92 protein-coding genes, 1 tRNA gene and 2 riboswitches (2 of these 95 cut by a window edge) are annotated in these 115,343 nt (G+C 49.6%); of the genes, 41 read left to right on the top strand and 52 right to left on the bottom strand.

Annotated elements, in window-relative coordinates; all coding sequences use genetic code 11:
- Both ACNI29_RS03655 and dxs read left to right on the top strand, forming a co-directional pair.
- Positions 1 to 132, top strand: the end of a protein-coding gene (locus ACNI29_RS03655; RefSeq protein ID WP_419780834.1) for a polyprenyl synthetase family protein. The gene continues 759 nt to the left of window position 1, outside the view; the window shows 132 of its 891 coding nt (coding positions 760-891); its start codon lies off the left edge, out of view; the stop codon is at positions 130 to 132.
- A gap of 162 nt (positions 133 to 294) precedes the next feature.
- A complete protein-coding gene (dxs, locus tag ACNI29_RS03650; protein WP_419780833.1) occupies positions 295 to 2,214 on the top strand; it encodes a 1-deoxy-D-xylulose-5-phosphate synthase in 1,920 nt (639 codons plus the stop codon).
- 70 nt (positions 2,215 to 2,284) lie between these two features.
- On the opposite strand, the gene ACNI29_RS03645 is transcribed toward dxs, so the two are convergent.
- From ACNI29_RS03645 to ACNI29_RS03635, 3 genes are all read right to left on the bottom strand, one after another.
- Complete coding sequence (locus ACNI29_RS03645; RefSeq protein WP_419780832.1) at positions 2,285 to 2,797, bottom strand: hypothetical protein; 513 nt, start codon at positions 2,795 to 2,797, stop codon at positions 2,285 to 2,287.
- A 164-nt stretch (positions 2,798 to 2,961) separates the two neighbouring features.
- Complete coding sequence (locus ACNI29_RS03640; RefSeq protein WP_419780831.1) at positions 2,962 to 4,644, bottom strand: long-chain-fatty-acid--CoA ligase; 1,683 nt, start codon at positions 4,642 to 4,644, stop codon at positions 2,962 to 2,964.
- A 180-nt stretch (positions 4,645 to 4,824) separates the two neighbouring features.
- Positions 4,825 to 5,463 (bottom strand): hypothetical protein, encoded by a 639-nt coding sequence (locus ACNI29_RS03635; protein ID WP_419780830.1) that lies wholly within the window; start codon positions 5,461 to 5,463, stop codon positions 4,825 to 4,827.
- Positions 5,464 to 5,694: 231 nt separating this feature from the next.
- Here ACNI29_RS03635 and ACNI29_RS03630 point away from each other — a divergent pair, with 231 nt between their 5' ends.
- Positions 5,695 to 6,654 carry a chemotaxis protein gene (locus tag ACNI29_RS03630; RefSeq protein WP_419780829.1) on the top strand — a complete coding sequence of 320 codons (960 nt, stop codon included), beginning with the start codon at positions 5,695 to 5,697 and terminating at the stop codon, positions 6,652 to 6,654.
- 54 nt (positions 6,655 to 6,708) lie between these two features.
- On the opposite strand, the gene ACNI29_RS03625 is transcribed toward ACNI29_RS03630, so the two are convergent.
- The 3 genes from ACNI29_RS03625 to ACNI29_RS03615 all read right to left on the bottom strand — a co-directional run bounded on the left by ACNI29_RS03625 (position 6,709) and on the right by ACNI29_RS03615 (position 8,907).
- A complete protein-coding gene (locus ACNI29_RS03625; protein ID WP_419780828.1) occupies positions 6,709 to 7,482 on the bottom strand; it encodes a substrate-binding periplasmic protein in 774 nt (257 codons plus the stop codon).
- Between the two features lie 139 nt (positions 7,483 to 7,621).
- A complete protein-coding gene (locus ACNI29_RS03620) occupies positions 7,622 to 7,900 on the bottom strand; it encodes a hypothetical protein (protein ID WP_419780827.1) in 279 nt (92 codons plus the stop codon).
- A 17-nt stretch (positions 7,901 to 7,917) separates the two neighbouring features.
- Positions 7,918 to 8,907: an NAD(P)H-dependent glycerol-3-phosphate dehydrogenase gene (locus ACNI29_RS03615; RefSeq protein WP_419780826.1), complete on the bottom strand. Its 990-nt coding sequence runs from the start codon at positions 8,905 to 8,907 to the stop codon at positions 7,918 to 7,920.
- 188 nt (positions 8,908 to 9,095) lie between these two features.
- On the opposite strand from ACNI29_RS03615, the gene lpdD reads away from it, so the two are divergent.
- Entirely contained in the window at positions 9,096 to 9,464 is a 369-nt protein-coding gene (gene lpdD, locus ACNI29_RS03610) for a prenylated flavin chaperone LpdD (RefSeq protein ID WP_419780825.1), read from the top strand.
- Here lpdD and ACNI29_RS03605 read toward each other — a convergent pair.
- Entirely contained in the window at positions 9,461 to 11,008 is a 1,548-nt protein-coding gene (locus ACNI29_RS03605; protein WP_419780824.1) for a sigma-54-dependent Fis family transcriptional regulator, read from the bottom strand. The genes lpdD and ACNI29_RS03605 overlap by 4 nt on opposite strands.
- Before the next feature lie 250 nt (positions 11,009 to 11,258).
- Here ACNI29_RS03605 and ACNI29_RS03600 point away from each other — a divergent pair, with 250 nt between their 5' ends.
- From ACNI29_RS03600 to ACNI29_RS03590, 3 genes are all read left to right on the top strand, one after another.
- Positions 11,259 to 11,795, top strand: a complete 537-nt coding sequence (locus ACNI29_RS03600; RefSeq protein ID WP_419780823.1) for a hypothetical protein — start codon at positions 11,259 to 11,261, stop codon at positions 11,793 to 11,795.
- Between the two features lie 193 nt (positions 11,796 to 11,988).
- A complete protein-coding gene (locus ACNI29_RS03595; protein WP_419780822.1) occupies positions 11,989 to 14,136 on the top strand; it encodes a peptidase domain-containing ABC transporter in 2,148 nt (715 codons plus the stop codon).
- A gap of 165 nt (positions 14,137 to 14,301) precedes the next feature.
- Complete coding sequence (locus ACNI29_RS03590; protein WP_419780821.1) at positions 14,302 to 15,627, top strand: HlyD family type I secretion periplasmic adaptor subunit; 1,326 nt, start codon at positions 14,302 to 14,304, stop codon at positions 15,625 to 15,627.
- Between the two features lie 59 nt (positions 15,628 to 15,686).
- Here ACNI29_RS03590 and groL read toward each other — a convergent pair whose 3' ends face one another.
- Together groL and ACNI29_RS03580 are read right to left on the bottom strand one after the other, a co-directional pair.
- The gene (groL, locus tag ACNI29_RS03585; RefSeq protein ID WP_419780820.1) at positions 15,687 to 17,273 is read right to left on the bottom strand and encodes a chaperonin GroEL; all 1,587 of its coding nucleotides are present in this window, start codon (positions 17,271 to 17,273) and stop codon (positions 15,687 to 15,689) included.
- Between the two features lie 46 nt (positions 17,274 to 17,319).
- Entirely contained in the window at positions 17,320 to 17,592 is a 273-nt protein-coding gene (locus ACNI29_RS03580) for a co-chaperone GroES (RefSeq protein WP_419780819.1), read from the bottom strand.
- 481 nt (positions 17,593 to 18,073) lie between these two features.
- Here ACNI29_RS03580 and ACNI29_RS03575 point away from each other — a divergent pair, with 481 nt between their 5' ends.
- Both ACNI29_RS03575 and ACNI29_RS03570 read left to right on the top strand, forming a co-directional pair.
- Positions 18,074 to 18,346 (top strand): HU family DNA-binding protein, encoded by a 273-nt coding sequence (locus ACNI29_RS03575; protein WP_015850656.1) that lies wholly within the window; start codon positions 18,074 to 18,076, stop codon positions 18,344 to 18,346.
- A gap of 197 nt (positions 18,347 to 18,543) precedes the next feature.
- Positions 18,544 to 19,914 carry an MATE family efflux transporter gene (locus tag ACNI29_RS03570; protein WP_419780818.1) on the top strand — a complete coding sequence of 457 codons (1,371 nt, stop codon included), beginning with the start codon at positions 18,544 to 18,546 and terminating at the stop codon, positions 19,912 to 19,914.
- Between the two features lie 50 nt (positions 19,915 to 19,964).
- Here ACNI29_RS03570 and cbiM read toward each other — a convergent pair whose 3' ends face one another.
- Both cbiM and ACNI29_RS03560 read right to left on the bottom strand, forming a co-directional pair.
- Entirely contained in the window at positions 19,965 to 20,573 is a 609-nt protein-coding gene (gene cbiM, locus ACNI29_RS03565; protein WP_419780817.1) for a cobalt transporter CbiM, read from the bottom strand.
- Positions 20,574 to 20,699: 126 nt separating this feature from the next.
- Positions 20,700 to 22,331, bottom strand: a complete 1,632-nt coding sequence (locus ACNI29_RS03560) for a PAS domain-containing hybrid sensor histidine kinase/response regulator (RefSeq protein ID WP_419780816.1) — start codon at positions 22,329 to 22,331, stop codon at positions 20,700 to 20,702.
- Positions 22,332 to 22,564: 233 nt separating this feature from the next.
- On the opposite strand from ACNI29_RS03560, the gene ACNI29_RS03555 reads away from it, so the two are divergent.
- The 5 genes from ACNI29_RS03555 (at position 22,565) to ACNI29_RS03535 (ending at position 29,135) form a co-directional block, all read left to right on the top strand.
- Positions 22,565 to 22,738 carry a hypothetical protein gene (locus ACNI29_RS03555; RefSeq protein ID WP_419780815.1) on the top strand — a complete coding sequence of 58 codons (174 nt, stop codon included), beginning with the start codon at positions 22,565 to 22,567 and terminating at the stop codon, positions 22,736 to 22,738.
- Between the two features lie 1,012 nt (positions 22,739 to 23,750).
- Complete coding sequence (locus tag ACNI29_RS03550; RefSeq protein ID WP_419780814.1) at positions 23,751 to 25,580, top strand: biotin/lipoyl-containing protein; 1,830 nt, start codon at positions 23,751 to 23,753, stop codon at positions 25,578 to 25,580.
- Positions 25,581 to 25,613: 33 nt separating this feature from the next.
- Entirely contained in the window at positions 25,614 to 25,892 is a 279-nt protein-coding gene (locus tag ACNI29_RS03545; protein WP_419780813.1) for an OadG family protein, read from the top strand.
- A gap of 9 nt (positions 25,893 to 25,901) precedes the next feature.
- Entirely contained in the window at positions 25,902 to 27,029 is a 1,128-nt protein-coding gene (locus ACNI29_RS03540) for a sodium ion-translocating decarboxylase subunit beta (RefSeq protein WP_419780812.1), read from the top strand.
- A 360-nt stretch (positions 27,030 to 27,389) separates the two neighbouring features.
- Positions 27,390 to 29,135, top strand: a complete 1,746-nt coding sequence (locus ACNI29_RS03535) for a phosphoenolpyruvate carboxykinase (protein ID WP_419780811.1) — start codon at positions 27,390 to 27,392, stop codon at positions 29,133 to 29,135.
- A gap of 239 nt (positions 29,136 to 29,374) precedes the next feature.
- Here the strand turns inward: ACNI29_RS03535 and ACNI29_RS03530 are convergent, their stop codons facing one another.
- The 6 genes from ACNI29_RS03530 to ACNI29_RS03505 form a co-directional block, all read right to left on the bottom strand.
- Positions 29,375 to 31,807 (bottom strand): glycosyltransferase, encoded by a 2,433-nt coding sequence (locus ACNI29_RS03530; RefSeq protein ID WP_419780810.1) that lies wholly within the window; start codon positions 31,805 to 31,807, stop codon positions 29,375 to 29,377.
- Positions 31,808 to 31,994: 187 nt separating this feature from the next.
- On the bottom strand, positions 31,995 to 34,973 hold the full coding sequence (locus ACNI29_RS03525; RefSeq protein ID WP_419780809.1) for a phosphoribosylformylglycinamidine synthase subunit PurS: 2,979 nt from the start codon (positions 34,971 to 34,973) through the stop codon (positions 31,995 to 31,997).
- A gap of 32 nt (positions 34,974 to 35,005) precedes the next feature.
- Positions 35,006 to 37,492: a sensor domain-containing diguanylate cyclase gene (locus tag ACNI29_RS03520; protein ID WP_419780808.1), complete on the bottom strand. Its 2,487-nt coding sequence runs from the start codon at positions 37,490 to 37,492 to the stop codon at positions 35,006 to 35,008.
- Between the two features lie 28 nt (positions 37,493 to 37,520).
- Positions 37,521 to 38,489, bottom strand: coding sequence for a polyprenyl synthetase family protein (locus tag ACNI29_RS03515; RefSeq protein ID WP_419780807.1), 969 nt, complete (start codon positions 38,487 to 38,489; stop codon positions 37,521 to 37,523).
- 50 nt (positions 38,490 to 38,539) lie between these two features.
- Complete coding sequence (gene mqnB / locus ACNI29_RS03510) at positions 38,540 to 39,238, bottom strand: futalosine hydrolase (protein ID WP_419780806.1); 699 nt, start codon at positions 39,236 to 39,238, stop codon at positions 38,540 to 38,542.
- Positions 39,239 to 39,241: 3 nt separating this feature from the next.
- A complete protein-coding gene (locus tag ACNI29_RS03505) occupies positions 39,242 to 40,552 on the bottom strand; it encodes a nucleotide sugar dehydrogenase (RefSeq protein ID WP_419780805.1) in 1,311 nt (436 codons plus the stop codon).
- Positions 40,553 to 40,696: 144 nt separating this feature from the next.
- Here ACNI29_RS03505 and ACNI29_RS03500 point away from each other — a divergent pair, with 144 nt between their 5' ends.
- On the top strand, positions 40,697 to 40,906 hold the full coding sequence (locus ACNI29_RS03500) for a DUF2065 domain-containing protein (protein ID WP_015850645.1): 210 nt from the start codon (positions 40,697 to 40,699) through the stop codon (positions 40,904 to 40,906).
- A gap of 2 nt (positions 40,907 to 40,908) precedes the next feature.
- On the opposite strand, the gene ACNI29_RS03495 is transcribed toward ACNI29_RS03500, so the two are convergent.
- The 4 genes from ACNI29_RS03495 to nrfH all read right to left on the bottom strand — a co-directional run bounded on the left by ACNI29_RS03495 (position 40,909) and on the right by nrfH (position 44,168).
- Positions 40,909 to 41,640 (bottom strand): ubiquinone/menaquinone biosynthesis methyltransferase, encoded by a 732-nt coding sequence (locus tag ACNI29_RS03495; RefSeq protein ID WP_419780804.1) that lies wholly within the window; start codon positions 41,638 to 41,640, stop codon positions 40,909 to 40,911.
- The gene (locus tag ACNI29_RS03490) at positions 41,641 to 41,826 is read right to left on the bottom strand and encodes a hypothetical protein (protein ID WP_419780803.1); all 186 of its coding nucleotides are present in this window, start codon (positions 41,824 to 41,826) and stop codon (positions 41,641 to 41,643) included.
- A gap of 274 nt (positions 41,827 to 42,100) precedes the next feature.
- Positions 42,101 to 43,612: an ammonia-forming cytochrome c nitrite reductase gene (gene nrfA / locus ACNI29_RS03485; protein WP_419780802.1), complete on the bottom strand. Its 1,512-nt coding sequence runs from the start codon at positions 43,610 to 43,612 to the stop codon at positions 42,101 to 42,103.
- Between the two features lie 22 nt (positions 43,613 to 43,634).
- The gene (nrfH, locus tag ACNI29_RS03480; protein ID WP_419780801.1) at positions 43,635 to 44,168 is read right to left on the bottom strand and encodes a cytochrome c nitrite reductase small subunit; all 534 of its coding nucleotides are present in this window, start codon (positions 44,166 to 44,168) and stop codon (positions 43,635 to 43,637) included.
- Positions 44,169 to 44,444: 276 nt separating this feature from the next.
- Here nrfH and ahbB point away from each other — a divergent pair, with 276 nt between their 5' ends.
- The 6 genes from ahbB to ACNI29_RS03450 all read left to right on the top strand — a co-directional run bounded on the left by ahbB (position 44,445) and on the right by ACNI29_RS03450 (position 51,396).
- A complete protein-coding gene (ahbB, locus tag ACNI29_RS03475; RefSeq protein WP_419780800.1) occupies positions 44,445 to 44,930 on the top strand; it encodes a siroheme decarboxylase subunit beta in 486 nt (161 codons plus the stop codon).
- Positions 44,931 to 45,109: 179 nt separating this feature from the next.
- A complete protein-coding gene (gene hemL / locus ACNI29_RS03470) occupies positions 45,110 to 46,378 on the top strand; it encodes a glutamate-1-semialdehyde 2,1-aminomutase (protein WP_419780799.1) in 1,269 nt (422 codons plus the stop codon).
- Positions 46,379 to 46,562: 184 nt separating this feature from the next.
- Positions 46,563 to 47,588 carry a cobalt-precorrin 5A hydrolase gene (locus ACNI29_RS03465; RefSeq protein WP_419780798.1) on the top strand — a complete coding sequence of 342 codons (1,026 nt, stop codon included), beginning with the start codon at positions 46,563 to 46,565 and terminating at the stop codon, positions 47,586 to 47,588.
- Positions 47,585 to 48,343, top strand: a complete 759-nt coding sequence (gene cobJ, locus ACNI29_RS03460) for a precorrin-3B C(17)-methyltransferase (RefSeq protein WP_419780797.1) — start codon at positions 47,585 to 47,587, stop codon at positions 48,341 to 48,343. Before ACNI29_RS03465 ends, cobJ begins: the two co-directional genes overlap by 4 nt.
- Before the next feature lie 138 nt (positions 48,344 to 48,481).
- The gene (locus ACNI29_RS03455; RefSeq protein WP_419780796.1) at positions 48,482 to 48,886 is read left to right on the top strand and encodes a cytochrome c3 family protein; all 405 of its coding nucleotides are present in this window, start codon (positions 48,482 to 48,484) and stop codon (positions 48,884 to 48,886) included.
- 71 nt (positions 48,887 to 48,957) lie between these two features.
- On the top strand, positions 48,958 to 51,396 hold the full coding sequence (locus ACNI29_RS03450) for a hypothetical protein (protein ID WP_419780795.1): 2,439 nt from the start codon (positions 48,958 to 48,960) through the stop codon (positions 51,394 to 51,396).
- A 180-nt stretch (positions 51,397 to 51,576) separates the two neighbouring features.
- On the opposite strand, the gene ACNI29_RS03445 is transcribed toward ACNI29_RS03450, so the two are convergent.
- A complete protein-coding gene (locus tag ACNI29_RS03445) occupies positions 51,577 to 52,323 on the bottom strand; it encodes a hypothetical protein (RefSeq protein ID WP_419780794.1) in 747 nt (248 codons plus the stop codon).
- A gap of 109 nt (positions 52,324 to 52,432) precedes the next feature.
- Here ACNI29_RS03445 and lgt point away from each other — a divergent pair, with 109 nt between their 5' ends.
- From lgt to ACNI29_RS03425, 4 genes are all read left to right on the top strand, one after another.
- Complete coding sequence (lgt, locus tag ACNI29_RS03440) at positions 52,433 to 53,242, top strand: prolipoprotein diacylglyceryl transferase (RefSeq protein ID WP_419780793.1); 810 nt, start codon at positions 52,433 to 52,435, stop codon at positions 53,240 to 53,242.
- A gap of 173 nt (positions 53,243 to 53,415) precedes the next feature.
- Entirely contained in the window at positions 53,416 to 55,881 is a 2,466-nt protein-coding gene (locus ACNI29_RS03435) for a FecR domain-containing protein (protein ID WP_419780792.1), read from the top strand.
- A gap of 114 nt (positions 55,882 to 55,995) precedes the next feature.
- On the top strand, positions 55,996 to 58,212 hold the full coding sequence (locus tag ACNI29_RS03430) for a FecR domain-containing protein (RefSeq protein WP_419780791.1): 2,217 nt from the start codon (positions 55,996 to 55,998) through the stop codon (positions 58,210 to 58,212).
- Between the two features lie 171 nt (positions 58,213 to 58,383).
- Positions 58,384 to 58,965, top strand: coding sequence for a hypothetical protein (locus ACNI29_RS03425; protein WP_419780790.1), 582 nt, complete (start codon positions 58,384 to 58,386; stop codon positions 58,963 to 58,965).
- 295 nt (positions 58,966 to 59,260) lie between these two features.
- Here the strand turns inward: ACNI29_RS03425 and traT are convergent, their stop codons facing one another.
- The 4 genes from traT to ACNI29_RS03405 form a co-directional block, all read right to left on the bottom strand.
- A complete protein-coding gene (traT, locus tag ACNI29_RS03420; RefSeq protein WP_419780789.1) occupies positions 59,261 to 60,001 on the bottom strand; it encodes a complement resistance protein TraT in 741 nt (246 codons plus the stop codon).
- A gap of 11 nt (positions 60,002 to 60,012) precedes the next feature.
- Positions 60,013 to 62,253 (bottom strand): S1C family serine protease, encoded by a 2,241-nt coding sequence (locus ACNI29_RS03415; RefSeq protein WP_419780788.1) that lies wholly within the window; start codon positions 62,251 to 62,253, stop codon positions 60,013 to 60,015.
- A 101-nt stretch (positions 62,254 to 62,354) separates the two neighbouring features.
- Positions 62,355 to 66,569 carry an acyl-CoA dehydratase activase gene (locus ACNI29_RS03410; RefSeq protein ID WP_419780787.1) on the bottom strand — a complete coding sequence of 1,405 codons (4,215 nt, stop codon included), beginning with the start codon at positions 66,567 to 66,569 and terminating at the stop codon, positions 62,355 to 62,357.
- A gap of 4 nt (positions 66,570 to 66,573) precedes the next feature.
- On the bottom strand, positions 66,574 to 67,377 hold the full coding sequence (locus ACNI29_RS03405; RefSeq protein WP_419780786.1) for a glutaminyl-peptide cyclotransferase: 804 nt from the start codon (positions 67,375 to 67,377) through the stop codon (positions 66,574 to 66,576).
- Positions 67,378 to 67,525: 148 nt separating this feature from the next.
- Between ACNI29_RS03405 and ACNI29_RS03400 the strand changes: the two genes are divergently transcribed.
- Positions 67,526 to 68,509 carry a tetratricopeptide repeat protein gene (locus ACNI29_RS03400; RefSeq protein ID WP_419780785.1) on the top strand — a complete coding sequence of 328 codons (984 nt, stop codon included), beginning with the start codon at positions 67,526 to 67,528 and terminating at the stop codon, positions 68,507 to 68,509.
- Here ACNI29_RS03400 and ACNI29_RS03395 read toward each other — a convergent pair.
- The 3 genes from ACNI29_RS03395 to ACNI29_RS03385 form a co-directional block, all read right to left on the bottom strand.
- Complete coding sequence (locus tag ACNI29_RS03395; protein ID WP_419780784.1) at positions 68,506 to 69,168, bottom strand: potassium channel family protein; 663 nt, start codon at positions 69,166 to 69,168, stop codon at positions 68,506 to 68,508. The genes ACNI29_RS03400 and ACNI29_RS03395 overlap by 4 nt on opposite strands.
- A gap of 305 nt (positions 69,169 to 69,473) precedes the next feature.
- Complete coding sequence (locus ACNI29_RS03390; RefSeq protein ID WP_419780783.1) at positions 69,474 to 70,835, bottom strand: TrkH family potassium uptake protein; 1,362 nt, start codon at positions 70,833 to 70,835, stop codon at positions 69,474 to 69,476.
- Positions 70,836 to 70,891: 56 nt separating this feature from the next.
- Positions 70,892 to 72,817, bottom strand: coding sequence for an ATP-binding cassette domain-containing protein (locus tag ACNI29_RS03385; protein ID WP_419780782.1), 1,926 nt, complete (start codon positions 72,815 to 72,817; stop codon positions 70,892 to 70,894).
- Positions 72,818 to 73,093: 276 nt separating this feature from the next.
- Here ACNI29_RS03385 and ACNI29_RS03380 point away from each other — a divergent pair, with 276 nt between their 5' ends.
- Entirely contained in the window at positions 73,094 to 73,495 is a 402-nt protein-coding gene (locus tag ACNI29_RS03380; RefSeq protein ID WP_419780781.1) for an Hpt domain-containing protein, read from the top strand.
- Positions 73,496 to 73,585: 90 nt separating this feature from the next.
- On the opposite strand, the gene ACNI29_RS03375 is transcribed toward ACNI29_RS03380, so the two are convergent.
- Entirely contained in the window at positions 73,586 to 74,026 is a 441-nt protein-coding gene (locus ACNI29_RS03375; protein WP_419780780.1) for a flavodoxin, read from the bottom strand.
- Positions 74,027 to 74,489: 463 nt separating this feature from the next.
- Here ACNI29_RS03375 and ACNI29_RS03370 point away from each other — a divergent pair, with 463 nt between their 5' ends.
- Both ACNI29_RS03370 and aroB read left to right on the top strand, forming a co-directional pair.
- Entirely contained in the window at positions 74,490 to 75,581 is a 1,092-nt protein-coding gene (locus ACNI29_RS03370) for a bifunctional 3-deoxy-7-phosphoheptulonate synthase/chorismate mutase type II (protein ID WP_419780779.1), read from the top strand.
- Positions 75,581 to 76,666, top strand: coding sequence for a 3-dehydroquinate synthase (aroB, locus tag ACNI29_RS03365; protein ID WP_419780778.1), 1,086 nt, complete (start codon positions 75,581 to 75,583; stop codon positions 76,664 to 76,666). The genes ACNI29_RS03370 and aroB overlap by 1 nt, the downstream gene beginning before the upstream one ends.
- Before the next feature lie 344 nt (positions 76,667 to 77,010).
- Here aroB and ACNI29_RS03360 read toward each other — a convergent pair whose 3' ends face one another.
- From ACNI29_RS03360 to dsrA, 4 genes are all read right to left on the bottom strand, one after another.
- The gene (locus ACNI29_RS03360) at positions 77,011 to 78,393 is read right to left on the bottom strand and encodes a cobyrinic acid a,c-diamide synthase CobB (protein ID WP_419780776.1); all 1,383 of its coding nucleotides are present in this window, start codon (positions 78,391 to 78,393) and stop codon (positions 77,011 to 77,013) included.
- Positions 78,394 to 78,573: 180 nt separating this feature from the next.
- Positions 78,574 to 78,822 carry a dissimilatory sulfite reductase D family protein gene (locus ACNI29_RS03355; protein WP_419780775.1) on the bottom strand — a complete coding sequence of 83 codons (249 nt, stop codon included), beginning with the start codon at positions 78,820 to 78,822 and terminating at the stop codon, positions 78,574 to 78,576.
- A 65-nt stretch (positions 78,823 to 78,887) separates the two neighbouring features.
- Positions 78,888 to 80,033 (bottom strand): dissimilatory-type sulfite reductase subunit beta, encoded by a 1,146-nt coding sequence (dsrB, locus tag ACNI29_RS03350; protein WP_419780774.1) that lies wholly within the window; start codon positions 80,031 to 80,033, stop codon positions 78,888 to 78,890.
- 15 nt (positions 80,034 to 80,048) lie between these two features.
- Positions 80,049 to 81,362, bottom strand: a complete 1,314-nt coding sequence (gene dsrA, locus ACNI29_RS03345; RefSeq protein WP_419780773.1) for a dissimilatory-type sulfite reductase subunit alpha — start codon at positions 81,360 to 81,362, stop codon at positions 80,049 to 80,051.
- A gap of 375 nt (positions 81,363 to 81,737) precedes the next feature.
- Between dsrA and ACNI29_RS03340 the strand changes: the two genes are divergently transcribed.
- Both ACNI29_RS03340 and ACNI29_RS03335 read left to right on the top strand, forming a co-directional pair.
- Positions 81,738 to 82,394, top strand: a complete 657-nt coding sequence (locus ACNI29_RS03340) for a YkgJ family cysteine cluster protein (RefSeq protein WP_419780772.1) — start codon at positions 81,738 to 81,740, stop codon at positions 82,392 to 82,394.
- 10 nt (positions 82,395 to 82,404) lie between these two features.
- Entirely contained in the window at positions 82,405 to 82,674 is a 270-nt protein-coding gene (locus ACNI29_RS03335; protein WP_419780771.1) for a hypothetical protein, read from the top strand.
- 78 nt (positions 82,675 to 82,752) lie between these two features.
- Here ACNI29_RS03335 and ACNI29_RS03330 read toward each other — a convergent pair whose 3' ends face one another.
- The gene (locus tag ACNI29_RS03330; RefSeq protein WP_419780770.1) at positions 82,753 to 83,157 is read right to left on the bottom strand and encodes a 2-thiouracil desulfurase family protein; all 405 of its coding nucleotides are present in this window, start codon (positions 83,155 to 83,157) and stop codon (positions 82,753 to 82,755) included.
- Between the two features lie 96 nt (positions 83,158 to 83,253).
- On the opposite strand from ACNI29_RS03330, the gene ACNI29_RS03325 reads away from it, so the two are divergent.
- Positions 83,254 to 84,603, top strand: coding sequence for an L-serine ammonia-lyase (locus tag ACNI29_RS03325; protein WP_419780769.1), 1,350 nt, complete (start codon positions 83,254 to 83,256; stop codon positions 84,601 to 84,603).
- A gap of 90 nt (positions 84,604 to 84,693) precedes the next feature.
- On the top strand, positions 84,694 to 85,857 hold the full coding sequence (gene metC, locus ACNI29_RS03320; RefSeq protein WP_419780768.1) for a cystathionine beta-lyase: 1,164 nt from the start codon (positions 84,694 to 84,696) through the stop codon (positions 85,855 to 85,857).
- 184 nt (positions 85,858 to 86,041) lie between these two features.
- Here metC and ACNI29_RS03315 read toward each other — a convergent pair whose 3' ends face one another.
- Complete coding sequence (locus tag ACNI29_RS03315; protein ID WP_419780767.1) at positions 86,042 to 87,037, bottom strand: glycosyltransferase family protein; 996 nt, start codon at positions 87,035 to 87,037, stop codon at positions 86,042 to 86,044.
- A 63-nt stretch (positions 87,038 to 87,100) separates the two neighbouring features.
- The gene (locus ACNI29_RS03310) at positions 87,101 to 87,451 is read right to left on the bottom strand and encodes a pilus assembly protein PilZ (protein WP_419780766.1); all 351 of its coding nucleotides are present in this window, start codon (positions 87,449 to 87,451) and stop codon (positions 87,101 to 87,103) included.
- 538 nt (positions 87,452 to 87,989) lie between these two features.
- Between ACNI29_RS03310 and ACNI29_RS03305 the strand changes: the two genes are divergently transcribed.
- From ACNI29_RS03305 to ACNI29_RS03295, 3 genes are all read left to right on the top strand, one after another.
- Positions 87,990 to 88,562, top strand: a complete 573-nt coding sequence (locus ACNI29_RS03305; protein WP_419780765.1) for a DUF4136 domain-containing protein — start codon at positions 87,990 to 87,992, stop codon at positions 88,560 to 88,562.
- Between the two features lie 196 nt (positions 88,563 to 88,758).
- Positions 88,759 to 88,942: riboswitch (cobalamin riboswitch) on the top strand.
- Positions 88,943 to 89,018: 76 nt separating this feature from the next.
- A complete protein-coding gene (gene metE / locus ACNI29_RS03300) occupies positions 89,019 to 91,292 on the top strand; it encodes a 5-methyltetrahydropteroyltriglutamate--homocysteine S-methyltransferase (protein ID WP_419780764.1) in 2,274 nt (757 codons plus the stop codon).
- Between the two features lie 72 nt (positions 91,293 to 91,364).
- Positions 91,365 to 92,246 carry a methylenetetrahydrofolate reductase gene (locus ACNI29_RS03295; RefSeq protein ID WP_419780763.1) on the top strand — a complete coding sequence of 294 codons (882 nt, stop codon included), beginning with the start codon at positions 91,365 to 91,367 and terminating at the stop codon, positions 92,244 to 92,246.
- Positions 92,247 to 92,322: 76 nt separating this feature from the next.
- Here the strand turns inward: ACNI29_RS03295 and ACNI29_RS03290 are convergent, their stop codons facing one another.
- The 8 genes from ACNI29_RS03290 to ACNI29_RS03255 form a co-directional block, all read right to left on the bottom strand.
- On the bottom strand, positions 92,323 to 92,985 hold the full coding sequence (locus tag ACNI29_RS03290) for a hypothetical protein (protein ID WP_419780762.1): 663 nt from the start codon (positions 92,983 to 92,985) through the stop codon (positions 92,323 to 92,325).
- Positions 92,986 to 93,190: 205 nt separating this feature from the next.
- Positions 93,191 to 94,048 carry an ABC transporter permease gene (locus ACNI29_RS03285; RefSeq protein ID WP_419780761.1) on the bottom strand — a complete coding sequence of 286 codons (858 nt, stop codon included), beginning with the start codon at positions 94,046 to 94,048 and terminating at the stop codon, positions 93,191 to 93,193.
- 102 nt (positions 94,049 to 94,150) lie between these two features.
- Positions 94,151 to 95,161, bottom strand: coding sequence for an ABC transporter substrate-binding protein (locus ACNI29_RS03280; protein WP_419780760.1), 1,011 nt, complete (start codon positions 95,159 to 95,161; stop codon positions 94,151 to 94,153).
- Between the two features lie 18 nt (positions 95,162 to 95,179).
- A complete protein-coding gene (locus tag ACNI29_RS03275; RefSeq protein WP_419780759.1) occupies positions 95,180 to 96,376 on the bottom strand; it encodes a quaternary amine ABC transporter ATP-binding protein in 1,197 nt (398 codons plus the stop codon).
- 406 nt (positions 96,377 to 96,782) lie between these two features.
- Positions 96,783 to 99,467 (bottom strand): adenosylcobalamin-dependent ribonucleoside-diphosphate reductase, encoded by a 2,685-nt coding sequence (locus ACNI29_RS03270; RefSeq protein WP_419780758.1) that lies wholly within the window; start codon positions 99,465 to 99,467, stop codon positions 96,783 to 96,785.
- A 190-nt stretch (positions 99,468 to 99,657) separates the two neighbouring features.
- Positions 99,658 to 99,793: riboswitch (cobalamin riboswitch) on the bottom strand.
- A gap of 151 nt (positions 99,794 to 99,944) precedes the next feature.
- Positions 99,945 to 100,031, bottom strand: a tRNA-Leu gene (locus ACNI29_RS03265).
- A 213-nt stretch (positions 100,032 to 100,244) separates the two neighbouring features.
- Positions 100,245 to 101,534 carry a citrate synthase gene (locus ACNI29_RS03260; protein ID WP_419780757.1) on the bottom strand — a complete coding sequence of 430 codons (1,290 nt, stop codon included), beginning with the start codon at positions 101,532 to 101,534 and terminating at the stop codon, positions 100,245 to 100,247.
- A gap of 408 nt (positions 101,535 to 101,942) precedes the next feature.
- Complete coding sequence (locus tag ACNI29_RS03255) at positions 101,943 to 103,316, bottom strand: sigma-54 interaction domain-containing protein (RefSeq protein ID WP_419780756.1); 1,374 nt, start codon at positions 103,314 to 103,316, stop codon at positions 101,943 to 101,945.
- A 267-nt stretch (positions 103,317 to 103,583) separates the two neighbouring features.
- Between ACNI29_RS03255 and ACNI29_RS03250 the strand changes: the two genes are divergently transcribed.
- From ACNI29_RS03250 to ACNI29_RS03235, 4 genes are read left to right on the top strand one after another with little or no spacing between them, the layout of a single operon-like run.
- On the top strand, positions 103,584 to 104,567 hold the full coding sequence (locus ACNI29_RS03250) for a 4Fe-4S dicluster domain-containing protein (RefSeq protein ID WP_419780755.1): 984 nt from the start codon (positions 103,584 to 103,586) through the stop codon (positions 104,565 to 104,567).
- Positions 104,560 to 105,024, top strand: a complete 465-nt coding sequence (locus ACNI29_RS03245; protein ID WP_419780754.1) for an iron-sulfur cluster-binding protein — start codon at positions 104,560 to 104,562, stop codon at positions 105,022 to 105,024. The genes ACNI29_RS03250 and ACNI29_RS03245 overlap by 8 nt, the downstream gene beginning before the upstream one ends.
- A gap of 60 nt (positions 105,025 to 105,084) precedes the next feature.
- Positions 105,085 to 106,707: a tetrathionate reductase family octaheme c-type cytochrome gene (locus ACNI29_RS03240; RefSeq protein WP_419780753.1), complete on the top strand. Its 1,623-nt coding sequence runs from the start codon at positions 105,085 to 105,087 to the stop codon at positions 106,705 to 106,707.
- Positions 106,708 to 106,709: 2 nt separating this feature from the next.
- Positions 106,710 to 107,357 carry a cytochrome b/b6 domain-containing protein gene (locus ACNI29_RS03235; protein ID WP_419780752.1) on the top strand — a complete coding sequence of 216 codons (648 nt, stop codon included), beginning with the start codon at positions 106,710 to 106,712 and terminating at the stop codon, positions 107,355 to 107,357.
- 80 nt (positions 107,358 to 107,437) lie between these two features.
- Here the strand turns inward: ACNI29_RS03235 and ACNI29_RS03230 are convergent, their stop codons facing one another.
- The 7 genes from ACNI29_RS03230 to satP form a co-directional block, all read right to left on the bottom strand.
- Positions 107,438 to 107,632: a 4-oxalocrotonate tautomerase gene (locus tag ACNI29_RS03230; RefSeq protein ID WP_419780751.1), complete on the bottom strand. Its 195-nt coding sequence runs from the start codon at positions 107,630 to 107,632 to the stop codon at positions 107,438 to 107,440.
- An 18-nt stretch (positions 107,633 to 107,650) separates the two neighbouring features.
- The gene (locus tag ACNI29_RS03225) at positions 107,651 to 108,136 is read right to left on the bottom strand and encodes a hypothetical protein (RefSeq protein ID WP_419780750.1); all 486 of its coding nucleotides are present in this window, start codon (positions 108,134 to 108,136) and stop codon (positions 107,651 to 107,653) included.
- Positions 108,137 to 108,163: 27 nt separating this feature from the next.
- Positions 108,164 to 110,092 (bottom strand): molybdopterin biosynthesis protein, encoded by a 1,929-nt coding sequence (locus tag ACNI29_RS03220; protein ID WP_419780749.1) that lies wholly within the window; start codon positions 110,090 to 110,092, stop codon positions 108,164 to 108,166.
- Positions 110,093 to 110,271: 179 nt separating this feature from the next.
- Positions 110,272 to 111,513 carry a molybdopterin molybdotransferase MoeA gene (locus tag ACNI29_RS03215; RefSeq protein ID WP_419780748.1) on the bottom strand — a complete coding sequence of 414 codons (1,242 nt, stop codon included), beginning with the start codon at positions 111,511 to 111,513 and terminating at the stop codon, positions 110,272 to 110,274.
- A gap of 7 nt (positions 111,514 to 111,520) precedes the next feature.
- Entirely contained in the window at positions 111,521 to 112,231 is a 711-nt protein-coding gene (locus ACNI29_RS03210) for a molybdopterin-guanine dinucleotide biosynthesis protein MobB (protein ID WP_419780747.1), read from the bottom strand.
- A 26-nt stretch (positions 112,232 to 112,257) separates the two neighbouring features.
- A complete protein-coding gene (gene argB, locus ACNI29_RS03205; protein WP_419782078.1) occupies positions 112,258 to 113,136 on the bottom strand; it encodes an acetylglutamate kinase in 879 nt (292 codons plus the stop codon).
- Between the two features lie 200 nt (positions 113,137 to 113,336).
- Positions 113,337 to 113,894, bottom strand: coding sequence for an acetate uptake transporter (gene satP, locus ACNI29_RS03200; RefSeq protein ID WP_419780746.1), 558 nt, complete (start codon positions 113,892 to 113,894; stop codon positions 113,337 to 113,339).
- 362 nt (positions 113,895 to 114,256) lie between these two features.
- On the opposite strand from satP, the gene ACNI29_RS03195 reads away from it, so the two are divergent.
- Positions 114,257 to 115,343, top strand: the 5' portion of a protein-coding gene (locus tag ACNI29_RS03195; protein ID WP_419780745.1) for a cation:proton antiporter. It continues 122 nt past the right edge of the window; the window shows 1,087 of its 1,209 coding nt (coding positions 1-1,087); the start codon lies at positions 114,257 to 114,259; its stop codon lies beyond the right edge, outside the window.

Genomic DNA, 115,343 nt, shown 5'->3' with positions numbered 1-115,343 from the left:
GGACTTGAGGAAAGTAAAGCGCTGGCCAGTAAATATATTGATGAGGCCGTTGAGCTGCTTTCCCCGTACTCCGGAGAAGAGGCCGAGTTCCTCGCAGAACTGGCCCGTTACATAGTGGACCGGGTTTACTAGATTTTTAGCACTCCCGGAACGGATACGATTTTTATACATTGCTTAGTTAACAGTGTTAAGCAGTATGCGCCCGGCAGCATTTCTCTCAGGGAGTTGGGACTTTTGCTGCTAAGCTGCTTGAAATTTACATAGATTGAAACCAGTGGTGAGGTTCTTTGGAATATGAGCAACAATGATGATTCCTGTGGGTGCGGCAACTACGCGCTTCTACAGACTATAAAAAATCCTGCACAGGTCCGCGAACTGAGTGATGAACAGCTTACCCAGTTGGCTGATGAACTGCGCCAGTGCATAATAAATACTGTTTCCATAGGTGGCGGGCATCTTGCTCCTTCTCTCGGCGTTATTGAACTGACCCTCGCCCTGTTCAAGTGTTTTGATCTTGACCGGGACCGTCTGGTCTGGGACGTGGGCCATCAGGCTTATGCCCATAAAATTCTGACCGGACGCTATGATAATTTTCATACCCTGCGCCAGAAAGACGGCATCAGCGGATTTCCGCGCATGGCTGAAAGCCCTTATGACCATTTCGGCGTAGGGCACTCCAGCACATCCATTTCCGCTGCATTGGGAATGGCTGTTGCCAGCGATCTTGAAGGTGAAAACCGCAACTGTGTTGCAGTGATCGGTGACGGCTCCATGACCGCAGGTGAGGCCTTTGAAGGTCTCAATCAGGCAGGCGGCATGAAGCGAAAGATGGTGGTCATCCTCAATGACAATGAGATGTCCATCTCCACCAATGTCGGTGCGCTTTCCGCATTCCTGAGCCGTAAACTATCACACCCGGTCATGAACCGCTTCAAGAAAGATTTTGAATCCGTTTTGAAGCAGATTCCCAAGATCGGTGATGACCTTGCCATGTACGCCAAACGCGGTGAAGACTCTTTTAAAAGTTTTTTCACTCCGGGAATGTTGTTTGAAGCCCTTGATTTTACCTATCTTGGTCCCATTGACGGTCACAATCTTGAGGAGCTGGTCGATGTTCTGGAGCAGGTCAAAAAGATGGACGGTCCGGTACTGGTCCATGTGCTGACTACCAAGGGCAAGGGCTATACCCCGGCAGAAGATAACCCCACTTATTTTCATGGTGTGGGCAGTTTTGAGCCGGAAACCGGGCGTGCAAAGAAATTTAAGGGAGGTCTGCCTTCATACACAGAAGTTTTCGGCAGTACCCTCTGTAAGCTGGCGGAAAAGGACGAGAAGATTGTCGCTATTACCGCCGCTATGCCTGAAGGAACCGGAACCGACACCTTTCGTGAACAGTTCCCGGACCGTTTCGTGGATGTAGGTATCTGTGAGCAGCATGCGGTGACCTTTGCCGCCGGACTGGCAACCATGGGCTTCAAGCCTGCGGTGGCTATTTACTCCACATTCCTGCAGCGTTCCTACGATCAGGTCGTGCATGATGTCTGTCTGCAGAACCTGAATGTGAATTTTTTCCTCGATCGCGGCGGGCTGGTAGGTGCTGATGGCGCCACCCATCACGGCGTGTTCGACATGTCCTTCATGCGTCATATTCCGAACCTGATTTTCATGGCTCCCAAGGACGAGGCCGAGCTTTCCCGCATGGTCAGGACAGCCATTGATTTTGATGGTCCTGCGGCGGTTCGTTATCCGCGCGGTGTCGGTATCGGTGCGATACTGGAAGAAATGCCCAGCACCCTTGAAATCGGTAAAGGGGAGCTGCTGCGCGACGGTTTCGATGGTGTGGTTATCACTGTCGGTTCAAGAGTCTGGCCCGCAGTTGAAGCTGTGGAAGAGATTGATGAGAAATACGGCAAAGCCGTTGCGGTCTTCAATGCCCGTTTCATCAAGCCCCTGCCGGAAAAAGAGATTCTGGAACTGGCTGCAAGGTTCAAGAAGATACTCATTGTGGAAGAAAACGCCAAGGCCGGTGGATTCAGCTCCGCAGTGGTCGAGATGCTGGTAGATAACAACGCTATCGACGGACATGAAATCAAGCGTCTCGGTATTCCTGATGAGTTCATCGAGCACGGCACGCAGCAGGAGTTACGCAATGAACTCGGTATCGATATTCAGGGCATGAAAGAAGCCATGATGGAGATGCTGGGGCTTGAGTAAAGCCTGGTGATCCAGTAAAATGAAAGATAATAAAAACCGCATTCTATTCAGAATGCGGTTTTTTTATTATTTAAATTTTCAGTAATATCGGCCCCTCTTTAGGCAAGTCATCCGGCGCACCTTCTTTCAAGTAGGTCCGTACGTCTTCAGCCTGGGCAGTCACGCCTTTTCGGAGCAGTGTTTTTCCTGCCTCCTGCGCGATTAGATTGAACAGTTTAAGGTAAATCTTTGCGTCCCCGGTACTGGTTGCGTCTGATGCTTTCGCGCTGATATCGGAGCGGAACGCGCCGATGGGTGTATCGCGGCACATTGCAATTCCGCTGATGCCGGGTAGTGCGCCCGAAAGGGACACCTCGTCGCCGTCATTGATCTTTACACCGTCAATATCATCTACCGGGGAACCGTTCACGAAAATGGCACGCACTCTTGTTTCAGCATAATCAGGATCAAGCCCGATGGTCTCGACCATGAAATCTCGGATGCTCATACCGGAAGTGGCATGAATAACCACTCCTTTTTGCAGCAGGGTGATTGTTCCCGGAATTCCGGACTGCATGGTGACGGTCTTGATATCTTCCTGCATGGCATACCTCGTGTATGAAAAAATAATTGTGTCAGTTTTGATATAGTTGCTTGTAATTATTAGTAAATATGCTCCCGAAGTATATGCTTGTCAAATTGCAGAGACAAAAAATCCTGCCTGTATATACTACAGGCAGGATTTAGTTACTGGTATGTTTAGATAAATTATTTCATCTTTTTCTTTTGTTCTTCTTCCTCTCGCAGGGCGCGGCGCAGAACCTTACCGACCATGGTTTTGGGAAGTTCTTTACGGAATTCAACTTTACGGGGAACTTTGTATCCGGCAAGTTTTTCACGGCAGTAAGAGATGATTTCTGCGCGGTCCATGGATTGTCCTTCCTTGAGCACAATGTAGACTTTGATGATCTCACCACGTGTTTTATGGGGCAGGCCTACGGTTACTGCTTCCTGAATTTTTGGATGTTTGTAGAGGACTTCATCTACTTCGCGTGGGTATATGTTATAGCCGCTGGAGATGATCATATCTTTTTTGCGGTCCACAATGTAGAAGTAGCCTTCTTCATCCATGTAGGCGATATCCCCGGTGTAGAGCCAGCCATTACGCAAGGTTCCGGCAGTTTCATCGGGTTTATTGTAATAACCCTTCATAACCTGCGGGCCGCGGATAATCAGTTCACCCATTTTACCCGGAGGTAGATGTACGCTACCCACTTCCATATCAACGATGGCAGCATCCGTAGAAGGAACGGGTACGCCGATGGAACCGGGCTTTTGGGTTCCTCTCAAGGGGTTGAGGTGGGTTAGTGGTGAAGCTTCAGTCAGGCCGAAACCTTCAATAATGGTTGCTCCGAAAACTTCTTTGAACTGTTTGATTCCTTCAACCGGCATGGGTGAAGAACCTGACAGACAGTATTTGACAGATTTAACGTCGTATTTATCCAATTCTTTCTGCTGTAGCAGAGAGATGTAGAGCGCCGGTGCACCGGGGAAGAGAGTCGGCTTCAATTTATCCATGGTTTTGAGCACATCAAGGGGCACGTAACGCGGGAACGGAACCATGGTCGCCCCCAGCAGAGTGGGGAAGTTGAGACAGACGGTCAGTCCGTAAATATGAAAATAGGGCAGGATGCCCAGCACGATTTCTCTGTCATCGCCCAGATGACTGAGCATGGCGTGGGCCTGCTGAATGTTTGCGCCGAGGTTGGCGTGGGTCAGGTTGCAGCCCTTGGATAATCCGGTGGTTCCCCCGGTATACTGCAGGAGTGCGGTGTCTTCAGGGCGAATGTTTGATGCGCTGAAACGCTCTTTTCCTGTCCGCAGGATATCCCATTTGAGAATTGAAGAATCATTGTACGGAACTTTCGGAGAGCTTTTTTCCCGCAATGATTTCAGTTTGTATAGTAAATTAAGGGGGAACTTGAGGGTGTCTGAAATTCTGGTGACCAGATATTTACGTACCGGAAGTTTGTCGCGTAGTTTTTCCACCTTGGACCAGAGCAGGTCGATGGTGATTAACATTTTCGCGCCGGAATCGTTGAGTTGATGAACGATCTCGGTTTCCATGTACAGCGGGTTGGTCAGAGTGACCACCCCACCGGCCTTGAGAATGGCGAAGTAAGTCATAATCATCTGCGGTGTGTTGGGCAGCATGACCGCGACACGGTCACCCGGTTCGATACCCAGCTTGCGCAGGTTTGCGGCCATAATCTCCACTTCGCGCTGCAGTTTGCCGTAAGTGATAGACCAGTTTTGGAATTCAATGGCCTTACGTTTGGGCCATTTTTCAGCTGTCAGGTCCAGATACTCGAACATCGGACGATATACGAAATCTACGTTTTTGGGCACCTCTGGATCGTAATGATCGAGCCACGGGCGTTTAATCTCCACTCCTAACCTTCCCTTATGCTTAATTCAAAAAATGAAATTATCTTTCCTGTTGCAAGTGGGCATGACCCACATATACCAGTCTCGGCGTAGGCTTTAGTCCCCCCGTATAGGGGATCCATCTTCCTTAAAGCTGGCCGAGTATATTGATCTGTTTAGATTCTTGCAAGTTTGTATGCTATATCATTTCTGGGCGGATCTGGTAAAAATATCCAGTAGATAAGTCGTCAGAGCCTGATTAGCGCCATGTCCGCATTTTGAAAAGGGGCAACCCAGTTCGTATGGCACTTCCATAGGACGGGGAGTTCCGTGGTAGACGACCTCATCACGACCGGCCTTGGATTCTTTGACCAGAATCTGCATGGTGATGAAGCAGGTATTGGGACCACTGCGGATGCGCTGAATTTCAGGGGACCATTCATCGATCAGAACCGGGTATTCATGGAAGAAAGGTCCGCCGAGAAAACCGTCATAAGCGATTCCCACATGCTGGGATTCTCCGGCGGCGGCAAGCTTGGGTGAAATGGAGCCGATGCGTGCTTCTATAAGGTAATTAGGACTTCCGTTGGGATCATAATGATAGCCCACCCCCTGCAGGGCTGTTATGATATTCTGCTCTATGGGAACAACTCCGGCTTCAATCTTTTGGGGAAGGCCGTTGTCTTTCAAATCAAAGAGGACTACTTGCACATTGAATGAGCCCTGAGTGGGGTTGAATACTGTCATGGGAACCGTGGGCTTAGCTTCGTGTCCGGCACAGCCGCTGATGAGTATGAGCAGGAAGAGACAAAAGAATTTTACAAGAGCGGATTTTTTTAACATAACTACCCCTTGAGTTAGGTGAATGATATTTTGTACCATTTGTATATCAAAGCTGGAAACCGGGCAATATCCGTCTTGGCAAGTGTTTGCCGGACAACATGTGCGTCACCGAAGCGGGTTTTAATCAAAAAAATAGGTATATTTCCTTGATATAGGCCGTGCAGGTAACTAAAGTGGACTTATGCGATGTCCAGATAACTGGATAAAGGATAGATTTCTGGGAGTCACCATATGCTGGATAATGAAATTTTACTTGATGCTGGAACAAACGAATTTGAGATTATTGAATTTTTTATTGATGATCTTGAATGCGGAGAAAGCAAGCGTGATTACTTCGGTATAAACGTGGCCAAGGTGCTTGAAGTGGTGGAGGCTCCCGGCGGTCTGGAAGCAGGGGAGGGTGCTCCCCATCCAAGCTATCTGGGCACAATGTCTCTCCGCGATATAATTCTTCCGGTAATTGATCTCGCGGTTTGGTTGGATATTGACCGCAAAGAATCTGAAAACGAACTTATCGTGGTTACTGAGATCAACAATGTAATAACCGGATTTCTAGTCACCGGCGTCACCCAGATTCACCGCATAGGCTGGGGCGATCTTAAGACTCCCAATAAGTATATCGCGGATATGGATACTAACTGCATCACCGGTACAGTCCATCTTGATGAACGTTTTGTGCTTATGATCGATCTAGAGCGAATCCTCGGCGAGCTTGACCCGGAAATGGCGGAAAGAAGTGACGGCAAGGTCTATTCTGCTCCGGAACAGATGACAGCAGTTCTGGTTGATGATTCCGTCTCTGTGCGTACTCTGCTAAATAAAAATTTCGAAGCTGCAAATTTTGATGTGAAAATTTATACCAACGGACAGGAAGCGTGGGACGCCCTGCGGGAAATGAATTCCGAAGCCAAGCAAAGCGGAAGCTCAATTACCGATATCGTGGATGTCGTTGTTTCTGATATTGAGATGCCGCAGATGGACGGTTACACCCTGACCAAGAATATCAAGGATCATGCGGAGCTTTCAAAACTACCCGTAATTCTATTCTCTTCCTTGATTACCAAGGGGTTGTATCATAAAGGAGAGGCCGTTAAGGCGGATGACCAGATCACCAAGCCGGAATTCAACGAACTTACCGGACGGGCTATTGCTTTGATTGAAAAATATAGAGGAACCGGAGTTTCCTTTTAGCGCACCGCGGTTTAGTTGGATAGCTGCCTAATTTTTGTCATGCGGGGCTGAGTCTCAGTTCCCGCGCATTTCTACTGGCTTATAAATGACTTTTTGCGGATCAATGTCTGTATCATGGAAGTAGCTCTTGATCATCTCTGCTATTTTGCCGTTGGCCTGCATTTCGGCCAGTGTGTTGTTTAATTGGACATAGCAGTTCTTCTTTTTTGAATTTTTAGGGTAGGAAAAGTAGACGTTTACCGTATCAACCACATAGGGAAGCACAATAACTTTTTCTTCCAAGCCCTGACTCTTTATTTTAAACACGGTATCAATGTATGTCCCGATGAAGAAGTCAGAATAGCCCCGGACCAGTCTGTTTATCGCTGTTTGATCGTCCGTGACTTCGGTGAATGTCCCCTTTCCTGAGTGCACAAAGTTATCGAAGATCTCTCCGTAGCTTCCGCCTCTCATTTTCTCCCCTTTTTTCCCTTCAAGGTCGATGAGTCGTTCCAGCTTGAAAGGTTTACAGGCGAATATGTGTAGCTGATTACGCAGGATGGGAGGAGAAAAGAGCATTGTGCTTGCTCGGGACTTGTTCCAGAATATTCCGCACATGATGTCCAGTTTGCCCCTTTCCAGTGACATGATTGCCCTCTTCCAGGGAAACTCGCGGAACTGAAGCTTATATCCGTTTCGCCGTGCCGCTTCGCTTAAAATATCGTACATTAAACCGTATGGCTGCCCTGTTTTATCCTTTAGCAGGAACGGTTTCCAGTCCATTTGCCCGGAAACATAAAGAATAGTTCCGTCCGCCTGTACTGCCGGAGCAAATGAGAATACTGCCACTATTATCAGTGTGATTATGTCTTTTATGATTCTGGCAGAAATATTCTGGTATATCATATTAAAATATTATCACGGCTTATTTTGAGCGCAAAGAAAAAAGAATCCCTCCGGACTTGCGTTCGGAGGGATTAATCTGCTGCTATTTTTTCATCCAGCCGCGCCCTTTCATGCATTTTTCAAATGTTGATTCATAGGCGTAGTTTTCGGAAAACTCTGCTTCATAAGTAGTAGGTTCCGGCGGTTCTCCGTCAGTCTGAGCACCGACAGGGACATTCTGCGCGTTGTAGTTTTCACAGAATTCGCGGTCACGATCAAAGATTTCCTTTTCTTTGGCCGGATCGGCAATATTCGGGTTGTGCCAGGAACTGCATCCTCCGAGCATGAGCAGGGCTGCTGTCAGCAAAACGATTTTTTTCATTCAGGACTCCTTTAAAATTATTCCGCCTTGAGGTCGCGGTTCATCAGGTCGCATACCGCTGTTGCGGGATCTTTGTCTTCGTACAGAATTTTGTAGACCTGTTCGGTTATGGGCAGTTCTACACCGAGTTTCCGGGCCAGAAAGTGAACCGATTCCGTTGTTTTAACACCTTCAGCGACCATGCGCATCTTCAGGATTTCGCTGAGCTTCAAACCCTGTCCCAATTTAAGGCCAACCTGCCTGTTACGCGACAGGTCTCCGGTGCAGGTCAGAACGAGGTCGCCCATGCCGGAAAGACCCATAAAGGTTGAGGGTTGCGCTCCCATCGCTATCCCAAGTCTGCTCATTTCAGCAATACCGCGGGTGATCAGGGCCGCTCGGGTATTATGCCCGAATTTTAAACCGTCGGCCATACCTGCGGCAATGGCCATGATGTTTTTAATGGCTCCGCCGATTTCAACTCCGCGATAATCCGGGTTGGTGTATATCCTCAGGTAGGGTGTCGAGAAAAATTCCTGCACTTCAGCGGCAAGTTTTTCGTCCTCGCAGCCAAGCACGATGGAAGTGGGCAGTTCCGAGCTGAGTTCATAAGCAAAGGTAGGACCGGAAAGGTGGGCGAATCTGGGATTCAAGCCGTCCAAAGCTTCATTTACAACCTGAGACATGGGCGCTCCGGTTTTTAGCTCAATACCTTTACTGGCGCAGATAACCGCCGGATTTTCCGGAAAGTACTGCTTCATTTCAATGAGCGAGTTGCGCAGGAACTGACTGGGGACTACAAGAATATAATAGTCGGCTCCGGTGATTACTTCTTTGGCATCACTGCTGGTTTTAAGGTTTTCGGAAAGTTTGAAATCAGGTAGAAATACGCTATTATATCCAGTGCTGTTGATTTCATCACTGAGTTCTTTTTCGCGGACCCAGAGGTGGGTGTCATGTCCTTTTTTGGCGAGGGTATTGGCAAGGGTAGTTCCCCATGCTCCTGCACCGATCACTGCAATTTTCATTTATAAATCTCCTTGGAAATACTATTCAGCGTGAATATAAGATCGAATTCAAGTTACATCCCGTGGAAAAATTTGGCAACCTGTTCAAAAATGAAAGGGGGTTAGCGATAGTGAAAAAGAAAAATTGCATGGATGGTTGGACCTGTATATTCTGGTGTTGTTTTCAGAATTAAATCTAAGGAAGCCTCATGATTCGTATCGAAAAAACAACCCCGCGCTTCAAGCTGGTGCTGGCAATTGAAAAAATGGGTAAAGATCTGAATGTCAGTCTTTACGGTGGAGACGAAGCCCATATCGGAGCTGTTGCCCTTGCTGTGCCCCATGCAGGATTGCGCGAGCGGGAGAAAACTGACGCTTCAGTTTCAGTTCTCGCAGTAACCGGGCATAAAGAAGACGAACTGGCCCGCAGGATCGGGTATGCTCTGGCAACCGCTTTCAATTGCACTGTCTCCGTGTCCTGCGGAATCCATCTTGTGAAAGCAACAAAGCAGGAAATCAGAGATGTCCTGCAGGTTGCAGATCTGCTTTTAGAACAGGCTTTGCAGAAGCTTGCCTAATTGGGAAGTTTCTTTACTCCCAGCTTAGAAAGCCGTGAATCGAAGGTTGAGCGGTTCAGGTTGGCGACCTTAGCTGCGCGGGAAATGTTGCCCTCACATTTTTCCAACACAAATTTAGCGTAAGCCCCTTCCACTTCATTCCAGGTCAGCCCTTCAAGATCAATGTTGGAGACTTTACATCCGTCTTCCATGAACGGGGTGTAGTTTTCATGTGAATGGTCAAAGGGAGCCTCGCACCACCATTGGTTTTCGCGAATGTAAGCGGGCAGGTGACCTGCCTCAACTACATCGTCATGACAGAGCACCATGAGCTGGCGGACGAAGTTTTCCAGTTCGCGGATGTTGCCCGGCCAGCGGTAAGAACGGATCCGTTTCATGGCGTCCGGGCTGATCTTTTTGCGCTCGCAATTCATGAATTTGGCTTCGCGGTCGATGAAATGTTCTGCGAGGAACGGAATGTCCTCCTTGCGGTCACGCAGGGGAGGCAAATGCAGCGGCAGAACGTTCAGTCTGTAGAATAGATCCTGCCTGAATTCGCTGTCGGCAATGGCTCTTTCAAGGTTTTTGTTGGTAGCGGAAATGATACGCATATTGACTTTGCGTGATTGCGGTGACCCCAGCGGTTTTATCTCATTTTCTTCCAGTGCCCGTAGCATCTTTGCCTGTAGGCCGTACTCCATTTCACCCAGTTCATCCAGAAAGACCGTGCCTCCGTCGGCGGCTTCAAACAGGCCCATTTTGTTCCGGGATGCCCCGGTGAATGCTCCTTTCACATATCCGAAAAGTTCCGACTCCATAAGTTGACCGGGAATTGCACTGCAGTTCTGCACCAATAGCGGCATGTCCCTGCGATGGCTGCGGCGATGGATTTCCTTGGCAATGAGTTCCTTACCTGTTCCTGATTCGCCATAAATAAGGATGGGGTAATCAGTGACTGCGTAGCTGTCCACCAGTTCCATAACTTCGTTGAAAGCCTGACTGACCCCGATGATGAACCGCCCGGAATACATGGAATCAATGGTTTCGGTGAGCTGTTTTACCTGCTCCAGACGTTTGTGCTGGATCAGCGCATTGGACAGGGCTATGGAGCCGATGTCGATCATATCCTGCAGGATTTTCATGTTCTCCGGTTGCAGATCAAGCTTTCTGCCGCCCGCGCTGGTATCGATGATCTGTAAGGCCCCGTAAATTTCGCCGTTGGTCAAAAAGAGCGGAAAGCAGAGAATGAGTTTGCTTTTCAGTTTGAAATTTTCTTCGACCCCTGTGTAATGCCTGTGGTCAACGCCGCCCTCGGCGATTGTCATTTCTTTATTTTCCAGCACCCAGCCTACAATACTTGTCTGTTTCGCACTCAGGGTCATGCCCACTACATTTTGGCTTTCAGCTCCTTCCGCTTCAATGCATTGAATACGGTCGCCCTTTTTAATCCATATGGAACCACGTTCCACATTCTGTAGATTGAGAATCAGTTGTAGAAAGCGTTTTTGCAATTCGCTGATGGAGAGTTCGTCGGCCAGTTCTTTTAGAAAACTTACGTAGGGCATTTATCAGTCCTGTCTGGTGGTTGGATCAGCGGAAAATTTATCAACAAGCTGTAACGAAATATCGTAATGAGCTGATTAAATCAAATACCTTTATGAAATATCAGCGCAAATAATTAATACATTTTTAATTCATTCTTAATAAAACTATATATTTGCATGTTGTGGCACGGTTGATGCCTTATGAAAGATGTCGGCAGAGGAAGTCGGAAGTCAATCGGGTAAGCACAATCAGTTTCAACAGGAGTGAGTTATGGGTCTGTTTTCATGGATTAAGAAGAAGGCTGCACAGGTAAAGAGTTTCGTAACCAAAAGCTACAAGACTGCCGCTGCATTTGTGACCAAGAAGTACAATGAAGCTGCTTCATTCGTTAAAAGTACTGTTTCCACTGCCTCCAGCTGGATCAAGGGTGTAAAGAACGGAACTGTGAAACTTACAGCGGAGTCCATCGGAGGAGCGGCCAGTTGGCTGGCCGGTAAGGTCGGCACTGCTGCCAAGTGGGTCGGTAATACCGCAGTTACCGCAGCAAACTGGGCCAAGCAGAAGTTCAACACCGCTAGTAACTGGGTTGCAGGCACTTACAAGGAAGGCAAAAAGTATTTCGAAACTGCCAGTAATTTCCTGTCCGGATCGAAGTCTGTGACTGAATCATCCGGAAGTGCTCTGACCAGCGCGCCTGCCAACGGTCAGTCGCTTGCCTACCGTGACTACTCCAAGCTCAGTGCCTCCAGTGCGGATGCTTCGGTTTCCGGTGACAAGGAAAAGAAAACCCAACTCTTAGCCAGTTAAAGAAATGCCTCCGGCGGCTGGGGAGGGAAACTTTTGGGAAAAGTTTCCCTCCCCAGACCCCACCCTTCAAAACTTTTTAATAGGTCTTCGACGCTGGGAGCAGAGGTGTTGCGGTTTAACTATTGGCCGTTTCCCACTGTTACTTTTGGGATGAGGAAATGTGTATTTCCTAAGGGCAAGGAGGGGAGAGTAAATGGCACGTACAAGAGAATTCAACATTTCTGCACTGTCTAATCTGGCGGCAGTGTTTTCGCATTACAGACTGAATGTTTCAGCCGAAGACCTCTGCCGTGAATATGATGTTGTCGGGGAGAGTGTCAGCACTGTACGGTTCTTGCGTATGGCTCGTGAGAATGGGCTTGAGGCTGGAATGCGCAGTATGCGTTGGAATCGGCTGCATGCATTGGACAAGGCTTTTCCTGTTCTTGGTGTGCTTAAGAATGGTGAAACTTTGGTTTTCTCCGGCTTTGAGCAGGGCGAAAGCAGAAGCGATGACCGTTTGGTGCTTTTTACCGGGGAAGGACTGCAGTTCATGGAGCGGGCTGCCGTTGAAGAAATCTGGAGCGGAGAAGTAATCCTTTTTAAGCCTGTGAAGCAGGAGGGCGAGAAACGGTTCGGCTTGCTCTGGTTCGGGGCGCAGGTTCTGTTTGAGAAGCGTATTTTTTCCGAGGTGGTCATTATTGCGCTGGTCCTTAACCTGCTGGCCTTTGCCATTCCGCTCTATTTTCAGAATGTAGTTGATAAAGTGCTGGCCCACCACGCAGTCACCACCCTGCATGTGATGGGGATCGGCGTGGTCGGTGCGGTACTGTTTGAAGGCATATTGCGCTTCCTGCGGGAATACCTGTTGCGATTTGCCACTTCGCGCATTGATTTGCGGTTGGCTATGAAAACCTTTGCCCGTCTGGTGCGGCTGCCGCTTGATTTCTTCGAGCGCAGCTTTGCCGGGGTCGTGGTCAAGCACATGCAGCAGGTGGAGCAGATCCGGGAATTTCTGACCGGGAACATGCTGGAGACCATGCTTGATGCTACGGCCCTGCTGGTCTTCCTGCCCATCCTTTATTTATATAGTCCGAAGTTGACTTTCATAGTGCTCGGATTTGCCGTGCTGACGGCGATATGCATCGGCCTGATGCTCGGGCCTTTCTACGGGCGGCTGCTGCGCTTGTATGATGCAGAAGGGCGGCGGCAGGCCCTGCTTGTGGAAACTATCACCGGAATGAATACGGTCAAGTCGCTGGCTCTTGAGCCTTCGCGTAACAAACGCTGGGAAGACGGTTCGGCGCAGTCGGTCTCGAGTAATTTTTCGGTAGAACAAATGGCTGCAGCCGGGCAGGCTATAATCAAGACTCTCGAACGTTTAATGACAGTTTCGGTTATTTGGGTGGGTGTGAGCTCAGTGTTTGAAGGAACCATGACTGTGGGGGCATTGATTGCTTTCCAGATGCTTTCCCAGAATGTGACCACACCACTTATCAGATTGGTTGAACTGGTCCATGAATACCAGAAAACCCATTTGGCAGTGAATATGCTCGGTGAGATCATGAATCGCAGGCCGGAGCCGGGGTTCGACCGCAGGGGCACTCGTCCTGAAATACAGGGCGGTCTGGAAATCAGTAATCTCAGCTTTTCCTATGTTCCGGGCGAGAGTCCCGCACTGGAAAGTATCGACCTGAACATCGAACCCGGCGAAGTGCTTGGCGTGGTCGGGCGCAGCGGATCAGGTAAAACCACCCTGACCCGGCTCATTCAAGGGCTGTATCCGGTTCAGAAAGGCAACATCGCTTTCGATGGAACCGAAATCCGGGAGATGGATATACGCCACTTGCGGGATTCCATCGGTGTGGTTCTACAGGAGAATTTCATTTTTCACGGATCTGTGCGGGAGAATATCGGTCTTGCAAGACCGGGGGCTGACTTTGAAAAGATTGTTGCAGCCGCAAAGCTGGCCGGAGCAGATGAATTTATCCGTAAACTTCCGCAGGGGTATGAAACCATACTTGATGAAAACGGCGCAAATCTTTCAGGTGGACAGAAGCAGCGGCTGGCAATTGCCCGCGCTTTGATGAAAGACCCCGGCCTGATCATATTTGATGAAGCTACTTCAGCCTTAGATCCTGAAAGCGAATACCGCATTCAGGAAAATCTGGAGCAGATTGCCGAGGGCCGTTCCATGATCATCGTGGCGCATAGACTTTCCACCCTGCGCCATGCAGACCGAATTATAGTCATGGAAGATGGGAGTATCGATGCGCAGGGTACGCACAAAGAATTGCTCATGGCCTCGCTCATCTATCGCAATCTCTGGGAAAAGCAGACACGGGGAATGGAAGCGGCATAGCAGGGAAATCCCATCATAGACGTTCTATAAACCAACGCGGTGAAATCCTGTTAAAAAAGTTTGGGAGAGTCCAGAGAACCCTTTTCAAAGGGTTCTCTGGACCCCGGAGGGATCGCCGATAGGCTCCCCGAAGGGACCCGCGGCAGCGCCGCCGGAGGCATCCACATGAGAAGAAGACACTCCCTTAAAAAGAACGAACTTGAATTCTTGCCGGACTCAGTGAAAATTCGTGAACGTAAAGTCCCGCTGGCAGCAAGATTCTCGTTGTTCACTATCTTGAGCCTTATTGCTTTCTGCATTGCATGGGCCTGCATCGGCAGGGTAGATAAGGTGGTCATCGCCAAGGGCAAGGTTGTAACGTCGGACCGCCCTGTGGTTGTCCAGCCGATCCAGACTGCGATTATCCGCAGCATGAACGTGAAAGAGGGAGACGTAGTGGAACCCGGACAAATGCTGGCAACTCTTGATCCTACATTCTCTGATGCTGATGAGGCGGAAATTGCCAGTCGTGAAGAATATCTATTGGCCCTTGTCGCACGTATTGAGGCGGAGCTGGCAGGACGCAGCATCGAAAATGTATCCAACCAGTTGGTTCAGGGACAGGTCCGGCTGATGGCTATCCGCATGGAGCAGCAGAAGTTCCGGCTGGAGTCCCTTGATAATGAGATCGATACCCTTGAACGCAAAGTGGAAGCTGCTGAAGCAGAGCAGGGTCGGTTAAAGCTCAGCCGCAGAAGTCTGCGCGAGATAGAGGAGACCTACAAAGGACTTTTTGAAAAGCAGATGTGTTCCAAGCTGGAATACCTCAAAGCCCGCGAAGATCGCCGTGAGCTTTCCCGCAAGGTGGCTGCTGCCGGGGAATCTGCGGCCCAGATCAAAGAACAGCTGGAGAAAGCTCGCGCCCTGCGTGTGTCGCAGGAAAAGGATTATCATGCTGATTTGACCAAGGCACTGGTTGAGGCCCGTCAGGAACTTAATGAACTGCGCCACCGGCATATCAAGGCCGAGCGTATCCGGGAACTTGTGGAAATCCGTGCCCCGCGCCGTGCTGTGGTTAAGGAAACAGCACAACTTGCCGCCGGGTCCATTGCCCGCGAAGCCGAAACGTTAATGGTGCTCGCACCGTTGGATTCGACTCTGGAGGCGGATGTTGAAATCAATGGTCGTGATATAGGCAGGGTGCGTAAAGGAGTCCCGGTGCGAATCAAGCTGGAGGCTTTCCCTTTCCAGCGGCATGGAATCATGCTCGGCAGTGTGGTTATGATCAGCCCGGATGCCTTTCTGAAGCAGGACGGTAGTAATGGAGAAAGTCTGGTTTACCGCGCCAAGGTAAAAATTGAGCAGAGTGAACTGCGTAACGTGCCGGAAGGATTCAGCCTTATTCCCGGTATGCAGCTGGCAGCTGAAATGCAGGTGGGGCAGCGCCGATTGATAACTTACTTCCTTGATCCGATTCTTCGCGGATTCGATGAAAGTTTTAGAGAGGGATGATACAAAAAAGGCCCGGAAGCTTATGCTTCCGGGCCTTTTAAATTGTCTGGTGTTCAGAACTATTCTTCGTCTTCGGGTGCGTCAGCGATGGCGCATTCGGTGGTCAGCAGCAGGCTGGACACGGAAGCAGAGTTCTGGAGAGCGATACGGGTAACCTTTTTGGGGTCGATAACACCGGCCTTGATGAGGTCTTCGTATTCGCCGGTTCCAGCGTTGAAGCCGAAACCGTCTTTGCCTGCGGCAACTTTCTCAACAACAACGGAACCTTCGAAACCGGCGTTAGCTGCGATCATGCGCAGGGGCTGCTGTGCAGCACGGCGGATAATGTTGATACCGGCCAGCTCGTCGTCGTTGCCTGCTTTGAGGTCGTCGAGGACTTTAGCGCAACGAACAAGGGCGGTACCACCACCAGCAACGATGCCTTCTTCAACAGCAGCGCGGGTTGCGTTCAGAGCATCTTCAACGCGTGCTTTCTTTTCTTTCATTTCAACTTCGGTAGCAGCACCAACTTTGATTACTGCAACACCGCCAACCAGCTTGGCGAGGCGTTCCTGAAGTTTTTCCTGATCGTAGGAGGAAGAAGAATCAGCAATCTGAGATTCAATCTGCTTTACGCGGCCTTTGATATCTTCAACATTGCCTGCGCCGTCTACGATTACGGTGTTTTCTTTGTCGATGCGTACACGCTTAGCGGTACCAAGACCTTCAACGGTCATAGCGTCGAGGGAAAGACCGATATCTTCGGAAACAACGGTCGCACCGGTGAGGGTCGCGATGTCTTTGAGCATTTCCTTGCGGCGGTCACCGAAGCCGGGTGCTTTGATAGCGCAAACATTCAGGTTGGCGCGGAGGCGGTTAACAACGAGAGTTGCCAGAGCTTCGCCGTCTACGTCTTCTGCAACGATGAGCAGGGGACGGGACATTTTCAGAACCTGCTCAAGGATGGGCAGAAGTTCTTTCATGTTGGAGATTTTCTTTTCGCAAAGAAGGATCATGGGATCTTCGAATTCGCAAACCATTTTGTCGGTGTCGGTTGCGAAGTAGGGGGAGAGGTAACCGCGGTCGAACTGCATGCCTTCAACAACATCGAGTTCGGTCTTCATGGACTTGGCTTCCTCAACGGTGATAACGCCTTCTTTACCTACTTTGTCCATAGCTTCAGCGAGGATTTCACCGATGGTGGAGTCGCTGTTTGCGGAGATGGTACCGACCTGAGCGATTTCAGCTTTGTCGCGGGTGGGCTTGGCAAGTTTGCCGAGCTCTTCAACGATAGCTTCAACTGCGGAATCGATACCGCGTTTGATGGACATGGGGTTACGGCCTGCTGCAACGAGCTTTACACCTTCTTCGAAGATGGACTGAGCAAGAACGGTAGCGGTAGTAGTACCGTCACCGGCGATGTCGTTGGTTTTGGAAGCAACTTCCTTAACCATCTGTGCGCCCATGTTTTCAAACTTGTCTTCGAGGTCGATTTCCTTGGCAACAGTCACACCGTCTTTGGTGATGGTGGGAGCGCCCCAGGATTTTTCGATAACAACGTTACGGCCTTTGGGTCCGAGGGTAACCTTTACTGCTTCAGCGAGGGTATCAACGCCTTTTTTCAGGCGGTCACGTGCGGTTACGTCAAATTCAATTGTTTTTGCCATGTCTTATATTCTCCTGATCTGGAAAAAAAAATTTATTGAGAGGGTCTTACTCGACGATTGCGAGAATTTCGTCTTCGCGCATGATGATGAATTCGTCAGCGTCGATTTTCAGTTCGTTGCCGGCATATTTGGCGAAAAGAACGATATCACCGGCTTTAACGGTCATGGGGTTGTTGTCTTTACCGGGACCGGCTGCAACAACTTCACCTTTCATGGGCTTTTCTTTTGCGGAATCGGGGATGATGATGCCGCTGGCGGTCTTCTGCTCGGTTTCTACACGCTTGATGAGTACGCGATCCTGTAAAGGCTTGAGATTCATGTTTCCTCCAGAATAAATAACTTTTTTTAGATAAGATAAGTAATCCGCGTGATTGTGGCGGATCATACTTTTAAATTTCAAAGCCTGCATATCTCAGCAGGCCGGATACTTCCGCAGAAGCTGACATAAATTAAGACACCCTGCGCATATGTCAACACCGGAAATCAAAAAAAACTCGTCCTTTTTTGCGACTAATATTATATGTAGTTTGCATCAATTTTGAGACTATATCTGATTTGAGTCTTAATTTCCTTGACAGATGCCTGTCATTCCTTGTAATTCGCCCGTTCCGCCCTTTCAGCGCTGCCCGACACCTGTTTGGTGGGACATTATCATTTTAGTGATTTATATTTAAATAATGTCTCCAAAGTTAAGATTCGTTTTTCACTATGGCTTTTTCCTGCTTTCTGGTGTAGTGGGCTTTTAGGGGTACGGACATCCGCCGCCTGAGCGCGGAAAAAATACTTTGAAGGAGTTAATTATGAGTAAAACTGTTCTTGTTAAGAAAATCCGGGAAAAACTGGAACTGAGTGCAAAAGACGCATCCGCAGCACTTGACGGCGTTCTCAGCGCAATCGAAGACGGCCTTAAAGAAGAAGGCAATGTTACCCTTACAGGTTTTGGTACTTTTAAAACCGTAGAACGCTCCGCACGCACCGGACGTAACCCCCAGACCGGCGAAGCTATCCAGATTCCCGCTTCCCGTGGCGTAAAATTCACCCCCGGAAAATTTCTCAAGGACGCAGTTAAATAATTCTGGTTCAGACGAAGTTTTTAAAAGCCGTTTCCGGGTAACACCGGAAACGGCTTTTTTTTATGTGTACAATAATTAATTATACCCATAGCCTTCCTCTCTATCCCGCTGCGTCTCAGACTGATGAATGATCAAAAATGTCATGATGATACAAATATAAAGACCTAGCAGAGTCATAAGCTTTGGGAGTTAATAATATGAAAAAATTATGGAACGAACCCTTCGGGTATAAACATGTTCTGAATATAAGCATGCCCCTTGCGGTGAGCATGGCCTCGACCACTATAATGCAGGTTACCGACCGTATCTTTCTTGGTCGTTATTCAATGGAAGCCATTGCCGCCGCACTGCCTGCAGGTATCCTTTCCTTCCTGTTCATTTCCTTTTTTATGGGGGTGGCCAGCTATATTAATGTATTCATAGCCCAATACACCGGAGCCGCCAAACCGGAGCGGGTTGCCTCCAGTCTCTGGCAGGGTATTTATTTCGCGCTTGGTTCATGGTTAATCCTAGGCGTCATGGGCTTCTGGTTGACTCCGCTGCTAAAAAGCGGAGGGCATCCACCTGAGGTGCTTGAGCTTGAAATTCAATATTTCCGTATTCTTATGCTGGGAGCAGGGCTTCCGGTGCTTGATACCGCGCTTTCCGGTTTTTTTGCCGGGCGAGGCCTGACCCGCACTGTTATGGTGGTCAATATGATTGGTGCTGCGGTGAATATCCCGCTGGACTATGCGCTAATCAACGGCGTCTGGATTTTCCCGGAAATGGGTATTCGCGGGGCCGGTATAGCCACTATTACGGCAATGGCGGTTATTGTTTCCATCTACATTCCGCTGATTTTCAACCGTGAGAATGAAGAAGCCTTTAAGACCCGCAGTAATTACCGTTTTGAACCGGAACTGTTCAAACGCTTTATTTCGTTCGGCCTGTCAAACGGTGTGCAGTTCTTTCTCGACATCTTCGCCATTACATTTTTTGTCTACATGGTCGGAAGGCTGGGAACTGTTATCCTTGCTGCCAGCAATATTGTGCTTTCCATTGACGGGGTTTCATTTTTTCCGGCTTACGGCATTGCTGTCGGTGTCAGCACACTGGTGGGGCAGGCTATCGGTCAGGGGCGTCCTGACTACGCCCGGCGGGCCACTAAATGCGCCCTTCATATCACAACAGTATGGATGCTGTTCATGGGAATTATTTACCTGCTCCTGCCGGAAATGCTTCTCAGTTTGTTCCGTCCGGACAATATAACCGATGTTCAGTTTATGGATATTCTGGATTACGGGACCCATTTCCTGCTCTTCACAGCGGCTTACATCCTCTTTGACGGAATGGCGCTGGTTTATTCCGGGGCTTTGAAAGGTGCAGGAGATGTTGTCTATGTCATGAAAAGCGTGGGACTCTGCTGCATCGCGGTAATGGTTATCCCCTGCTATATGGGCGTGGAGGTGTATCCTTCCGGCCCGTACTTTCTATGGACGATCTTTACGCTTTACGTGATCGTATTGAGTGCGGCTTTCTATTACCGGTTCAGAACCGGGAAATGGGAGGAAATGAAGGTTATCGAATAAAAAAAAGCCGGGTTGATATTTCAACCCGGCTTTTTCGCGGAAAATCTTTTTTAGGTGTCTTGTGTTGCCAGCAGCATTTCAGGTCTGACTTTTTGCAGGAAGCCGTATGCGGAAGCACATATGAAACCTTCGATGATCATGACCGGGATATGCCCGTACACAATCATCTGAGCCGCTGAAGTAAAGCTCTCATCTGTGAATGAAAGGGCCAGTGCGGTCAGTATTGCGGAAAAAGCGACCGATAAAGAGCCGCAAAGAAATGCACCAATACTCATGTTGAGAGCATTTTTATTGAGCAGGGGCCGGAACATGTAGTGGCATGCCACAGCAGGAAGAGCCATGATGGCGGTATTTACCCCGATAACCGTGAGGCCTCCATACTGAAACAGGACCGCCTGTAAAAGTAGTCCGGTCAGGATTGCCGGAAAAGCAGCCCAGCCGAGCAGAAGTCCCATAAGGCCGCTAAGAATCAGGTGCGCACTTGAAGGTCCGACGGGGATGTGGATCAGCGAAGCAACAAAAAAAACTGAGGACAGCAGGGCTACGGAAATAAGTTTTTCCGAGTCCATTTTTTTTAGACCTATCATGGTTCCTGTTGCCGCGACCACTGCTCCGGTGGCCAGCACCGGGAGTGATAGTATTCCTTCAGATATGTGCATTCGATTGTCCCTACTTTTTCATTTGAGAGGTTCTGTCTGCATACTTTTTTTGAAAGTATAGCACACTAAAGAGCGTGTCAAGCTGGTGTATAAAATGAACAAGCAGGTTAAAGTAGTCTGAGAAGCCTAATCACAAACGTAATTATCTAATATTTTTAAAAGGTCTTTGTTCTCAAATGGTTTTGATAGGTAATTGTCCATACCGGCAGCTAGAAATCTGGCCTTGTCTCCTTTCATTGCGTAAGCTGTCATGGCGATAATGGGAATATCTTTAATCTTTTCACCCACATCCCCCCGGCGAATGGCTTTGGTTGCAGTAAGACCGTCCATGATCGGCATTTGTATGTCCATCATTATAAGATCGTATGACTCACTGGAAAGTTTTTCCAGCGCCCGTTGCCCGTTTTCTGCCGTACTGACTTCAAATCCGGCCAGTTCCATCTGCCGTGCGGCTGCGAGTCTGCTTATAGCCTCGTCTTCAACAAGAAGAACGCGTGATTTGCTGTGTATTGATTGAGTAAAAGGAGCCTTTTCCTTAAACTCGCAGGTCTGGGGCGGTATGCCGAAAGGAATACAGAAATATACGGTTGTACCTTTGCCGTATTCACTTTCCACAGCAATGTTGCCTCCCATAAGCATCACCAGCTGTTTACAGATGGTCAGTCCCAGACCGGCTCCTTGGTGCAGACGGCTCGGTCCCTCACTGCACTGGGTGAACGGGGCAAACAGTTCATCCATTTTATCGTCTGGAATACCGGGCCCGGTATCGCTGACTGAAAATAGTATTTTGCTGAGATCCGAGGACAGTGTCGGCAGCGGGTATGTTTCGAGGGTAATTTTCCCGTGTTCAGTAAATTTCATGGCATTACCCAGAATATTTGTCAGCACTTGTTGCAAGCGTGCGGCATCTCCTTGAACACAGACAGCTGTGTTCGGATGAATATTCATTTCCATGGTAATGTTTTTCTGTCGGATGACAGGGCGGTAGAGGTCGACAATATTGTGCATCAGCTCCGGCAGATCAAAGGGAGTGAATTCCATGATCAGTTTGCCTGCTTCAACGCGCGAAAGGTCGAGAATATCGGATAAAAGATTAGCCAGTCGCTTAGCGCCCATGACGGCAAGATCGATGTATTCCTGCTGCTCGTGGTCTTGCGAGGTCATTTTCAGAAGTTGTAACATGCCAAGGATGCCGTTGAGCGGGGTTCGGATCTCATGGCTCATATTGGCAAGAAATTCACTCTTGGCCCGATTTGCAGATTCAGCCACTTCCTTTGCTCTTATCAGCTGGGTATGGGCTTTTTTTATCTCTGTCAGGTCTACATCAATACAATACATATATTTACTGCCGTCATGATTCTCCTGCATCACGTGGGCTGAGTATACCGGGACCACAGTTCCGTCTTTGCGCAATAATTCGAGTTCACCCGCCGGAATCCTGATTCCATTCTTGTGCCAATTAGTAATGTGGGCAATTACATCTTTACGCATATATTCGGGGATAATGAGATCTTCAAGTTTTTTGCCCAAGGCTTCTTCGCGGGAATATCCGTAAAGATTTTCGCTGGCAGTATTCCAGAAAATAACCTTACGGTCCTTGTCATAACCTTGCACTGAGACCATCTCAACATGGTCAATCAGCTTCCGGAACTGTTTTTCTAAGTAGCGGTCAGTTCCGTATAGTTGAGCTTCAAGTTCGGCAATTCTGGCATCTTTCGTCCGAATTTCTGCGAGAAGCATTTGTTTGCTTTTTTCCATACCTGCAAATCCCGGTGTTTATGTCTGAGGTTCTTTTAATTGTGCCATAATAAAGTGTTCAAATTCAAGCTGACATTTAAATTTTCGACAAGGATCGTCTCTGACATTTTTATGACCATATTGCATTTTAACGTTTATTTAGCATTAATCCAAGTATTTCGTGCTTTTGAACGTTAGTTTGATTGTGCTTGGCTGTGGTATGCTTGTTGCTTGATGAGGGGAGGAGGAAAATTATGCTCAAAAATAGACTTTCAGAAAAAGCAATACCTATATTGTTTGATGTGGTCGTCTGGAGTGGGTTTGCGGCCTTTTTGGTAGCCACCTATATCGCTTGGCAGACTTTGGTGGACCGATTCCCCGGTCCGGTTGATACCCTGCTCGGTGTACTCCAGAAATTTGTGGCTTAAAACTTGGGGGAGAATTCGAACCTTAATCTGGATTTACATGTTGACTTCGGTGATTGTAGAATTACAATCTAGACAGATGAAATTGAATTCCCCTATCACCGGAGAGTCCCATGGATATTATTCTTGAGAACATAATTGTTTTTGGCGCAATCGGGGTTGCGTTCGTATATTTAGCTAAAAAGTGGTTTGGTAAAAGAGGTGGGGCTTGCGGATGCGGCTGTGATTGCCCGGCTTCGAAAGGGCCTGATGGGTGCGGTAATGACTCAGATGCTTGCATAACGGATCTTCGACAAAAGTAGCAAAAAAATAAAATGTTTCGTTTTTAAGGTATGTTATGTGTTTTCTGTGCTCCATTTGAATGAATATGGATTTCATGAAGATGAACAAGCCGTCTACTCCAAGTAGGCGGCTTTTTTTGTTCTTAAAGGCACTTTCATAATAATCATTAAGATTATCGTAATTAACTACTATTTAAGTATGTATTGTGCATAATAAACACTTTTCCATATTTCAGAAACAAAAATGTAAATCGATTTGTGAAAAAATGTTCAAATATGTTGTTTTTAGTACAAAATGAAGTTCGAATTTGAACTTTCAATGAGATAAAAGAGACGGTTAACGAAACTTAGAATCAGAAGCAGCAGCCATCAATATATTGTTGTTCTAAATCGCTTTTTAAGTAAAATGTCAATTTTTTTAGTTACTTAAAAGTTAAAAAAGAACATTTTTTTCTTAATAAAAACGAGATAAATTGTCTCAAAAAGACGTCATTTTAGAAGTTAGCTATTAAAATTTTTTTAAGCTACTCTTTTTTGCTGAAATTGTCAGAGGATTATGTTAACACTCTGTTACTTTCAGCTCGTCACATTGCCACATTTTATTTCAGGCTAGACGAATTAGTTCTCGTAAACAACTGGTTTCCTTTAAAAATTTGGGTTTTAACAAGAATGTGTATCTGCAGGCTTCCCCGCTTGCGGAGTTCTATCTCATTCTCAGACCATAGGGAGGGGAAGTGGCCAAGAAGAAGATTAGGTTCATGTGTACTGCCTTTCGTGACGGATTTCAGTCCGTTTACGGAGCCAGGGTAAAGACCGACGATTTCCTGCCTGCTGTTGAAGCAACAAGAGAAGCAGGAGTCGATTGGTTCGAAGCTGGCGGGGGCGCACGGTTCCAGGCCCTCTATTTCTATTCCAATGAATGTGCTTTTGATATGATGGACAGGTTCAGGGAAACAGCAGGTCCCGATGCCGATCTCCAGACTCTCGCTCGCGGGGTTAACGTTGTCGGACTTGAGTCCCAGCCCAGTGACGTCATCAAAGCCCATGCTGATCTCTTTGCCAAACATGGCATCACTACTATCCGTAACTTTGACGCGCTCAACGACGTCAACAACCTGATCTACAGCGGTCAGTGTATTGCTGATGCCGGCCTCAAACACCAGGTGGTTGTTTCCATGATGGAGCTGCCCCCGGGATGTTCCGGCGCTCATGATGCCGCATTTTACGAGAAGACTCTGCGTCAGATTCTTGATGCGGATATTCCTTTTGATTCTGTCTGTTTTAAAGACGCATCCGGTACTTCCACCCCGGCCAAGGTCTACGAGACCATTAAAGCCGCTAAGAAGATGCTGCCCGAAGATGTTCTGCTCCACTTCCATACACATGAGACAGCAGGAATCGGCGGTCTTTGCTATCATTCCGCTATCGAAGCCGGCGCTGATGCTATCGACCTGTCCATGGCCCCCGCTTCCGGCGGTACCTGCCAGACCGACATCATCACCATGTGGCACATCCTGCGTGGAACCGATTACACCCTTGATGTCGATGTTGATAAAATCATTAAAGCTGAAGATGTCTTCCGCGATTGCATGAAGGACTACTTCCTGCCGCCCGAAGCAACTCAGGTTGATCCCATGATCCCCTTCAGCCCCATGCCCGGTGGCGCACTGACTGCAAATACCCAGATGCTCCGCGATAACGGTCTCATGGATAAATATCCCGAAATCATCCGTGCCATGAGTGAAGTTGTGCGCAAGGGTGGATTCGGTACTTCCGTTACTCCCGTTTCCCAGTTTTACTTCCAGCAGGCATTCAATAACGTAATGTTTGGTCCCTGGGAAAAGTTTGCTGACGGTTACGGTAAAATGGTTCTGGGTTACTTCGGTAAAACTCCGGTCGAGCCTGATCCGGAAATCGTTAAGCTCGCTTCTGAACAGATGGAGCTTGAACCCACCAAGAAGAGTCCGCTTGAAATCAACGATGCAGATCCTTCCAAAGGTCTCGCTCCTGCGCGTGAAATCTGCGAAAAAGAGGGCTTCGAACTTACCGATGAAAACGTTTTCATCGTCGCTACCTGTAAAGATAAAGGTGTCAGCTACCTCAAAGGCGATGCCCGTATCGGTATCCGCTACAAGAAGGATGTTGAAGCCGAGCAGCTTCAGAAGCTGGGTGCTTCCGTTGGCGGCGGTACCGGTTCCGGTCCCGTTAATGTAACAGTGGACGGACAGTCCTACACCGTTAACGTGGACGGTTCTACCGCGACTATCAACGGTAAATCCTTCAACATCGGTGCTGGCGATGCTCCTGCAGCCGGCGGCGCAGCTCCTGCTGCAGCACCCGCAGGCGCAACCGAGCCTATTGCTGCTCCCATGCCTGGTCTGATTATCAGGATGGCTGTAGATCCCGGCACACAGGTGCAGGAAGGACAGACCATTGTCGTTATGGAAGCCATGAAGATGGAAATGGAAGTTAAGGCGCACAAGGCCGGTACTGTGAACTCCTTCTCGGTTACTGCCGGGGATCAGGTTCAGCAGGGTCAGCCCCTTGCCCAGATGACCGTTTAATCTCCTGACCTCTAATCTATAAGGAGATAGCAAATGCAACAGATGTTGTTCAGCTGGGACAATGTGACCGCTGGAAACGGCGTGGCACTTTCCATTACCGGTATGTGCATTGTGTTCACAGCCCTTCTTCTGGTCAGTGTCTACATCGCGCTGCTGCCAAAGCTTGCTGCGTTCTTAAATAAGATAATTCCGCCTTCCGCCCATCACTCCGGGCCGGTAGCCAATGCCCCCGCCCCGCAGGTCCAGACCGGACCTTCAGAAGCGGAAATTGTGGCCGCCGCAGTGGCGTATCTGCATAAAAACAAGGGCTAGACAGACGTTATGGATATACTTCTGCACTTCTTAAGCACAACGGGCTTTGCGGAAATGACTCCGGGCAACTTTATCATGATTGTCATCGGAATCATCTTCATCGCTCTGGCTATTATCAAGGACTACGAGCCGCTGCTGCTCCTGCCCATCGGGTTCGGGGCTATCGTGGGCAACATCCCGTCCATCGCCGGGATGCCGCTCAGCGTCTATGACGAAGGCAGCGTGCTTTATTATATCTACTTCGGGGTCAGCGCAGGGATCTTCCCGCCGTTGATCTTCCTCGGCATCGGAGCCATGACCGACTTCTCGTGCATGCTCTCCAACCCGAGGCTGGTGCTGCTCGGCGCAGCGGCCCAGATGGGTATTTTTGCAACCCTTCTCGGAGCTATGTACATGGGCTTCACTCCCAGTGAAGCAGGTGCAATCGGCATTATCGGCGGTGCGGACGGGCCTACGGCTATCTTCCTCTCCTCCAAGCTGGCACCGCACCTCCTAGGCGCGATTGCCATTGCCGCGTACTCTTATATGGCTCTGGTTCCGGTTATTCAGCCTCCGATCATGAAGCTGATGACCACCAAGAAAGAGCGACTCATCCGCATGAGCGCACCCCGTGAAGTTTCCACCCGTGAAAAAATCCTTTTTCCCGTGGGCGGATTCATTATCACAGCACTTATCGCTCCGGGCTCACTTGCCCTTGTCGGTATGCTCTTCTTCGGTAACCTGCTTAAAGAATCTGGCGTAACCGAGCGTCTGGCCGAGACCGCGCGTACCGCGCTTATCGACTCAGTCACCATCCTGCTTGGTTTCTCCGTTGGCGCATCCACTCAGGCTCAGACATTCCTGACCCCTGACAGCCTGCTTATTTTCGGGCTGGGTGCTGCATCCTTCTGTGTTGCAACCGCAAGTGGATTGGCTTTTGCCAAGCTCATGAACGTGTTCTCCAAGGACAAGATCAACCCGTTGGTCGGCGCTGCCGGTGTATCAGCTGTTCCTGACTCCGCACGAGTCGTTCAGATGGTCGCCCGTGACGAAGATCCGCATAACTTCCTGCTCATGCACGCCATGGCCCCTAACGTAGCCGGGGTTCTTGGTTCCGCAGTTGGTGCAGGTGTTCTCTGGTCCGTTCTGGCAATGTAGGAGAAATCAGGATGAATATGCTTTCCAATAAAACCATGATGACAAAACGCAAACGTACCGTTGCGCTTGCGACACCTGGTAAGCCGGAAAGCAAGCTGGCAACAGCAGGTCGCAACTGACCGAATCAAAGGCGCATTCCCACGCAGGGAATGCGCCTTTTCATTTATGATACCCCGGCAGGGGGAAGTGTGAACATTATTGGTCTAATTGCTATAAAATTTGCGATGCCGAACAGGGAGCTGTTCACTAGGGAAAACTTATTAATTTTAAGTAAATGAACAGTGGCATTTTTTTGCAAATGACGTTAGGCCGACTCATCAGAAGTTGTTGAGACTTACATTTTCTTTGGAGGAAAAAACAGTGGCTAGTCAGTCAACCTATGAGTTTTACAAAGATGACCTTTCCAAGATTCCGCCTCTTCGTGCAATCGCGGAAACTCTGCTTGCAGATAAGAGGGTAAGAAAAGTCAACGCGGCGGAAGCTTATGAGCTTGCCAGCAAGCAGTGGGACGTGATGGAGACAGACCATCCTATTTACCCCGAAGCTGCTAAAAGGCTCGGCCTGCCCGAGGGAGCAAAGCTGCTCAACCATTGCCATGGTAAAATCGTTGGCCGTACTGCTTTGGCGCGTCGTTTTTACAACCGTTTGAACGGCCCGGACCAGCGCAAAGTCCTCGGTGACCTCAGGGAAGCCATTTCCGATATGCAGGAACGCCCGCTCATCAAGGCTGAAGCTGTTGTCGGGATGGATCAGGATCTGATGATCAAAGCCACCATCCTAGGCGGCGAAGATGATGCAGCGAATATTTTCAACTGGCTGGTCAACTTTACTCCCTTTGATGAAGTTGCCAAAGAATACGCTAAGAGCGCGAAGCTCCCCATTCAGGATATAATCATTATCGGCGACAACCTCTGGCGCAACGATGATCCTTTTTACCACAATCAGGGTTTCCCCCAGCTGGCACTCGTAGATGAAGAATGCAATGTCATCTACAATTTCGGTATGCGTTACTTCGGTGAGCGTAAGAAGGGTACCCTGACTCTGGCTTGGACTTCCGGTATCCGTGTAGGTATGGCTGCCTGTCATGGCGGTATCAAGGAAATTGATTTCTCCGGCTGTGCAGATAAGGAAAGCAAGGCTCTGGGCAAAAAATCCATCGCCTTTTTCGGTCTTTCCGGTACAGGTAAATCTTCGCACACCAACTCCCATGACAACGGCGGAACCCTGCCTGAAGGATTCGCCAAGAAAGTGCTGCACGATGACGCTTTCCAGATTGATATTGAGAACCGCGTCTGCCGCGCATGGGAACCGACTCTTTTCGATAAAACCGATTCCAGACCTCTGGGCAACCCGGACTGGAAATACATGGTTTCCGTCATGAACCACGCTATGCTGGAGATTGACGGCAAGGTTATGCCTCTGGGTGAAGATATCCGTAACCCCAACGGTCGTGCTCTTATTGACCGTGACGTTATCGGTGAACACGTAAACCGTTGTTCCTTCCCCAATTCCTTGTGCTGGTTGATGAAAGATACCTGCCTGCCGCCGATCATCCGTTTTACCGATACCTACCTTGCGGTAGCTATGGGTGCATCGCTGATGACCAAGCGCAACCTCGCGGAAAACGTTTCTGAAGAAGAACTCAAGAAACTTGTCTTCATCCCCTACGCCAACCCCTTCCGTGTTTACGAACTCTGGAAAGACGTTGAAGCATTCGCACATGTCTTCGACAGCGGTGCAGCTGGTTACACCTTCAACTCCGTAGGTTTCTGGCGTTCTTCCGATACCGACCTGCACGCCATTCCCCTGCAGACTTCCCTCACACTCCAGACCATGATCCTCACCGACCAGCTGGAATGGGAAGACTGGGAACTCTTGCCCGGAGCACAGATTCCCAAACGCAACTGCATGGAACGGGTACTGCCCGGTTTCTACGATACCTACAACCCGGCTAACGTAGAACACCGCGCCGAGTACTTCCAGACCCTTAAGGATCGCTTCGCACAGCGCAGACACTTCCTTGAGCAGACCGAAGATCTCAACTGCAAACCTGAACTTCTCGCAAAACTTACCGAAGTTCTGCACATTAAAGGCTGGTTCTCTTAGAATGATGCCTCCGGCGGCCCTACTGGGCTTCGCCACCTAGCGCATAAGAGTTACACAACAAAGGCCCCGCAATATCTTGATGATATTGCGGGGCCTTGTTTATGGAGTGTTTATTAAAATATGGGCGAAGCATATTAAAACGTCTTTGAAAGAGAGGGGATGGGGTCTGGGGAAGGGGAGAGAATACTTTGGGCGTTAGCAAAGTTTTCTCTCCCCTTTCCCAGCTGCCGGAGGCAAAACTAATGCACAGCAGAACGTTTGGACAAGTTTTCGTAGAGTGTCCATGTTTTGAGAAACTCGGCATCAAAGGACCGCTTTTCGGTATAAGCCCGGGCACTTTTTTTCATGTACTGCAGCAGTTCAGGGTGATCAGCGAGGCGAACTATGGCTCGTGAAAGCGCATCGGAATTTCCGGCCTCAACGATCAGCCCGGTAGTATCTTCGATCAGGTTCTCGCAAGGCCCACCGCAATCTGTGACGATCACGGGTAGACCGGATGCTTGTGCTTCAAGTACCACGTTACCGAAGGTGTCGGTTGCTGAGGGAAAAACGAATACATCGGAACTGGCGTAGCAGGCGGAAAGTTCTTCGCCCCCAAGATATCCCGTGAAAGTGACCGGGCAACCTTCCAAACGCTTTTTCATTTCTTCAAGATAAGGACCATCACCGACAACTACCAGATGCAGTTCCGGGCGTATGGAGGATACTGTTTTAAAAGCACTGGTAAGTACGTCAAGGTTCTTTTCTTTGGAAACCCGTCCGACATAGAGCAGTTTGAGTGATTCTTTGACCTTGAAACGTCCGTCGTAAAAACCGTTGCGTTTTTCCGGAGTGAAGCGGTTGATATCAACACCACGCGGGTATGTTTTGATTTTATAGGGCTTAACCCCTTTGGCTGCCAGCTCATCTCCGGTGGCTTCGGAAGGAACAAATACCGTATCCATTTGGTTGTAAAACCAGATCATGAATTTCCAAGCCATATCTTCCAGGCCCGTGTCATCCGTGAATGCTCGTACATACTGGGGAAAAGAAGTGTGGTATGTGCCGTGAACGGGAAGCTTAAGCAATTTTGAAACAGCCAGCCCGGCCAGCCCTACTGGACCGGGGGTGGCAAGATGAAGCAGGGTGTAGTTTTTCTCAAGGCAGTGCGCCAGCACACGCAGGAAGGGCGGATATTTAAAAGATAGTTCCGGGTATTCAGGAAGCACAAATTCACCTGCCGGAGTGAAGTTGATTACCTGATCATTCGAGCCTTCAGAACCGCAGGTGATTACGGTAAGTTTTTTGTCATGCTTGCGGGCTACATCAAGCTGGTGCTGAAGAGTCAGGGCCACACCGTTCACATCACTGAAGGTATCGGTAAAATGTGCGATTTTGGTTTCATTTTCAAGTGGATCAGCGTGGCCGAAAGAGGTCAGGCAGTCACGGGCAAATTCGCGCTCACTGGCGAACAGGCCGTACGAAACAAAATAGGGAGCCAGCAGTGTATAAAGGGAACCGGCTGCACCGATGGTGTGAAATACATCAAAGAGGTTCGCGCCCAGAGCACTGTTGATTATCTTATCTCCGAGGCCGGAAAGAACTTTATCTGTGGCATTACCAACAAACCTGAACCATTCCTCCTCAAGCTCTTCGGGTCTGTATTTAAAACCGCAGCTGATATTGCGGGCTCGTTCATCTTTTTCAACAATGCGGTTTGCTTCCCGAAGCAGGGCGGCCTGTACGGAATCGGAAGTATTAAAATATTTTTTGGAACGCTGGCGGTAGATAAAGTTTTGCAGCTTCTCAAGAATCGAAGGGCTTTCCTTGTCGCCGGGATCAAGCACGTTATCTATGTAGCAAAAGCATTCAGCAGAGCGTTTCAGCTTGGTGCAGTCGAAATGGCTTTTGTAGAATTGGTAGGCAATTCCGTACAGGTTGTGGGCCATTGTATGCGGAGTGGCCGGTTTGCCTTGGACCATGGTCCGGCCTTCCTTGACAGCCTGAAGCATTTCCTGCGGGGTCGTTGCGTTTACAACTTCAGTGTAAACACGGGCGATATTGATGCCGGAATGGTCGTCTGAACCTCCGGTAAGCCCTTTTGCCCAAGGGGTACTGCCGTACGGTTCTATACCGTGTTTATTGGCGAGCTTATCGATTGTTTCAGGAATCAGGCTGTCTACAATTGTACGCAGGGCTGAGTTCTGCATTTCATCACGTGTGCCATTCATTTCAAGGGTATTGAAGAGAAGCAGGGCCTTCTCAAAGTGTTCCGGGGTCAGTCTTTCGTTGACAGCAAAAAGAGGGTGGGCCAGTACGTGAACAATGTTCTGTTCGCGGAGGTAGGGAACGAGATCAAATACATTTTCACGTAGTTTCTGGAATTCGCGGTGCTGTTCTTCAGTGATGTCGTAGGCCAGTACGTGCAGTTTGCAGCCGTCTTCGGGGAAATAAGTAGTGATCTCTTCACTGATAAAAGCGTTATCAAGGTGGGCGATTTCAAGACTTCCGTTAATGGTATTGTGATCGGTAATGGTGACCATATTCATGGACCGGGACATGGCGCGGTCATAAATTTTCAGCGGTTCGGTAAAGCTCTCCGGACAGCCCAGCTTTTGCAGAATCCACTGGGACGGACGGGTTGAATATTTAGAGTGTACATGCAGGTCCACCCTTACATTAGAACCTTTCATGGCAAAATCCTCCTGAAATTAGCGCCTTGGCTGTAAACGAGATATGATTTGATTTCGCCTTTTTTAATAAGGACAGGAGGCTGTAACAGTCCCACGGTACGGTTACGGTTTAGAGTATTTTCAGAGAACAAAAGAAAGGCCGCATTCCATGAGGAATGCGGCCTTATTGCTTGTATTCTTAATCAGGCTACCAGTTCAAGGTCTCCTTGAATGCGATAGCGAGATCTTCAACATTGCTGCGGACAATACCAGCGGAACCTTCCATGAGGCCGAAGGAGTTTCCGCCAACGGTCATACCGATGCGCTGGCAGATCTGGCCTGCGAAGAGTTCTTCGAATTTGCCTGCATTCTCAGGCGCTACGGTGACTGCAAAACGGGATGCGGATTCACTGTAGAGCACGGAAAGGGTGGACATGCCGTATTCAGTGGGAACGGAACGCAGATCAACTTCACAACCAATGCGTCCGCCGAGAGCCATCTCAGCGAGGGCAACACCCAGACCACCGTCGGAAAGGTCATGGCAGGAGGTTACGAGTCTCTGACGCATGGCCTGGTTGAGGGTGATGTAGCGGGTCTTTGCAGTGAGTGCTTCAACATGGGGAACTTTGTCGTGAACAAAGTTCAGCTGGGAAGCGATTTCGGAACCGCCCATTTCGTCGCGGGTCATACCGAGTACGTAAATGAACTCTCCGGGCTTCTTGAAGTCGGAGGTTACGCACATGTTGATGTCCGGCACGATACCCACTGCAGAGAACAGTACGGTCGGTGGGATGGATATTTTTACGCCACCGCCTTTGTAGTCGTTCTTCATGGAGTCTTTACCGGAGATGCAGGGGACTCCGAAAGCACGGCAGAAGTGGGACAGAGCATGGTTAGCACGGACAAGCTGGGCCAGCTTGTAGTGTCCGTCAGGTGTGGATTCGGACTGAACCGGGTCACACCAGCAGAAGTTGTCGATACCGGCCATGTGAGTGATGTCACCGCCGACAGCTACAGCGTTACGGATGGCTTCGTCAACTGCGTTGGCCATCATCCAGTAGGTGTCGAGATCGGAGAATTTGGGGCAGATGCCGTGGGATACGACCAGACCTTTGTCATCATCAAAGTCGGGGCGGAGCACACCTGCATCGGCGGGACCATCTTCCTGTTCACCGACCAGAGGCTTGACCACACTGCGGCCCTGAACTTCGTGGTCGTACTGGCGGATAACGTATTCCTTGCTGCAGATATTCAGACGGCCGAGCATGTCTTTGAGCAGTCCGGTGTGGTCTGCTACTTCAGGCTCGCCGGAGAATTCGATTTCAGGACGTTTCCAGACAGCTTTAAGCTGCATCTGGGGCACGCCGTCATGCAGGAAGTCCATGCGCAGGCAGGCCACGGGCTTTTCGCCGTAACGGATGTTGTAGAGGCCGCTGTCGGTGTAAGTACCGAGTGCAGTAGCTTCAACGTCCATTTCGTCAGCCAGAGCCATGAACTCGTCCAGCTTTTCAGGTGGAACAGCGAGAGTCATGCGTTCCTGTGCTTCGGAAACAAGGATTTCCCAAGGCTTGAGACCGTCGTATTTGAGCGGGGCTTTAGCGAGATCGAGATCACAACCGCCGCTATCTTCAGCCATTTCACCTACGGAAGAGGAGAGGCCGCCTGCACCGTTATCGGTAATGGCGTTGTACAGGCCCAGATCGCGGGCACGCATCAGGCAGTCGTACATTTTACGCTGAGTGATGGGGTCACCGATCTGAACTGCGGTTGCGGGAGAACCTTCGTGAAGTTCTTCGGAAGAAAAGGTTGCGCCGTGGATACCGTCTTTACCGATGCGACCACCGGTCATAACGATGATATCGCCGGGCATGGCCTGTTTTTCGTAGCTTAAGCGTCCGGCAGATTCAACAGGCATTGTGCCTACTGTTCCGCAGTAAACAAGAGGCTTACCAAGGTATCTTTCGTCGAAAACAATGGAGCCGTTCACAGTGGGGATACCGGATTTGTTACCACCGTGCTCGACACCTTCGCGAACGCCTTCGAAAACGCGGCGCGGGTGCAGCAGACGCGGGGGCAGCTCACCCTCGTGGAAAGGGGAAGCGAAACAGAATACATCAGTGTTGCAGAGCAGGTTCGCGCCCAGCCCGGTTCCCATGGGGTCACGGTTAACACCGACGATACCGGTCAACGCTCCGCCGTAAGGATCAAGGGCGGAGGGGCTGTTGTGTGTTTCCATTTTTACGCAGACATTGAGCTTGTCATTGAACTTAATGACGCCAGCGTTATCTTTGAACACGGACAGGCAGAAATCATCGTCGCCTTTTTCAGCACGGATTTCCTTGGTGGTGTTCATGATGTAGCTTTTGTAGAGGCTGTCTACGGTGGAGGAAACACCGGTTTCCTTGTTGTCGTATTCAATCTTGGAACTGAAAATTTTGTGCTTGCAGTGCTCGGACCAAGTCTGGGCCAATGCTTCAAGTTCAGCATCGGTAGGCTGGGCGGTGAGACCCATTTCTTCGCGCTGCTTAACAACTTCGGGATCAGCGTAGTAGTCTCGGATGCAGTGGAACTCTTCAAGGCTCAGAGCCAGAGTGTTTGCACGGCTGAAGGCCATCATTTCATCGTCAGACATTGCTGCGAGGTCAATGATAACAACTTCGTCGCTGGCTTTACCGGTAACACGTGCAGCCTTGGCTTCGAAACCGGGTGATTTAACCCATTCATCCGCGGAACGGATTTCGTAACGCTGGATAAGTTCGTTTGCCAGCAGGTCTTTTGCAATGTGGCTGACCTTTTCCAGACCGAGTTCTTCGGCAAACAGGTACTGGGTGGAAGTGTAAACTTTAACTGCTTCCACATCAGCGGGTTCGGTAACCAGAATTACAGATTCCTTGGCGGTACGGCCTTCGTTATCAGTAACGCCGGGGCGAAAGCCCACCTCAAGGTTCCATGCGAAATCCTTGGCCAGAGGCTCAAGGGAAGGTGTGTGCAGGACCGGGTCGTGCAGAACGCCCAGTTCCAGAACCTTCTCTATTTCGTCTTTTTCAAGACCTTCTACTGTATATACTTTGATGGTTCGGACTTCCCCGGCTTCAATACCGAGTTCTTCCTTGATTTTATTGGAAACTTTGTGACCGTGAACATCACGGACGTGGTCTTTAAGTGCGACCTCGACACGCCAGAGCATGGGTATCTCCTCTTAATGATTAAAGTCCGGACCTATTTGGCCCAGACCAGTACATTTCCGCCTAAATCCTTGGCCTCATAGGTCGCCTTGTCTGCACGGCTCAACATGCTTGCGGAAGTATCGCCTTCCTGAAGCACGGTGAGTCCGCCGCTGATGGTGACCTTGCCGGAAAATTTATTTTCCACCCGGAGTCTGATTCTGTTGCCAATGCTCTCAAGAGCCTCGGGCCGGACTTCAGTAACAATAACTCCGAATTCATCTCCCCCGTACCGGCATGGGAAATCCATCCCGGAGCGGAGTTCATTGCGCAGGATTTCTCCCACACCTTTTAAGACATCGTCACCAACCTGATGTCCTTCTGTGTCGTTGACAGCCTTGAACCCGTCAAGATCAAAAAAGAGCAGGCCTACCGGACGTCCGGTGCGCTTGCTGCGGTTGATTTCGCGGGCCATCAAGGAATTGAACTGGGTGTGATTGAAGAGGTCTGTCAACCCGTCAAAGACCGCCTGCCGCTTGAGTTTTTCTTCAAGCCTGCGAATAGCAGTCAGGTCGCGGGCAACGATGAGACTTTTCTCACCCGGTCCGGCCAGTTTGTTGATGACGAATTCAAATGGACGACCGCTGGTATCAGTCCTTTTAAGCAGGACTTCTACAATGGTTTTTTCCTTCTCAAACATTTCCGGTCCCCAGCGTCCCGTGAAGGTGTCGCTGGGTGTTGCGATGTCAAAGATGTTGCGTCCAAGAAATATTTTGGAAAAACGGGAAGATGCATAGTTGATATTCCCGCGCTTATCTACGGTGAGTACTACATCACGCATAGAATCGACCAGTCCTTCCAGAAAATCACGCTGCTTGAGTGCTTGAATCTGGCTTTCGGAAATCTCGCGGATATCCTCCATGACTAGCGTCACAAGTTCATCTTCGCCACGTTTCTGTTTGTAGGCAGAGACGTAAAGGCATGCGTCACGGGGCATACCTCCGGTACGCAGACTGGCACAGATAATCTTGCTGAAAGATTCTTTTGAATCATCTTCAAGGAAACTTTCCCAGCTGGCGCCGATGCCGGACCCAAGTCCGATCCTGAAAAGCTCGCTGAATTTTTTGGCTCCGGAAACAGTCGCACCGCCCAAGAGTCTACTCATCTCTTCATTCATATCAATGAGGTCGCCTTGGGAATCAAGGCTGGCAATCCCAAGCGGCAGAGATTCAAGAGTTTCTGCCCGGCCTTCGATCAGATGCTGTTTTGCGCAGTAATGCTCGTAAGCCTGACCTATGAAGCGAAAATATAGTTTTAAATTTTCGCGGTCTTCGTCGCGCATCTTTTGTGAATCAAAACGGAAATTTCCAAAAGGAATGTCTCTGCTGAGAATATCTTCACCTTTGCTGCGCCTCTGCCATGGTATTTCTTTTTCAGGGATGTTCACCGCGACCACTTCAAGGCCTTCACCAGCGGCAACCCGATAGAGTTTATATTTATCAGTATGAGGTGATTTAAGGCTCAACTCCCAGCTGTTGAGATCCCAGCTGAGCTTGAGATGTCTGCCGATTGTTTTGGCAATTGAATCCATGCCGCCTTCGGCGGTCAGAAGCTCAAGGCTCAGAAAATAACTTGATTGCAGGCTGCGGATGGAATGATTGTAGAAATGTGCGTCAGCTTCCCCTTCTGATATGCCCAGTATGGTCAGCATGGACTGGAATTGGGTCCGGCAGACTTCCCTGAACTGTTCAATAGCATCCTCATCCATATTGAGAGAGCGCTGCAGTTGAACCTCAAATTGCAGAACATTGAAGGGACCGGAACTTTCACCCAGCTCCATCTCTGCCCATTTGGTGGCCAGAATCAGGGCTTTCGTCGGCTCATCAAACGAATCTATATCATCAAGTTCGTGATGGTGCTGCAATGACGGGCAGTCAACGGTGTTCATTTTCCAGCGGGTCAGCAGAAGTTGGCTGAGCGCGCCATGATTCATTCCCCAGATGTCATTCTCATCTTCAGATTGACCATGGTAAGAGTTGGTTATCAGCTTTTTAGAGACATTACCGGGGAGTTCTCCGGGTGCTGCGCAACGCAGGAAAAACAGGGAAATATCTTTGAGCAGGCAGCAAAGGTACACTTTATCAGCCTGATCGGGACAGATCCGGGAGGCGATCAGCTGGGCTGAAATTGCGCCCCAGACGGTCAGCATCCAATCGTTGAAGACTTTGTAGTCGTCATTTTTCAGATTGGTGCAGATGTGCTTCTGGTAGGTGACTGTGACGGCGAGGTTAAGCAGTTCACGTGTGCCCAGTACCACTGCAGCCCTTTTAAAGTCGGAGATCTCCTGTGAAAGGCCGTAGAAGGGAGAGTTTACCAGATTAAGGATCGTGGTGGAAAGCGCCGGGTCCATGCTGATTATTTTACCGAGCACGGCAAAATCTGGTTCCGGCTTGCTTGCCTCTTCCATAAGCTGGAGCATGACCGGAGGAAAGCTGAGTTTCATCATCAAGCGTGGTGATTCGAGTATCTCATCCAGACTCATAGCAACAGCTCCTCTCTTAAAATCCCATCTATTTTTTTCTGGTCAGCACAAAATCAGCGGCCTGTTTAAGTACTTGCTTTTCTTCGCCTTCAGGTAGGGGAGTCAAGCAGTCTTTGGCTTTTTCCACATAATCAGCGGCGTATGCTCTTGTTTTGGCTCCCAGACCGTGCTTCCTGATCTCGGCAAGCACTCTGTCGCGTTTATCGTCAGACAGAGTACGGTTTTTGATCTCGGCAAGCAGTAATTCAGCTTCTTTGTCTTGTAACATTTCAAGATAAAGAATCAACGGTAAAGTGATTTTACCCTCTTTGAGGTCGCCGCCTTCGGGCTTACCAGTATCATCGGAAGGGGATTCGTAATCAAGAGCGTCGTCGACGAGCTGGAAAGCGATTCCCATGTTCAGGCCGAAGTTACCGACAGCATCTTCCATGTCCCGATCATCGGAAGCAAGGATGGCGCCGAGTCTGCAGGAAGTTTCAATCAATCGGGCAGTCTTGCCGATGATGATATCCATGTAGGTCTTACGGTTCATCAGGGGTTCGGAAATATGGGCGATCTCAAGAATTTCACCTTCAACTGTGGACATGATTCCGGATGCGAGTACGGAACTGATGCGCGGCTTGCCGTAGTCAGCGCCTATTTTGTTGGCAAGGGCGAGCAGAACGTCTCCGGCAAGGATGGTTTCGGTGGTCCCGAAAACAAGATGCGAAGCTTCTACGCCCCGTCGCAGGTCTGCATCGTCCAGAATATCGTCATGCAGAAGGGTGGCGGCGTGGAGAAGTTCCAGGGAGCCGGCCAGAGGGTATATGTCATCCTTAGTATAGCCCAGTCCCCGGGCGGAAAGGATAGTGAGAACAGGACGAATCCTCTTGCCTGGGGCAAGAAGAACGTGCCGTGCTACATCTTTGACCAACCCCTCAAGTTTTGCGGTTTCCTGATCCAGAAAACCGTTGATGAGAGGCAATTCATTTTTAAAATAGGCTAATAACTCGATCATCCGCGTATGAATTATCCCGGTTGCGAGAGAACAAGAACAGCTTTGGGAAGTTATTTTACAAGAGTTGAGCAGACCCGTCCCAACTCAGTAAGGGCGCCGCGCAAATCCCAATCATTACTATCCCTTGATCCCACAAGGTTCGAAACAGTCCGCACCTGACATAGCCCCACCCCTGTAAGGGCGCACACATACGCAGCCGCAAAACCTTCCATATTTTCTATATCCGCTGCGTAATCTTTGAAATATGCAGCGGCTCCTTCTGCCGTAGCGGTTACCCCGCTCACAGTCAATGATACAGCTTCGGGCAGATTTGCAAATCGGTCAAGTCCTGAATCAAAAAGACTTTTTCCAGAACAAAGTTCTATTTCGTTCCAAACTGGACTGCCGTCAATTTCCGCAAGGCTGAAGCCCAGCCCTTTAGGATCTACCTGCCCGTTCTTTTTCAGGCCGTATTCGGGCCAGATTTCTTTTGCCACAATGCAGGTGGAGCAAAGGGGAAACCGCTTTGCATCGAATGTTCCGGCAATACCGGCCAGAACAACAACCCCCGCATCGTGCCCGGCCAGTGTTCGGCCGAGAGCAAAAGATGTATTGATTATTCCGATTCCGGTTACCAGCAACAGCCCGGGGCGATCACCGAACATGAATTCAACAGGTTTGCCCTGCTCTAAAGCCGGCAGCTTGCAGACTCCGCCAAGCGCGGCCTTCATCTCCTTGGCTGTTGCCGTAACAAAAAGAATCGGTTTCAAGACTTAAAGTCTCCAGTGCCTGATTCCTGCTTCTTCCAGTTCCTTGCGGTCAAAGAAGCATTTTACATCAATGATTAATGCGTTATCAGGATTTCTGAACCAGCTCTTGATGGTGTCAAGATCCAGATCTTTATATTTATCGTGAGAAACAGCCAGCACAACTGCTTCAAGATTTTTAAAATCATCAAAGGAAGCCGTTTTGATGTCGTATTCTTCGATAGCTTCTTCGGGGTCGGCATATGCATCGTGGATGAGCACATCAACTCCGAAGGATTCAAGTTCATCAACAACATCAACGACTTTGGTGTTGCGCAGGTCGGGTACATTTTCCTTAAAAGTAAGGCCGAGGATACCGACTTTAGCACCTTTAACCTTGCTGTCACCGTTGATCATCTGTTTGATGGTGGTGTCAGCAATGAATTTACCAACGGAGTCATTGATCTTGCGGCCCGCAAGAATAACCTGCGGATGGTGTCCGATCTCTTCCGCCTTGGTGGTCAGGTAATAGGGATCTACTCCGATGCAGTGACCGCCGACCAGACCCGGACGGAAGGGCAGGAAGTTCCATTTGGTTCCCGCTGCTTCAAGAACATCAAGAGTATCAATGCCCATCTTGTCGAAAATCATGGAAAGTTCGTTCATCAGCGAGATGTTCAGGTCTCGCTGGGTGTTTTCAATTACCTTGGCTGCTTCTGCAACTTTGATGCAGGAAGCACGGTGCGTACCGGCGGTAATAATTGAGGAGTAGAGTTCATCCAGCAGTTCGGCAACTTCATCATTGTTACCCGCAACAACCTTGACGATGGTCTGCAGGGTGTGTTCGCGGTCACCGGGATTGATACGCTCGGGTGAGTAACCCACTCCGAAATCATCTCCGTATTTAAGGCCTGATTTTTCTTCAAGGATAGGCACGCAGATGTCTTCGGTCAGTCCGGGGTAGACAGTTGACTCGTAAACAACCACTGAACCGGCGGACATGTTTTCGCCGACCATGGTGGAAGCTCCTACAACAGGACGCAGGTCCGGGTTGCGGGCTTCATCGATGGGAGTAGGGACGGCAACAATGATGATACCGCAATTTTTAAGCAGGGAAGCGTCAGTGCTGAATTCCACATAGTTATGGAAATCATTTTCCAGTACTTCCGCAGTGCGGTCATAACCAGTGCGTAATTCTTTTACACGCTGTTCGGAAATATCAAGCCCCAGCACTTTGAATTTGCGGCCAAGGGCAACTGCGAGAGGTAAGCCTACATAGCCGAGACCTACCACGGCAACTGTTGTGTTCTTTGCTTCAATGTCAGAGAATTTAATCATAAACTTTCTTTGTCCTTTATTGCTTCGATAACAAAATAAGCCTTCTAAACACTTACATAATAATTTCGGCCTTGAAATTTAATATGGCAACTCTGTTCCGTAAGGGTGGACATAATCAACCAGCGCATATACAAAGCTAATATTATGCATATCGATTGGTCCTTTCTCCTGTCCGCCCTTGGCCTGGCCTTCATTATTGAAGGGATACCTTATTTTGTTTTTTCTGAGCGCATGCCCAGAATTCTCATTTCAATTATAGAGCGCGGCCCGCGTCAGTTACGCATTCTGGGGCTCATCGCTATGATTTTTGGTCTGTTGCTGATTTCTTTCGGGCAGTCACTGACAGATCTTTAGCGCTATTCTTCTGTCTTTTCGGCCACGTGGATGTAGACAATCCCGGAAAGTAAAGGGATGAACATTACCCGGCCAAAACCAGCCTCACGCAATTCTTCCGCAAGCGCCCGTTCATCCGGGAAAGCCCGAATCGTATCGGCCAGATATGAATAGGCGCCGGAATCTCCAGAGACTACCTTGCCCAGCATGGGCAGTACCTTGTTAAGGTAAAAATTGTAAACACCTTTCCATATCTTCTTACTGCCGGAACCGAATTCAAGAATGCAGAACCGTGCGCCCGGTTTAAGGGTGCGCAGGATTTCTTTGTAGCAGTCTTCGCGGGGGAGAATGTTCCTGATACCGAAAGAGATTGTGGCTCCGTCGAGGCATGAATCCGGCAGGGGCAGAACTCTTCCGTCCGCCTGAACCGGGGCAATGCTTTCACTGCGAGACTGGTGTTTGCCTTCCAGTTTTTTGTTCTTGCCGCAGGCCAGCATCTGGTGGGTGAAATCCATAGCAAGGACTTTTACATCCGGGTACTGGCGCAGCAATTCTACGGAAACATCCAATGTTCCGGCAGCCAGATCAAGCACACGTCCGTTTTTTCCGGGACGAACCAGTTTTACCAGACGGTAACGCCAGTAGATATCCTGACCAGCACTCAAGAAGTGGTTCAGGAAATCATACCAACCGGCAATTCGGCCGAACATGTCCCGGACTTTTTTACCGTGTTCCTGATGCGATTCCTGCGTCATCTACTGAGCATCTCCCTTGCCTTCATCGGCAAGCATTTTTTCCTGCTCCACAACGGATTTGACAACATCAGCGTGGATTGCGCTGAAGTGTTCAGCAAAATTGGAGGGGGAAATTCGTCCGACCTCGATAAATTTAACTACGATTTCTTTTGCAACCTGCAAGGCCTGCTTCTGAATTTTATCCATGATATATATCCTTGATTAGGCTTGAAAACCCCGCCCGGTGGGAAATGGCCACGACCTCCACAGGTAGGGCGCCGGGCGGGTAAAAAGAAGAAAACCTGTTAAGCACCCTTCTTTTGTGAGGCTCTTTAGCATGAGACCTTTAAATAGTCGACCTGCTTTTTGCTGCTTCCGGCGAGCCTGCAGAAGAGAAAAGGCCCCCGGACTATCGTCCGGGGGCCGCGTGCATCTATATTATAATGCAATCAGTATCGATTGTGATGCAGGCAATTGAGTACTAGTTCTGCGGGTAAGCAGTGTTGTCCGGCAGAATCTTCCACCAGTTCTGGTCAAGACGGCCTGCCTTCACAGCTTCGTCATACCATTCTACAACCAGTCCTCTCTTGAACTTCATTTTTTCCTTGGCCAGCTTGTCAAAAGGTACGCCGGCGAGCTTCTGAGCTTTTTCCTTGGTGGAGAAGTCGGGAACTTCGTAGTTGAATACACCGTGCTTGGCGAGGACAGCCTGAAGTTCCAGACGGGCCTGCATGGCCTTGTCGTTTGCAACGGCAAGAAGACGCAGGGTTTCTTCCGGTGCGTGGAAGAAAGAACCGTGGCTGGCAATGGAGTAATCCCAGAGCCACTGTGCGGAACGGATAGTATCAATTGCTTTCTGCATTTCAGCTTCAGTTGCACCGATTTCCCATGCCTTCTTGGCTTCAAGATGCGCCTTGGCGAGGCTGGTCATGGTAATAACATTCAACTGATTCTTACGCTTCAGCTTTTCTTCAACAGTCTGCTTGAACTCTTCCACAGTCTGGCGGTGGCAGGTCAGGCAGGAGTTTTCGATGTTGTTGAGAGGGCTCTGAATCTGGTGGTCAGAGAATTTCACGCTGCCTTCCTGAACGTAAGGCATGTGACAATCAGCGCAGGAGAGTCCGCGCTTGAAGTGGGTACCGGTAGTGAAAATTTCATAACCGGGATGCTGGGCCTTCAGCATGGGAGTTTTACTCAGCTTGTGAGTCCAGTCTTTGAAGCCGTATTCATTGTAGTATTCTTCCATGTTCTCGGCAGCGAGGCCCTTGGCCCACGGGAAGGTTACAACAGCGGCAATCTGCTTGTTTCCGGCTTCGTCGGTGTAGGGTGTCTTTTTGAAGTAATATTCAGAGTGACACTGTGCACAGGCGAGAGAACGCATATCCTGAAAAGTGAGATCCTCCAGCTTTCTGCCGCTAGCTTCAAGTCCGCGCTTGAGGTAGGGTCTTGAAATTTCGAGCTGGCTGGTCTGGCTGTTGTGGCAGTCCGCGCAGCCGATGGGGTTCACGATTTCGTTACCCATTCTCGCCCATTTGCCGGTGAAGTATGCGAGCTCTCCGTCCCTTTCCATGATGCGCGGTACATCAGAGGATTTGCAGGACCAGCATGCCATAGGCATCGGGCCGTCGTTGGGACCGGTAGGTGCGCCTGTGCGGAGGGTGTTGATGTTGCTCTGCAAGGCGTTGAAGTGCCCGCGGGGAGCGTTGTAATCTTTGGCAAAGCCGTAGCCTGCCCAAAGAATTGCCAGCTGGGGGTATTTCTCCACCAGGTCTTCAATTTTATTACTGTCCCTGGTTTTTTTCCAGGTGTCGTATTGACGGGGGTATTCTTTACCCCAGATGTCACTTTTGGCTTCTACTCCTTTTTCCTTGATAACAGGAGCGGTGTTCAGCAGAACCTGTTCATTTTTCTTGGTGTTGATTGAAAGCAGCATATACGTCATGAAGGCTATTGCAATCAGAGCCGCAATCAGTATGAGTGTATTTTTCTTCATTGTTCACCCCATTCATCTCCAATTAGTTAAGAACCCACTTAGCCCCAAGTCGTACGGGTGCGGCATCAATGCTGCGTACTTTCCCGTGCGGAACATAGCGGTGGCAATCCCAGCATTTCCGTTTCCCCAAAGACTCACCGTCGAACGCATGGTAGCGGTCGACATTTTTAATGAGCGTTTTGGAAAAGCTGGAGTGACATCTAATGCAGTTTTCTTGAACACGCCAGGCTCCATCTTCTGTTATGAGCATGCGTTTCCCGTATGTATCCAATGTGAAAGCGACCGAGTGATTCCACCCGTCGCGGGTCTTTGACGCGTATTTGTCGACGTAGTTTTCCGTCGGCAAATGGCACTCAACACATGTGGCGCGTTGAGCATGGGAACTGTGCTGCCATGATACGTAATAGCTCTCCATAACGTGGCAGTTGATACAGGCCGTGGAGTCTTTGGACAGATACGATGTCGCTTTGGACTCTTTAACCAGATATACCCCCATTACCAGAGCAACAGTTACGCTTGCCAGTGCACAGAACCGTAGAACCGAGTTAAAGTTCATAGGCACCTCTCTCTACATATTTACTTAGGCCTCAGTGTTTTTTTACTATCCTTTTTCTTTGTGGAATTGAGTCCGCCATTCCTCCTTGATAAAAATTTAAAAGGTTACACTATTTATAGCATCTCATAAGGTGCGAGAAGAATCTATGACTTATGTCAAAAAACGTGCTCACTTTTTCAGGATTCAGGTTCATAATATTTATTACGCTTCAAGACTTGAGCCTGAAACAATATGCGGGTATCAAGGGCTGACCAAAGAAAAGACCAAGGATGGGATATGGCAAAAAAATTTACAGAACTTGAGCATAATATTCTGGCACTGGCAGGAACAAATCTTTCATGGAGCGCAACCCCTTATGCGGACATTGCAGAGCAGGTCGGCTGTTCTGAACAGGAAGTGCTCGATCTTCTGACCCGTCTGAAAGACGATAAGATTATCCGCCGCTTCGGTGCTACCCTGCGTCACCAGAAGGCCGGCTACGGTGCTAATGCAATGGTTGCATGGCGGGTGACTGAAGATCAGGAGCCGGAGAAAGTAGGTGAGTTCATGGCTGCTCGTCCTGAAATAAGCCACTGCTACCTGCGCCTGACTTATGACGACTGGCCGTACAATCTTTACACCATGATCCACGGCAAAAATCCGGACGATTACAAAAAAGTGGTTGCCGAACTGGAAGAGCAGACCGGGATCACCGATAACTGCGCCCTGCGTAGCTTAAAAGAACTGAAAAAGACCTCCATGGTCTACTTCGAACAGAAATAAATTTGATCCGACACGGGGATTAACATTTCATATTCCCCGTACGTCACAATGCCTCCAGTGGCAAAGCCAGTTAAAAGGTTTTGGGATTCTTAAACCCTTTTGCAAAAGGGTTTAAGCCGCCGGAGGCAAACTCTTTCATCAAAAAGCGCACAGCGCATCAAATTTCAAAGGAATTTCAAATGGCTTCATCATCTGAACTTTTTGGCAAGGCTCAGGAACTGCTGCCCGGCGGCGTTAACAGCCCGGTACGTGCCTGCAAATCCGTGGGTTGTGATCCGCTGTTCATTGAAAAGGCTGAAGGCAGCCGCATGTGGTCCGTGGACGGACAGGAACTTATCGACTACGTCATGAGCTGGGGTCCGATGATGCTCGGTCATGGCTATGAATCCATCAGGGAAGCAGCCCACAAGGCTGTTGATATGGGCGCAAGCTACGGCGCACCCTGTCCCGGCGAAATCGAGCTGGCTGAAGAAATCATCAAGATGGTTCCTTCCATCGAGATGGTGCGTATGGTCAACTCCGGCACCGAAGCAACCATGTCCGCCCTGCGTCTCGCTCGCGGCGTGACCGGCCGTGATAAAGTCCTCAAATTCGAAGGCTGCTACCACGGTCACAGCGATTGCTTCCTCGCCAGCGCAGGCTCCGGTCTGGCTACTTTCTCCATTCCCGGTACTCCCGGCGTTCCCGAAGGAACCGTTAAGGATACCCTGCTTGCTCCATATAACGATCTTGAAGCAGTGAAAGCCGTCTTTGAAAAAGAAGGCCAGAACATCGCCGCTATCATCGTTGAGCCTGTTGCAGGCAACATGGGGCTCGTTCTGCCCAAAGAGGGTTTCCTTGAAGGGCTGCGCACACTCTGCGACGAGCATGGCGCACTGCTTATTTTTGACGAAGTTATTACCGGATTCCGCGTCACCTCCGGCGGCGTAGGACCCCGTTTCAACGTTACCCCGGACCTGACTACTCTTGGTAAGATCATCGGCGGAGGTTTCCCCGTTGGTTGTTACGGCGGTAAAAAAGAATTCATGAGCAGGATTTCCCCCTGCGGCGATGTTTATCAGGCCGGAACCCTTTCCGGTAACCCCGTGGCTATGGCAGCCGGGGTAGCTACACTGCGCGCTTTGCAGCAGCAGGATTACGATGCCCTTGAAGCCCGCACCCTCAAGCTGGCTCAGGACATGAAAGCAGCTCTCGAAGCTAATGGTTTCAAGATTACCCTGAATCACGTTGCGTCAATCTTCACTCTGTTCTTCACTGATCAGGAAGTGACTGATTTCGAATCCGCAAAAACAGGTGATGCTGAGCTTTATTCCAAGTTCTACCGCCACATGCGCGAGCAGGGCGTAAACCTCGCTCCCTCTAGCTTCGAGTGTACTTTCACTTCTTTTGCCCACAGCGAAGAAGATTACGAAGCCACTCTGGAAGCGGTTAAAAGCTTTAAAGGCTAAGAATTAAGAAGCCTCCGGAGGCCCTCAGGGGACCCTGCCGGGGGCCTTAAACCCTTTGAAAAGGGTTTAAGAATCCCAAACTTTTTTAGTAAGGCTTCGCCGTTTTGGCTTATAGTGCTGTCTTCGTTTAAAATTATTGCGGGAGGAGGAAACTCTTCCCGTTTTTTGTTACATTGGATTCCCCATGGAAAATTGTACCGCAATATTTGCTCTCACTGCTAAAGGTGCTGAAGTCGCCCATATAATTGCAGATCAAATCCCAGCTGATTGCTACGTCCTGAACCGCTATGCAGATGAATCAGATATTTCGTTTGATTCCCTGAAAGATGTTGTTGCCGATAAGTTTGCAAAATATGAAAGTCATATTTTTGTTGCTGCCTCAGGTATTGTTGTGCGCATGATCGCGCCCCATCTTGAGAGCAAGGCTGTGGACCCGGCTGTGGTTGTTGTGGATCAGGAAGGGGAGTTTGCAGTCAGTTTAGTCTCCGGGCATATGGGCGGAGCGAATGAGCTTGCCCGCTTGATCGGAGATAAAATCGGGGCTACCCCGGTTATCACCACGGCTACGGATTGCGCCGGAGTGCCGTCTATGGACCTGATTGCCCGTGAGCAAGATCTGGTAATCGGTGATATCGGTTTAATTAAGCACATAAATGCTGCAATGTTAGATGGAGAAAAGGTTCCGGTCTACGACCCTGACGGGTTTTTGAATCTTAAAGGATTGGACGATTATTTTGTTGCTGTTGATGCGATTGGGGAGTTGTCGAAGTTTCGTTGCGGTGTTGTCGTGGACTGGCGTGTTCATGAATTGCCGGAGCGGGTGCTGAGCCTTTATCCACGGTGTTTGAGCCTTGGGGTAGGCTGTCGGCGCGGGGCGTCTGCTCATGAAATTTTAGAGCTTGTTCGTAGTGCTGTTGCGGATAATGGCATTGCTCTTGAATCAATATTTTGTGTCGGCTCCATTGACGCCAAAAGCGATGAAGCCGGATTATTGGAGGCTGCTGCTGTTTTAGGGCTTGAACCGCAATTTTTCAGCGCGGCGGAACTTGATGAAATTGAAGTCGCCAATCCCTCGGATATGGTGATGAAACATATGGGAGTCGGAGGAGTCTGCGAAGCTGCGGCGATGAAGCTTGCCGGGGCAGTGCGGATCACGGTTCCCAAGACTAAAAGCGCGCGGGTGACTGCGGCTATAGCAAGGACAATATGAGTAAAGGTTGCGTAAAAGTAATCGGGCTGGGACCGGGAGATGAGTGTCTTCTGGCTCCGCAGGCCAGACAGGCTATCATGGATGCTGATGCAGTGGTCGGCTATACTGGTTACGTAAAGCTTGTCCCGCAGGAGCTATTGGAAGGAAGGGAAGTTCTTTCCACCGGTATGATGGCCGAGGTTGAGCGTTGCCGCAAGGCTGTTGAGGCTGCTCTTGATGGGCGAAATGTTGTTGTGGTCTGTAGTGGTGATCCGGGTATATATGCCATGGCTGGTCTGGTAATGGAGCTTCTGGAAGCGGACGATCTTTTTGGTAGTGTTGATTTTGAAGTGGTCCCTGGTATTCCAGCATTCTCTGCCGCTGCTTCACTGCTCGGCGCACCTTTGATGCACGATTTTGCCTCGGTCAGCCTGAGTGACCTGCTCACCCCGTGGGAGAAAATCGAGAAAAGGCTTGAAGCTGCAGCTTCTGCTGATTTTGTTATTGCCATTTACAATCCCCGCTCAAAAAAAAGGGTCGGGCATCTTGGTGAAGCTGTTGAAATTTTAAAAAAATATCGCGACGGAAATACGCCGTTGGGCATTGTTAACAGGGCTTATCGGGACGGACAGCGCGTGCAGGTGGTTACTCTGGATAGTTTGGATGTAAATGATGTTGACATGCAAACTGTTCTTATTGTTGGAAATTCATCCACAAGAGAGGTGGCAGGGAAAATGCTTACTCCCCGTGGTTATGCCAACAAGTATGACATTTGATTAACAGCTTGGTAACTATTTGATACCTCTAATTTTAATCACTAGTTTTTTTTAGCGTGCTTGACATGGTTTTTTATCTAAATTAAATCCACAAGAAGACTGTAATTAGGTTAACGTTATTTTAAGGAGGAACTGAGGATGAAAAAGACCCTGCTTATCTGCATGGTAGCTGCTGCTCTGGTTTGTGCTTTCGCACTCCCCAGTCTGTACGCTGTTGACGCTCCCGGTGACATGGTTCTGAAAGCACCTGCTGGCGCTAAAATGACCAAAGCTCCCGTGGATTTCTCTCACAAGGCTCACGCTGCTGTTGACTGTACCAAGTGTCACCACAATTGGGACGGTAAAGCTGCTGTGAAGAAATGTTCTGATGAAGGTTGTCACGTTGACACCAGCAAAAAAGGTAAAAAGAAGCCCACTTCTTTCTACTCTGCTTTCCACTCCAAGTCTGACATGAGCTGCGTAGGCTGTCATAAGGCTAACAAGAAAGCTAAAAAGGCAACCGGCCCCACCAAGTGCGGCGACTGCCACCCCAAGAAAAAATAAGTTTCTTGATGTGTAATTAAAAGGGGGGCTGCCCGCCCCCTTTTTTTAAATTTTTTTTAAGAGGGTAGTCTATGACCCCGGATTCACCGGATAAAAAAGGCGCGGAAGAGGTTCTCGACCTTAATGATGTTGCTGAAGAGGTTGATGCCAGCTTTGAGCAGGAACTCGAAGACCTTTTTTCGGAAGACCTTGAAATTGAAGAGCCTGAATTGACCATGGATGATTCTGACGACCTTCTGGTGCTTGATGATGTTGTCGGCGAAGCCGGCGATGATGATCTTTTAGTACTTGATGATGTTGCTGAAGAGGCTTCCGGTGATGATATTCTGGAACTGGATGATATCGTAGAAGAGTCCGGCGAAGACCTTGTTTTGGACGATGTTGTAGAAGAAGGTTCCGGTGACGACATTCTTGAATTGGACGATATTCTTGAAGAATCCGGCGACGACGCCCTTGTTCTGGACGATGTTGCAGAAGAAGGTTCCGGTGACGACATTCTTGAATTGGACGATATTCTTGAAGAATCCGGTGACGACACCCTTGTTCTGGACGATGTTGTAGGAGAAGCTTCCGGTGAAGATATTCTCGATTTGGACGACATCGTTGCAGAAGCCGATGATGTTCTTGATCTCGGTGAAGTTGCTGAAGAAGCAATAGATATTTCTGAATCCCCGGCGGAATCGGTAGTTGCCGAAGCCGATCCTGTGGATGACATTGATTTTGATTTAGGTGAGGAAGAACTCCTCTCCGCAGACGGAGTAGAAAGCGGTGAGCTTGACGCTGACGGCCTTGACGGTCTTATTGATGATCTCGGCGGCGCAGCAACTGTTGCCGAAGATGATAGCGATGATCTTGATGCTCTTTTCGAAGAAGATGCTGCGGTTGAGAATCTTGACTCCCTGCTTGAAGACGCTGGTACAGATGAGGATGATGAACTCGACAGTCTGCTTGGCGAAGTAGAAGACAACGTTGAGATCGGCGATTTGGGTGAAGATGTCCTTGCCGACGAAGATATTGAAGGCCTGCTTGCCGATGAACAGGAAGAGGTGCTTGAACTTCAGGAAGAAGGACTTGATCCTCTGGAGGATTTCGTCACAGAAGCTGAGCCTGTTGCAGAGCCGGTAGCTGAAGAAGCAGTTGTTCCCGAAGTTGAGATCGCAGAACCTGAAATTTTGGAAGCTGTAGCTGAAGAGCCGCTAGTGGCTGAAATTGAAGTGGCTGAACCCGAAATTGTAGAGCCTGACACTGAAGAAGTTATCGCTGAAGAAGCGGGTATGGTTGCCGGGGACGTTGATCTCGGTGCGGACCTTGAATTGGTCGATGATGTTGATCTCGGTTCTGAGGATGATGATCTTGATCTTGGTGAATTACTTGAAGATACCGAAATTGATTTCTCCGATCTTGATGCTGAACTCGAAACTGAAGAAGATGAAGTTGTCGTAGATTCCGGAGCTCAGGCCGCCATAATCGAAGAGCTCGAAGAAAAGGCAGCATCTGCTGCCAAGCGGGCTGAATCCCTTGAAATTTCCTTAAGTGATGCAACTGAGCGTATTGCCGTCCTTGAGCAGACTCTCGAGTCTGCTTCCAGCCGCCTTGCACAGGTTGATACTCTTGAAGCAAATCTGTCCGCATTTGCGGAAAATGTGCGCGCTCTTGAAGAGAAAATGGTGCAGGGTGGACGCGTTGAAGACGTTGTCGGCCAGCAACTGAGTGAAGCACTTAGACCTGATTCCGCGGCTGTTGTTGCCATTGCCGCAGCCGCTGCGGTTGAGGTTGGTGACAAAGTTTCAGATCAGGTCGAGCTTGGCATGCGCGAAGTCCGTGCTGATGCTGAAGAGCGGATTTCTTCTATCGAAAGCAAGTTGGCAGAAAGTCCTGAACTTGAGCCTCGCATCAGTGCTCTTGAATCTCGTCTTGATGAAGTTCCCGACCATGATCCGCGTATCGCGGCTGTAGAAACCAAGCTCGGCGATCTTCCCGACCATGATCCGCGCATTACGGCTGTTGAAGCCAGGCTTGAAGAACTTCCCGACCATGATCCGCGTATCGCGGCTGTTGAAGCCAGGCTTGAAGAACTTCCCGACCATGATCCGCGTATCGCTGCAGTTGAAGCCAAGCTTGAAGAACTTCCCGATCATGATCCGCGTATCGCTGCTGTTGAAGCCAAGCTTGAAGAACTTCCCGATCATGATCCGCGTTTGTCTGAGATTGAAGAGAAGGTTAACGCCTTGCCGGATGTGGAAGAAGTTATCACCAAAGTCCTCGAAAGAGAGTTGGACCCCGATTCCCCGGCATTCTATCGTATCAAAGGGCGCCTGACCGAGGATATTGAAGATTACCTTGCCCCGCGTCTGGTTGAGAAAATCGAGAGCGTGAAGGGCGAGCTTGAAGAATCCTTCAAGGCTTCCGTTGAAGAAATGCTGGCTGATAAACTTGAGAGAGCAGTGCCCGCAGAAGCAGCCCGTATCATTCGCGAAGAGATCGCGGCGCTGGCAAGCGAAATGGAGTAGTTTGTAGCCTCCGGCGGCCTTGCTATCTGGTCTGCGTCTCTTTGCATTAAGATTAGTACAAAAAATAACCCGCAATATTATCTAATATTGCGGGTTTTATTATGTAAAATGATCTGAAAAGCTATACGCGAAGCTGGTGGAAACGTTTTTGAAAGAGAGAGGATGGCGGTCGGTAAATAATTAAGGCATAAAAGCTCGGGCAATACGGAATATATCGTCGTAATTAAGCTTTCCCCTGATCCCGAGGCACATTTCTGCCGCCATATCCATTTTTGTTTTTGAGTAAGCCAGAATCTGGTCGGACTGCACTTTTAAGTTGGATTTAAGAATGCGGTGATCGAAACCGTCGATGACTTGTGTTATGCCATTGGCGTAGAAAGGTGTTTTGATGTGCGGGACCAGCTGTTCAAGCTGCTGCTTGCCTTCTTTTCGGCTTAGAATGATGTGGAACAGCATTTTGACCAGCAACCGGTCCGGCTGAAGTTTGTGATCGAATTCAAGCAGAACAGTTGGATCTGACTGTTTGTCAAAAAGACCGTCAACCAGCCCGTGGGCAAGGGTGAATGCTTTTTTTTCTGAAATCACAGATATCGGGTAATGCGAAGCCATGCGTACAAAGCTGATGCGTGGATTCTCCTGAGCAGACATAGCCAGTAAAGCGATCTGCATGGTGGAAAGTTTACGTGTGTATTCCTCGGCTAGAGTCGCGGATTTGGCTTCAGCCAGACGGCGCACAGTTGCCTCATCAAGATCGGAAAATGCAGTTTCCAACAAAAATTTGATGTAAGGTTCGCGGGTATAGCGTATCTCTTCTTCAAGAACTTTTTTGCTCCGCTTGACATCAATGAGCTTTTTGATGGACAGCCAATAGGCGGCAAGCCCCTCGGCGGGCATTTCAAGAATATCAAAATCTTTTTGTTCTTCCATGGGATTTCCTTGTATTTCCTGTGCGTAGATTGTAACTGAATTTGTCCGGGAAACATAGTCCGCCCGGCCCGTTTTTTTGTTTAAGGAATCTTATAAACAGGTATAGAATATGATTGTATTGCCGGAATTTGATACTGTTGCTTTTAGATTAGGACCTCTCAAGGCCAATTGGTACGGCCTGATGTATATGATAGGTTTTGCCATAGCGTGGACACTGGGTCGCTACCGGGCATCAAAAGAGACCAACAACTGGACCGCCCGGCAGGTCGATGACCTGATTACATGGCTGGTTGTGGGCCTCGTGGTCGGTGCGCGTTTAGGATATTGCCTGATTTATGAACCGGGATATTTTTTGGCTCACCCTTTGGATATTCTGGCTATTTGGAAAGGGGGCATGTCCTTTCACGGCGGCGCAGCCGGTGTTGCAGTGGTGGCATGGAGATTTGCAAAAGCGACTAACAGGACAACTCTTGATGTTGGTGATTTCCTCGTACCTCTGGCTCCGCTTGGACTGCTTTGCGGTCGTCTCGGGAACTTTATCAACGGCGAACTCTGGGGTCGCGTTACTGATGCCCCTTGGGGTATGGTTTTTCCCAGCCCCCGCGCAGGGAATCTGCCACGGCATCCTTCACAGCTCTATGAAGGTGCGCTGGAAGGTTTGCTCCTTTTCCTGATTCTCTGGATCTGGTCCGCTAAACCCCGCCAGCGTGGAACAACTACCGGTATGTTCCTGATGGGGTATGGTTTCTTCCGTGCTTTTGTTGAGTTTTTCCGCCAGCCTGACCCCCAGCTCGGTTTTATCGCTTTTGGCTGGCTGACCATGGGGCAGCTGCTTTGCGTACCTATGATTCTGGCAGGGCTGGCCCTGTTTATGTGGGGTCTGAAAAAAGGCCCGATTCCGCCTGCTGCATCCAGCTAGTTTTAGTAGTATATATTAAGCGCAAATCCCGCATTCCAGAACAATGGAATGCGGGATTTATTTTTTGATGAATTTATTGCGTATTGCGCATTTTCTGCCGCTTCTGATGTTGTAAATTGCATAAAATAGATTATACTTTATAGTGTAGAAAACTATTCAAACCCCTTAGTGCTATGCCTGTAGAACTCACTTCAATAGGTGTCGTAACAGCTGCAGTCGGTGAAGTCTTCGCGAACTCCGATTCAGGAATGCGGGCACTTCAGGCGGGCAGTGAAATCTTTAAGGGGGAAGAGCTGGTTACCGGGGCGGGAAGCAATGTGGAAATCCGTTTTGCGGATGACACCCTGCTTTCACAGGGCGGTGAGTCGGTTATATCCCTTGATGATTATGTTTTCGACCCTTCCGGTGCGGACACGTCAGACCTGATGTTTAAAATGGCTCAGGGTACGTTTCGTGTTGTGACCGGAAAGATTGCCGAACAGAGCCCGGAGAGGTTCAAGTTAGGGTCTCCGCTTGCGACTATCGGTATTCGCGGAACAGTAGTGGTCAGCGAAATTATTCCGGGCGGCGGGGAAAAAATCGGTGTGGAAGAAATTCACAGCGGCAAGGCCCTGTTGATTCAGGGGTTAGACGGCAGCATGCGCATGATCTCTTCTCCGTTGGGCATGGTTGATATTTCAGCCTCTGGTCAAATGGGCAATGTGCGCCCCATGAGTCTGGATGAGTTGAATTCCTTCCGTTCAATTGCCCCGTCTTCCATTCAGCAGGAACAGGAAATCCGCGAAGGACAGCAAAGCGGAAACGGGCAGCAGGATGATGATCCGGTACAGGATAACGAACCCGGCGGTGGGGATGCCGAGGATTTAGGTGGTGGGCCTGACGGCGGTGTATTCGGCACAGAAGGGATTATGGGCCCGGCTGGTGTAGTGCTGATGGGATTGCAGGAAACAGTAGGTAGTCATGAAATTCCACCATCGTCTTCCGAGATGGCAGGAGAGGGTAATTCCGACCAGACAGGATTTATGAGCGCGGCCTTCCAGTTACTTGGTCATAATGTTGGAGATCAACAAGAGCTGCAACCCGTTACAGACGATTCTGATGAAGAGTTGCTTGATCCCGAAGATCCGCAGCCTGTTCCCAATAGCAGTGAGACTCAATCAGGGGCGACCGGTACCGATACATCAACAGGTGAATCCGGTGACGATGTTGTTCTATCAGGCAAGGATACTTCAGAAGACGCCTCTAAGGAGAGTTCCGGCGGGATTACCTTCAGCGGCGGTGGTGGCGAGCAGACAACATATGTCGGCGGTCCCGGTGACGATGTGTTTGAAGGTTCCATACGTTCGGAAACATTTTGGGGGTATGGCGGAAACGATTTCATCAATGCAATGGGCGGCGATGATACCCTTTTCGGCGGGGAAGGTAGGGATACGCTTTTTGGCGGTGACGGCAGCGACACATTGGACGGTGGTTCCGGTTCAGATAAGATATATGGCGGGACTGTAAGCGACTCCGGTGAAGGTATAGATTTCGTGGATTATTCCACAGCAGAGAGTGCTGTGTCTGCTGACCTCAGCACTCACGATATTTACACCGGTGCAGATCATGATCTTGTGTTTGATATTGAAGGTATTATCGGCAGTTCCGGCGATGATCTGCTGAAGGGCGATGGTGGAGATAATACATTCCGCGGTGGAGAAGGAAACGACACGTTTATCGGTAATGGTGGTATTGACACTGCGGATTATAGTTCACGAAGTGATGGGGTTTATCTCTCTTTGAATGAGTCGCTGGGCAATGCAACGATTACCGGAAGCTCCGGGACCGAAGTTGATGATCTGTTTGGCATCGACAATATCATCGGCTCATCCGGCGGGGACACAATAAGCGGCGACGACGGAACAAATGTGATTGCCGGATATGGTGCCTCTTCCGGTGTTGATTCGCTGGATGGTGGCGGTGGTTACGATTATCTGGACTACAGCTGGGTTGATGGCGGAACAGGCGTGACTGCCAGCGGTTATTATGGCGGTTCCAGCCTGAACCACGGATTCGGTGAAGAATATGTGGAAAAATTCGAAGGTATCATAGGTTCCGATTACGGTGACAGGATAGTGGTCGACGGTACTGATAGCGGCCAGTTTGTACCTACAATTTATGCTGGGGCCGGGGATGATGTTGTTATCGGTCTGAACGGCAGCGAAAATCACCTTCTGGGACAGGAAGGCGATGATGATCTTACCGGTGGAAATTCCGGTAACACCCTGCAAGGCGGTGTCGGTGATGATACGCTCAGGGGAGGCGCAGGCAGTGACTTGTTCTATTACGCAAAAACTGAGGAGATTATAGATCATAGTGACACAGTTATCGATTTCAACCGCGCCGAGGGCGATAAATTCCTCTTTGGTTCAAGGAATTTCTCAAAAGACGGTTTCGCATATGCCGCTGATTATAGCGGAACGCTGAGCGGCGGTGAAACCGGGGCATATTTCATCTGGGATACCGAGACTAAAAAGTTGCTTTATGATGCTGATGTAAGAAGTGCCGGATATGAAACCGTTGCAGGAGTAGATGGTGTCGAATCCTTGATGGCTAGTGATGTTGAGCTTGATACATCAGGAGGTAGTGACATGCCTTGATCCAAGGTGTTTTGGCTGATTGCGGTTTTGTTGTGAAAATAGCTGTATCGCAGATGAAGACACATTGTTATTCAGTTAAGGTGGGGTAATTCTTTAAAAAGAAGAGAGGGTGTTATGCCTCCAGAAGCAGGTCAGCAATCAATCGGTATTGTCCTCGCTGCTAAAGGTGAGGTCTTTCTGCGGTCAGAATCTGGGCTTCGGCAGGTTGAATCCGGTGCGGAAGTATTCCGGGGCGAAGAACTCGTTACCGGATCAGGCAGCACGGCGGAAGTTCGTTTCGTGGACGATACCCTGCTTTCGCAGGGTGCGGATTCCATAATTTCCCTCGATGATTACGTATTTGATGATTCCTCTTCTGAGGCTGAACTACTTTTTAAAATGAGTCAGGGCACTTTCCGTATGGTAACCGGAAAGATTGCGGAGCAGAACCCTGACCGCTTTCAAGTCGGTACTCCTCTTGCGACTATCGGTATTCGCGGCACTACCATAATCAGTGAAATTATTCCCGGTGGCGGGGAAAAAATAGGTGTTGAAGAAATTCACGCCGGTAAAGCACTTTTGGTCCAATCCATAAGTGGTGAAATCCGGGCTATATCCAGCCCTCGCGAGCTGGTCGAAATTGCAGTATCCGGTCAGTTGGGCACGGTGCGTCCCATGAGCGTGCAGGAATTCAATTCTTTCCGTGATATTGCGCCCAGTGCAATTCAGCAGGAACGTGAAATCCAGCAGCAGCGCGAAGAAGAACAGCAGGATGACCCGGAAAACCAGACTCCGGACGGACAGAATACTGAAGACCAGAATGGAGAAGAGCAGCAGGCTCAGGGCGGTGAAGAAGGTCAGAACGGGGAAGGTGAACAGGGACAACCGGAAGGCGGTGCCACCGGAGGTCCGGTTATTCCCGGAGAAGGCGTTCTTGATCCGGGCCTTGGTGTAATTGATCCCGCAAGTGCCCTTGCCGGGGCGGCAGCCCTTCAGGGCCAGTTTGGCGAAGGGGATGGGACCGGGGTTCCCGAGTCCGTAGTGACTGAGTTGCAGGCTCTCGCGCAAGATATTTTTGACGCTTTGAGTTCTGGTGATGCCGAAGCAGCGCAACAGCTTTTGAACAATCTGCAAACCCAGACAGACGACATCATTGATGAATTGATAACCGGAACTGTTCAGCAGGTGGCCGAGCAGACCGAAGAGCAGATTATAAGTAACGTTCAGCAAACTCTTGCGGATGATGATGTTCCTGAGTTGAGTTCTGAAACGGAAGGTCAGACCTATACGTCCGGCAGCGGCATAAATTACATTCATGGAGACGGTTCTCCATGGGTCGGAACGGAGAACGCTGATTACTTTCTGGGTGCGGATACTTGTGAATCCCTTTCAGGTATGGGCGGGGATGATGTTATCGCCGGTAACGGCGGCTTTGATACCATAAGCGGTGGTACTGGAAATGATAGTATTACCGGTAATGACGGCAATGATATCATCAACGGCGATTCGGGAGATGATGTTCTTAGCGGTGGCGCAGGCGAGGATACTATCAACGGCGGTTCCGGCAAGGACACTATTTCCGGTGGAACGGAGGATGATATTATCATCGCAAGTCCCGGAGATTATGATCTGGTCGATGGCGGTGTCGGGTTCGATACTTTGAGCTTGGCTGAAATGTCGCCTGTGCATGGAGCATACGTTAATCTGGCTTCCAGTGATCCTCACCAGCCGAGCGGTTATACCGGAATCGCTTCAATGGATGGGGATATCACCTACTTTGTTAATATTGAAAGAGTTATCGGTACAGCTGAGGGCGATACTATTCTTGGTAATTCTGCTGATAATGATTTCTTTGGTGGCGATGGGGCTGATTCTATCACGGGTGCGGGCGGTAATGACAGTCTCATCGGCGGTGAAGGAACCGATGACATGGACGGTGGACCCGGAACTGATACTCTTGAAGGTGGACTTGGGAGTGATATTCTGGATGGCGGTAGCGATAGTGATACTGATAAGTTCTGGTATAATTCACTGAGCGAAGCAGGGGACACCATTAAAAACTTTGTAGCCGGAACCGATAAGTTCGTGTTCGCATCAAGCGGATTTGTTGTAGATAATCCGGGCACACCCTGCTCTTCAAACGCAACGTATGACCCGTCGACAGGAACCGCATCCGCAGGTGCATCGGCAGATAAGCAGTTCTTCCTCGTTGGTGATGGAGCCGGCGGAGGTGATGATTATCTTTACTACGATGCAAACGGCAGTATTAATGGCGGAGGGCAAACGCTCATTGCTACTTTTACTGATGGTTCGACCATGAATACGACAGACATTATTATGGACATGTCGTGACTGTTAACGAAAGCCGCCCTCTTGGGCGGCTTTTTCTTCCCATCTATCAATCCACCGAAATTTCTTGCCAATCTCTATTTTTTCTTATCTAAATATATTGAATGATACTCGAAACCGGGTTCCACCCCGGATGTTGTGATTGAACCTGTGAATCTAAAGGATGGTGGAAGCATGAGCAGAATCGATGAAATTCTCGGCAGAATGGATGCCTTGGAAAAAGAGCTTCGCGTTGAACTGCTGGATATGAAAAGTGACTTACTCTATACCGTGCAGAAGAAAAAAGTCCGTTTCAGCGCGGAAGTCAGAGCCAAACACCGTGAGCTTGCCGCTAAATGGAGCGATTATGTTTATGATTCCGGTGTCTGGGTTATCCTGACCATTCCTTTTATCTGGATGCCGCTTGTTCCGGCCCTGATGCTTGATGTCACTACCTGGCTTTATCAACTGATGTGTTTCCCGGTTTACGGAATCCCCCGCGTGCGCAGACGCGACTACGTGGTTATTGACCGCCAGAGTTTAAAATACCTCAACTTAATCGAAAAGTTGAACTGCTATTATTGTGGTTATTTCAACGGTTTAATAGGCTTTGTGCGTGAAGTCGCGGCCCGGACAGAACAGTACTGGTGTCCGATTCGTCACGCACGGCCAGTAAAGTCCGTGCATAGCCGCTATCGTCATTTCTTTCCCTATGGCGACGCAGAAGGCTATCGCGAAGGCCTGAGCGAAGTACGCACCAAATTTGATGATGTTTAAGATTGCCTCCGGCGGCTGGGGAAGGGAAAACTTTTGCAAAAGTTTTCCCTTCCCCAGACCCCATCCCTTTCAAAACCTTTCAGTTTGCTTCGCATATAGCTTATTAAAGATGACAAAACCATGACCCCCGCAATATCTATCGAGATATTGCGGGGGTTGTTTTGGTGTGCTTCTAAATATGCCAGCGGCGAAGCCTTATTGAAAAGTTTTTTGGAGAGTCCAGAGAACCTTTTTCCCAAAAAAAGGTTCTTTGGTCCCGCTGAAAGCGTCCCCGAAGGGCCGCCGGAGGCACAAACTAAATAATATCCTGAAGAATTCTTTTGAATCGCAGGGTCACGCCACGCACTATTTTGCTTTGCGCGGTGTTGTCACCTCCTGCGTAAACGGCGGCCTGTAGTCTTTCGCGGGAACGGTAGGAAGTGAACCCGTCATCTTCATCCTGCCAGTCTATCTGGGTGTCGTCGAACTGGACGATGAATTTACGCTTCTTGGCGTATTTGTCGACGATTCCGAGTACCACATCGGCGACCATGATGTAGGTGTCCTGAGTCATGTACTGCCCGATGATAGCCCCGATTGCCGCACCGGAAGCTGATCCGAGCACCAGCGAATCAAGTGTCCGGCCTGCGCTGGCTCCAATGTATCCTCCGCCGGCTCCGCCCCAGAGGCTGATTTCATCGACCATGTTCTGTGAAATCTGACCGGAGTAGCGCAGGTTGATGTCCAGATGCATGGAGTATTTCCCGGTTGTTACGACTTTGTATCCTTTGTCGATGTACGCTTGTTCGAGAGTTTTGCGCAGGGCTTTGAGTTTGATGGCCGGATCGCCCGAAGTGTTGCGGATGGTCAGCTTCATGACCGGGGTATCAAACTGGGAGGCGTCGACAACAAAGTTGCTGCTGGTCATGGAGCCGTACATAAGCCCGGTCTTCTGGTCCCGGACCATGCCCATGCGCTGCTTGCTGCGGCATCCGGTCATGAGAACCAGTGTCAAGAGCATTGCCACTGCCATTAAGATGAAAATACGCTTATTCAATTCAAGGCTCCTTACTTGCGGTACTTAATTCCGTATTGATCTAAAAATCTCATTACCTCAGCGTAATGCACAGCAAAGGCAAGGTTGTCGACATCGGGGTCAATGCGTTTCCATGTATTAACCCCGACGACTTTGTTTTTATAAAATAGCGGGCCACCGGAGTTGCCGGGGTTGATTGCGGCGTCGGTCTGGATATAGCGGATATCTATGCCTCTGCTCGGCAGGTTGTAGCTGGGCATCCTTCTGTATGCGCTGAATACGCCACGGGTAATGGAGAAGAAATAGCTTTTCGGATGACCGATGGCTTCAAGGGTTACCCCTGCCGGAAGGGTGTTTCGGGTATAAAACCGGACCGGTTTGCCATGCGTATTAACCTTGACCAGTGCAAGGTCGCGGTATGCATCAACAGCCATGACTTTACCGAATGCTTCCATTCTGTTGTGCATCCGTATTTCTACAAAATCATTACGCTCAACAACATGATAGTTGGTCAGGATAATGTTGTCGGTAACGAAAAATCCGCTCCCGGTTCCTGTCCGGTCCGGGCTGAGCACTGCTACAGTGGAGTCAAAACGAGGATCATTCCCGGTATCCGATTCGTACTTGTCGCTATAGAATTCCGCCAGAGCCTTGTTGCGGTTGTTGAGAATTGTTTTCCTGATGTCGGCCATATTGCGGTATTTTTTATCTTTCTCTGCGTGCTCAAGATAGAAGTTGAGCATGTGTGAAAGACGAACGGGGACAGGCTGCTTTTCCCAGTTGCGTACTTCCTTGTCCGTGTTGAAGCGCGCGGTCAGCTTGAGCTGGTCCGGGTCGTCGGGATCGACTCCGTAGGCGATCTTGAAATTTTTATCCTGAACAATATCAAAGAAGTCGGTAAAGTAGGTGCGGGCTTTGCGGTCTATGATCACGTACTGCACCGAAGCGATTTTGGCTGTACGCATGGGCACAACCCGGAAGCTGTATTTCTGGTAGATTGGCTTGTCGATCATCTTGGGAATGCTGGTGGCATTGGCGACAGCCTCGTTGTACTTCTGTTCTTCAATTGCCGCCTGATGGGCTGCGGAGGTGATGCCGCTGGCCCCGATCCAGCCCAGAATGTGGGTATTGTTGCGCTGGTTCAGTTCCTGCCGCTTGAGCTTAAGCTGTTCAAGGCGCAGCTGGGCTTGATCGTAGGCGTGGTTGTAACCTTCGCGGTATCCGGTGATTAGTTTGCTGCGGTAGGCTTTGGGGCGGAAAGTTTTGCGGTCTATTTTTGAGACAGTCTCATTGATCAGGATAACCACATCCGCATCTTTGGCTGTTTTGGAACTGAACATGGCAGTCTTGCCCAGCATCCGGGTTTTGACAGGCAGGTCCACATCAAAGCCGAGGCCGAAATCAATACCATTTTCTTTCATCAGGGTTTTGCTGGTTACACGCACGAATGCGATCTTGCAGTCCGGTACTTCTGTGACCGGAAAGCCGAGTTTTTTGGCCTTCTTCATGGTTTTGATGACCGTGCGAAAAGAGGGAGTTTTGCCTTCGGCTTCTTTCTTCAGCAGTTCGCGAAAATAGTTGCCTTCAAGATTTCGCAGGGTCTTGGGCGGGATGGTTGCGCCGTATTCCCTGATCATGTGCGGCACACCGTCTCCATGTGCGGAAGCGACAGTGTGTTCAAGCAGAGCGGCCTGTGATTTCAGGAATTCGGCTTCATCCAGTTTAACGGGATAGATGGAAAAGAAGTTCGGTCCGGTCTGGAGCGGGTATTTTTTGAACTGGGTTTGCGCATCAGTCCTGATTTGTGATTCTTTTTCGTGAAATTTATTTTTGAGTTTAGCCAGTCCGGGGGGTGTCTGTCCGAGGTCGCTCAGGATGATGCTCGATTCAATTTCGTCAATGAGCACACGGGCATTGTCCAGTTTGAGGCGGATGAGGGTCCACTTAGCGGATTTAGCGGGCCAGTGTATGGAAAGGACATTGGTGGTGGCGGCGGAAATCTTGGGGCGGTATCTTTTTTTCAGTTCAGAAGCAGCCTTGGTTATTTCTTCCATGGCTTTCGGGTTTTCCAGAAAGTAATCCTGATTGTCGAGCCAGATCTGTTCCGCCTGGGTAAATTTGTTCCGGTCAAGCGAACGGGCGAAATTGTCTTCGGGGTTGGAAGAAATTACAGTTTCTTTGATATTCGTTTTTATTGATCGTCCTGTCTTGCACCCGCAAATAGTAAGCAGCAGAATAAGCAGGATCAGTCCTAAAAATCTTCTATTCAACACATCCTCCCCGGCAAAGCTTTTCAGCTTTTATACATCCTGAGAGGTGGTATCATGATAGCATGTGCTATATCAAGAAGAACTAAGGAAGTGTCTGCAGTGTATTAACGGCTTGCAGCGGATATCCGCTTATGCAACCGTCTGGCCTGTAAACAGAATGCTTCCAGCCGCGCTTCGATAAGCTGGGGGAACGGGTTGCCGTCGGTTTCAATTGCCAGAAAGGGTAAACGTGCGTCTGCATCCAGCAGGGCTGTGGCTTTTTTTCCGGCTGATCCGGCCCGGAATTTTTCGTTAAGCACTGCCTCTGCCACCCGTGATGGCATACAGCCGAAGGGACCGATGGATATAACCCCGCATGAAGGGGACATGATCTCGTGCAGGGATGCGCCAACTGTAAGAATTGCCTCCCCGGTGAGCTGTTCGGAAATATGTGTCTTGCCGTAGCTGACAACCTCGCGCACATCCGGGCCGGGGTAAAACAGCAATCCGCTTGCTTTCAGGATATGGCGGATGCGCCGTTCGAAATATGATTTCACCCCTTGGGTGATCAGGGTCTTGAGTCCGGCCTGCCCTTCGATGTTATTGCGATTCAGCCAGTCAGTGTATTTCATCCACTCCAGTACCGGGGCTACACGGACGATGAAGCCCTGTTCTGTCAGGCGTTCAGGCAGACTGCGTCGTGCCAGCGGGTCATGCCGTACGTAGATTTCGCCCAGCAGGGAGATTACCGGGTATTCATGCACGGGTTTCGCAAGTTCGATGGTGGCAAGGTCTTGGGCTGCTTTGCGCAGGGCTTTGGAAAAGGTCTTCCAATCGGCCATGGCATCAAGCAGGTTTTGGCGGATCTGCCAGAAAAGTTTCAGGGCCGCATCTTTGTTCTTGGCGGCGGTGGAGATTGTGGCGTGGATGTCTTCAAGAATGGACCCGGTTACAATGCCCTGCCACATACCAAGGGTTACGGCGGTGCTGAGTCCCCCGTACCCGTCGGTGGAGCTGGGGGCGAAAATGGCAAGGTTCGGAATCTCCAGCCGTTCGATGAGATCATTCATGAATACCGAATACTGCCCGAAGCGGCATGGGCCTTTGGCCTTGGGCATCAGGAACAGGGTCAGCTCGTTATCGTCGCGGTTCTCGATGTGTTCCAGCAAAGCTCCGGCGGTAAGCTGCAAGGGCAGGCATTCCTTGCACGAGGAATTGTTGCGGCCCTTTTTGAGTGCGGCTTCGCTGGCATGGCCCAGCACTTTGTAGCGGATGTTGTCCCGCTGCATGGAGGCGGCCAGAAAGTCGGTGCTTATTTCACCGAGGCTGGGAATAAGCAGGGTTACTTTGGGATCGTTGACCGCATGCCATCTGCCGTTGGAGTCAGTTATCCCGGTGATTTCATCGCGTACTTCGCAGCGGGCAGCCCGGAAAGTTTCCCGGTCTGTGTGGCGGGGATTATCCGAATTACTGAAGCCGTCCACGATATCCAGAAAAGCTTCAATGCGGGTTTCTATCCCGGCATCAGCGGTGTGGCTGTCCAGCTCAAGGGTCAGTGACGGTTTGCTGCCCATGACTTTGCGGAAATGACCCAGCAGGAATGAATCCGGGCCGCAGGAAAAATTAGTGATGTAGGTCCCGAACAGCTTGGGATTGTCGGCTACCAGCTGTGCTGAATCCATGATCTGTTCCCCGGTGGCCCAGTACATGTTCAGCTCGTCTCCGCAACCATTGCTGCGCGGCAGCATGTCACAGGGAATGATCGTCACCCCACGGGTGGCGAATTTGGCAGGGATGGATTTGTTGGCCCAAGAACTGAAGGCATTGTAAGGCCTGCCGAAAAGAACCATTCCCTTCTTTTCTCTATCCATGTTGCCTAAAAACTCTTCACCTTTTTTGCGCAGGTCGGAAAAGAATTGTTCCTGCTCGGCAAGAGCAGCTTCGAGGGCATCAATGGCCCGGTTCAGATCAACTTTAAGTTCAGCTGCAATTTTAAGCATTGTGTTGCGCAATTGCTTTTCGCCATCCTGCATATGCAGAACCGGAGTCAGCAGCGACCGTTTCTCAAGTTCCGGGAAAGCGGCTTTCAGGTAGTACGGCTCACCCTGAACCAGCACGCAGGTGCAGGACCGGTCACCGCTTTTGAGCGGCATGGAGCGCAGGTGGGGCAGGAAAATGTGGTCGGTGTCGAGTTTGAGCAACTCCCCCAGCCCGCCGTGGGCCAGTTCGACAGGGTGGCAGAAAGGTGCGCTTTTTTGTTCAATGGAATCGGGGTCGGCTTTTTCCGGCAGCCTGACCCCGAAGCCCATCTTTCTGAAAAAGGTATTGAAAAGCGGAAACCATGTGTTCATGAGCAGAGAGCGGTTCATGCCGATAACCGGCTGATCTTCCTGTGGAGCACTCAGATCACGGAATACCCGCTTTTCGCGCCAGAGCACGAGATCTTCGCCCGGTTTGGTGTCCTTGGAAATTTTTGAATTATCAAAGCGGTTGCAGATACCGCCGAAGGGAAAGATTTTACCTTCCACAACAATGCGGGCAATGCTGCAACCCAGATCGCAATCGCGGCCTGCGCCGTTACAGGTGAAGGGCGGTTTGTAGCTTACTTCGCGCAGGGAAAGTTCTGCGGGGTTGAAACTGCCTTTGGAAATGCTGCCTTGCTCGGTGCGTCTTGCAGCCTCAAGAGCCACGCCGAATGCCCCGCTTAAACCGGGATGGGGCGGGACGATGATTTCCTGTCCGGTCAATGCAGCCATGGCGGTGGGTACTGCTTTGTTGTAGCAGACCCCGCCCTGCATGAAAATTTTACTGCCTACGGTGCGGTTGCCTTTAACCCGGTTGGCGTAGTTGATACAGATGGAATAGACCAGTCCGGCGACCATATCCTCAAGTGGAACTCCTTCCTGCGCTGCAAGCTTGAGGTCCGAGCCGATGAAGGCCGCGCACTGGTCATTGAAGTTGGGCGGATTGTTGCCTTCGAAAGCAACCGCGGCGATGTCGGTGACTTCGATGCCGAGGGTTTCCCTGGCACTTTCTTCAAGGAATGATCCGGTCCCGGCACTGCAGGCTTCGTTCATGGCGTAATCACAGGGAACCGAGTTCTTCAGCCACGTGTATTTGGCATCCTGCCCGCCGATTTCGAATATAGTATCAACTTCCGGGTCGTAGTGCACGGCAGCGGTGGCGTGGGCGGTAATTTCATTGATGATGGCGTCCGTCCCGGCATGCAGCCCGGCAATGTTGCGGCCCGATCCGGTTACACCCAGAACTTCGGCGGTAGTCCCGGCTGGAACCTGTGCCGCCAGTTCCGCATAAACCCGTCGTGAAGCCCCGATGGGGTCACCGTCGGTACGCAGGTAGCAGGAGGCAACGATCTCGGTGCGTTCCAGATCAAGCAGCACTCCTTTGGTGGTAGTGGACCCGACATCAAGACCGAGTGCCAGACGGTTTCCGGGGATGAACCGGGCCTGTCCGCTTTCATGAAATTTTACGGACCCGGTAAAGTTTTTCAGTGGGGGCAAAAAAGTGAACGTGGTGTCACCTTTGCGAATGACGCTGTCTGCATTGTGTGGAAGGGGAGTCCCGTTTTTTTCGGCCCAGACAGCAGCACCAAGAGCTTCAAAGCTGTTGCCGTATTCCGGGAGGAGCAGGTCAGGGATTTCGCGGCGCAGTTCGTGAACCATGAATTTGTTTTGCGAACAATTACCGATCAGGGCGACTTTTTCCGCCGGAAGCTTGCGCAGCAGTTCGATGCATTTCCCGGCCATCATTCGGGCAAGTCCCGCTACTACTGAATCTTTATCCACGCCTTTGTTCAGGGCATGGGTGCAGTCGCTTTTGCAAAAAACAGAACAACGCCCGGAAACCTTATGCGGTTCAGATATCTCCATGCCGGACATATCTTCAAGTCCCAGTCCCATGCGTCCAAGCTGCTGTACGAGAAATTCCCCGGTCCCGGAAGCGCACTTGTTTCCTGTGTGCACGGTTTCGACCCTGCCGTCATCGTCAAGCAGGTAGGCCATGAAGGTTTCGCCGCCGGCACTGAGTACGGTCCGGTAGCCGTCTTTTACGAAATTTTGTTGTGCAAGGGCTGCTTCAATGGCCTGCGGTTCAGAAATTGTCGGCAGGTCGAGCAGGTGGCGGAATTTACGCCCGGTGACCGCTGTGGGGGTATTTCCCGGCAGTTCAAGTTTTTGCAGGCCCTTGAGTACTGTTTTTGCCGGGTTGCCTTCGTGGTTCAGTGAAATGGATTTAAGTATTTCAATTTTGCCGTCAGCGTTATCAATCAGGACCATGCTGACTGATGAGGCTCCGGCGCAGATGCCCAGTGAAAGTGTCATTTTTTCAGTTTCGGTTGGGCTGATTTTCAAGTGTGGGTAATTCAATTTCAAAAACCTTGTTCCAGAATTTTCCGGTCACAAAAAGTCGTTCTTCTTCGGCGTTCCAGGCGATGCCGTTGGCAGCTTCGGCTTTTTCCCCGGCCAGTGGGCGCAATGCAGATATATCCAGCCAGAATTTTACTTTGCCGTTTAGCGGGTCAATGGCGGCAATACGGTCTTCTTTCCAGACATTACTGAAAATAAGTCCGTTTATGTATTCCAGTTCATTCAGCTTGTAGATGTTGGCAATGCCGTCTGTTACCTGTAGTTTTTTTATGCGGGCAAAATCATAAGGGTCCCTGAGCGTCAATACGGATGAGCCGTTGCTTTGGAATATGAAGTTGCCGTCCGTGGTCAGGCCCCATCCCTGCCCTTTGTATTTGAAGATTCTTTTGCGGGCAAGGGAAGCTGCATCATATACATAACATTTACCGGAACGCCATGTAAGCTGGTAAAGCTCCTTGTTCAGGTAACATATACCTTCACTGAAAATTTTATTCCCATTTTTGATTAGGGTGCGGACAATGCCGCTTTCCAGTTCTACCTTGCGTAGTGAAGAACGGCCAAGTTTTCCCGTGCTTTCGTATAAATAGCCGTCATGATATAAAAATCCTTGGGTAAAGGCTAATTCATCGTGCGGGTATTGGTTAAGAATTCTACATTTAAAAACAGGGGCACTGACTTTTTCAAGGGCGTAGCTTTTTAGCCCGAAAAAGTGCAAAATAAAGGTGACGGTAAAAAAAAGTAAAATTATTCGGTGTGCTTTCATCTGCGCAGAGATTAGCGAATTTTTCTGGGAAGAGCCAGATTTGGAGAGCTATATTTTTCTTTAGACGGTATGAAATCTATTCCGGAAAGCTTAGAGTGCCGATAAGATGTTTATGAGGGGTCAGAACAGGATAGCCGGAGGCTTAACTATGAGTGCCAGCTCACCATTATTCAATTACACTCCTTCCGCCAAGAAGGAAAAAAAAGAGGAATCAACATTTGTAACTGTTGTTTCACTGCGTACTGACTCGCATAAAATTCAGGGCAAGAAATACTGGCTGGCGACTAAACTTGATGATGACCGCTTTGAATTGCTGCTGCTGAATGAGAACTGGGTTCCGACCGGAGAATCGAATGTCATCGGTGACGGAGAATTTGCCGCTCACTATGCCCTTGAACTTGATTACTACCAGCAGCATGTGCGTCCGGCTATGGATCAGCAGGATGGAAGGTTGCGCCGGGGCGAGGCCCATCGGGAACAGGGCGAGTTGTACAGTGCCGAGATGGAATACTCCGAAGCACTGGCTGTTGACGAAAAAAATGTCCGCGTGACTTTCGGTCTTGGTATGACCTACCTTGGAAAGGGGGATGTTGAGCGGGCGCAGGAGGTTTTTGCCAAGGTCCTGCAACTCAAATCAGCCTTTGCCCCGGAACATAAACACATGTTTAATGATTTCGGAATATCCATGCGCAAGAACGGTATGTATCGCGAAGCTTTGCAATATTACAATCGCGGTGTTGATCTTGACAGCACGGATGAAAATTTATTTTTTAATATTGCCCGTACCCATTACGAAGCTGGTGATTGGGAAAATTGTTTCCGGTATCTGACCATGTGTCTTGAAAAGAATCGCGGGGTGCGCGAAGCCCAGAAGTTCTGCCATTATCTGATCAAGAAGACCGAAGAAGATGAAACCATGCTCCGCGAAATGGGTGGGGGCGAAAATGGTGATACCCTGCGCAGTGATATTCTGAATCTGCTGCGCAAGATGCAGGTTGCCGCCGGCGTGGAGCTGGATGATGCCATTGAACAGACCCACAAAATCCGTGACCGCATGATCGCCATCAAGGAAGAGGATATGCAGCTTAAGGAAGTGGAAAAGGATCTATACAACGTAGACGGCGATTTTTAGTTCTCCGGCAGTTTCAGGAGATTTTCCCTTGCCCCGATCATGATCAGCACATCATTCGCTTCCAGTTTTTCCGTTGCCTTAGGAACAAAATTAAGCTCTTCTGATCCGTTTTTGCGGATGGCGATGACCTGTACCTGATAGTTATTGGTCAGGTTCAGGTCGATGAGTGTTTTTCCTGCCCAGTCCTTGACTTCCCGTTCTTTGATCAGAATATCGTTGCCCATGGAAAGGTATTCGACCATGCCCGGCGTGGAAAGTTTATGGGCCAGCTGTTTGGCTGCAAAGTGTTCAGGGAAAACAACATAATCCACGCCCATTTTGCTGAGCACTTTTTTATGCGCCGCGCTGATGGCTTTTACCCAGATCTTATTAACCCCGATTTCCTGAAGATTTAGAACTACCAGAACGCTTGCCTCCAAAGAATCTCCGGTGGAAACAACCACGTAGTCGAAGTCCTGAAAGCTCAGTTGTTCCAGTGTCTGCGGATCTGTACCATCAGCCTGAAAGACCTGTGCAAGGTAAGGTTTGGCCGCTTTGACACGCTCCTCGCAGGTATCTACGCCCACAACATTGTGGCCCAGCTTACGCAGATTCAAGGCCAGCTCCAGACCGAACTTGCCAAGGCCGATTACGCCTACTTCTATTGTTTCTTTTGCCATAGTTTTATGCCTCCGGCAGCCCTTCGGGGACCAGAGGAGAGGGGAAAACCCTTTTGCTACCGCCAAAAAGTGTTTTCCCCTCTCCTCTGGACTCCTCACCCCTTTCCCAAAACGCGTTAGTTGGGGATTGTTTAAAATAAATCTACTAATTTTAGTGTAAAAAACGCAGCAGCGAAGCTCAAATAAAAGTTTTAGGAGAGTCCAGAGAAACCTTTTCCAAAAGGGTTCTTTGGCCCCCGGAGGGACTCCCGGTAGGGCCGCCGGAGGCGAAATCTTATTAAAAAGCGCTCTAGCGCATCAAATTGCTATCCCAATGGTAAATCGTCTTCGGGTAGTCTGTAGCGTGGTTCCCGTTGCCAGCTGTTGATAGCGGTGAGCAGCCAGACAGGTCCGAGCCTTCCCACGAACATTAGGAAGATTATGATTGATTTCCCGGCTCCGCTCAAGTCCGGGGTTACTCCGGTGGAGAGTCCCACGGTGGCAAAGGCGGAGACGGCTTCGAAGGTTATTTCGATGAAATGTCCGCGCACTTCACTGTGCGGCAGATGGCTGCCTTCGGTGATACTCAGCAGGATAATAGCCGAACCGAGAATCACGCTGGCAAGGGTCAGCAGGGTCAGGGCACGGTTGACGCTTTCTTTGGTCAGTGCATACCAGCCTACTTTGACCTGTGAATGGCCTTTTATTTTTGCGACGATAAAAGCCACCCATGTGCGGAAAGTTGTTGTTTTCAGTCCTCCGGCACATGAACCGGGAGAACCGCCGATCAGCATAAGTGCGATCATGGCAAGCAGGGAAATATTGGTCAGCCCGGAAATATCAACAGTGTTGAATCCGGCTGTGCGGCAGCTTACCGATTGGAACAGGGCCGCAATCTCGTTGACCATAGCACCTTCGACCACATGAACCTTGAAACTCTCAGCAAAGAAGATAGCCAGCCCGCCGAGAATAATGAGCAGAAAGCTTGTTTCCAGCACAATACGGGTATGCCAGCTCAGGGCATGGGCGGTTATTTCCGGCTTTTTGCGGCGCACAAAATTTATGAATTTCTGCCACAGCTCGGTCATGACGTAAAAGCCCAGTCCGCCCATGACGATCAGGCCCATGAAAACGGAATTGATACCGAGATGATCCTTCCATGCGGTCAGGCTGTCTGAATAGAGAGAAAAACCCGCATTACAGAAAGCTGAAATGGAATGGAAAACAGCCGAAAAGGGATGGAATCCCGTGGGGTCCATCCGGTTCAGCAGCAGCGCACCGAGAGCTTCAATGGATAGAACTGCCGTAACTACACCGACAATGAATTTGCCGATATTGAAAGACGGGTCATGGATCAGGGTCTGGCTGACTGCTAGCCTGTCCGAGGCACTGACTTTCTTACCCAGAAGGTAGATGACCAGACTGGCATAAGTCATAATGCCCAGCCCGCCGAGCTGTATCAGGGCCAGAATCACGCTCTGCCCGGTGCGGCTGAAAAAGATTCCGGTATCCACCACGGCAAGCCCGGTGACACATACCGCGGAAGTGGCAGTGAATACAGCATCAAGAAATGAAAGCTCCTTTCCCGGATGGCAGATATCAAGCTTGAGCAGCAGGCCGCCCAGCAGGATAGTCGCGACGAAAGCGTATATCGGCATCCAGAAAGGAGAAGTCGCTTTGGAGTTCATATTGTTTATTTACGCCCGGGCTTTAAATATGGCAAGTTTTGTTGCCTCCGGAGGCACTAAACGTTACCAGTTCGTTTTCTGTACCCGGCCAGTTTTTCTTCCACTTCTTCCCAGCGTTCGAAGGTCGCTTCATGATCGGATTCAAGCTTTTCAAGCTCTGCCTGCGCGGCAGCCATTTCTTCGCCGGACTTTTTGTAGAATTCAGGGTCGGCCATCCGGGTCTGCATGTCTTCGATGGCTTTTTCGAGTTCTTCGATTTTAACGGGCAGCTCAACTATTTCCACTTCCAGAGCTTCGAACTCACGCTGTTCTTTGTAGCTTAGTTTTTCCGGGCGTGCGTCCGGGGTTTTCTTCGGCTTGGGTTTCGCAGCCTTGGGTTTTGCTTCTTCCTCGGGCTGGAGCCGCTGGCGTACCCAGTCGTCGTAGCCGCCCACGTAATCATTAACCTGCGCATTGCCTTCAAAGGCGAGAGTTCCGCTGACCACGTTGTTAAGGAAGGCACGGTCATGACTTACAATTATAACTGTGCCGGGATATTCCATGATGCGGTCTTCGAGCAGTTCAAGGGTCTCGGCGTCAAGGTCGTTTGTGGGTTCGTCCATTACCAGCAGGTTGGAGGGACGGGTGAACAGGCGGGCCAGCAGCAGACGGTTGCGCTCTCCGCCGGAGAGTACGCTGACCGGGGAGTTGGCCCGGTCCGGGGCGAACAGGAAATCTTTAAGATAGCCCATGACGTGTTTGGTGCGACCGTTGATGGTTACGGTATCGTTGCCGTCAGCCACGGAATCACGCACGGATTTTTCCGGGTCCAGCTGTTCGCGATGCTGATCGAAATATGAAATCTCAAGTTTGGTTCCCAGTTTTACTGTGCCGGATTCAGGTTTTAGGTTGCCGAGCAGAACCTGAATCAGCGTGGTTTTACCTGCACCGTTAGGACCGATGATCCCGATGCGGTCCCCGCGCATGATGGTGGCATTCAGGTCCTTGAAAACCGGATTGTCGTCCCATGCGTATGATGCATTGACGGTTTCAGCTACCACTTTACCGGAACGGGCGGCTTCCTGAATTTCAATGGTAGCTTTACCGGTGCGCTCGCGGCGTTGCCTGCGTTCTTCGCGCAACTTTTTAAGCGCACGGACACGCCCCTCGTTTCGAGTACGGCGTGCCTTGATGCCCTGCCTGATCCATACTTCCTCGCGGGCCAGTTTTTTGTCGAACTCGGACCTGTTCTTTTCTTCGGCATCGAGAAGGTCTTCCTTGCGCTTAAGGAAGGTGTCATAGTCGCAGGACCAGTCGGCGAGATTACCACGATCCAGTTCGATGATGCGGGTAGCAATCTTGCGCAGGAACATACGGTCGTGAGTAATGAAAATCAGGGTACGGATATTTTTGGTGATGAACTCTTCAAGCCATGCAATGGAGTCGATATCCAGATGGTTGGTAGGTTCGTCAAGGAGCAGGATGTCCGGTTTGGATGCCAGAGCACGGGCAAGCAAGGCGCGCCTTTTCAGTCCGCCGGAAAGATTTTCAAAACGCATTTCGGCGCTGAGCGACAGGCGGGAGATGACCATTTCAATGGTGGTCAGGGCTTCCCAGCCGCCGTGCTTTTCCATAATTTCTTCTACCTCGGAAAGTTTGGATACATCGCCGCCGTTAGCCACTTCAAGACTGACCATGTGGTATTTGGTCAGGGCTTCTCCCAGCTCACCGAGGCCCCCGGCAACAACTTCAAAGATGCTCCCTTCGAGAACTTCCGGCACTTTCTGGGAAAGGCGCGCTACGGTCACTCCTTTCTGGTAAGAAATATTTCCGTCGTCAGGAGCTAGATCGCCACTCATGAGCCGGAGCAGAGTGGATTTACCTTCTCCGTTTCGGCCAACAATACAGATCCGTTGGCCTTCCTCAACTTGAAAGGAAACTTTATCCAGCAGCTGAGGACCTCCGAAGGTCATGGAAACATCGCTTACGCTCATCAAAGCCATTTGTTTAACTCCGCACTATACTTGATTAAAAATATAATATAATAAAAGACAGGTGTGATTGTTTTCATTAGTATTTCAAACTTAAGGGCGGCAGTGTAGAATTTTGCCGCCAAAAAGTGAAGTCTGTTCATAGGGGCTTAGTAGTGCTTTTTTGCGTTACAAGCTGTTGACGAAAGTCTATGCATAGTGCAGATAAGCTCTAAAGTTGCTCTTGTGGATTGTTTGAATTAGATTATAGCCGCCTGCCGTAATGGCGGTGCAGGATAGATTTATTATATGAGTACCGGCGATAGATTACTGGACATTTTTCAAGACGAAACATTGGAACGGCTCGATAATATCGAAACCGGGCTTTTGCATTTGGAAAACAGTACTGCGGAACTCACTCCGGAGCTTATTAATTCCATATTTAGAGACGCACACTCCATTAAGGCGGGATCAAACCTGCTTAAGCTGACAGTTATTGAAGAGCTTGCCCATAAATTGGAAAATGTTCTTGAGTTGATCCGTTCCGAAGGACTGATTCCCACCGAACTTATTATTACAGCTTCATTGGAATCGGTTGATAAGCTGCGCATCCTGACTGAAGACGTGCTCAACAGTAATGCCAAGAGTATCCGGTTGCAGAAAACAATGCTTGAAGTCTCGGTTCAGCGAGCTTTAGCCGGTGAAAATTAAGCCGTTCTTAATTATTAAATTTTAAGCCCCCGTTCTGTGTAATCCAGTTCGGGGGCTTTTTTTATCTTGTTATGCCAATGCTGAAGGGAGCTATACCTGTCCGGCAATGCTTTTGCCCCATTTTGTGATTTCATCGCGCTCGGGATCACCGTCGATTTTCAGGCTGTCCCCAATTACCATTGCGCCCATTTTTTCCAGTTTTTCTTCAATTGCATCAACTGCGCCGCAGAAATAGGTGTAGTTGGAGTCTCCGCATCCGAATACAGATACTTTCTTACCTTTAAGGTCGGCATCTTCAAGGGCATCGTAGAGTGGGATGAAGTCATCCTGTAGTTCGATTTCTTCCTCTCCCCAGGTGGAGCAGCCGAAAAGCACGACGTCGTAACCATTGCCGAGATCGGCAATACTTACGTCGGTGACGTTTTTGAGTTCTACTTCGATTTCATGATCTTCAAAAGCTTCAGCTAAGTATTCTGCTGCAGTTTCAGTGTTGCCGGTGGTTGAGCCGTAGACGATCAGTGATTTGGACATGATGCCCTCCTTTTAACTATGTAACTAGGTTTGATAACGTTCATTCGACATTTAGTGAGGATGAAATTCAAAGTCAACATCAATAAATAAAAATGTTAAGAAAAGGTGAAAATGAAACTTTCGAAGCTTTTGAGTGTTTACGCCGTGCCGGAGTGGTGTTATGGGTTACCTAAGACTGATCGGTAAATCCATGAGTAAGCACTTTAAGTGCGGAACACTTTTCTTACCGGCCCGGCCTCCCCGGCAGGGCGTATAAGGTCTCAATTCATTTATACTTTAGTTTAGATTACGTGGAATTAAGTAATTTCCCGTATTCATTGCTCACCTGTATTCCGGCCGATTTTTTTCTGCTGTTTTCTGCATTGTCTGTTATATTCAAATTTCATCCTTGCAGTATATTTTTTTAGCGCCACCTTAACGGCCCGGATTTCTTTTCACCATCAAAATAACGGAGGTTATTCCCATGAGTGTACAACTAAATGTAACCGGTTTGGATACTTGGGGTTTTAATAATGACGGGCCGCTTATCATCGCTGGACCCTGTAGTGCTGAATCCCGTGAACAGCTGCTTGATACTGCGCGTGGCATTAAAGATAAGGGTGTTCACCTTCTGCGTGCCGGTATCTGGAAACCCCGCACCCGTCCCGGTTGTTTCGAAGGCATGGGCGAAGAAGGTCTGAAATGGCTGGTTGAAGCCAAAGAAGAAACCGGTCTGCCTATCTGCTGCGAAACTGCTACTCCCGAGCACATTGAGCTTTGTCTCAAATACGGCGTGGACCTGATCTGGATCGGAGCAAGAACCACCGTTAACCCTTTTGCTGTTCAGGCTATGGCTGACGCTCTGCAGGGTACTGATATTCCCGTGCTGGTTAAAAACCCCATCAACCCTGATGTGGAACTCTGGCTCGGCGCGCTTGAGCGTATCAATAAAGCGGGGGTAACCAAGCTTGGTGCAATCCACCGTGGTTTTTCCTCAGCACGTCCCAGCGAATTCCGCAACGCTCCCAACTGGAGAATTTTTATTGAACTGCGTCGCCGCACTGAAGGCATGCCCATCATCTGCGACCCCAGTCACCTTTGCGGTAAGCGTGAACTGATTCCCGCTGTCGCCCAGAAATCTCTGGATCTGCTCTTCGACGGTCTGATGATCGAGTCTCACATCAACCCTGACGTGGCTCTTTCTGACAGTAAGCAGCAGTTCACCCCTGAAGATCTCGGTAAAGTTCTTGCCGGACTGGAAGTTAAGCATCCTGTAGCAGAAGACGAAGAATTTGCTCTTCGTATGGAAAGCAAACGTGCTCGTCTTGTTGAAATTGATGACGCTATTGTTGAGCTGCTTGCCGAGCGTATGGCTCTGGGCCGCAAGATTGGTAAAATGAAATGTGAACGCGGTATTGCTCTCCTGCAGCCTGACCAGTGGAAAAAGACTGTTGAAAAACGTACCCGTGAAGGCGTTGCCCGTGGAATGGATGAGCATTTCATGCTCCGCGTTTTCCAGTACATTCATGAAGAATCCTTGCGTCAGCAGGAGTGTGTTCTGGCCGGGGAAGATTAATGCCCAAGGTCAATGTTGAGCTGCGCGGGGAGTTCGATAGTTCTTATCAGATCAGCGTCGATTATTCCGTAATGGATGAAGTTGTCGCCGATCTAAAAGAACGTAAGTACGGGCAGACCCCGGTAGTTATCTGCGATGAAAATACCCGTGAGCTTTTCGGCCATGCGCTGGTCGAAAAGATCGCGCTTGCAGGTGTTGATCCACTGCTGTTGACCGTTCCGGCGGGTGAGAACAGTAAGTCCCTTGATGTGTTCAGCTCTCTGCTGGAAGCAATGCTTGAGGCTGGAATTACCCGTCAGGATGTAGTTGTTGCCCTCGGCGGCGGTGTGGTCGGTGATCTGTCCGGCTACGTTGCCGGAAGCTACATGCGTGGAATTAATTTCGTGCAGGTCCCCACAACTCTGCTTTCACAGGTTGATTCATCCGTTGGCGGCAAAGTGGCAGTGAACATCAAGCACTGGAAAAATTATTGCGGAATGTTCTATCAGCCCAAGCGGGTCTACACTAATATCTCGGCCCTTGAGTCACTGCCTGAACGGGAAATTCTCAGTGGGTTGGGTGAAGTGGTCAAGACCGCCTTCATCGCCGACCGGGATCTGGTAGATTATCTGTCCCGTAATGCCGATAAAGTTAGTTCACTTGATCGTGATGTCATGGCCAGGGTTGTGGCCCGTTGCTGTGAGATCAAGGCCGATGTTGTCCGTCGCGATGAGAAGGAAGGCGGGGTCCGCCGGATTCTTAACTACGGTCATACTGTAGGACATGCCATAGAGACATTTGCCGGATACAAAATATCCCACGGCGAATGCGTTGCATGGGGAATGCGCATAGTTTCCCGCGCTTGTAATAAGGCCGGAATGCTCTCCGCTGAAGATCTCAAGCTTCATGAAGAGCTTATGGATAAGCTTGGTCTTGCAGCTGGAACCCTGAATATTGACCCCTCCAAGATCATGGAACTCATGAAAAAGGACAAGAAGGTCAAGCAGGGAGCCGTAGTCATCGTCGGACTCGACAAGCTCGGCAATGCCGTTGTTGATGAGAATTTTCCGCTGGAATTAATCGAAGTAGAGCTTTTTAATATTTGATGCGCTACGCGCGATTAAGAATGATTTGATTTGCCTCTGGCGGCGCTTTCAGCGGGACCAAAGAACCTTTTTTTGGGAAAAAAAGGTTCTCTGGACTCTCCAAAAAAACTTTTTATCGGGCTTCGCTGCTTCGATTTAAAAAGTTTTGCAAAATAAAATCGCAATAGCTTTTGGGGCTATTGCGATTTTTTATGTTTAATAGCTAGTTAAAACTAGTTTGCGAAGCGTAACTAAAGCGCGTTTGGGAAAGGGGAGAGGAGTCCAGAGGAGAGGGGAAAACACTTTTGGCGCGAGCAAAGGGTTTTCCCCTCTCCTCTGGTCCCCGAAGGGCCGCCGGAGGCAAACTAGCCTTTAAATTCAGCTGCAGCTTTGACGAAATTATTTGCCCAGCAGGGCATGCTCAGTGCGTGGATATGGTTGTATCCAGCATAAATATTGTCACGCACGAGTCCGTCATGGCTGTCGGCCATGCCTTTTCCGCGCGACATATCGAGAGCATATTTCGGTGCAGTCTCGTGATTATCCACGCAGAGTGAATAGTGAAATTCATGTCCGATGACTTCGGTTCCCACTGGGAAGAAAGGGTTCTCGTGAACTATTTTGCCGGATGTGTAGCCGAGTCCTTGCGGGCGGGCGCAAAGGCGGGTGGAAAGATCCAGCACACCGGACATTTCGTATTTTTGTCCCTCGTATTCAACGTCCCGGCCCAAGTACATGAACCCGCCGCATTCAGCAAAGATGGGCAGTCCGTCCTTAGCCAGCTTAGCTACGTGGTCGCGGATAGTCTTGTTGGCTGAAATATCCGCTGCAAGAGTTTCCGGAAAACCGCCGCCGAGATATAGAGCGTGAATTTCCGGCCACGGTTCAGGGGAGAAAATGGAAACTTCTTTTACTTCCGCTCCCGCGCGGCGCAGAGCTTCAATGTTTTCTTCGTAGTAGAACCAGAGGGCTTCATCACGCACAACGCCAATCACAGGCTTTGATTGGCTGGAAATTTCGATACCGTCCCATGCATCCTGTGTGGTAGTCAGATCCGGGGATGCCTGATCAGCGATTTTGGAGATTGCATCAAGATCAAGGCAATCTTCGGCCATTTTACCTAGAGTGTTGAGTGCCTTATCAACTGCACCGTATTCTGTGTTGGAAACCAGTCCCATATGTCGTTCTGGGATGGGATTTTCTTTGAGTTTGGGCAGCATGCCCAGTACCGGGATATCGGTGTAGGTTTCAATGGAATTTTTGAGGATATTGCGGTGTCTCTCTCCGGCAGTTCGGTTGAGGATCACACCTGCGAGATTGAATCCGTCTTCAAAGGCTTTGCATCCGGCAACGATGGCAGCCACAGTGCGGGTCATTTTTGTGCAGTCGATGGTCAGGACTACCGGGGCTTTGATGATGCGGGCCAGTTCGGCAGTGGAGCAGGAGCCGTCGACATCCTTGCCGTCGAACAGACCTCGGTTACCCTCTACTATGGAGATATCTGCGCCATGCCCTTTTTCCATGAAGAGTGCGGTCAGCTTTTCCCCCTCCATGAGGAAGGGATCTAGATTGGTGGCGTATTGACCTGAAGCCAGTCCCAGCCAGCGGGCATCAATGTAATCGGGACCTTTTTTGAATGGTTTTACCCGTCGACCCTGATTACGAAAGGCCCGGCAAAGTCCAAGAGTGACGATTGTCTTACCTGTTCCGCCGCTCAGTCCGGCCAATACAATTCTAGGAAAATTCATTTCGTTGCCCGTGCTCTAAAAATTCTGTCTAATGCCTGTCCGCACAATGGATTCAGTAGTGTTTCAACGCGAAAAAGACAAGTGAAATTAATCCTTCTAAACGCGTTGCTGGTGCTTTGGGTATAAAAAAATGCCTTGTCTCTAAAGACAAGGCATTTAAGAGTCGAGCTTAACGAAAAATTAATCTTCGTGCTCAGCACCACTCTGCTTACCAGCGCCGGTCATACCGTACATGGTAGTGGAACCGGAGGACCAGTATTCAACTTTCTCTTCTTTAACGAGAGCGGTCAGAACTTTCTTAACTTCGCGACCCTTTGCATCAGGAAAGAGCTTGGTGAAGTCGTTGAAGTAAAATTTACTTTTTGCACCGGTCTTCTTTTCGAGGAAGGCCATGATTTCTTCCTTAGCGGAATCCATATCGATCGGCATAATAAGCCCCTTTCTTTTTAAAGGGGTACGGCAAAATGCCGTACCCCATATTTCTCAATTCTAAATTAGAACTTGAACTGAGTGGACTGACGCCAAGTGTAGTAAGCGGGATCACGGAAATCATCGATCAGGTGGGGAGTAAACTCGATACCAGTCTTTTCGAAGAAACGTTCCCAGCCAATACGCTCTGCCCAGTCACCCAGACGTTCGTACTTGTTAGCTTCAGCTTTGTAGACGTCCACGATTGTGCGGATAGTCTTGGTAAGTGTAGGCCAACGGGGAGGTTCGTTAGGAATAAATGCAACAACAACTTTGGAGAACTTAGGCATGGAGATACGGTTAGAAACCTTACCACCAACCATCAGTGCAATACCGTCACCTTCCTTATCGGAGAGGGGCAGGGAGGGGCACATGGTGTAGCAGTTACCGCAGTACATGCAGCGTTCTTCCTTAATAGCAACAGTCTTGTACTGTTTACCGTCGAGTTCGATCTTGGAGGGACGAACTGCGCCGGTAGGACAAGAAGCAACTGCCAAAGGAATTTCGCAGAGGTTGTCGAGGTATTCGTGGTCAATGATGGGGGGCTTACGGTGGATACCGACAACAGCGATATCGGAGCAGTGGCAAGCACCACACATGTTCAGGCAGCAAGCAACAGCGATACGCACGGGTGCGGGCATGTTGTGGCCGACGAACTCATCAAAGAGGTCATCCATGATGACTTTAACAGTACCGGAAGCATCGGTCGCGGGGGTGTGGCAGTGAACCCAACCCTGAGTGTGAACGATGTTGGATACACCAGCACCGGTACCACCAACGGGGAATTTGTAGGAGCCACCTTCGAACTTACGGCTGAGCAGATCTTCTTTCAGGGCAATCATCTTGTCCTTGGAGTCGGTCATGAACTCAACGTTGTTACGAGTGGTGAAACGGAGGTAACCGTCGCAGTGCTTGTCTGCAACTTCACACATTTCACGAATGAGGGTGATACTCATGAGACGAGCGGTACCACAGCGGACTGTGTATACTTCATCTCCGGATTCGGCAACGTGAACCAGTACGCCCGGCTCAAGGATTTCGTGGTAGAGCCACTTGCCGTAGTTATTCTTGATAACCGGGGGCAGGAACTCTCTGAAGTCGCGAGGTCCAATGTCCGAGATCCGGTTTTCCATCGGTTTGTCTGGATTGTAGCCAGAAGAAACGAACGCCATGTCTGTCCTCCCGTATTATCTCTGGTGTCTTTTTCTGTATTCGTTAACGTCACGTTCCCAAGGACCATCAACATCTTCAGCTTTCCAGAAGATGTAGGGGTTATGTCTGGGTTCCTGAACGTGTCTGGGATCAGCCTTGATGCCGGTAACTTCGAGAAGCTTCTGGAAGCCCATGCGACGCATGGTCTCACCGAGACGCTCACGGTTTTTACCTTCTTCCATCCACCAGTCCCAAATGTTTTCAACAACTTCCTTAACTTCGTCGAAAGGCTCTTCAACCTTGATGAAGGGTACGAGGAGGGAGCTGAGCTGAGGACCGTCGAGGATCGGAGCTTTAGCACCACAAAGGATGGATGCGCCGCGATCGTTACCGATCATCAGTGCGCGAGGCATGGTGTTGATGCAGTGCATGCAGTGCATACATTCTTTGTCGTTGATTTCCAGTTTGCCGTCAGCGTACTTGATGCACTTACCGGGGCAGAGGTCAACAACTTCTTTCTGAATGTCAAATGCACCCCAGTCACGGCCGGAGTGAGCGCCAGCGTTAGGCTTGAACTCACCACCAACGTAAGCTGCAACAGCTTCCTGGTCGATGCGGATTTCGTCTTTCCAGATACCTACAACAGAGAAGTCGGAACGTGCGAGAGCACATACGCAGCTGTTGGGGCAAGCATCAAATTTGAATTTGAACTTGTAGGGGAAAGCGGGACGGTGAAGTTCGTCCTGGAATTCCATGGTCATGTCGTAGCACAGAGCCTGTGCGTCGTAACATGCGTATTCACAACGGGACTGGCCGAGACAAGCTGCGGGAGTACGCAGGTTGGAGCCGGAGCCACCGAGGTCAACATCAGCATTGTGAGTCAGTTCGAAGAAAATTTCTTCGAGCTGGGGAGTGGTGGTACCGAGGAAGACGATGTCACCGGTAGAACCGTGCATGTTGGTCAGACCGGAACCGCGCATATCCCAAATGTCGATGATCTTGTTCAGGAATTCGGTGGTGTAGTACTTAGCGGTGGGCTGAGCAACACGAACAGTGTGGAAGTGTGCTACGCCGGGGAACATTTCGGGCTGGTCACAGTAACGACCGATAACGCCGCCGCCGTAACCGAAAACGCCAACGATACCGCCGTGCTTCCAGTGAGTTTCACCATCATTGTAAGAGAGCTCGAGAACGCCGAGAAGGTCTTCGCAGACTTGAACGGGAATCTGATATTCCACGTCCTTCTCGTTTTTTGCTCTAACTTCGGCTTCTTGTTTTACGTCGGACACGAAGCTAGGCCATGGCCCGCTTTCAAGCTCGTCCAACAAGGGAGTTTTGTGTTTCGCCATTCCCTTAAACCTCCATAAAGTTTAATAAGATATACCTACCAATACAAATTAGGCATCCGGTATGTAAATCGGATATACCGACTCGCCCGGTTGCTTTCCTCTCTTAGTGCGAGACCCCCCGTCATCTTTTGATGCAAGGGGAGGGAAAGATACCCTTAAGTGAAAAAAAACACAACCTATGAACATGGATAATTAACATACTCCGGCATTGTCAACAAGTGATTCAATTTATCACTTTTGAAAACTCAGACTTGCCAAGCAAGGCTTATTCAGCGTATTTACTCATCCCGAACACAAGGTGCGTCTGTAGTAAACATTTCCTACAAAAAAATTTGATAACCAGCAACATAAACTTGAAAAAGTGGTTCTTATAATATGAATGAATGTAAACAATGCGGCACCTGCTGCCGAAAAGGCGGCCCTGCGCTGCACACTCAGGACCTTCCCCTGCTCAAAGAGAGCGACGGCATTGACCTTACCGACATTGTAACCCTGCGCAAAGGCGAACTCGCTTACGACCAGCCACAGGGGGCGGTACTTCCTCTTGATGAGGAAATTCTCAAAATCAAAGGAACCGGCGGAGAATGGATCTGTTCATTCCTGGCTCAGTCCTCAAATGTCTGCCGCATTTATAAAAACCGCCCGCTTGAATGCCAAAAACTTTTCTGCGGTGATCCTGACCCTTTGATGGAAGTCTACAACAAGGATCGATTGTCCAGAAAAGACATTCTGCCTGAGGGCCACCCTGTGCTTGAACTCATCATAGATCACGATCAGAAGTGTGATCCCGTTAAGATGGCCGAGCTTGCAGCTTCCGCCATTGAAAACTGGGATGAGAGTGAAAGTCTCAAGGCCGACCTGCGTGAAATGCTCATCTTTGATGCTTCCATCCGTGAGCTGGTCATGGAAAAAGCCGGACTGCCCGAAGAATCCATGGATTTTTTCTTTGGACGTCCTATGAGCACGCTCATTAAAGGTTACGGTATTATCGCGACCCCCAATGGTAAATCTTTCTCACTGCGTAAACTTTAAGGATATTATAATGAAAGACGAACGTGGACTTTATTATTACCCTTCCCTGCAGACCCGCGATACAAAAATGTATGTGCGTGAAAATCAGGGGTCCGTTGAATTCAGACTCTGGTCCAACGATAACCCCGTTATCTGGGATAAGCACGAATGGCTGCCCTATGACGTGATCATGGAAGCCGCTGAAGAATACAAAAAGCGTGGTTCGGAGCGCAATCCGCTGTCCCTCTACGATCTCAGCGTAGCCCAGCAGCTGATCAAAGAAGACAAAATTACGCATTAATTTTTTGCTGAGCATTTTGCCTGGCTGATCATACGTGAAAAAATATCCCGGAAATCTTGTTTGATTTCCGGGATATTTTTATTCTGTTTCCAGCTTAAAGCCTTCTTTGCGCAGCATGGCGGCGAAAAGTCCGTCGCCGTCAATTAAATTTCCGTTGAATGTTCCATCGTAAATTTTGCCGATACCGCAGGATGGGGAGCGGGCTTTGAGGATAGCTTTATTGCTGCCTGCGAGCTTGGCAAGCTTGAGTGCTTCTTCCGCTCCGCGTATGAAACTTTCAGTGACATCCGCTCCTTCGTTGCTCATGACTTTGCCGTCGGTAATTTCGCAAGGGGGACGCGGGGTGGTCAATCCTCCCAGCTGCTCAGGGCAGACCGGTATTGCTTTACCTTCTGCTACCAGTTGCATAACTCTTTCATCCGCGTTGTCACCGCCGTCGTAACGGCAGCAAAGTCCGGCAAGGCATCCACTTACAATATACATACTTGTAACCTCCGCAGTGACAGTGTGCGTTGTTAGGATCTATTCATTGTGCTAGTGATAGATTTCATAAACAATTTTCACGGTCAAGGAGGAGTTATGACCGCCATCACCACTTCTGTTTTCGAATTATTCAAGATTGGCCCCGGTCCTTCAAGTTCTCACACTATCGGTCCTATGAAAGCCGGGTATAATTTTCATAATGCTGTGGGCGAACTCTCTCTTGATGCTGTACCGGATAATATTGAAATCAGGTTGTACGGCAGCTTAAGTGCCACCGGGGAAGGGCATGGAACTGACCGCGCCGTTGTAGCCGGACTGCTCGGTTTCAGGCCCGATAATGTTGAATGTGAATTTCTGGATTCCCTTGCTGACGGCACAGGCCACCAGTTTGAAAGTGGCGGGATATCAGTTCAATTGAGCGTGAAAGATGTTGTCTTTGCCGAGGTGGAAAATGATTTCCCTTACGCAAATACGCTTTTGATCAGACTCAGGAAAGGTACGCAAGTCCTCTTTGAGCAGGAATACTATTCTATCGGTGGCGGTTTTATTAAATGGAAGGGGCAGCAGGAAGAAATCCCCCGTGTGCCACCTTATCAATATTCCAACATGGATGAACTTAAAGCGATCCTTACTGAAGAAGGATTGCGCATGCATCAGGCTGTGCTGGTCAATGAAACCGCAATAACCGGGGTTTCAGAAGAGGAAGTATATGAAAAGCTTGATGCGATTCTTGATGCCATGAAGCAGGCAGTTGTGAACGGTCTCAATGCGGAAGGAACTTTGCCCGGTCCCATCGGTTTACATCGTAAGGCCAAACGTCTTTTTGAAAACAGCGGTCAGCCAAATGCAGCAGATAAATTTCTGCTCCGCCTCAATGCATACGGTTTTGCGGCTTCCGAGGAAAATGCTGCCGGACGTATTGTAGTCACCGCACCCACTTCCGGTTCAGCCGGGGTTATTCCTGCGGCGATCTATGCTCTTGAAGAAGATCTGGGTGTCAGCCGCGAAAAAGTGCGTGAGGGAATGCTTGTGGCTGCTGCTCTGGGATTCATCGCCAAGCATAATGCCAGCATTGCCGGAGCGGAAGTCGGGTGTCAGGGGGAAGTCGGGGTGGCTTCGGCCATGGCTGCCGGGCTGATTGCTTATGCTAACGGACACCGCTTCTGGCGTACTGAGAATGCCGCAGAATCGGCCCTTGAGCATCATCTCGGCATGACTTGTGATCCTGTGGGCGGGTATGTGCAGATTCCGTGTATTGAGCGCAATGCGATGGGAGTTGTCAGGGCCTACAATGCCTACCTCATAACTTCGGTTGAGAATGAAAAATTCCATAAAGTCAGCTTTGATGAAGTTGTGCGGGCCATGGCTGAAACCGGAAAGGATATGAATTCCAAATATAGGGAAACATCACTTGGCGGCTTGGCTGTTTCTGTTCCGAACTGCTGAGGATATTAAAAAATAAAATTAATGCGGGGAGCTGGTTGTTTTTCCAGTTTCCCGCTTTATATTTTGGTCCAGAAACAACAAGGAGTTCCCATGAAGAATATTTCCACCAAACTGGTTAATGCGGGCAAGGCCGAAGCCCGAGAATTCATAGATACAATTAATCCTCCACTGCACCGCGCGTCCACGGTACTTTTCGATTCTTACGCCGACCTCCAGAAATGCAATGCCGGAGAGTATGAGGGAATCCCTTACGGTCTTTGCGGTATGGCAGCCCAGAATGCTTTTGAGGCGGCTATGGTTGAGCTTGAAGGTGCTCATGGTTGCAAGGCCCTCCAGTCCGGAATCGCCGCTATTGCCATGGTGCTCATGGCCTACACCAAGCAGGGGGACCATATTCTGCTTTGTGATAATGTTTATGGTCCGACCCGCCATTTCAGTGATAAATTTCTTTCCAAGTACGGTGTGGAAGCTGAATACCTGCCCTCTGACACCGGAGCCGGGGTAGCTGATTACATTCGGGAAAACACAGTCCTGCTGTTTATGGAATCCCCCGGATCAAATACTCTTGAGATTCAGGATATCCCGGCAATCACCAAGGTCTGCCGGGAGAAGGGCATCGTAACCGTAATCGATAACACATGGGCTACTCCTCTTTATCTTAACCCCTTTGAACTTGGGGTTGATGTCTCCATCCACTCGGTGACCAAGTACATTACCGGGCATTCTGATATTCTTCTGGGCACTGTTTCAACTAATGAGCAGCATTGGGAAATTTTCGAAAGCTGCTACAATGTTTTTGAATCATACGCACCGCAGGAGGATTGTTATCAGGCCCTGCGCGGATTGCGTTCCCTGCCGGTCCGGCTGAAACATCACGGGGAATCCGCACTTGAAATTGCCAAATGGCTGGAAGGGCACGAAATGGTCGAGGCGGTTATCCATCCGGCACTTGAAAGCCATCCCCAGCACAGTCTTTGGAAAAGGGATTTCACAGGTTCCAGCGGCCTGTTTTCTTTTACCCTGAAGGAAGAATACGAGGACATTGACCATGCTCCCTTTGTGGATGGTCTTGAACTCTTCAGTATCGGTTACAGCTGGGGCGGATTCAAGAGCCTGATTACCGGTGGTAAATTCGAACGAACCAACCATTTCGGCTACGAAGGCAAGACCATTTTCAGGCTGAATATAGGTCTGGAAGATGTGGAAGACCTGAAGGCAGATCTGGCTCAGGGACTGAATAGGCTGAAAGCATAGCTGATCGCGCTGCGTCCTAATCTTTATTTCAATTTGCAAAAGTCCTTAATATCTTAATGATATTAAGGGCTTTGTGTGTATATGTTCTGAAAATTTCGGTCCCTTATTAAAAGTTTATCTGACACCTGAAGGGACTCTCTGTGGGGCTGCAGGAGGCATCTTTTGCAAATAGCAGCGGAGCATTTTAATTTTTAGCAGCCTGCAAATAAACCATCTGTAATTCGGGGACGCCAACCTCTTCGGCCCAGTGCAGATAGAGTGATTTCAGGAAATTGCGGCGCAGTTGCGGGGCGGCTTCAATACGGTTTTTTATGGCCGCCTCGACATTCATTTCATTAATGACATTGTGCATGGTCTCTGCCCGGTTGATGATGCGGTGTTCGCGTTCGATTAATTCATTTCCCTGCCGGGCGATTCGTTCCCTTAGTTCGTCGTCATCCAGCAGCATGTTGAACTTTTCTATCAGATCAGCGGCATTGTTCGGTTCGTAAGTAACCAGATGAACCTCATCTTCAAAGAGATCAAAAAGTCCGTTGTCTATTTTGGGAGTCAGTAGGCATGAACCGCAGGCTAGAGCTTCGAAAACCCTGAAATTAAGGTCTCCTCGTTCAGCGATGTTGAGCACTACTTTTGCTCTTGGGAAAAGCTCCCTGAAGCGCCCCTTGGTGACGTGGAGCCCCGGAATTTTTTCGGCAACTTTATCAAGAAATATTTTTCTTTCGGGGGTCAGTTCGGCATCTACAGTGCCGACGAAAAGTAGATCCCATTCCTTTTCCATGTCAGCGGGCTGGTCATGATCCATTGCGATGGGGGGAAACCAGAGTATACGTGATTCTTTCAAGCGTGGCGAGAAGCGTTCAAGGTGGTCTTTCAGGCTGACAAGGCAGATGTCGAATCCTTGGGCGTAGAGGGGGTACCAGCTGTGGATGTGAGTGTCGATACAGTGGAAAATAGTCAGGCAGGGGAAATTCTCCACCCCGGCTATGGGCGGGGCTATGGATTTGTCTGCATAGATGACTGCGAACGGTTCAGTCCCGGTTTTGTCTACAATATCCTGCCAGGTTAAGACCTGTTGACCTTCAAGGGGAATGTGGACTGTTTTGTAGCCAAGTCTATCCATACCTTTACGGAAGAATATATTACCGACCCATGCGATTGTTTTATCTTTTTGCGTATTCACAAAAAAAAGATATCAATTAACAGGCCGCTTTGGAAGGGGTAGAGTTTTTTTGAATTATAAGTATCAGCGGATCATTTCTGATAGGTCAGCTGCCTCCAGCTCAAGGGCCGGGGTGAATTTTGCCCCGAAAAGAGTGTTTTCCTGCCAGACTGTGACAGCTTTCTGGCTGCTCAGGAATCCGATATTGTCATTAAAAATGCAGCCGCGAATAAAAATTTCATCATCCAGCCTGAGCCGTTTTAAGTCGTTGCCGGAGTTGATCCTGAATTTCATCCCGTCAGGGGATATGTTCAGTATGGTAATATCCAGATCTTTTTCGGATGCTGAGGCGGCAATATCACATTGCCGGAAGAACCCGTTTATGGAACCAAGGTCAATTCGTATGTTTTTTCGGCGATCGTCAAATCTGTTCATTTCTTTCCTCCCCGGAGAGAGGGAACAATATGATTGCAAAAAATACAAGTGAATTATTTTTTTGTGTATTTTTCAATATTGAGGCGTTGTTTCCTACTGATAAGGTCAAGTTTTGGCGCAGATTTCATTGTTTAAATATCTTGGTAATGTTCTTAACGTTTGTATTTGTTGATATTGTCTGGCTGGATTTATGCAATCTGCAGTGGTCTCGACGTAATATATTATTTATTAGTATGCTCGTACCGTTGGTCTGATTTCTTTTTGTGTAAAAAAGTTATGGAAACGGAAATGGCGTATAAATACGTAGTTGAGTGAGGCCTCTTTGTTTTGTGTCAGTATTGTGCATGGCTGGTCCGGTTCGGTATAGTGCAAAGTCTTCCGGGAGATTCGGAGATGATTTTATGATTGATTGAAAACGTTTTTAGTCTTGGCTAAAGGCGTTAAAAAAGTTAAGTAGTTAGCTGTAGGGAATTGTAATATGGAATTTAACGCGGCAGCCTACTTAGGTGTCCGTGACAAATAAAGTCAGGAGTTTGCGGTGAGGAAGTTATTAATTGTTTTTGCTTTGCTGGGAATGTTGCTTCCCGGTTGTGTGTACGTGAACATGGATGTCGAGAACAAACCTGTGCAAGGTACAGATTTCAGCAAGCTGAAGACTTTCTCATTTAAACATAAAAGTGAGTCCAAACAAGATCTTGAAGCTATTCTGCTTAATTCTGCAAAGCTTGAGCTTGAAGCCAAAGGTTTCCGTTATGATCCCGCAGCCCCGGATTTTCTTGTTGTGGTAAATTTCGGCTCCAAGGCATTTCTGGAAAGAGGCAGCACATATAAACGGGAAGCCTATGAATATGATTACATCAGCAAAACTTATTCTGACATAGGTGTGGTTAAGACTGCTGATGCCTCACGGGTGAATAATACCGTGCGGATTTATCTGATGACCCCTGAGAATGATGGCTTAAAGACCTATCTGTGGCGTGGAAAGGCTGCAAGTGATGATCAGGAAGGGCTTGAAGTTGTAGGACGTTGTCTGGTTAAAGGTGCTTTGATGAAATTTCCTGTCGGTGAAGGAAAGTTTCGTGAAAAGCTGAGTGTCAGAGATTGTGAATAGATTTTAAAAAAAATGATCGCCTTAAGTGGCGGTATGTATATTCAAAAGGCTGTGGGGTTTCCCGCAGCCTTTTTCTTGTTTTGGGACCTTTGTTTATAGGGAAGATTCCTTTCAAGGCTAATGAAAATTTCAATAGCTCTTGACTTGAGGGTCTAATAGTGTCATTTGTGCATCTCTATATAACAATATTTTTATATATTGAATTTGAGTTGTAAGGCCTGCAGGAAACGGAAGGCGGTGAAAGTCCGTCGCAGGCGCGCTGCTGTAACCGGATAAATTAAAGTGAATGGCTCTTGGTCACTGTGTAAAACGGGAAGGTCATGAGCTGTGCGTCAAAAAGAACCGGAAGCCAGAAGACGTCCTGCAGGATTAAGTGGCGGACCGCGCGAACAGGTCCGGGAAACAGGGAGATAATCCCGCCGTACTATGCGGACACTGTAAACATGGAGATTGTAAATGCTGACGCACACCTTGGGCTACCCCAGAATAGGTAGTAACCGTGAACTGAAGAAGAAACTTGAATCCTATTGGAGAGGCGAGGCCGGAGCTGATGATCTGGCCCTTACCGCCAAGAAACTTCGCGCACAGCACTGGGAAGACCAGAAACAGGCCGGAGTGGATATTCTCCCGGTAGGGGATTTTTCATACTACGATCATATGCTGGATAATTCCTTTCGTTTCGGCGTTATTCCGGAAAGATATAATATTGCCGGAAGAAGTGCCGTACTTGATGACTACTTCCGTATGGCACGTGGTGAGGCGGGGGAGAACGGTGTCGCTGCCATGGAAATGACCAAGTGGTTTGACACAAACTACCACTATCTTGTTCCTGAATTCAGCAAGGATCAGGAATTTATTCTCGCTGATGAATCCCTGCTGCAGCAGCTGGGTGAGGCTGTCGAACTTGGCCATAGGGCTAAGGCTGTACTTCCCGGTCCGCTCACTTTTCTGCTGCTTGGTAAATGCGCGAATGAGGAGTTCGACCGTCTGGACCTGCTGGAAAGACTGCTGCCTGTTTATGTGGAGCTGATTGAAAAGCTTTCCGGCAAATGCACATGGATTCAGTTTGATGAACCTGTGCTGGCTCTTGATCTAGATGATAAAGTGCGCAGACTTTTTGCTCCTGTGTACCGGACACTCAAGGAAGCAGCTGCCGATACCAAGGTTATGGTTGCCTCCTATTTCGGCGGCTTGGGCGAGAATCTTGAAGCCGCAGCCTATCTTCCTGTCGATGCTCTGCACGTTGATCTTGTGCGCGGCGGTACGGACCTTGAGCAGCTGCTTACAAAATTGGACAGCAGGTTGATGCTTTCCCTCGGCGTAGTTGATGGCCGTAATATTTGGCGCGCTGATCTTGATAGTGCTGTTGCCAGCGTGAAAACAGCGGTAACCGTGCTCGGCGACGAGCGGGTGCTGGTTGCCCCTTCCTGCTCACTTCTGCACGTGCCTTTCGATCTGGAGCTTGAAACTAAGCTGGATAGTGAAATCAAATCATGGATGGCTTTTGCCCGCCAGAAATGCGCGGAAATCAGGCTGGTCGCTGACGCAGCTTCAGGCCGTTGCGTGCAAGAAAAGCTGACCCGAAACCGTAGCATTCTCAAATCTCGCAAGAACAGCATCCGAGTTAATAATGCGCAGGTCTCAGCCAGACTGGCTGCCCTTAAGGATGAAGATTACAAGCGTGATTCTCTGTATCCCCAGCGTGTTGAAGCACAGCGTGAACTTGGCTTTCCTCTGTTGCCCACGACTACAATCGGATCTTTCCCTCAGACCCCTGAAGTTCGTTCCACCAGAAGCGGTTTCAAAAATGGACGTATCCAAAAGGCGGATTATGAAAACTTTATGCGCGGCTACATTGAAGATTGTATTCGCAGACAGGAAGAAATCGGCCTTGATGTTCTGGTTCACGGTGAGCCGGAACGTAACGACATGGTTGAGTACTTCGGCGAGAACTTTGACGGGTATTGCTTTACTTCCAATGGCTGGGTGCAGAGCTATGGCTCCCGTTGCGTAAAGCCTCCGGTTATTTTCGGTGATGTTTCACGGCCCGGCCCCATTACCGTCGACTGGATTAATTACGCACAGTCCCTTTCCGGACGTGAGGTCAAAGGTATGCTCACCGGTCCGGTTACCATTCTTTGCTGGAGCTTTGTGCGTGACGACCAGCCGCGTAGCGAAACCTGCCGCCAGATAGCACTGGCAGTTCGCGATGAGGTTGCTGATCTGGAACAGAGCGGAGTCAGGGTTATCCAGATTGATGAACCCGCTTTGCGTGAAGGCCTTCCGTTGCGCAAATCCGAACAGGCCGAGTATCTTAAATGGGCCTGCGAGTGCTTCCGGCTCTCCGCTTCATGCGTTGCGGACAGCACCCAGATTCATACCCATATGTGCTACTGCGAATTCGATGAAATCATGGATTCCATAGCCGCTCTCGATGCTGACGTGATCAGCATTGAAGCCAGTCGCAGCCGCATGGAGCTTCTGGGCAGTTTCAGGCAGTTCAGTTACCCCAACGAAGTCGGTCCCGGTGTTTATGACATCCACAGTCCGGCAATTCCGGCAGCGGATGATATGGTCCGCCTGCTGGAAAAAGCGCTGGAAGTTATCCCGGCGCAGCGACTTTGGGTAAACCCGGATTGTGGTCTTAAAACCCGTAAGTGGGATGAGGTTGTTCCGGCCCTTGAAAATATGGTTAATGCGGCTGAAAAAGTACGCCGTAAAATTAAATAGATAGTGATTAATAATTCTTCTCAGGCCGTGCCTGCGGTCCGGGAAGCAAGCATATTAAATGGAGAATTAAAAATGCAGGTGGCACAGAATATCAATGAAACAGGACAGTTTTTTTCCTTTGAATTTTTTCCTCCCAAGGACAAATCCACTTGGCCCAAGTTCATGAAAAGGGCTGAAAGACTGGCCGCTCTAAATCCTCTTTTCGCTTCGGTTACGTACGGTGCGGGCGGCAGCAGCCATGAAAATTCACTTGAAATATGCTCCTTGCTGAAAAAGGAAATGGGTGTTGATATTCTTGCTCATCTGACCTGCGTCGGAGCCAGCGAGACTTCCATCGACGGTTTTGTGGACAGTCTGGTTCAGGCCGGAGTTTCGGATATTCTGGCCCTTGGCGGTGATGGTGTCGGTGATGCTGGGGGTGCTGATAATAGTCGTTTTTTTCATGCTTCCGATCTGGTTGAATACGTGGACGGTAAATTCTCTGAGGTCGGCATAGGGGTAGCCGGATATCCCGGCGGCCATCCTGATTCCCCTTCTCTGGTCCGTGATCTTGAGTTCCATCATACCAAGCTTTCCAAGGGTGCGGACTTCACCATGACCCAGCTTTTCTTTGATAACAGGGTCTATTTTGACTATGTGGAGCGTTTAGCTGAGCTGGGTATTGAGCGTCCGGTGATTCCCGGCGTGCTGCCTATCCAGTCCTTGAGTTCCCTGCGCCGGATCATGTCCTTGTGCGGTGCGGCTATTCCCGGTGATCTTTATTGCGGTGTGGAAAAGGCATTCGATAAGGGTGGCGATGAAGCGGTTATGGCTTTCGGTTTTGATTTTGCCCGCAAGCAGATTGCCGACCTTCTGGATAAGGGAGCACCCGGCGTGCATATTTACAGCCTGAACCGGGCAGCCATGTGTGAAAGGTTGATTACTGATTTGAAGGGCGACGGATATTTTTGTTAACTTCTGATTCGCAAAGTCTTTACGTGAAAACGCCCCGTCAGCCGATAAGGTTGACGGGGCGTTTGTTTTGGATGGCTTACAGAAACCCTTTGAAAATTTCCGCGATCTTGGCGGCGGACTGAACCCTTTCCGGGCCGTTCTCAATAATGAAAGGCAGGATCTTGTCGGAATAATTGCCGAGTCCTGAGAGCAGGGTTTCACTGAGCCCCTTTGAGGAGGGTGAGGCAATGAAGTTTTTGATTTCAGAGTAAAGAGTCTTTGCTTCACCGATGGAGTTATTGCCTGTTGTATAGGCAGTGGAAGCGTGGTCGTAGACTTTCTTGGCTTTCTCAATACTGCCGGGAGTGGTGATGATTTCGGTCAGCTTGGAAGTCAGGGAAGGGCTTGTTGTTGCCGAGTCCAGACTTTCGGAAAAACCGACCAGACCGGCAAGTTTGCTGAAAGCGGACCCGGAATTGATGTCAGCAAGTTTGGAGGTCAGGGCGTTGCTTTCAGTCGGATTGATCATGCTCATGACTGTCGTCTGGGCACCGACAAGGTTATCAGTGGAATCGTAAAAACCGTCATAGACGCTTTTAGCCCGGTCGAGCAGGCTGGCACCTTCTGCCGCACTTTTAGCTGTTTCAGCTGATGAGGACAGGTCATTGAGGCTGAAGGCGGAAGCGGCGGAAGCCTGCATGAACATACAGGCTGCGAGCAGCAGGGTAACAGCTATCATACGGGAACATGAATTTTTCATTATATCTCTCCATTTTTTAGATTAGGTCTGTACTATACCTGAACATAAAAATAATTCCATTAGAAAGCCTGTTTCTTTGTTGAGGAATAATTCAGAGAAGAGCTCAAGCTTTAACTGAGATTTGGCCGTTCCATCTTATACGCAAAAAAACCGCAGACGGATAATCAGTCTGCGGCTTATGCTGTTTGATTCGTAGTGTTGCAATTTAGTTGGCATTGTGCGTGTTGCGCACTGCCATGGCGTGGGTCAGGCGGTCAATGATGATTGCCAGAAACACAATGGAAAGCCCGGCTTCAAAGCCCATGCCGATATCAATGCGGTTAATTGCAACCAGAACTTCCATGCCCAGTCCTTTAGCACCGATCATGGATGCGACAACAACCATTGCCAGTGCCATCATTGTGGTCTGGTTTATACCGACTACGATGGTCGGGCGGGCGAGGGGAAGCTGTACCTTTAGCAGGGTCTGCATGGGGGTGGCCCCGAAGGCCCGTGCGGCTTCGATAACGTCCTTGGGAACTTCCCGGATACCAACATTGGTAAGCCTGATTATCGGCGGCATGGAGTAGATGATAGTCGCGAAAAGAGCTGGAACTTTTCCAAGTCCGAAGAGCATCATTACCGGGATGAGGTAGACGAAACTGGGCATGGTCTGCATTGCATCAAGGATAGGCTTGATGATGGTTTCAACCCGGTCGCTTCGTGCCATCCATATTCCGATGGGAATTCCAAACAGCAGGGAGATTACCACCGCGCCGGTTACTAGGGCCAGAGTCATCATGGTCAGCTTCCAGTATCCGAAGCAGCCGATAATAAACAACATGGCAGACATACCCAGCCCTCTTTTCCAACTATCGAGCAGCCACCAACCGGCGACTCCAACTCCGATAATTGTTATGGGCCAAGGGATCATGAGAAAGAATTGCTGTAATGCAATCAGGAGTTTCAGAAGAGCATTTCCGAGTATGTCGAAGAATTCACCCCAGTTGTCCATGACCCAGTTCATGCCTTCATTTACCCAGTCAGCCAGTGGTATTTCCAGAGTTTTTGGAAATTTATACATCATAAAATCCGGTTGTTATGTTTTTGCAGCATTGTGTAAGCGTAGGCCCACAAAGAAAATGTGATTTTCTTTGTGGGCAATATTTAAATTATCAGATTTTAACTAGTTAAGTGCGGCCTTGATCTTGGCTGCTTTGTCTGCGGGAACCCACTTGGTCCAGAGCTCTGCGTTGTTTTTCAGGAACCATTCGGCAGTTTCTTCAAGACTGGCTTTTTCGTTTTTCATATGTGCTAGGCAGTCGTTGGTCTGGGCCATGGTGGTTTCGTATTTCTTGAGCATCTCAATTACAGCGGGAGCTCTTTCCATCAGGGATTTACCGACGAGGATATTAACAATGGAGCTGGGGTAATTGCAGAGTCTGGTGTCATTCCAAACTTTTTCATCGAAAGGTGCTTCTTCGAGGAAGGTCATGTCCAGCATGCCCATTACCCAAGTTGGACCCCAGTAGTATCCGATCCAGCCTTTGCCGCGTTTGTATGCGGACATCATGGAACCGGCCAGTGCGGCATCGGAACCGGGAGCGAGCATGTTAAAATTTTCATCAAGACCGTAGTTTTTAAGTTTTTGTTCAGTCTTCTGGGTTGCAGTCCAGCCGGTAACTCCGGAGTAGATGATGCCCATGGAAGGATCTTCAGGGTCTTTGAAGAATTCGGGGTATTTTGCGAGATCGGCAACAGTTTTGAGTTCCGGGGTCATGGGTTTGATGCCGCGCTTGGGATCACCCTTGATCATATAAGTGGGAACCATCAACCCTTCACGGGCGTCATTGAAGTTCGGGCCGAGGTCGAAAAGGGTCCCGGCCTTGATGCCTTTATCGTAAAGTTTCTGGGAGTTGGTGGTCCATGATTCCATGTCCACGTCCATATCACCGCGCATGATCGCTTCATAAGCGATGGCAGTACCTGCCGGAATGTATTCTACTTCCATGCCGTATCCGTGTTCGATGATGAATCCGGCAATGCGGTTATGAATCTGTATGCTGTCCCAGTTGAGGTCGGCGAAAACAACAGGTTTGTCTGAAGCCTGCGCAGAGTTAATGGGCATAATGCTGATCACAGCAGCCATAAAAAGACCGGCGATCCAGAGTATTGTACGTGAGTTAAATTTAGTCATAAGAATCCTCCAGGATTATTAAATTGACGGTTCCGGTCCGTATTCAGCCACAGCAGCGATAAGATTACCGCTGACCACAACGCCGATGAATTCGTCTTGATCATCGATTACGGCGAGGGGCCATTCGGATTCAGACATCATGGGATAAAGTTCAAGTGCTGGAGTGTTGGCGGAGACACTGCGGGCAGGTTTCATTATGTCCTCTAATTTTCTGCTGCCTGCTTCTACTGCTTTTGCTGCATCGCTGGCGTGGACAATCCCTCGCAGGTCCTGATCAGAACCCAGCACAAAAATGCTTGAAATACTGTTTTTGCGCATTTTACGCAGCGCAGCACGTGGGCCGTCGGCAGAAATATAGGCAACTGCTTCGGCTTTCTTCATGACGTTTTCTGCGGTGAGCACCTTGGTGGCATCCACATCTTCTACAAAACGTTTAACGTAATCATTGGCAGGTTCGGTGAGAATTTCTTCCGGTGTTCCTATCTGGACAATTTCCCCGTCCTTCATGAGTACGATGCGGTCTCCGAGTTTGAGGGCTTCGTCAAGGTCATGGCTGATGAAGATGATGGTCTTGTGCATGCGTCTCTGAAGCTTGATAAGCTCATCCTGCATGTCCCGGCGGATGAGCGGGTCAAGGGCGGAGAAAGCTTCATCCATAAGCAGAATGTCAGGGTCGAGGGCCAGTGCGCGGGCGAGACCGACTCGCTGCTGCATGCCGCCGGAAAGCTGAGAAGGGTAGCTGTCGCCCCAGCCTTCAAGGCCGACCTGAGCGAGCATGGATTCTGAAATTTCTCTTTTTTTAGCCGCATTCTCGCCCATTAGGTCGAGGCCGAATTCGACATTTTCATAGATGGTTTTGTGCGGCAGCAGGGCGAAGTTCTGGAAGACCATCCCCAGTTTCTTCTGACGCAGTTTACGCAGTTCCGGTCCGTCAAGCTTGGTTATGTCCACACCGTCAACCAGGATTGAACCGTCAGTCGGGTCAATGAGTCGGTTGATGCACCGGACAAGAGTTGACTTTCCGCTCCCGGAAAGGCCCATGATAACCAGCAGTTCTCCCTCGTTGGCAGAGAAGGAAGCCTGATTGACACCGACTCCCAATCCGGTTTCGTTGAATATGGTTTCTTTATCCAGTCCTTCGCGAACTAATTTTAATCCTTTTTGCGGATTTGATCCGAATATTTTTGTAACACTGTCGACAACTAATTTTTTCATTTAAAATTTTACTCAATGAGGTGTTGTTTAATTTAAAAAGACAAAAAAATGGTAACATAGACAAAGCATTTGTCAAATTTGTGTAAGTTAGTAATAGTGATGCATTTTGATCTGTTGTTTTGTTGTGAGCGAAGTGTCATAAAGATGAAAAGATGTTGTTTTTTTAAAAAATAAAAAATAAAAAAAATACAACATCGATTTTGATCTTGCGTTGATGTTTTGCATTTATAATTTAATGTAATGCATCAGTATGTGCTATGTTTTTTTAGTTTTGTATTGAAAAGTCAGGGTGTGATTTTTGTAATCAAAAAAATGGGATATAGATTGGGCAATCAAAGTAAAAGAGCTGCAACTATTGTTGCAGCTCTTTTACTTAATGATGTTGAAAGACAGGTTTGTCGCAAAATTATCCGCAGGTTGTGTACCCGCAGGCTTTACATATTTTGCAGCCCCCTTCGGGGACGTATGCTTTTTTGCTACATTCAGGGCAGGGGTCTCCAAGACCTTTGGAAACGATGGTCTGGTCGTCCATGTCCAGCGATATGTATTGGCGCAGGATGCGCGAGATTATCGCGGCGGCGTCAATGATGTTGTAACTTGAACGGTCAAGCTGGGTCAGGATGCGGTCTATAGGTATACCGACGCGCAGCAGCATACTGGTCAGGCGGGTGATGGTTTCCCAAAGGGAGTATTTCTCCTGAAATACCTGCTCGTTATAGAAACCGTCTCCTGTTACACCTGCTTCTTTCGGAAGTTTGACGAATATTTCAATGGGGTTCCCGGAGTCATCAAGGGATACTATGATGTACATTTTGGACCCTTTCCACATGACCCTGTGCCGTTCGGCGCGCTCAATGTCGCCAAGCTCCCGTTCGACCAGAGTCGGGTTCTGTCCTTTCATAGTCGGATTGGATTCTTTGGAGTCTTCTTTTTTGCTTAGTACGCCTTTTTTGCAGCCGTTACGGAATACGGTCACGCCTTTGAGTCCGTTTTTCCATGATTCAAGATAAATCTGGAAAATGGTTTCCTTGGGGGTGTCCTCGGCGAGGTTGATTGTCGAGGATATGGAGCTGTCGGTGTACTGCTGGATTGCTGACTGCATGCGGATGCGGTCCATGTAGTCCAGTTCGTCAGCCTGAACGTAGTTCAGTTTTTCTTTCAGCTGCTGGGCGGTGTATTTTCCGAAAAGATGTTCCTGATTTGTCTCAAGCATCCATTTCAGCGGAGGCATGTGGATGAATTCAAAGACCTTCCCGGCTTCAAGTCTTGTTTCGCGGGCATAGCTGAACATGAAAACAGGCTCAATTCCTGAGGTGCAGTTGTCGGACATGATGGAAATGGAACCTGAAGGACCGACTGTGTTGAAAGCTGTGTGGCGCAATCCGGTTTTCAAGATTTTCTTTTGCAGCTTTTTGGGCAGGCCGAGATTTGTGATGTACGGGCATTCCAGAAAGCGTTTGCGAGCTTCAGGGTCCTGCAGAGCTTCAACTTCACCAAACCGTTCGGAAATGTCGGCACTGACGGAGATTTCAGTAATGGCCTTGTCGCGCATGATTTCTTTGATGAAATTCACTGATTCATCGCTTCCGTAGCGCATTCCGAGCATGGCCAGCATGTCACCTAGTCCGGTGAACTCAATGCCGATCCTTTTCCCGTACTTGTCAGCATCCCGATGTTTTTGCAGGGGGTGTTTGTCCATGTTGAGGTCGGACATGGTATCCATGAAAGTCATGGTCCGGGTCAGATCGTCGTGGAAGAGTTCGGTGTCGAAGCGGGCTTCTTTAGTGAACGGGTTGACCACGTAACGGTAGAGGACCATTGCGCCCAGCAGGCAGTTACTCCAATAGCCGAGAGCCTGTTCGCCGCAGGGGTTGGTGGACATGGGCTTGAGACGCAGCGGATCAATGTAGGTACCGGGGGTGTTGCGCTGGGTGGTATCCTGATAAAGGATGCCCGGATCACCGGATTTCCATGCGGATTCACTGATTTCGTCAAGTAGTTTCCGTGCGCTAACGGTCGTGTATTCTTTAAGGGGTAGGCCTAGTTCCTTCCAGCGACTGTAATCTCCGTCCCAGAGATGGTTGTAGACGGATTTGACCGGATCAAAAATGTCGGAAGTTTCATTGCGCCTTCTGGAGAGACTGAAAGTGAGAGTGTCTTCAGTGGGCGGTGTTTTGCCGTCGCTGGAAGGCAGGTCGGGCTGAACCTTGAGCTGATGACTGGCGGAATCGGTATCGACTACTTTGTAGATTATTTCGGCTTCAATTCGGTCGCCGGTCTGCGGTTCCAGTGCTTCGTATACTTCAGGCAGCAGTTGCAGGGTGGATTCATCTATGATTATGCCGCTGATTTTGAATTTGTCCGGGAAAATAAATGTCCAGTCTTTATCTTCTTCTACCGCCTGCATGAATTCGTCAGTAACTTTGAGGCTGATGTTAGCGCCGAATACGTCCTGAATTTTTCCAGTCAGGGAGTCCACTCCGAAGATTTCTTCAGGTTTACTTTTGCACCAGATAAAGCGTTGGGTTTCAGGGTGTCTGATGTCAAGGGAGATCATCAGCGCGCCGCGGCGTCCGTTCTGTCCGATAGTGTTGGTCAATTCGCTGAACAGGGGCATGAAGCTTACAGCACCTGAAGAAGTGACCGCAGCATTGTTAACCGGGTCCCCTGAAGGGCGCAGGATGGTGATGTCGATGCCGCTGCCGCCACGGTAGGAGTAGGTGCGGGCAAGTTTTTTCTGGGCTTCGAAGATGCCTTCCAGAGAATCAGATTCAATCTTGGCCAGATAGCAGTTGCTGAGTGAGCATTTGGCATAATCATTCCCAAGACCGGAAAGGATGGAACCGGCGGGGATGAAACGCCCGGACTGTAGCATTTCACAGACCTGCTCGTTTTCGTTGTTTTCAAATCTGGAGTGTTTCAGAAATTCGCGGCAAAGCCTGTGTTTTACGTCATTGAAAGAGTGTTCCTGGAGGCGTCCTTTAGGGTCGCGGATCTGGTATTTTTTGGAACTTACGGTTTCCTGAAAGCGGTTGTGTTCTTCCAGTGCCATTTTAGCTGATTCTCGGGTGATAACAGATTGTTCAGTCATTGCAGTGAAAATCCTTTAGAGGGCTTTTCGGCCCTGAAGTCAAAAAAATCACAAATATAAAGCAAATGGTACTTCAAAAAGAAATCCATTTGTCGCTAAAAAAGCTCCCGGCTGGAGCTTATGTTCTGTGACTTGCAGTGCAGGAGGCCCAGAAGGCTATTCCTGAATTTTGAGAAGAAGAGATACTATCTGGGTAGATATGCTTCAGGCAGGGGTGCTGGCTTTTCCCGGCCCCGGCTAAAGGGTCAGGAATCACAGCGGCAGAACCGCCCCGTATTCTAAACGGGTTCCCTGTTTTGATGCAAACCTGAAGTAAAAAACAACAGCAAAAATCTTAACAAACTCTAAATTGCGGTCAATAATTATTTGGCTCTTCTGTTGAAAAAGAGGCTTAGCCCAACGGGGAGTAGGGGTGAGCCGTTGCGGAGGGTTTGAAAAGCAAAAAGCCGCAACTTTCGTTGCGGCTTTTCAGAAATATGGTGCCGAAGAGAAGACTCGAACTTCCACGGAGAAACCTCCACTAGACCCTGAACCTAGCGTGTCTACCAATTCCACCACTTCGGCACGGCGAAGAACTGTTTATAAATATCGCGTATGAATTGCAAGCTTTTTTTTTACAAAAAATCAATTTTTATGAAAATAATTTAAAATTCAGATGCTTGAAAAATAGCTTGCCCGTAATCCCAGTCCTTGTACAGAGCGGGATTACGGGCACATCCGGGTAGGTATATCCATCGTTCGGGAGCCGGACAAGCACCTGAACGATATTGACTAAAATTACTTCCTGAAATCTATAGGTACGTAATTTCTCGGAGTTTCGCCAGTGTAAATCTGCCTTGGACGGTTAATTCTTGCATTGGGGTTGGTATAATCTTCATACCAGTGTGCAATCCAGCCGGGCATGCGGCCGATTGCGAACATAACCGGGAACATGGCTACCGGAATGCCCAGCGCACGCAGAATGATACCGGAATAGAAGTCTACGTTGGGGTAGAGCTTGCGTTCAACAAAGTAATCATCGGAAAGGGCGCGTTCTTCAAGAGTCATGGCGATATCCAGAAGTTCGTCGCTGAAACCGTGCTGGAGCAGGTCGTGGGTTGCTTTCTTGAGAATTTTCGCGCGTGGGTCGAAGCTTTTGTAGATGCGGTGTCCGAAGCCCATGAGACGGCATTCTTTTTTCTTAACCTTCTCGATATACTCATCAATGGTGTAGTCTCCATTGTTGATGGTTTCGAGCATGTCGATTACCGCAGCGTTTGCACCACCGTGCAGGGGCCCCCAAAGGGCGCAGATGCCGGAAGATACGGAAGCGAAGATGTTAGCCTGTGTGGAGCCGACCATCCTTACTGTGGAGGTGGAGCAGTTCTGCTCGTGGTCCGCGTGTAACTGGAAAATGAGCGAAAGAGCCTTAACCGCTTCGATGGGCGGATCATACTGCTTGTAGGGGATGGAAAACATCATGTGCAGAAAGTTGTGGCAGTAGCTCAGTTCCGGGTCGGGATAAACAAAGGGCCGCCCGATGGATTTGCGGTATGAAAATGCCGCGATGGTACGCACTTTTGATATGATTTTACCCACTGCGAGGAAAAATTCGGACTTGTCGGTGATGTCATTGAGGTCCGGGTTGTGGCTGCCCAGCGCGTTGATAACTGCGGAAAGGATCGCCATGGGCTGGTTGCGGTGGGCCGGGAAACCTTCAAAGTGGTGACGCAGGTCTTCGTGAATCAGTTCTTCTGCGGTCAGCAGGGCTGAAAAACGGGCTAAGTCTTCTTTGAGAGGCAGTTCCCCGAAAATGAGAAGCCATGCTGTTTCTATGAATTTACCATGTTCGGCGAGATCTTCGATGGGGTATCCACGGTAACGCAGGATGCCTTTTTCCCCATCAACAAAAGTGATGTTACTGGTACAGGAGCCGGTGTTTCCATAGCCGGGATCATAGGTGATCAATCCGCTCTGGGCTCGGAGTTTGGTGATGTCGATACCTGTTTCGCCTTCCGTGCCGTGGATAACGGGCAGCTCATATTCTTTGCCGTCATACTTAAGGATCGCAGTGTCTTTATCGCTCATGTGTGCTCCTTCTGTTAAGTGTCTGTGCGCGCTATGGGATATTCTCTGTTTTTGGGCAAATAGCCAGAGCAATCAAAAGGAAGGTTACGCATTATTTCATAGTGCGTAGACCAGCCAGATGCCTGGTTTTGCAGTCCGGTCCCAAGGGGTGTTCCTTGTTGATCCGGATATGTAAGCGGGCAGAAATGTGATTTCTTTCGGACTGGAACCGGGGTTGGGATTCCCTTACCAGTGTAAATGGTTGTACGGCGTCTTACAGGGGAAACAGCGAACGCTATTCCCCGATGTTGTAAAGTTATTTACCCAAAATCAGCTGGAAAGTCCAGTGGTGCTGGCAGTATAATCTTCCTGCGATAAGGGGTAGCTCTGTATAAAATTCAGTAATAACGGACTTTAATTGAACTCCTATCATGTATCCAGCTTGTACTGAACCGAATATTTGCGCATGCGGTTATGAATAGTTCCTCGGCTTACTCCGAGTATTTTGGCGGCCTTGCTTTTGTTGCCCCCCGCTTGGTTGAGGGCATTGATCAGTTCCTGTTTTTCGTCGGGTTCTATTTGTAAATCAGAGGGTTCCGGGCATATGCATTTTATTTCTGTCTCGACGATTTGGGGTGGTAGGTGTTCAGGCATAATCGGGCCGCTATCTTTGACTACCGATGCGTATTCCAGAGCGCTTTTCAGTTCGCGGACGTTTCCGGGCCAGTCATATTCCATGAGTTTACGCATGGCTTCCGGCGCCGGACCTTCTCCTGTTTTAAGGTGCTCATTTTGTTGGATGAAATGATCCAGCAGAAGTGGCAGGTCTTCCTTGCGTTCCCGAAGCGGAGGCAGGTGGACCGGGATAACGTTTATGCGGAAAAAGAAGTCTTCGCGGAATTGCTGTTCGCGCACCAATTGGTGCAGGTTTTGATTAGTGGCGGTTATCAGCCGGGCATCCATATTCAGTTTTATATTCTCACCGACTCGCTCGAAAGACCGGGTTTCCAGCACCCGCAGCAGTTTGACCTGAATGGGCAGCGGCACATCCCCTATTTCATCCAGAAAGATTGATCCGTCGGCTGCTTCCTCGAAACGGCCCTGTCTATGGCGGTATGCCCCGGTGAAGGCTCCTTTCACATGTCCGAAAAGCTCACTTTCCAGCAGAGATTCATTCAGCGCGGCACAGTTCAGCTGCACAAAAGGCTTGCTGTTGCGCGGACTCATTTCGTGTATTGCCTGTGCAGCCAGTTCCTTTCCAGTACCGGATTCGCCGTAAATTATGACCGGGGCGTCGGAGCGGGCGGCCTTGCCGAGCAGGGTGTATACCTTCTGCATGACCGGGGAATTGCCTACAAAACCGCAGAAACCGTGCCCTTCATGCTCCAACTTGCGTGATAGTTCGCGGATTTTGAGTTCCTTGCGATCTAGTTCACTGATGTCGGTAATAGTTTCAACCGCGCCGAGAATACTCCCGTCGTCATTCATAAGCAGGGAAGCATTTTTGAGTACATGCAGGTAGTTGCCGTTTTTACTGATAATGTGACAGTTCTTTCGGTTCTCTTTGCGCTTCTTGAAGAGTCCGCACCAATGCTGTTTACCTTCTGCCCGTGAGATTTTGCAGGCATCGCAGCCCAGCACGGAGCAGGGTTTGTTAAGCAGCTCGTTTTTGGTGAAACCGGTCATGCGCAGCAGGGCTTCGTTAACCTTCATGATTGTTCCGTTCGGGCGGACAATTATCAGCCCGTCGTTCATGGTGTCGATTACTTCTCTTAGATAAAGGTCTATGTCCTGTTCGGTCATGATTATACTCAGTGTTCAATAAATGTTTAACTGTTCAAATTGATGCCATTATTTGAACATATGTTTAAACACTTGTCCAAGTTTGTTTGTCCTGATGATTCCGTCCATCCCCGTCATCATGAATATAATTCTATGAATGCTAGCCATTATTCATGTAATTGTGATAATTATAAATCAAATATCAAGAGTCGGTACGGATTCTGCTCAGTACGGGTAAGCACGCTTAGTAGCCATGCAGAAATAAGAATAGTTTGAAAAGGAATTTGTATGACAAATAAGAAGACAGGAATATCGCGCAGAAATTTTTTAAAGGGACTGGGAGCAGCAAGTGGAGCCATGCTTATTCCGGCAGCAAAGACAGCGCAGGCGGGCAGGGCCGATGAAGAGCTTTGTACCCTTCTGGACCTTTCCAAGTGTATCGGATGCGGTGAATGTGTTTCAGCCTGCCGCGAGGTCAATGAGCCGAAGTTCCCCAAGCCGCAAAAGCCGTATCCTGAAATGTACCCGACCAGCCGGGTCAAGGTTGAAGACTGGTCGGACCGCACAGATGTTGATGACCGCTTGACCCCATACAACTGGCTTTACATCCAGAGTGCTGAGGTCGAGTTCAATGGCGAAACCCATGAGATTCATATTCCCCGGCGTTGCCTGCACTGTCGCAATGCCCCTTGTGCCAACCTTTGCCCGTGGGGTGCTGCTGGGAAGCAGAAAAACGGCATTGTGCGCATCAATGAAGATGTCTGTCTCGGCGGGGCCAAGTGCCGCGCAGTCTGCCCCTGGCATATTCCCCAGCGTCAGACCGGGGTGGGGCTGTATCTGCGTCTTCTGCCCAAGCTTGCCGGGAACGGGGTCATGTACAAGTGTGACCGCTGCTACAACCGTATTGATCAGGGGAAACTGCCGGCCTGTATCGAATCCTGTCCGGAAGACGTGCAGACCATCGGACCGCGCAGTGAAATACTAGCCAAGGCCCATCAATTGGCGAAGGAGAATGACTGGTTTATCTATGGAGCGGATGAGAACGGCGGAACCAATACCGTTTACCTCTCCCCAGTACCTTTCGACCTTCTCAATGAAGCCGTGGACAAGGGTCCCGGAAAGCCCGGGCTTTCCCCGGTTGCAGACAGCATGGCAGATGAAGAAAAGCTTGCCTATGCAGTCGGCATCGCGCCGTTTGCCGGGATAGCAGCCGGAGTCATCAAGGCCGGGAAGTTTTTTGCTTCCGCAGCAGGAGGTAATAACAATGACTAGCCCGCTCTTCGCACGTATCATGAAATTTACAATTTTTATGCTCGCCCTGACCGGTATGGCACAGATGCCTATTTTCAAGCGTTATTACATCGCGGATATTCCCGGTCTGGGCTGGCTGGCTGACTTCTACCTGACCAATAAGATCCATTACATCTTCGGGGCTGTTTTCCTGTTCATGTCCCTTTATTTGCTGACCATATTTGTAATGACTAACAGAGACCGCATTATGATGACTTTATCCGGGGCATTGCGGATTGTCTTATACGGTCTTGTTGTTGTGACCGGACTTCTCAGGGTGGTTAAGAATCTTCAGGCTGTGACCTTTGATCCGATGACGGTGCTGCTTATTGATTGGACCCATCTGGGATTCGCATTTCTGCTGGGCATGGCAGGACTGTATGCCTACTTCAGAGGGCGCAGGCCGTATCTGTTAAAGATTGGTGGAATCCGGACTTAGTAATTGTGCAAAATATCCGGGGGGCAATCCTCCGGACATTAATAATTATGGAGGGTGGAGATGAAGTTAATGCGGAACTCTGTACTGCTGCTCTTGGCACTGGTTTTTCTTGGCGCGAGTGCATTTGCCTCCGGGGACACTGCTCCCGGTCGGGAAATGGCCCGTCAGGCAACCAAGGGCAAGGAGCTTTGGATCACTGCTGACCATTCCAAGTTCGACGCGCTGAAGCAACCTTTCAAGAGCGGACCGGAGGTTACCAAGGCCTGCCTGACCTGCCATACCGAGGCCGGGCATCAGTTCCACAAGACCATTCACTGGACATGGCTTGATCCCAAGGCGGAAAAGGAGCTGAAGGTCGGTAAGGGTGGGCTGGTCGTCAATAATTTCTGTATCAACATCCAGTCCAACGAGCCGCGTTGTACCTCCTGTCACGCGGGATACGGATGGAAGGACAAGGATTTTGATTTCACCTCACAGGAGAAGATTGACTGCCTCGTCTGTCACGAGCAGACCGGAACATATAAGAAGTTTCCCTCCGGAGCAGGTAATCCTCCTCCACCTCCGGGAAAGAAGTTCGGTTCCAAGTTTATCAAGTCACCCGAGTGGAACAAGGTAGCCCAGTCCGTGGGCCGTCCCACCCGTAAGAATTGCGGAACCTGTCATTTCTATGGTGGCGGTGGTGACGGCGTAAAGCACGGCGATCTTGATTCCTCCATGCTCAAGCCTTCCAAGGCTCTTGATGTGCATATGGGGCTGGACGGGCAGAATTTTGCCTGTACCCGCTGCCACACCACAGTTAAGCACGATATCGCCGGACGTATCTACTCAACCCCGGCGGCAACCGAGCGCAAGTCCCTGCTTGAAGACGACCTTGGTTCGAAGATTATGTGTGAATCCTGCCACAGCGCAAGACCGCATAAGTCTGAGCTGGGCATGAAGCTCAACGACCACACCGACAAGCTGGCCTGCCAGAGCTGTCATATTCCCACTTTTGCCCGCGAACTGCCGACCAAGATGTGGTGGGACTGGTCCAAGGCCGGAAAGAAGAAGGACGGCAAGGCTTATGTTGAAACGGACCAGTGGGGCAAGCCTGTTTATATGACCAAGAAGGGCGAGATGTTCTGGGAAAAGAATGTTGTTCCGGAATATTACTGGTTCAACGGAACCATCGACACTATTACCGCCCAGACAACTATCGACCCCACCAAGCCCGTGCAGGTCTCCAGAGCTGTAGGGTCCATTGAAGACAAGAATTCCCGGATCATGCCTTTCAAGGTGCACCGTGGTATGACTCCCTATGACAAGGTCAACAAGAACATCGTAATCCCGCATCTCTTCGGTAAGGATAAGGACGCCTACTGGAAGAACTACAATTGGGAAAATGCTGTGGCTCACGGCATGAAGTATGCCGGGCTGCCTTTCAGCGGCGAAGTCGGGTTCGTGGAAACCGAATACGTCTACCCGACAACCCACATGGTCGCGCCAAAGGAAAATGCGGTAGCCTGTGAAGAGTGCCACAGCAAGCAGGGACGTCTGGACAAGATGAATTGCCTGTACCTGCCCGGTCGCGATGCTTCATCCATCGTTGATGCCGGGGGCTGGTTCATCGTGCTGGCCTCGGCAGTGGGTGTCATCCTGCATGCCCTCGGTCGCATTTTCATGTCAGGACGCAAGGAGGACTAGATATGAGCGGACATAATATGAAGAAGATTTACCTCTATTCGAAGTTCGAGCGTTTCTGGCACTGGACCCAGGCCATCCTGATCATCATGCTTATGCTGACCGGGCTTGAGGTGCACGGCGTATTCACCCTGTTCGGTTTCGAGAAGGCCGTGGACCTGCACAACACGCTGGGAATCAGCTGGCTGATATTATTCGTATTCATCATCTTCTGGCTGCTGACTACCGGGGAGTGGAAGCAGTACATTCCCACAACCAAGAAGCTTTTTGAAGTGGCCATGTATTATGCTTCCGGCATCTTCAAGGGTGAAGAGCATCCGGTTCAGAAGAGCAGGGACGCCAAGCACAATCCCTTACAGCGTCTGGTTTACCTGAAGCTGTCCGCAATCCTGCTGCCTTTGCAGATGGTAACCGGCCTGCTTTACTGGACTTACAACGATTGGGCTGAATACGGCTTGGACTTCTTGAGTCTGGACGTGGTCGCCAACATCCACATGGCTTGTGCCTACGCACTGCTGGCATTCCTGGTGGTTCATATCTACATGACCACCACCGGACATACCATCACCGCCCACATCGCAGCCATGTTCACCGGCTGGGAAGAAGTTCCCGAAGATTACAAGGCTGAAGAATGGGAGGTTCATGAGAAGTAGGGTTTAGTTGGAATGAATGAAACAAGCCCCGGCAGGATTAGCATCCTGCCGGGGCTTCTGAGTTTCTATGGTTCTGAAAATTAATCCGGATACTTATCCGAACAAAGTTCCCCGCCAGCACCCCAGTTTTCCTTTTTCACTTCATCAATGACAACATAGATGGACTCTACGCTGCATCCGGTGATTCGGGCGGTTTCTTTTGAGAGCACTTCCACAAGTTCCCTTTTCTGCTCGATGCTGCGGCCTTCAAACATTTCTACTTTAATTACCGGCATTTTATTTCTCCACGATTCTTAGCGTTTAAAACAATCCTTAACCCGGCAGAATAATCCTTTCACCTGTTTGTCTTCCATCCATTCCACCTCACCGACACGCATGTACAGGTGCTCAAGAAAGAAGGGGATGAAGCAGTCCTTGATAAGCTTGGGGATGTCTGCGGGCAGTTTTTCAAAGAAAAAACTGAATTCGTGCATGGCGAAATTTTCGTTCTGCTCGAATTCTGTTGAGTTGCGAAGGGCGGTCAGCAGTCCTTTGCGGGACAGCGGACTGAAATCAAGCCTGCCCATGCGGTCGAGGATGTCGTTATCGGTCTGGATGGTGTCGGAATCGAAGATAAAGGTCAGCACTAAGTGCCCTCCATCATTGTCTTCGTACCTGCCGATATTGAGCAACCCTTCACGGATGAAGCTGCCCTTGCCGAAGCGGTAGCGGAACGGGGCAAAGCCGATCACGTTTTCACGGCATTTCTGCTTGATTTTGTGTTCTTTGTCCTTGTTCATAGACCCTCCGGCAAGAGTTTAAGTTCTTTAGCCCAGTCCGATTCCGGGTTTCATTTCCTGCCCGGTCAGGTCGGTTTCATAGCCGCCCAGCTCGTTGATAGCCTGTTTGACCTTATCAGATTTGATGAGTTCCAGCAGTGTTTTGATTCTGCTGTCCTCCATGTGTTTTTGCGGGATGATCAGGTCATAGCGTTCATGGGCCAACGGTACGAAGTCGAGGTCCAGTGCCTTGGAAGCGGCAAAAATGCCCAGCCCGCAATCAGCTGCCCCGGTCAGCACGTTGGCAGCCACGGCCATGTGGGTGAATTCCTCACGGTCATATCCAAGTATTTCCGAAGGTTTCAAGCCCGCTTTCTTCATGTGGTAATCGAAGAGGATTCTTGTCCCTGCTCCGCGCTGGCGGTTGATGAAATTTATTTTGCCGTTGCCCAGAGACAGGATGCCCTCGATATTTTTGGGGTTGTCTTTGGGAACGATGAAGCCCTGATGGCGGATAGCGAGGTTGACTACGGTTACTTCCATACCGGGCAGGTACTTTTCAATGAACGGAAAGTTGAAATCATCGGTTTCCGGGTCAAAGAGGTGCGCCCCGGCAAAGAGGGCCATGTCGTTTTTGAGCGCGGTCAATCCGCCCATGGACCCGGCATGGGTTGAAACCAGACGCAGGGGTTTGGCTCCGCCCATGAGCATATCAGCCAGCATGTCGATGGTGTTATCGTGGCTGCCTACATGCATGAGCACTTTGTCCAGTTCGGCGCGGCTGGAGAAAAGTTCCACATCAACGGTAGTGTTCAGTTCAACGCCTTCGCTGTCAGCGGGGACGCGGGTGAAGCCCTGCGCTTTGGTCAGGGTGGTGATCATGCCCGCGCCGCGTGAGAGAGGTACGCCGATGTATTCATTGCCTACCTGCCCGACTGCCAGACGGACGATTTCTTCCTGTCCCGGTTTGGAGGGAGTGCGTCGTGCAAGTCTGACCTGCACTTTATCGCGCTGCGGATCGTGTTTACCGGCCAGCCATGAAATGATCGGGGTGAGCACATCTTCAAAGCAGACCACGGCACTTACCGGATAGCCCGGTGCTCCGACCAGCAGCTTGCCCTGTGCTGTACCCAGCACTGTGGGTTTGCCGGGCATAACCGCGATACCGTGGACCAGCAGTTTGCCCAGCTTTTCGAAAACTATGCGGGTGAAATCCTTGCTGCCTGCCGAGGACCCGGCTCCGACCACTACGATGTGTGAAGTCTTGAGTGCTTCTTCTACCGCAGCTGTGAGTTTTTCCTCGCGGTCTTTAACCGGAGCGGTGAATGTGAATTCGACATCCAGTCCGGCTGCGAGAGATTTGAAAACCTGTGAGTTGGACTCGATAACCTCGCCCGGCTTGGGGGTCGGGCGGTCGGCAAAGGGCAGAACTTCGTCCCCGGTGGGGATGAAGGTCATGTGGATCTTTTCATAAACTTTGATTTCGTAGATCCCGGCGGAAAGCAGCGCGCCCATGTCAAAGGCGGTAATGGTATGTTTACGCGGCAGGAGCATTTCTGTTGCCACAATATCTTCACCTATACGGCGGACATGCTGCCATGGAAAGGCCGGGGCTTCGATGGCGATGTTGTCGCCTTCGTCAACCACATGCTCAATCATGATAATCGCGTCCATACCGTCCGGCAGGGGGTTCCCGGTGTTTACCGCAATGCAGCCATCATCCTTTTTCAGCAGCAGGGGCTGACCTTCACGGGCGGTGAAAGTTGTGTCACTTTTTACGGCGTAACCGTCCATGGCTGCTGAGTGGTAGGTGGGGGAAGAGCAGCGGGCGATTACTGCTTCAGCGGTGACCCGGCCCAGTGCTTCATGAACAGGGATGGTCTCGGTTGCAACCAGTGCGTCGCGGTCGAGGTTGTCCATAGCCGCTTTCACAGCTTCGGGAACGGGGATGGTTTTCAAGTAGATGTTGCGACTCATGATTTGTGTCCTTAATTTTAAAAGCTGGGGCTTGGGGGCCTCCGGCGGCCAAAGGCCTGTTGCCGTTAGGCGAGAGCTTCCTGCTCGAGTCTTACGGATGCTGAGAGCAGAGCGGCTAAGCTCCTTTGGAACCTCTATTGTGGAAATGTTTTGGTTTTGGAAACTAGTATATTCAGTTTTTAAATTTTCCAGATACTAACCGTGTTGCCGGCATAGAATCCTTCAGTGTCAGCGGGAATAATCATCAGCCCGTCGGCCTGAATCATGGTCTTGAGCAGGCCGGATTTACCGTAGACCGGCTTGGCCAGCGGAAGCATGCCTTTACGGGCAGTGAGCTGCATGCGCACGTAATCTTCGCGCCCCGGCTTAGATACGGTGTTGCGGTCCAGTTCCGCCTGTACCAGAAATCGGTCGGAACCGGAAAATGCATCTTTTTGGCCCATGATCTGGCGGATGAAGGGAACCACCAGCGCCAGCATGACCACCTGTACCGAGGTGACCTGTCCGGGCAGTCCCAGCACAGGCTTTTTACCGACCCGGCCGAGGATGGTGGGTTTACCGGGGCTGATCGCCACACCGTGGGCAAGTATTTCGGAATCCTGCATGGATTCAATTGCCTGCACGGTCAAGTCGCGCATGCCCACCGAACTGCCGCCGGAAAGAAGAACCATATCGTTCTCGGCAATGGCCTTTTCAAGGGTGGATTCAAGCTTATCCAATTCATCGCGGACAATGCCGTAATTCACGGCTTCCGCTCCCGCTTCATTAACAAGGCAGCGCAAGGTGTGGGAGTTCACATCGCGGATGGTTCCCACCTTTTGCGGAGCGTCGATTTCGACCAGCTCATCCCCGGTTGAAATGATGCCTACGCGCGGTTTGCGGTGGATGGAAACTTCCTTGATTCCCAATGCGGCCAATAGGCCGACATCCTGAAAACGCACCTTGTGTCCGGCCTGAAAAACCGGGGCATCTTTGGCTACGTCTTCGCCCTTGAGCATGATGTTCTCGCCCGGTGCAGCTGATTTGCGGATTTCAATGGTTCCGGAACCGAGATCGTGGGTGTGCTCAACCATGACCACACCGTCTGCACCGTCCGGAAGGGTTCCCCCTGTGGCGATACCCGCGCATTCGCCGGGCTGCAGTTCAAATCCTGGGTTGTCATCCACTCTCAGAGTGGCAGAACATTCCAGATAGGCCGGGTTGCCCTCAGTTGCACCGAAGGCGTCACGGGCGTTGACTGCGTAACCGTCCATGCAGGAGCGGTTTGCCGGGGGCAGGTCTTCAGGCGAAATGATTTCCTCGCCCAGCACCAGTCCGAAAGCATCGGAAATGGAAACAGTTTCAGTTTCTACCGCTGCAAAAGAATTCAGCAGGGCTTCAAATTCAACCCTGCTGATAATTTTGAAAAATTCATGAGTCATGTTTTCATTAACCCTGATTTTTTATTTTAATCTCAATCTCTCCGGGGACGTAGCCTTTGAGCTGCTGTAGCATGGCGGTTATCCCGGCGGAAAGCATGTCAGCGACAAAGGGGTTGAAGCCGAGTTCAGAACCGTTGCAGGTTACGGACATCTGGGTTTTCATGGCCTGACAACCGGAAACACGTGCCTTCCCGGCAATGATGTCTGCAACGAAATCCATACAGTAATCGCGTCCGCAGGCTTTGCAGTTCAGTCCCGGCAGGATGAAACCTTTTTCGAGTACCAGATCGGCCAATTCGTCGAGAAGTTCCTCAGACGGTGGATTGTCAGGGGTACAGGCCGGAATCTGGCGCAGGGCCAGTTCGGGGTAAAATTCTTTGTCGTCGTTATCCTCACGGACCATTATTACCCGTGGCATCCAGCCGACCTTGTTGCCGCCTTCCATGACAATGATATCAGCATCCATGAGCGGGACGAGATTCTGCACGGTGCGTTCTTGTTTCCATGAAACAAAAGATTCGCTGGGAGAATAGGCCGCCACACAGGAGGCGATTTTTTTGTACTCTTCTGTATCCGCGCCTTCTGCTCCGTCAAAGCCGTGGTGGGAATGCTTGAGTACTCCGACTTTATAGCCTCTTTCTGTTAGCTTCTTGACCAGCGCAAGGCCCATGGTGGTCTTGCCGGTTTTTTTCTTGCCGACGATGGCGATAGCTTTCATTTTTATATCCCTTTTATCTCGACATGCTAGCTTACAATTTCAGTGCCGATACCGTTTTTGGTGAAAAGTTCGAGCAGGACACAGTTCTCAACGCGTCCGTCAATGATGTGTGCTTTTTCAACTCCGCTGTGAACAGCTTCGAGACAGCAGCTCAGTTTGGGAATCATGCCGCCCTTGGCAACGCCGGAATCGATGGCCTCGGCGGCTTCGCGGCAGGTCATGGAGGAAACAAGATTCTTGTCGGCATCAAGCAGTCCTTTAACGTCGGTCAGCAGGTGCAGACGTTTGGCGTTCATGGCAGCGGCGACAGCCCCGGCTACGGAGTCTGCGTTGATGTTATATGTTGATCCTTCGTCGTCAACTCCAACGGGAGCGATGACCGGGATGAATCCTTCGCTCTGCAGGGATTCGATCAGCGTGGTATTGACCTTGGTTACTTCGCCGACTTTACCGAGGTCGATGATTTCCGGGGATTTAGTCTCGGACTCAACAATCAGCTCTTTTTGTTCGGCTTTGAGGAGCATACCGTCTTTACCGGAAAGTCCAACGGCTTTGCCGCCGTGCAGGTTGATCAGGTTTACGATCTGTTTGTTGACCTGTCCGACGAGCACCATTTCTACTACGTCCATGGTCGCTTCGTCAGTAATCCGGTATCCACTCTTGAACTGGCTGTCGATATTCAGCGCACTGAGCATCTTCTGGATCTGCGGTCCTCCGCCATGCACAACCACCGGGTTGATGCCGATGTATTTGAGGAGGATAATGTTCAGGGCGAATGCACGCTTCAGGTTTTCGTCGATCATGGCATTGCCGCCGTATTTGATGACAATGGTTTCGCCGTAGAACTCTTTGATGTACGGCAGTGATTCAATCAGAAATTTAGCTCTTATAATATCTTGTTCCATATCCATGTCGGTTATTCTCCTGAAACTTTTTTCTATGCATAGGGGACATGCTGTTCCGCTTGCGGTTTGCTATCTATAATTTAAAACTTGGGTGAGGGGAAGTGTGGGGTTTGTTAAGTTTGGATTGGCATGATTACCATAAAAAAAGGCCGCACAGCTTGATGCTGTGCGGCCTCTAACTTTCATAGAAAGCAGGGGGGCTATTCGCCGATAGGTAGAACTGTACGTCCGTACTGCTCGTTGATGACTTCTGCCATGGCAAGGTAGAATGCGGAAGCTCCGCAGATGATGCCTTCCCATCCGGCAATGGTGCCGATGAAATGGCTGCCGGAGAAATCGCGTACAGCAAGCAGGAAGAAAAGCACGGTCAGGGAAAAGAAAATGAACTGCAGAACCTTGTTACTTTTCAGGGTTCCGAGGAACATGAACATAGTGAAAATTCCCCACATGAGCAGGTACCAGCCCATGTATGCGTGCGGAGTGGGGTCAGCGAGACCCATTTTGGGCATGATGATCAGGGCGACCAGAGTCATCCAGAACAGTCCGTAGGAAGTAAAGGCGGTGGTGCCGAAGGTGTTGCCCTTCTTGAACTCCATAACACCAGCGATGATCTGGGCGATGCCGCCGTAGAAAAAGCCCATGGCCAGAATCATGGAACTGATGGGGAAAAATCCTGCGTTGTGGATGTTCAGCAGGATGGTGGTCATGCCGAATCCCATCAGGCCCAACGGGGCGGGGTTTGCGAGTTTTGAATCCATAATGTCTCTCTCCTATAGGAAATGAATAGCGCAAAACTTAACTGCATCCAGCAGTCCGCTGCCGGTGGGTTGCAGCGGGAGATGTGAGTGTGAGTGTAAGCTGGAGTGGAGGTGGGATTTGCACATAGTGAACGCTCATTCAGCTAAATTAAAATGAGTTTAAAAGCAAGCTATAAATCGTGTGCCGGAGTGTAATGCAGGGGTGTAAAAATATTTAAAGATATAAAATGAATGCTTAATCAATGGTTTTGGGGCATAGTTTCGAGGATAATCTTTTTTGTTATGTAAAAATGGTTTATAATCGAATTACTCCGGATTGGATATTAGTCTGAAACTAACTTAAATACAATAAAGGAAATTTAATGTCCGTATCAGCCCTGACTCTGATTACTCTCGGCCTGCTGTTCATGGTCGGCTTTCTGGCTGACACAATCGGCAGTAAAACGCCTATCCCCAGAGTTTCTATTCTCATGATCGCCGGGTTTATCATCGGCCCGAACGGTTTTGATCTGCTTCCGGTTTCGAGCAGGAGCTGGATGCCTGTTGTGTCTGATATGGCGTTGGTTATGATCGGCTTTTTATTAGGCAGTTCTCTACAGTATAAATCAATGCTCCGCTCCGGTATGCTTGTTCTTTGGATTACCCTTGGGGTGGTGGGGGCTACTGCGCTTATTGTCGGCGGCGGTCTGTGGCTTGCGGGCATTCCTTTGCCGCTGGCTCTTATCTACGGTGGGATTGCGCCGGCAACAGCTCCTGCGGCGACCGTGGATGTGGTCCACGAGGTCAACGCTAAAGGCCGATTTACCGAGGTTCTGCTTAAGATTATTGCCCTTGATGATGCTTTGGGATTGATAATTTTCAGCCTGATGCTGGCAGCAGCCCAAATGCTGGCTAGTGGAGGCAGCAGCATTGAAACTCTTATGCACGGTGGGCGGGATATTGTCCTTGCTGTTCTGGTGGGAGTCCTGCTCGGTACACCCATGAGCTACCTGACCGGGTATTTGAAATCCGGAGAACGCACTCTCCTGGAATCATTAGGAATGGTCTGTCTTTGTGGCGGAGTGGCCTTATGGCTTGATGTTTCTTTTCTGCTGGCGGCTATGACTATGGGGATGGTTGTGGTCAATCTTGCAAGGCGTGTGGATTGTTCGTTCTACTCCATCCGCTCAATTGAATGGCCTATAGTTGTGCTGTTCTTTTTATTCGCCGGGGTCAATATTGAATTGGACCATATTTTTGCTAACCAGAAACTGATAATATTCTACATTCTGTTGCGTTTTGGAAGCCGTTTTGTGGGTGCCATATTTGGGGCGAAAAAAGGCGGCGAAAATTTGTTTTTCGGTAAATGGATGAGTATGGCCCTGATGCCGCAGGCCGGAATTGCACTTGGGATGGCTCTTACTGCTGCACACAGGTTTGAGGAGTTCGAGTCCGTGGTTTCTGTTATCG

The sequence above is a fragment of the Maridesulfovibrio spiralis (SeqCode) genome (genome assembly GCF_048571135.1).
Lineage (GTDB): Bacteria > Desulfobacterota > Desulfovibrionia > Desulfovibrionales > Desulfovibrionaceae > Maridesulfovibrio > Maridesulfovibrio spiralis.
This window is presented reverse-complemented; position numbering and strand designations above follow the sequence as displayed.

What these genes read in the sequence shown, in the direction of transcription:
- ACNI29_RS03395 (WP_419780784.1), bottom strand. Translation starts at nt 69,168, where the DNA reads ATGGCAAAAGAAACAATAGAAGTAGGCGTAATCGGCCTTGGCAAGTTC.
- ACNI29_RS03310 (WP_419780766.1), bottom strand. Translation starts at nt 87,451, where the DNA reads ATGAACAGATTTGACGATCGCCGAAAAAACATACGAATTGACCTTGGT.
- ACNI29_RS03405 (WP_419780786.1), bottom strand. Translation starts at nt 67,377, where the DNA reads ATGAAAGCACACCGAATAATTTTACTTTTTTTTACCGTCACCTTTATT.
- ACNI29_RS03325 (WP_419780769.1), top strand. Translation starts at nt 83,254, where the DNA reads ATGACCGCCATCACCACTTCTGTTTTCGAATTATTCAAGATTGGCCCC.
- ACNI29_RS03425 (WP_419780790.1), top strand. Translation starts at nt 58,384, where the DNA reads ATGAGCAGAATCGATGAAATTCTCGGCAGAATGGATGCCTTGGAAAAA.
- ACNI29_RS03380 (WP_419780781.1), top strand. Translation starts at nt 73,094, where the DNA reads ATGAGTACCGGCGATAGATTACTGGACATTTTTCAAGACGAAACATTG.
- ACNI29_RS03225 (WP_419780750.1), bottom strand. Translation starts at nt 108,136, where the DNA reads ATGAACAAGGACAAAGAACACAAAATCAAGCAGAAATGCCGTGAAAAC.
- ACNI29_RS03495 (WP_419780804.1), bottom strand. Translation starts at nt 41,640, where the DNA reads ATGACGCAGGAATCGCATCAGGAACACGGTAAAAAAGTCCGGGACATG.
- dsrB (WP_419780774.1), bottom strand. Translation starts at nt 80,033, where the DNA reads ATGGCGTTCGTTTCTTCTGGCTACAATCCAGACAAACCGATGGAAAAC.
- ACNI29_RS03615 (WP_419780826.1), bottom strand. Translation starts at nt 8,907, where the DNA reads ATGAAAATTGCAGTGATCGGTGCAGGAGCATGGGGAACTACCCTTGCC.
- ACNI29_RS03400 (WP_419780785.1), top strand. Translation starts at nt 67,526, where the DNA reads ATGAGTGCCAGCTCACCATTATTCAATTACACTCCTTCCGCCAAGAAG.
- ACNI29_RS03375 (WP_419780780.1), bottom strand. Translation starts at nt 74,026, where the DNA reads ATGTCCAAATCACTGATCGTCTACGGCTCAACCACCGGCAACACTGAA.
- ACNI29_RS03270 (WP_419780758.1), bottom strand. Translation starts at nt 99,467, where the DNA reads ATGACTGAACAATCTGTTATCACCCGAGAATCAGCTAAAATGGCACTG.
- metE (WP_419780764.1), top strand. Translation starts at nt 89,019, where the DNA reads ATGCTGACGCACACCTTGGGCTACCCCAGAATAGGTAGTAACCGTGAA.
- ACNI29_RS03600 (WP_419780823.1), top strand. Translation starts at nt 11,259, where the DNA reads ATGGGTCTGTTTTCATGGATTAAGAAGAAGGCTGCACAGGTAAAGAGT.
- satP (WP_419780746.1), bottom strand. Translation starts at nt 113,894, where the DNA reads ATGGATTCAAAACTCGCAAACCCCGCCCCGTTGGGCCTGATGGGATTC.
- ACNI29_RS03255 (WP_419780756.1), bottom strand. Translation starts at nt 103,316, where the DNA reads ATGACCGAACAGGACATAGACCTTTATCTAAGAGAAGTAATCGACACC.
- ACNI29_RS03290 (WP_419780762.1), bottom strand. Translation starts at nt 92,985, where the DNA reads ATGAAAAATTCATGTTCCCGTATGATAGCTGTTACCCTGCTGCTCGCA.
- ahbB (WP_419780800.1), top strand. Translation starts at nt 44,445, where the DNA reads ATGGCAAAAAAATTTACAGAACTTGAGCATAATATTCTGGCACTGGCA.
- ACNI29_RS03235 (WP_419780752.1), top strand. Translation starts at nt 106,710, where the DNA reads ATGAGCGGACATAATATGAAGAAGATTTACCTCTATTCGAAGTTCGAG.
- ACNI29_RS03570 (WP_419780818.1), top strand. Translation starts at nt 18,544, where the DNA reads ATGAAAAAATTATGGAACGAACCCTTCGGGTATAAACATGTTCTGAAT.
- ACNI29_RS03370 (WP_419780779.1), top strand. Translation starts at nt 74,490, where the DNA reads ATGAGTGTACAACTAAATGTAACCGGTTTGGATACTTGGGGTTTTAAT.
- ACNI29_RS03575 (WP_015850656.1), top strand. Translation starts at nt 18,074, where the DNA reads ATGAGTAAAACTGTTCTTGTTAAGAAAATCCGGGAAAAACTGGAACTG.
- ACNI29_RS03240 (WP_419780753.1), top strand. Translation starts at nt 105,085, where the DNA reads ATGAAGTTAATGCGGAACTCTGTACTGCTGCTCTTGGCACTGGTTTTT.
- ACNI29_RS03360 (WP_419780776.1), bottom strand. Translation starts at nt 78,393, where the DNA reads ATGAATTTTCCTAGAATTGTATTGGCCGGACTGAGCGGCGGAACAGGT.
- ACNI29_RS03355 (WP_419780775.1), bottom strand. Translation starts at nt 78,822, where the DNA reads ATGCCGATCGATATGGATTCCGCTAAGGAAGAAATCATGGCCTTCCTC.
- ACNI29_RS03385 (WP_419780782.1), bottom strand. Translation starts at nt 72,817, where the DNA reads ATGGCTTTGATGAGCGTAAGCGATGTTTCCATGACCTTCGGAGGTCCT.
- cobJ (WP_419780797.1), top strand. Translation starts at nt 47,585, where the DNA reads ATGAGTAAAGGTTGCGTAAAAGTAATCGGGCTGGGACCGGGAGATGAG.
- ACNI29_RS03285 (WP_419780761.1), bottom strand. Translation starts at nt 94,048, where the DNA reads ATGTATAAATTTCCAAAAACTCTGGAAATACCACTGGCTGACTGGGTA.
- dsrA (WP_419780773.1), bottom strand. Translation starts at nt 81,362, where the DNA reads ATGGCGAAACACAAAACTCCCTTGTTGGACGAGCTTGAAAGCGGGCCA.
- ACNI29_RS03435 (WP_419780792.1), top strand. Translation starts at nt 53,416, where the DNA reads ATGCCTGTAGAACTCACTTCAATAGGTGTCGTAACAGCTGCAGTCGGT.
- ACNI29_RS03560 (WP_419780816.1), bottom strand. Translation starts at nt 22,331, where the DNA reads ATGGAAAAAAGCAAACAAATGCTTCTCGCAGAAATTCGGACGAAAGAT.
- ACNI29_RS03215 (WP_419780748.1), bottom strand. Translation starts at nt 111,513, where the DNA reads ATGACTCATGAATTTTTCAAAATTATCAGCAGGGTTGAATTTGAAGCC.
- ACNI29_RS03455 (WP_419780796.1), top strand. Translation starts at nt 48,482, where the DNA reads ATGAAAAAGACCCTGCTTATCTGCATGGTAGCTGCTGCTCTGGTTTGT.
- dxs (WP_419780833.1), top strand. Translation starts at nt 295, where the DNA reads ATGAGCAACAATGATGATTCCTGTGGGTGCGGCAACTACGCGCTTCTA.
- aroB (WP_419780778.1), top strand. Translation starts at nt 75,581, where the DNA reads ATGCCCAAGGTCAATGTTGAGCTGCGCGGGGAGTTCGATAGTTCTTAT.
- ACNI29_RS03275 (WP_419780759.1), bottom strand. Translation starts at nt 96,376, where the DNA reads ATGAAAAAATTAGTTGTCGACAGTGTTACAAAAATATTCGGATCAAAT.
- ACNI29_RS03280 (WP_419780760.1), bottom strand. Translation starts at nt 95,161, where the DNA reads ATGACTAAATTTAACTCACGTACAATACTCTGGATCGCCGGTCTTTTT.
- ACNI29_RS03595 (WP_419780822.1), top strand. Translation starts at nt 11,989, where the DNA reads ATGGCACGTACAAGAGAATTCAACATTTCTGCACTGTCTAATCTGGCG.
- ACNI29_RS03500 (WP_015850645.1), top strand. Translation starts at nt 40,697, where the DNA reads ATGCATATCGATTGGTCCTTTCTCCTGTCCGCCCTTGGCCTGGCCTTC.
- ACNI29_RS03390 (WP_419780783.1), bottom strand. Translation starts at nt 70,835, where the DNA reads ATGAACTCCAAAGCGACTTCTCCTTTCTGGATGCCGATATACGCTTTC.
- ACNI29_RS03635 (WP_419780830.1), bottom strand. Translation starts at nt 5,463, where the DNA reads ATGTTAAAAAAATCCGCTCTTGTAAAATTCTTTTGTCTCTTCCTGCTC.
- ACNI29_RS03330 (WP_419780770.1), bottom strand. Translation starts at nt 83,157, where the DNA reads ATGTATATTGTAAGTGGATGCCTTGCCGGACTTTGCTGCCGTTACGAC.
- nrfA (WP_419780802.1), bottom strand. Translation starts at nt 43,612, where the DNA reads ATGAAGAAAAATACACTCATACTGATTGCGGCTCTGATTGCAATAGCC.
- ACNI29_RS03580 (WP_419780819.1), bottom strand. Translation starts at nt 17,592, where the DNA reads ATGAATCTCAAGCCTTTACAGGATCGCGTACTCATCAAGCGTGTAGAA.
- ACNI29_RS03220 (WP_419780749.1), bottom strand. Translation starts at nt 110,092, where the DNA reads ATGAGTCGCAACATCTACTTGAAAACCATCCCCGTTCCCGAAGCTGTG.
- hemL (WP_419780799.1), top strand. Translation starts at nt 45,110, where the DNA reads ATGGCTTCATCATCTGAACTTTTTGGCAAGGCTCAGGAACTGCTGCCC.
- metC (WP_419780768.1), top strand. Translation starts at nt 84,694, where the DNA reads ATGAAGAATATTTCCACCAAACTGGTTAATGCGGGCAAGGCCGAAGCC.
- ACNI29_RS03230 (WP_419780751.1), bottom strand. Translation starts at nt 107,632, where the DNA reads ATGCCGGTAATTAAAGTAGAAATGTTTGAAGGCCGCAGCATCGAGCAG.
- lgt (WP_419780793.1), top strand. Translation starts at nt 52,433, where the DNA reads ATGATTGTATTGCCGGAATTTGATACTGTTGCTTTTAGATTAGGACCT.
- ACNI29_RS03210 (WP_419780747.1), bottom strand. Translation starts at nt 112,231, where the DNA reads ATGAAAGCTATCGCCATCGTCGGCAAGAAAAAAACCGGCAAGACCACC.
- ACNI29_RS03445 (WP_419780794.1), bottom strand. Translation starts at nt 52,323, where the DNA reads ATGGAAGAACAAAAAGATTTTGATATTCTTGAAATGCCCGCCGAGGGG.
- ACNI29_RS03250 (WP_419780755.1), top strand. Translation starts at nt 103,584, where the DNA reads ATGACAAATAAGAAGACAGGAATATCGCGCAGAAATTTTTTAAAGGGA.
- ACNI29_RS03520 (WP_419780808.1), bottom strand. Translation starts at nt 37,492, where the DNA reads ATGAGTCTGGATGAGATACTCGAATCACCACGCTTGATGATGAAACTC.
- ACNI29_RS03340 (WP_419780772.1), top strand. Translation starts at nt 81,738, where the DNA reads ATGAATGAATGTAAACAATGCGGCACCTGCTGCCGAAAAGGCGGCCCT.
- ACNI29_RS03505 (WP_419780805.1), bottom strand. Translation starts at nt 40,552, where the DNA reads ATGATTAAATTCTCTGACATTGAAGCAAAGAACACAACAGTTGCCGTG.
- ACNI29_RS03630 (WP_419780829.1), top strand. Translation starts at nt 5,695, where the DNA reads ATGCTGGATAATGAAATTTTACTTGATGCTGGAACAAACGAATTTGAG.
- ACNI29_RS03245 (WP_419780754.1), top strand. Translation starts at nt 104,560, where the DNA reads ATGACTAGCCCGCTCTTCGCACGTATCATGAAATTTACAATTTTTATG.
- ACNI29_RS03590 (WP_419780821.1), top strand. Translation starts at nt 14,302, where the DNA reads ATGAGAAGAAGACACTCCCTTAAAAAGAACGAACTTGAATTCTTGCCG.
- ACNI29_RS03335 (WP_419780771.1), top strand. Translation starts at nt 82,405, where the DNA reads ATGAAAGACGAACGTGGACTTTATTATTACCCTTCCCTGCAGACCCGC.
- ACNI29_RS03530 (WP_419780810.1), bottom strand. Translation starts at nt 31,807, where the DNA reads ATGAAAGGTTCTAATGTAAGGGTGGACCTGCATGTACACTCTAAATAT.
- lpdD (WP_419780825.1), top strand. Translation starts at nt 9,096, where the DNA reads ATGATTCGTATCGAAAAAACAACCCCGCGCTTCAAGCTGGTGCTGGCA.
- groL (WP_419780820.1), bottom strand. Translation starts at nt 17,273, where the DNA reads ATGGCAAAAACAATTGAATTTGACGTAACCGCACGTGACCGCCTGAAA.
- ACNI29_RS03525 (WP_419780809.1), bottom strand. Translation starts at nt 34,973, where the DNA reads ATGCTCTGGCGTGTCGAGGTCGCACTTAAAGACCACGTCCGTGATGTT.
- ACNI29_RS03545 (WP_419780813.1), top strand. Translation starts at nt 25,614, where the DNA reads ATGCAACAGATGTTGTTCAGCTGGGACAATGTGACCGCTGGAAACGGC.
- cbiM (WP_419780817.1), bottom strand. Translation starts at nt 20,573, where the DNA reads ATGCACATATCTGAAGGAATACTATCACTCCCGGTGCTGGCCACCGGA.
- ACNI29_RS03515 (WP_419780807.1), bottom strand. Translation starts at nt 38,489, where the DNA reads ATGATCGAGTTATTAGCCTATTTTAAAAATGAATTGCCTCTCATCAAC.
- ACNI29_RS03645 (WP_419780832.1), bottom strand. Translation starts at nt 2,797, where the DNA reads ATGCAGGAAGATATCAAGACCGTCACCATGCAGTCCGGAATTCCGGGA.
- ACNI29_RS03620 (WP_419780827.1), bottom strand. Translation starts at nt 7,900, where the DNA reads ATGAAAAAAATCGTTTTGCTGACAGCAGCCCTGCTCATGCTCGGAGGA.
- ACNI29_RS03450 (WP_419780795.1), top strand. Translation starts at nt 48,958, where the DNA reads ATGACCCCGGATTCACCGGATAAAAAAGGCGCGGAAGAGGTTCTCGAC.
- ACNI29_RS03430 (WP_419780791.1), top strand. Translation starts at nt 55,996, where the DNA reads ATGCCTCCAGAAGCAGGTCAGCAATCAATCGGTATTGTCCTCGCTGCT.
- ACNI29_RS03260 (WP_419780757.1), bottom strand. Translation starts at nt 101,534, where the DNA reads ATGAGCGATAAAGACACTGCGATCCTTAAGTATGACGGCAAAGAATAT.
- nrfH (WP_419780801.1), bottom strand. Translation starts at nt 44,168, where the DNA reads ATGAACTTTAACTCGGTTCTACGGTTCTGTGCACTGGCAAGCGTAACT.
- argB (WP_419782078.1), bottom strand. Translation starts at nt 113,136, where the DNA reads ATGGAACAAGATATTATAAGAGCTAAATTTCTGATTGAATCACTGCCG.
- ACNI29_RS03490 (WP_419780803.1), bottom strand. Translation starts at nt 41,826, where the DNA reads ATGGATAAAATTCAGAAGCAGGCCTTGCAGGTTGCAAAAGAAATCGTA.
- ACNI29_RS03555 (WP_419780815.1), top strand. Translation starts at nt 22,565, where the DNA reads ATGCTCAAAAATAGACTTTCAGAAAAAGCAATACCTATATTGTTTGAT.
- ACNI29_RS03295 (WP_419780763.1), top strand. Translation starts at nt 91,365, where the DNA reads ATGCAGGTGGCACAGAATATCAATGAAACAGGACAGTTTTTTTCCTTT.
- ACNI29_RS03465 (WP_419780798.1), top strand. Translation starts at nt 46,563, where the DNA reads ATGGAAAATTGTACCGCAATATTTGCTCTCACTGCTAAAGGTGCTGAA.
- ACNI29_RS03605 (WP_419780824.1), bottom strand. Translation starts at nt 11,008, where the DNA reads ATGCCCTACGTAAGTTTTCTAAAAGAACTGGCCGACGAACTCTCCATC.
- ACNI29_RS03410 (WP_419780787.1), bottom strand. Translation starts at nt 66,569, where the DNA reads ATGACACTTTCACTGGGCATCTGCGCCGGAGCCTCATCAGTCAGCATG.
- ACNI29_RS03540 (WP_419780812.1), top strand. Translation starts at nt 25,902, where the DNA reads ATGGATATACTTCTGCACTTCTTAAGCACAACGGGCTTTGCGGAAATG.